This window comes from Escherichia sp. GZ89 (assembly GCF_019366485.1).
In the GTDB taxonomy this organism is placed as follows: domain Bacteria; phylum Pseudomonadota; class Gammaproteobacteria; order Enterobacterales; family Enterobacteriaceae; genus Escherichia; species Escherichia fergusonii.
The window spans coordinates 111460-226802 of the sequence record NZ_JAEOHX010000003.1 but is presented as its reverse complement, the minus strand read 5'-3'; the positions used below and the strand labels follow the sequence as shown (position 1 = coordinate 226802).

Below are 115343 nucleotides of genomic sequence, written 5' to 3'. Positions count from 1 at the left end.
TATTCAGAGACTGCGTTCTACCCGGAGCATTCAGACCCGTTTTACCATTAAAGCACCTATTGATGGTGTCATTACTGCATTTGACCTGCGCACCGGCATGAATATTTCGAAAGATAAGGTGGTGGCTCAGATTCAGGGAATGGACCCGGTCTGGATCAGCGCTGCAGTGCCAGAATCTATCGCCTATCTGCTGAAAGATACGTCGCAGTTTGAAATTTCGGTACCGGCTTATCCGGATAAAACATTCCATGTCGAAAAATGGAATATTCTTCCCAGCGTGGATCAGATAACCCGTACGCTTCAGGTCCGTCTCCAGGTTTCTAATAAGGATGAGTTTCTCAAGCCGGGCATGAATGCCTATCTGAAACTGAATACCAGAAGCCAGGAGATGCTGCTGATACCAAGCCAGGCCGTTATCGATACCGGCAAAGAACAGCGCGTGATTACTGTTGATGATGAAGGCAAGTTTGTGCCGAAACAGATCCACGTTCTGCATGAATCACAGCAACAGTCCGGCATCGGCTCCGGCCTGAATGAAGGCGATACCGTGGTGGTCAGTGGCCTGTTCCTCATTGACTCCGAAGCCAATATTACGGGCGCGCTGGAACGTATGCGCCACCCTGAAAAAACAAAAAGCAGTATGCCAGCAATGTCTGACCAGCCTGTAAATATGCATTCAGGGCACTGAGGAGACGACGATGATTGAATGGATTATCCGGCGCTCTGTCGCCAACCGTTTCCTGGTCATGATGGGGGCCCTGTTTCTCAGCATCTGGGGAACATGGACGATTATTAACACGCCGGTAGATGCCTTGCCTGACCTGTCAGATGTGCAGGTCATTATCAAAACCAGCTATCCCGGCCAGGCCCCGCAGATTGTAGAAAACCAGGTCACCTATCCGCTTACCACCACCATGCTGTCCGTGCCTGGCGCAAAAACCGTGCGTGGTTTTTCACAGTTCGGGGATTCGTATGTGTATGTCATTTTTGAAGACGGCACCGATCTGTACTGGGCGCGCTCTCGCGTGCTGGAGTATCTGAATCAGGTTCAGGGAAAACTGCCTGCTGGTGTGAGTTCTGAAATCGGTCCTGATGCCACGGGTGTGGGCTGGATTTTTGAATATGCCCTTGTCGATCGCAGCGGAAAACACGACCTTTCAGAACTGCGTTCTCTGCAGGACTGGTTCCTGAAGTTTGAGCTGAAAACCATTCCTAATGTCGCTGAAGTTGCATCCGTAGGCGGCGTGGTTAAGCAGTATCAGATCCAGCTTGACCCGGTAAAACTGACGCAGTACGGCATCAGTCTGCCAGAAGTAAAACAAGCTCTTAGCTCATCTAACCAGGAAGCCGGTGGCTCATCTGTTGAAATTGCTGAGTCAGAGTATATGGTCCGGGCCAGCGGTTATCTTCAGACTATTGATGATTTCAAAAATATCGTCCTGAAAACGGGGGAAAATGGAGTACCTGTTTACCTGCGTGATGTTGCCCGCATACAAATGGGACCGGAAATGCGGCGTGGTATCGCTGAGCTTAACGGTCAGGGCGAAGTCGCTGGCGGAGTGGTGATCCTGCGTTCGGGCAAAAATGCACGCGAAGTCATTACGGCGGTGAGGGATAAACTGGACACGCTGAAGGCAAGCCTGCCTGAAGGAGTGGAGATCGTAACGACATACGATCGCAGCCAGTTAATCGATCGTGCGATTGACAACCTCAGTTACAAGCTTCTTGAAGAGTTTATCGTTGTTGCTGTCGTTTGCGCACTGTTCCTCTGGCATGTCCGTTCTGCCCTGGTGGCGATTATTTCTCTGCCACTTGGCCTGTGTATCGCCTTTATCGTCATGCACTTCCAGGGGCTGAATGCCAACATTATGTCGCTGGGAGGGATTGCAATAGCCGTCGGAGCGATGGTGGATGCCGCCATCGTCATGATCGAAAACGCGCATAAACGGCTTGAGGAGTGGGACCATCAGCATCCCGGGGAACAGATTGATAATGCCACCCGCTGGAAGGTTATCACTGACGCCTCCGTTGAAGTGGGTCCAGCGCTGTTTATCAGCCTGCTGATTATCACATTATCGTTCATTCCTATTTTTACCCTGGAAGGGCAGGAAGGGCGTCTGTTTGGTCCGCTGGCCTTTACAAAAACGTATTCCATGGCGGGTGCAGCCATACTGGCAATCATTGTTATCCCTATTCTGATGGGGTTCTGGATCCGCGGGAAAATTCCTGCTGAGACCAGTAACCCACTGAACCGGTTGCTGATTAAAGCGTATCACCCGTTACTGCTCAGGGTACTACACTGGCCAAAAACAACCCTGCTGGTTGCGGCTTTATCCATTTTCACTGTTATCTGGCCACTGAGTCAGGTGGGCGGCGAGTTTTTACCGAAGATTAACGAAGGTGACCTGTTGTATATGCCGTCAACGTTACCTGGCGTGTCTCCTGGAGAAGCTGCTGCGCTCTTACAGACCACGGACAAACTAATCAAAACGGTGCCTGAAGTGGCCTCAGTTTTTGGCAAGACCGGTAAGGCTGAGACCGCCACGGATTCTGCTCCGCTCGAAATGATGGAAACCACCATCCAACTGAAACCTGAGGATCAGTGGCGTCCAGGCATGACGATTGACAAGATTATTGAAGAACTCGACAGGACCGTCCGTTTACCGGGTCTGGCCAACCTCTGGGTACCGCCTATCCGTAACCGTATTGATATGCTCTCAACCGGCATTAAAAGTCCGATAGGTATTAAGGTATCGGGTACTGTTCTGTCGGATATCGATGTAACAGCACAGAGTATCGAAGCAGTCGCTAAAACCGTACCTGGTGTGGTTTCCGCACTGGCTGAACGACTGGAAGGTGGACGTTATATTGATGTGGACATTAACCGGGAAAAAGCTTCCCGGTACGGGATGACTGTGGGCGACGTCCAGCTGTTCGTCTCTTCAGCAATCGGTGGGGCTATGGTGGGTGAGACGGTTGAAGGCGTGGCCCGGTACCCTATTAACATTCGCTATCCGCAGGATTACCGTAACAGTCCGCAGGCGTTGAGAGAGATGCCAATCCTGACCCCAATGAAGCAGCAAATTACGCTGGGCGATGTTGCCGATATTAAGGTCGTTTCCGGACCAACCATGCTGAAAACCGAAAATGCCCGTCCAGCCAGCTGGATTTACATTGACGCGCGCGGCAGGGATATGGTGTCGGTGGTTAATGACATTAAAACGGCGATCAGTCAGAAAGTGAAACTGAGACCGGGTACCAGCGTGTCATTCTCCGGACAGTTTGAACTGCTTGAGCATGCCAACAAGAAACTGAAGCTGATGGTGCCGATGACGGTGATGATCATCTTCATCCTGTTGTATCTGGCATTCCGCCGGGCTGATGAGGCCTTACTTATTCTGATGAGCCTGCCGTTTGCGCTGGTAGGCGGGATATGGTTCCTGTACTGGCAGGGCTTCCATATGTCTGTCGCAACCGGCACCGGGTTTATCGCCCTGGCCGGGGTGGCAGCAGAGTTTGGCGTGGTCATGCTGATGTATCTGCGTCATGCCATTGAAGCGCACCCGGAATTGTCCCGTAAAGAGACGTTCACACCGGAAGGCCTTGATGAAGCCCTCTATCATGGTGCCGTACTGCGTGTCCGGCCGAAAGCCATGACCGTGGCGGTGATCATTGCGGGTCTGCTGCCAATACTCTGGGGAACCGGTGCAGGTTCAGAAGTCATGAGCCGTATCGCGGCACCCATGATTGGTGGGATGATCACGGCTCCGCTGCTGTCCCTGTTCATTATTCCTGCCGCCTACAAATTAATCTGGCTGCGCAGACATAAAAAAAGCGTGTCCTGAACCTGAAAGGGCACCCCCTGTGGGTGTCCTTCTTTACTGATTCACCCTGACGTCAGGGTTTATATCGATAATATACAGAGGTGAGTATGAAAAAAGTGGTTCTAATAGCGCTGGCTCTCGGCCTTTCACTACCCGCGATGGCGAGTGAAAAAGTGATTGATATGTACAAATCTGAAAACTGTGGCTGTTGTTCCCTGTGGGGCAAAGCGATGGAAAAAGACGGGTTTGAAGTACGAACTCACATCATGAATGATCAGGCGCTGTCAGCCCTGAAAGAAAAGCATGCTATTCCTGCAGGACTACGAAGTTGTCATACCGCGGTTGCCGGTAATTTGATCATTGAAGGCCATGTGCCTGCGACAACGATACATAAGGCAATGCAGTCTGGTTCGGGTATATACGGTCTCGCCACCCCCGGTATGCCAGCAGGAAGTCCTGGAATGGAGATGGGAGCCCGAAAAGAGGCTTACGATGTTATCGCATTCTCACCGGATGGAAGTAAAAAAGTCTTCCAGCGAATCGAATAGTCAGCGGAACGGCTGATAACGGGACGCCGGTAGCAGGCACTCCTGTGCCGGCGATATTCGTGGTAATCGCATCCATGACATACCCTGAAGACAGAAAATGCTTCAGATATGCATAAGGAGAGTTACAGTGAAAAATAACAATGCAGTGCAACACAACAACCAGACTGCTTCTGAGCAGACATTATCCCCGGACGAGGGCCACGTATTGCATAAGGTGAGAGATCCCGTGTGCGGGATGGCCATCCTGCCCGACAGGGCGCACAGCAGCATTCGATACCAGGACCATCAACTTTATTTCTGCTCCGCCAGCTGTGAGAGTAAATTTAAAGCCCATCCCGATCGTTATCTTACCGAAGATGCCAGTGAACATTCCCATCACCATCACCACGATCATCACGAAGTCAGCCCTGATCAGATAAAACAGCCTCACCACCAGGCGGAAAAAGAGAATTCTGAAGGTGTGTGGACATGTCCGATGCACCCGGAGATACGCCGCAGTGGTCCCGGAAGCTGTCCTGTCTGTGGAATGGCACTGGAGCCGCTCGTAGCTACGGCATCCACGGGGCCGAGTGATGAACTTCACGACATGACAAGACGCTTCTGGCTGGGGTTGTTGCTGGCGTTTCCGGTTCTGGTACTCGAAATGGGATCTCATCTGTTTCCCGACTTGAGGAATACATTACCGCCACAGTACAACACATGGCTGCAGTTGCTTCTGGCCTCCCCTGTCGTGTTGTGGTGTGGCTGGCCATTCTTCGCCCGGGCCGGAATGTCGTTACGTAACCGCTCCCTGAATATGTTTACCCTTGTTGCAATGGGGACCGGCGTAGCCTGGGTTTACAGCGTCATTGCAACCGTCTTCCCCTCCTGGTTTCCTGCATCGTTCAGAAACATGGATGGCCTGGTGGCCGTTTATTTTGAAGCCGCAGCAGTTATTACGGTGCTTGTTCTGCTGGGACAGGTTCTTGAGCTGCGGGCACGGGAACAAACCTCAGGCGCCATTACTGCGCTTCTGAACCTTGCCCCCAAAACCGCCAGACGGCTGGATCATGACGGTCATGAAACGGATATTAATGCGGAAGATGTCCTGCCTGGCGATAAGCTCCGCATCAGACCTGGAGAGAGTATTCCGGTCGACGGTATCGTGATCGAAGGCAAAACAACCGTTGATGAATCGATGGTGACCGGGGAGTCTATGCCGGTTACCAAAACGAAGGATGACCCTGTCATTGGGGGGACGATTAATCAGACAGGTAGTCTTATCATCCGTGCAGAGAAAGTCGGTGATGAAACGATGCTCTCACGAATTGTTCAGATGGTCGCTGATGCACAGCGTTCGCGTGCCCCCATCCAGAGAATGGCTGACAGCGTTTCAGGCTGGTTTGTTCCTCTGGTGATACTTATCGCGGTTGTTGCTTTCGTGATCTGGTCTGTCTGGGGGCCCGAGCCCAGGATGGCGCACGGTCTGATTGCGGCTGTGTCGGTCCTGATTATTGCCTGCCCCTGCGCACTGGGGCTGGCCACACCGATGTCGATAATGGTGGGGGTAGGCAAAGGAGCCCAGGCCGGGGTGTTAATCAGGAATGCCGAAGCCCTTGAGCGTCTTGAAAAAGTGGACACGCTGGTTGTCGACAAAACAGGCACGCTCACGGAAGGTTCGCCTACGGTGACAGGGATTATCAGTCTCAATCCGGGTGGGGAAGCATCTCTTTTACGTGTAGCGGCCGCAGTGGAAAAAGGCTCGCAGCATCCGCTGGGTATGGCTGTAGTCCGGGCAGCCCAGCACAGGGGGATCATGATACCCGCAGTCAGTGATTTCAATGCTCCGTCGGGGAAAGGTGTTTCAGGCGATGTTGAAGGTCAACGGGTTGTTATTGGTAATGAACTGGCTATGCAGGAAAACAGTATCGTTATTGATAATCAAAAGGCCGTTGCGGATAAGTTGCGGATGGAAGGCGCTACCGTTATCTATGTGGCCACAGATGGGTACCTTGCAGGCCTGATAGCTATCTCGGATCCCGTGAAAGCAACCACGCCGGATGCACTTAAAGCGTTGCGTCAGGCGGGGATCCGCATCGTTATGCTCACCGGGGATAACCAGCTTACCGCTGAAGCAGTCGCACGGAAACTGGGAATAGATGAGGTTGAAGCCGGGATTCTGCCGGATGGCAAAAAAGCAGTGATAACCCGACTGAAAGCGTCTGGCCATGTGGTTGCGATGGCCGGAGACGGTGTGAATGATGCCCCGGCGCTGGCAGCGGCTGACGTGGGAATAGCCATGGGAACGGGTACAGATGTGGCAATTGAAAGTGCCGGAGTCACCCTTCTCAAAGGCGACCTGATGATACTGAACAGGGCCCGTCATCTGTCAGAGATCACCATGAAAAATATCCGACAGAATCTGTTTTTTGCATTTATCTACAACGCACTTGGTGTGCCGGTGGCTGCAGGCCTGCTTTATCCTGTGTATGGAATACTGCTGTCGCCAGTTATTGCGGCGGCGGCCATGGCTCTTTCTTCCGTCAGCGTCATTGTGAATGCGTTGCGTCTGAAAAGTGTCAGGCTCGGGAAATAACACTGAGTGAAGGGTCTGTTATGAACAGAAGGAGTCCAGTATGAAAAGTACCACCTATGCGCTTGTTGCTGTCGCCGCGATCGCGGCATTTGCCCTCCTGCGAGAACACTGGTCACATGTGGCAGGTTACTGGCCATATCTGTTATTGCTGGTCTGCCCGCTAATGCATCTTTTCCACGGCCACGGAGGGCATGGGGATCACCAACATCACGGAAGTGAAAACAATAAAAAAAATTAATCCGGCAAACGGGGCCGCGTCGCGGTCCCGTTATCAGTCCAGGTATCGTTCGTAGTCTCTGGCATGCGCAAAGGCATGCTGTTCGAGTTTGTTATCAGCGGGTGCCGATGCCCGGAACGCCAGTGAATTAACAGGATTGTTATTGATGACCAGCTCATAATGTAAATGAGGACCGGATGAACGTCCGCTGTTACCGGATAACGCAATAGCACCTCCCCGGGTAACTCTGGCCCCTTTAGTAACGAGTATTTTATTGAGGTGGAGATAGCGAGTTTTAACACCGGCTTTTCCCGTTACTTCAACAAAATATCCCATGGTACTGTTGTATTCGGCCCGGGTAATTTTTCCGTCGATGACGCTGACTATTTTCGTGTTCATGGGCATGGAATAATCAATGCCATTATGGGGACTCACTTTTCCCGATACCGGGTTAAGTCTTGCAGGATTGAAAGGTGAACTGAGTCTTGCTGTGGCTGGTAACGGATAATCGAGACTGCCTTTCCCGGAAGTATCGGAAAGATTATAGAACTTTTTGTCTGATATACGATACGCCGTGTAATTAAATGAGCCGGACGTAAATTTATAAGCCACTACACGTGATTTTCCCGCTTTCTTTTGCAGTACGAGTTTTAATGATTCATTTTTTTTCAAATGCCGAAGATTAAAGCGGGAAGGCAAAGAGCGCTGAAGGATAGCGATCTCGTTCGATTCCAGCCCCGAGCGGGTGGCTGAAAGGTAAGCATTTTCTTTTACGACATCGGTAGAATACATTTACTGGAATTCGCCGTTAGCATGAACACTGCGGCGTATGCTAGGGGTTTTCAGGAGGCGTGTCATCTGCCAGTTAATCGGGAGCACCGTTGATGGTCGTCATTTTTGTAACATATCTTGTTTCCCGTTTGCTCCTGAAGATCTGGGAACTGTATGACCAGCCTGACGGTGATGATTAACGGGACTGAAACAGGTTACGGCAGAGCAATATGGGGCTCATGTCCTGCTACGTAACCCGTCAGTAAAGCCCTGCTAAGCACTAACCCGCCTGCAGTTACCTGGAGGAATACAGGCCGCGAAGCTTTCTTGCCTGTGTCTGATGAGCTTCCGCACCGGCATTATTGACCTGCTCATGCACGAGGGCGGCTTTCTCTCCGGCATTCAGTTCGTTAAAAGAAGAAGAGGAGGTCTTTGAATTTGCACCACTGTCGGACAGCATTTTTTTATGTTCCTCAATCATTTTCTGATGTGCATAGGACGCGCTGTTGTTCATAAATGAATGAGCAACAATGGCCCTTTCATGTTCATTCATTTCAGAGAATGAGGGCGTGTTGTTTTTATTAACCCTGTCCGGTAAGTTTTCATGCGTCGAGGAATTCACATGACTGACGGCTGAGGCATTATTAACAAATCGATGTGCTTCATGGGCAATATCACTGGACTGAGCAAAAGCTGCCCCACAAAATAAAGCTGTAAACGCAGTGGCCGTGATTAATATATTCATGTGTAATTACCTTCTGAGGTACATAAAAGATGTCCTTATGATCATATATAAAAATAATCAACCTGTGGGGAAGATGACGTAAATGTAATACAGCTATGTACATTACACGATTGTAATGAATTTGTTTCTTAAGGTGTGCTAGATTCATTTCATTGTAAGTGGATGAACCAGTAATTTAATTTAAATCGGTTCTCGAATTCTGTCAGTAACCATAATTTAAATAAGGGAATGCGCATGCTGTTGAAAACGTCTCGACGAACTTTCCTGAAGGGGTTAACCCTCTCTGGCGTAGCCGGAAGTCTTGGCGTATGGAGTTTCAATGCGCGTTCCAGTCTGAGCCTGCCAGTTGCCGCATCCCTGCAGGGTACTCAGTTTGACCTGACCATTGGTGAAACGGCCGTCAATATCACGGGCAGTGAGCGTCAGGCCAAAACAATCAATGGAGGCCTGCCGGGGCCCGTTCTTCGCTGGAAAGAAGGTGACACCATTACCCTGAAGGTCAAAAACCGTCTTAATGAACAGACGTCCATTCACTGGCACGGCATTATTCTTCCGGCCAATATGGATGGTGTTCCGGGGCTGAGTTTTATGGGCATAGAGCCTGATGATACCTACGTTTACACCTTTAAGGTTAAGCAGAACGGGACTTACTGGTACCACAGCCATTCCGGTCTGCAGGAACAGGAGGGGGTATACGGTGCCATTATCATCGATGCCAGGGAGCCAGAACCGTTTGCTTACGATCGTGAGCATGTGGTCATGTTGTCTGACTGGACCGATGAAAATCCTCACAGCCTGCTGAAAAAATTAAAAAAACAGTCGGATTACTACAATTTCAATAAACCAACCGTTGGCTCTTTTTTCCGCGACGTGAATACCAGGGGGCTGTCAGCCACCATTGCCGATCGGAAAATGTGGGCTGAAATGAAAATGAATCCGACTGATCTCGCGGATGTCAGTGGCTACACCTACACCTATCTCATGAACGGGCAGGCCCCGCTGAAAAACTGGACCGGACTGTTCCGTCCCGGTGAAAAGATACGCTTACGGTTTATCAACGGCTCGGCAATGACCTATTTCGATATCCGTATCCCCGGGCTGAAAATGACGGTCGTGGCTGCAGATGGCCAGTATGTAAACCCGGTTACCGTTGACGAATTCAGGATTGCCGTTGCCGAAACCTATGATGTCATTGTGGAGCCTCAGGGTGAGGCCTATACCATCTTCGCACAATCCATGGACAGGACCGGTTACGCTCGAGGGACACTGGCCACGAGAGAGGGGTTAAGTGCTGCCGTTCCCCCCCTCGATCCCCGTCCTCTGTTGACCATGGAAGATATGGGTATGGGGGGAATGGGACATGATATGGCAGGAATGGACCACAGCCAGATGGGAGGCATGGATAACAGCGGAGAGATGATGTCTATGGACGGTGCTGACCTTCCGGATAGCGGGACATCCTCCGCGCCCATGGATCACAGCAGCATGGCCGGTATGGATCATTCCCGGATGGCCGGAATGCCGGGTATGCAAAGTCATCCTGCGTCAGAAACGGATAACCCACTGGTTGATATGCAGGCGATGAGCGTCTCTCCGAAATTAAATGATCCGGGTATTGGTCTTCGAAATAACGGAAGAAAGGTTCTCACGTACGCGGATTTGAAAAGCCGCTTTGAGGATCCTGACGGACGTGAACCTGGCCGTACCATAGAACTGCATTTAACCGGCCACATGGAAAAGTTTGCCTGGTCATTTAACGGAATCAAGTTTTCAGATGCCGCACCGGTGCTGCTGAAATACGGTGAGCGGCTCAGGATCACGCTGATCAACGATACCATGATGACTCACCCCATTCACCTGCATGGTATGTGGAGCGATCTGGAAGATGAAAACGGTAATTTCATGGTTCGTAAACACACAATAGATGTTCCCCCTGGTACAAAACGCAGTTACAGAGTGACAGCAGATGCGCTTGGCCGCTGGGCGTATCACTGCCATTTGCTCTATCACATGGAAATGGGAATGTTTCGTGAAGTCCGGGTGGAGGAATGATGCGAATGAAGAGAAATTTGAAGGCCATACCTGTTCTGGTCGCCGGTTTGTTTACCTCACAGCTTTCTATTGCGGCGGGCTCCGTCTCTGCAGATCCCCACGCCGGGCACGACATGTCTGCCATGCAGATGCCAGCAGATGAGAATTTCACTGAGATGACGTCAATGGAGCCCATTGTAACTGAGAGCAGAACGCCAATTCCGCCTGTTACCGATGCCGACCGGAAGGCTGCATTCGGCAATTTACAGGGGCATGCGATTCACGACAGTGCGATTAATTATCTGGTTCTGCTGGATCAACTGGAATGGCAACGGTCGGATAACACCAACAATTTCAGCTGGAGTGTTAACAGCTGGATTGGAGGCGACACAGATCGGATTTGGCTAAAGAGTGAAGGTGAACGAAGCAATGGGGAAACGGAGGCGGCTGAAGCGCAGTTACTCTGGGGACATGCGGTTGGCCCATGGTGGGATTTGGTTGCGGGTGTCAGGCAGGATTTCAGACCTGCTTCTGCCCGGACCTGGGCTGCTGTCGGTTTTCAGGGGCTGGCACTCTATAATTTTGAGTCTGAAATTACGGGTTTTGTCAGTAATGGCGGAAAAGCAGCCCTTCGTCTGGGAGGAGAATACGACGTTTTACTGACTAACCGGCTCATACTCCAGCCATCCTATGAGGTGAATTTCTACAGTCAGGATGATGAATCGCGGGGTCGCGGCAGGGGACTGACTGACACAGAGCTGGGGCTCCGGCTGCGCTATGAAATACGCCGTGAGTTTGCACCCTATATAGGCGTTTCCTGGAATCAACTTTACGGGAAAACATCCGATATGGCGAAAAGAGAAGGTGAGAAAGACCATCAGGTAGTATTCCTGGCGGGAGCCAGAATCTGGTTTTAACGCACTGATATAAAACACTCAACTAAACAGGTAAATAAAATGTCGATTTTAAATAAAGCCATTCTTACAGGTGGCCTCGTTATGGGCGTTGCTTTCTCTGCTATGGCCCATCCGGAATTAAAAAGCTCTGTGCCACAGGCTGATTCAGCCGTAGCGGCCCCGGAAAAGATTCAGCTTAATTTCTCGGAAAATCTGACCGTGAAATTCTCAGGTGCAAAATTAACGATGACGGGTATGAAAGGCATGTCATCACATTCTCCGATGCCGGTCGCGGCAAAAGTGGCGCCAGGCGCTGACCCTAAATCGATGGTCATTATTCCGCGAGAGCCTTTACCCGCTGGCACTTATCGTGTTGACTGGCGCGCGGTTTCTTCAGATACGCACCCTATTACCGGTAATTACACCTTTACAGTGAAGTAATATTATGAACGACCTGATTATGATTGTTATTCGTTTTCTTCTTTATCTGGATTTGATGGTAATATTTGGATTGCCATTTTTTCAGATATATGGAATAAGCGGTGGAGGGGGCATTCCGGAAACTGTCAGATTTCTCGTCTGACATCGCGCATGAGCTGCGCACACCAGTCAGTAATCTGATGATGCAGACGCAGTTTGCACTGGCTAAGGAAAGGGATGTTTCGCATTACCGCGAAATTTTATTCGCTAACCTGGAAGAACTGAAAAGGTTGTCACGAATGACCAGTGACATGCTTTTTCTGGCACGTTCAGAGCATGGTCTGCTGCGGCTGGATAAACATGATGTGGATCTGGCAGCCGAACTGAATGAATTACGTGAGTTGTTCGAGCCCCTGGCAGACGAAACAGGAAAGACAATCACGGTTGAAGGAGAGGGCGTTGTTGCCGGAGACAGCGATATGCTCCGACGTGCTTTCAGTAACCTGCTTTCCAATGCAATCAAGTATTCTCCCGATAACACCTGTACAGCGATACACCTTGAGCGTGACAGTGACTGTGTGAACGTGATGATTACGAATACGATGTCCGGCCAGGTTCCCGCTAATCTGGAACGTTTGTTTGACCGGTTCTATCGCGCAGACTCATCAAGGTTCTACAACACGGAAGGCGCGGGGCTGGGATTATCAATTACAAGGTCGATCATTCATGCTCACGGCGGCGAGCTGTCAGCAGAACAGCAGGGGCGTGAAATTGTGTTCAAAGTGCGCCTGTTAATGGATTAATCCCGTTGTTCAGGAGAAACCTGGAAGGTGACAAAATTGTCATCATTCAGTCACGCGATAAACAGAGGCGGTTTTTTATAATTATTCATAAATCAGGAGCAGCGTGATAACACAATCACCTGGTTCCTGGAGTGATGATTAACCCGCCCTGAGATCAACTGCTTTCTCTGTTATAAGCCATTGATTGTTTGGGTATGTAAACACCGGAGACCCAACCATGAAAAAGATTCTCGTATCATTTGTTGCCATTATGGCTGCCGCTTCATCTGCCATGGCTGCAGAGACAATGAACATGCATGACCAGGTAAATAATGCACAGGCACCTGCCCACCAGATGCAGTCATCTGCTGAAAAAAGTGCAATTCAGGGAGACAGCATGACAATGATGGATATGAGCAGTCACGATCAGGCCGCAATGTCCCATGACATGATGCAAAACAGCAATTCTGCTGCCCACCAGGACATGGCTGAAATGCATAAAAAAATGATGAAAGCTAAACCCGGAGCTACCAACGAAACAGCAAAGTCATTTTCTGAAATGAGCGAGCATGAGAAGGCCGCAGCTGTACATGAGAAGGCGAATAATGGTCAGTCTTCCGTTGTTCACCAGCAGCAGGCTGATAAGCATCGCAGTCAGATCACCCAGAATTAACCCGCAGCTCCACTTGTTAGACCCTCATTTGACGCCGAAGTCACTGGCTTACGCTCCCGTCCGGGAGCGTTTTTTTTTCCCATATATCAAACTTTAACTCTGAAGAGGTGGAAGTATCTGACCAACACTGTCACGTAACGCCAGATAACTACAAAAACACCTTTTTCCTCCTGTAAATTGCAGTTCTTGCAAGAACATCAAGGCATAATGTTGGAACAGCGTGTGATACACACTTAGCATCATGTTTTGTATGTGTTTTTTTTAAAACTTTACAACTTTAAAGTCTTTTTCAGGTTAAAGGATACAACTTTAATGTCTCTACACAGTAGCAAAATAAGCCGTGTGGCATAGGGAGGCTATGGCGTCGTGAAGTGCCTGCCATAGCCGCTCAACGTGATTTACCCACGGTGCAGCATCAATATGGCAGCCAGCCTGCGAACGTGCTTTTTGTCATGATTTTTAACGCTCGCGTAATGCTTCTCTGGCCCGATTGAACGGTTTGATTAAATAGTCAACGATGGTTTTTTCGCCAGTTTTGATGTCTACCGTGGCGATCATCCCCGGCACGATAGAAAAATGCCGCCCTGATTTGTTTTGCAAGTAATCCTGGTGCGTGCGGATAAACACGCGGTAGTAGAAAATTTCTGGTTTTACTTCATCCTGGATGGTGTCGGGTGAGATGGTTTCCACCACCCCTTCCAGACCACCATAGATGGCGTAATCCCAGGCGGTTATTTTGACTAGTGCTCGCTGTCCGGGGTGGATAAAGGCGATATCGCGTGGTGAGAGGCGCGTTTCAATCAGCAGGCGATCATCGACGGGGACAATTTCCATCATCTCGCCGTTGGGGGGAATGACGCCGCCAATGGTGGTGACTTTGATGTTTTTTACGATGCCACGCATGGGGGAACGCACGGTGAGCCGGGTGACGGAATCTTCCCGGCCTTTAATAATTGCCGAGAGCATTTCCACTTCGGCATTAGCTTTCGATAAGGCTTCGCGCGCCTGAACGTAATATTGCGCGCGCAAGTCAGTGATCTTTAATCCTAAATCGCTTTTTTGTCGTTGCAGGCGTAGCACCTCAACATGGCTGGCGGCACCGCTTTTTTGTAGCCGCTGGGTGATTTGCAACTCTTTATTGACCGAAACCAGGGCTTCCCGCAGTTCGGCTTCGGTGTCTGCCAGTTGCGCACGGCGGCTTTTATACAGGCGGGTTTCAGAGGCGATCAGTTCTGGCCAGTTGTTGAGCGAGGCCGGGAAGGTGAGCGGTAAATCGTTCACTTCAGCAGTCAAACGCGCACTGGAAGCCAGCGAGGCACGATATTTTGCTGCGCTTTCTCCAACATTTGATTGTGAGCGGGTCGGATCGAGGCGAGCCACGACCTGATTCGCCTCTACCCGGTCACCTTCGCGGACAGTGAGCTCTGCCAGAATGCCACCATCCAGCGATTGCAAAATTTGCTCGCGGGAACTGGGGATCACTTTTCCATTGCCGGTGGAGACTTCATCGACTTTACCAAACCAGGCCCAGATGCCAAGAATGGCAAACAATAGCGTGCAGAGAAAAATAATCCGGCTGGCCCCGGAAAACTCGCGCTCGCGGCGGATATCCAGATCTTCCATTGCAATATCATGCGGACTGGTTTTCATTCTTCCACTCCTTTGCGTTTGCCCGGCTGCCGCTAAGCGCCTGTGCTTTCGGTGCGTCCATCACCAGTTGCCCTTCTTTTAGCACCACTACGCGCTCAACCAGTTCAAGAATCGGCACCCGATGAGTTGCGACGATGAGCGTGCGGTTGCCAAGCCAGGGGATCATCCGCTGGATAAACTCCCGCTCGGTATGCTCATCCAGCGCGGCGCTGGGTTCATCCAGCAGGACAATATTTGGCGATCGCAATAACATACGTGCCAGCAGAATTGACTGCCGCTGCCCACCCGATAAGCCATTACCGCCTTCCATCACCGGGTGATCCAGCCCTTTTGCCAGCCGCTTAACAAACGTTGCACCGCCGCTTATCTCCAGTGCCTCGAAGAGCTGCGCATCGCTGGCATGTGGAGCGCCAAGCGTTAAATTTTCCCGCAGCGAGCCATAAAACAGGCGGGCGTTCTGGCTTAGAAAGCCTATGTTGCGGCGTAAATCCGCCATATCGATTTGCGACAAACTGAGACAATCAAGACGGACATCACCTTCAACCAGCTCCATGCCGCCTGCCAGCGCCTGTAATAGCGTTGATTTTCCGGCACCGTTACGACCGAGGATCGCAATCTTCTCGCCGGGCCTGATTTCCAGATGTGAGATCCGAAGTGGAATGCGTTGATCTTCATGGTGGTAGCGAAATTGCGCATTCTCAAAAACATAGTGGCCGTGGAAGATCTCCTGATGTACCCGGTTTTCGTCGCCTCCGGTTTCACTGGGCAGTTGCATAATGCTGTCGAGACCCGTTTTGGCTGCTTTGACCTGCTGCCAGCGGGCCAGCACGCCGCAGAGATTTGCCATCGGCGCAATCATCCGCGAACCAAGCATTGATGCCGCCACCACGGCCCCGGTGGTCAGGGTGCCATCAATCACCATTGGCGCGCCGAACATAATCACCGCCGCGTAAACCAGGCTTTGAACCGACATCCCCCAATTGATTAACCCCTGCGTCAGTCGTCGGGTGCGTAAACCAGACTCACCCGTGATACGGATGTAACTGTTCCATTGCTGCAAAAAACGGTTCTCTGCCTGCATCAGTTTGATATCTTCCAGCCCCTGTACGCTCTCGACCAGCACGGCATTGCGCAACGTTGCTTCGTGCGCCGCCTGATTCGCCAGTACGGCCAGTTTTTTCTGCAACAAAAGCCCCGGCAAAATCATCAGCAAGGCCGCGACCGGGGCGATCCACGCCAGCGGTGGGGCTATAATCGCCAGTACGATGATAAACAAGAAGAAAAATGGCAGATCGACAATGGTAGAAAGCGTGGAGGAGGTGATCATCTCGCGGATCTGTTCCAGCTCACGCAGTTGGGAAATAAAGCTGCCGGTGGAGCGGGGGATGGCGCTGTTTCGTAGCCGCAGGGCGTGGCTGAATACGCGGTCAGAAATACGCATATCGGCGCGTTTGCCGAGCACATCCATAATGTGGGTGCGCGCTTCGCGCAGCAAAAAGCCAAATATCACCGCGACCAGCACACCCAGCGAGAGCACATACAGTGTGGGAAAAGATTGCGCGGGGATCACCCGATCGTACACCTGCATGGAAAAGACGATCCCGGCAAGCGAAAGAACATTAATCAAAAATGCGGCAATCATCACCGGCAGATACGGGCGAACATCCTGCATCACCAGTTCGCGCATCCAGTCGGGCTTAAAGCGGGAAATATAGCTGTCGACGCGACGGTCTTTCAGCGCCGAGAGCGGGCGCAGTGCCGTGAGGGTGCCGATCTCAGGTAATAGTTGGCTAAGAGTGAGACGATTGCGTTGGCCTTCTTCTTCGCCAGTGATAAACACATCCAGCACATCTTCACCGTTAAAATTTTCGATAACCATCAGTTGCCCATTTTTTAACTCGGCCACCAGCGGCAAGCGCCACTGACTAAAATCGGGATTATCTGCCTCGAGAAGATGAAAGGAGAGGCCACCCTGGCGCGCCAGTTGGGTCAGGGCCTGCGTTTTATTTTTCCCGGCAAACCACGGAGCGTTAGCCTGAATCGCTCCCGGTGAGCAGGCGATGCGGTAATGGCTGGCAGTATGGCTGATGGCTCGCGCCCACTGGCTGAGGACGCGTTCATCACATGTCTGGTTAAACGGCGGCGCGGTGCGGGTCATGGCTGGATCTCCACGGACTGAATGCGGCGGTTGTTGAGGGCAAATGCCTGACGCAGCGTGCCGGTGTTATACAGGCAGTTCAGTTGTAGCTGCCGAAGCTGGCTCTGGATTTGCAGTTCTGCAAAACGCGCCTGATACACCTCCTGCTCGGCGTTGAGTACATCCAGCAACGGGCGCGAACCGAGGTCGAGATATTGCTGTTGATACAATTCGCGCGTGCGTTCGCTGAGCTGTTGCTGGCGGCGCAGAATTTGTAACGCGCTGGCGAGGCTCATTGACTGGCTGCGTGAATCCAGCAGTTTTCGCCGCACCTCAAGACGGGTACGCTGAATTGCCGATTGTGCCGATTCCACCGCGTGGCTGGCGGCATTGCGCCGTGCGGTCAGCCCGCCGCCCTGATAGATGGGCATCTCTACTTTGACCATTGCGGTATATTGCGTTTTATCGAGCACATCGTGGCTGGGGTATTTGTCGTTGAGATAGTGCTGAACGGACGGCTCCAGCGAGATGGTGGGCGTCATTTGTGCGTTGGCGTAATCGAGATTAGCCTGCGCCACATTTGCCTGCGCCCAGGCCGCTAACACTGCGGGGACTAAGCGATCGTCGGGTTTGGCTTGCTCACAGCTACCGTCCAGTTTGTGGGGGAAATCATTGCTGATGGCGTTGAGCGAGTTCCAGCCAAGCATACTCATCAGTGAGGCTTTGGCGCTGTCGAGATCGGCCTGATACTGTGCCAGTTGCGAGCGTGCCGCCTCGATTCGTGCATCGGTTTGCACCACGTCAGACATCGACGTAGCGCCTTCATCGTTGCGCTGCCGAGTCAGTTTGCCGATACCGTTAAGTGCAACCAGTTGTTCTTCCGCAGCTTCGACCATCTGCTGCGCTGCCTGCACCTGCACAATGGCGTTTGCCGTTTCATGCGCCACGCTATCAATACTCAACAACACGTTGGCCTGCTCTTCGGCAGCGCCTGCGCTTTCGGCGCGCACCTGGCTTGCGACTTTGCCGAAGTCATAGAGCATTTGGGAGATCGACAACACCAGCGCGGGGCTGTAGCCGTGGTCGAGATAGGTATTGCTATAGCCGTTGTTCACCCCGGCGCTAATCTGTGGGTAGTATTTTGCTTTCGCCACTTCAATCTGTTCATTTTGCGACAGCAATTTGCCGACGGCTTCGCTGATTGAAGGATGCCAGTTCACCGCGCGATCGACCGCCTCATTAAGCATTAATGTTCCTGGTGCTGCCGGGCTGAGCGGTAATTGCGCCGCCGAGCCATCGAGAGAAGGCAGCATTTGGTCTGCGGCGAGGGTTTCAGAGGAGATCGGTAGTTCTTGTGCATTGAGATGCCCGCAACTGAGCGCCAATGCCACTAATGCCGCGACGCAGGCCATTTTTCCCATAATCTATCCCTTTGAAAATCAAAATAACTACCGTTGCCCCGGTGGTCATCGCCTCCGGGGCTGTTTCGCGTTTTTGTCAGGTCACAATGTGATTTTGTTGAATTAACTCATCGAGCGTGGTGGTGACGTTTTCCAGTGTTACCAGATTGGTTGAGTTGAAGGTGGCGCCGCTACCGTCTCGGTCAATAGCGATCACCGTGTTGTTGCCGTTACTGGTGACACTGCGATAGTTGCCAAGCGTGGCGTTATCGCCGTTCCAGCCGACTAACAGATCGCCAATATCGATCTTGTCGCCCTGTGCCAGCGAGAAGTTGCTCCAGCTATCCGTGGTGCCGTTCCCGCCGGTGGCATCGGCGGTATTAAGTAGCTCATAGATCAACGTATCGCCGTAGGCGCTGCCGATAACGCGGTCGGCTTCGGCGGTGCTGACCACCTGCGGGTTCATCTCAATGGTTAGCATGGCGCTGTCGCTGTGCCCGTTTTGGTCATTGAGGGTGTAGGTGAAGGTCTCCTTCGAGGTGATGTTAGCCAGTGAAACGCCGCTGTTGAGTTGGTAGGTATAGTTCCCGTCCAGCTCCATGGTCAGTACGCCGTACTTACCGTTGATGGTGGCGTTTGCTTCACTGCCGCTCTGGGGATCAAGCGTTGCGCTACTGCCGCCCGCGCCAGTGACCGTGAGAAGGGTATTGACGCTGGCAATATGGTCATCGTCATAAATATTGCCCGTGACGCTGTTGCTGCCGCTGGTTTCGTAGTTATCCAGATCAACCAGCGTGCCGCGCAGACTCGGGGTAACGGTGATTTGGCCTACGCCTAACGCGCCGACATTCCCCTCATAACGCAGCAGATAGTTACCCGCATGTAAGTCAATGCCGGTCAATGGAATATCGAGATTGCCGCCGAGTAGCAGACCACCGTTAAACGAGCCGGCAGTTATCTGTGCGCCGTTGCTGTCAAGCAGCGTCCAGTTAACGGTTAAACCGCCCAGCGATAAGAGTGAGGAGACATTAAAGTGCAACACTGCGTTATGGACGGCGGTTCCGGCGGCGACTTCAATGATTCCGCTACCGGAGCCGGATGTGGCGGATAACAGTTTTGCCGCCCACGAGGCATTCCCCACGCTGTTATCCGTAAAGCTCTGCGAGGTATCCTGCAATGTGGTCACCGGCATCAGGCTACTGGTGTCGTTCACCGCATCCAGCGGCTGTGGCGTGGCGGTGATATTCAGCGAAGCACTGCTGGTATCGCCGTTCGGCGCGGTTACTGTGTAAACAAAGCTGTCTGGCGTTTTGATGCTGTCTGCGCCAATACCGCTACGCAGGGTATAGCTGTAATTCCCGGCAGCGTCGATGGTCAGCGTGCCATATTGCCCTTCAATTTCCGTGGTGCCCGTTGCCGCTATCGCCACGCCATTGACGGCGGTAACGACCGTGCCTGCTGGCGCCGAGTCGTTAGTCAGAATGTCTCCCTGAGTGGTTCCGGCAAGTGAACTGACGGCGTAGCTGTGATCGGCCTGAATATCGAGATTATAAAACGTCGCCAGCGCCAGACCGCCGGAGGAGTTGAGCAGGAACAGATAGTCACCGCCCGGTAGCGTGATGGTTAACGGCGTTGAGCCACCGCCCAGCAGCGCCGTGACCCAGCGTGGTTCTACCCGGTATTGTTCATACTGTTGAATGGCATCGTTAAAGCGATAGATGTAGAGATCAAAACCGCCAAGGGTCACGCCAAGTACGCTTGCCTGAACCGTAATGGTGCGGGTTTCACCCTCCTCAACGTTGAAAATAATGGGATCGGTCAGCCCTTCCACCAGGCTGACATCCAGCAGATTGCCAAGGCCTACGCTTGCAAGCGTAAAGCCCGTTTGATCTGACGGGCCGTTGTCGGTTGCACTCACCTGAGTATTAAAGATGAGTGAGGCGCTGTCATCGGCGGCGGTGACGCTACCCGGTGCTGGCGCGTCTCCCAGCGTCACGACCAGTTTTGCTGAGGACTGAGCGCCATCGTGGCTGAGCGTGTAGGTGAAACTTTCGCTACGCCCATAAACCGATGCCGAGGTATTGGTGAGTGTATAGGTGTAGCTCCCGTCCTGGTTGATATGCAGGATGCCGAATTGCCCCTGCACATCTATACCGCCAGAAGGTACAGTAATCACATTACCGGTAGCATCGGTGACAGATGTCACTAAGGTTCCGGCAGGGGCGTTATCCTGACCATTGCCGGGATCGATATCGGTAATCACGTTGCCAGTATCGGTTAATTCGCCGGTAAGCGTTCCTGCGCTGGTTTTCGCCAGTGAAACATCCAGACTGGTATACGCACCGGTTGCCAGCAGGCTGGTGTTATAGCTAACGACCCGATAATCGCCACCGGAGAGACCGTCGTAGTTGAGCGTAACGCCCGATGCGCCGAGAGTGAGCAAATCAGCGAATTGCGGTTTGGCGGTATCGACAATGGTGACCCAGGCGTTGAGTTCGGTATCAAAGCGCTGAATGACAATCTCCATTGTGCTTAACAACGACAGCACCACACCGGTTGCGGCGGCATTGATGGTGATAGCGCCGCTACCGCCTTCATCAATACTGAAATTCACCGCTGCGGTGTTGGTGCCCAGCACATCTGCGACCGTCCCCAGGGCATTAACCAGCAGGAAACCGTAATCGCTATGGTGTTCGTTGGTAATGCTGGCGTTGGTTTGCAGTGCCAGGTTAATCACATTGTCTTCAGCCAGCAGTGGTACGATCGGTGCGGTTACTGAAATGGCCGGAGAGCTGTTGCCCGCCGCATCCGTTGCACTTACCGAAAGCACTTCGCCATCTATTTGCCGCACCGGCAGCGTTACGCTGTAAACGCCATTATTGTTTGCCGTCGCCGTGACGGTTGTACCACCCGGTAAGGTGATGGTGACGGTGCTTCCCGCTTCGGCAATACCGTTGATGGTGCTGCCATCGGCACTGATTTGTGCCGTGGGCGAGGGTGGTGGTGTGGTATCAACCACAATGGTGGTTTCCAGCGACATATCGCTGGTATTACCTGCGGCATCGGTCGCGGAAATCGCAAACGCATGTGACCCCTGGACTAAATCTTCTGCTGGCGTGTAAGTCCAGTTCCCGTTCTCATCTGCCGTGACGCTGGTGATTAGGGTGCCGTTGTCATAAATATTGATGGTGGCGTTCGCTTCGGCGGTTCCGCTGAGTTCAGGGCGCGCGTCGTTGGTGGCTTGCCCGTTAGCCAACGGCCCATTAAAGACACCCCCGGCAACATCATCCACAACGGACGAAAGTGTTGGTACTGCCGGCAGGACGGTATCCACTGTCAGGGTAAAGTCTGGCGATGCCGGACTGGTATTACCGGCGCTGTCGGTGGCGGTAACGGTCAGCGTATGGAAGCCCTCGCCCAGCGGTGTTTGCGGCGTTAAGCTCCAGTTGCCCTGAGCATTGACGATGGTGGTGCCAATTGAGACGCCATCGCTGAGAACTGTGATGGTTGCGCCCACTTCCCCGGTGCCGCTGAGTGCCGGGCGGGTTTCATTGGTGGTTTGACCGTTGGCGATGATGCCTGTCACCGGCGTGGTATGGTCCTGCACTGTCACAAGCGTTGGCGCCAGCGGTGCCACGGAATCCAGCCTAATCGTGAATGGCGTTGATTCTCCGCCGGTATTTCCGGCGCTATCCGTTGCTGCCACCGTAAAGCGATGCTCGCCCTGATCCAGCGCCTCATCAGGCGTAAAGCTCCAGTTGCCGTCATCGTCGGCACGGGTGGTGCCAATTTCCGTACCATTATCAAAAATAGTAATAGTGGCGTTGGCTTCAGCGGTGCCGTTCAGGGTGGGTTGAGTGTCGTTAGTGAGCTGCCCGTTATTGAGTTGGCTGCTGTCTGGCTGGTCGTCAATCACCGTGGTAATGACCGGGATGGTAGGTGGCAGTGTATCGACGACCAGTTCAAACGCAGAAGTGGGATTGCTGACGTTACCCGCCGCGTCGGTGACCGTCGCGGTAAGCGCATGGAAGCCCTCACCCAGCGGTGTCGTGGGGGTGTAGTTCCAGTTGCCATTTTCATCGGCTGTGGTCGTGCCAATGACAGCGCCGTTATCGCGGATGGTCACCAGCGCATTGGCTGCTGTAGTCCCCTCAAGGGTAGGAGTGTTGTCGTTGGTAATCTGCCCGGAGATCAGACTTTGTTCGCTGCCGACGTTATCGGTTACCGAATTAATCAACGGGGCGTCCGGTAGCGTTGTCGTAATGGTAATGGTGTATTGCGCGGAAGGATCGCTCAGGTTACCCGCGCCGTCGCTGGCGCGGACAGTAAACGTATGGTCGCCTTCCCCCGGCGTAGTTTGCGGCGTAAAGCGCCAGATGCCGCTGCCGTCGGCGCTGGTGGTGCCTATTTCCACGCCGTTATCATAAATGGTGATAATGGCGTTCGCTTCTGCCGTGCCGTTCAGAGTCGGCAGCGGATCGTTCGTTGCCTCGCCATTAGCGACTGTCCCGATATCTGGCGAAATGTCATCAGTAATGCTGGTAATCGTTGGCGCAACGGGCGCGACGGTATCAATGGTGATGGCATAATTGGGTGATTGACCGCTACTGCCATCGCTGGTGAGCTGCGAGGCGGTAAAGTTGTAAGTGCCGCTCTCGCTCAGCGGCTCGGTTAGCTGGTAGCTCCAGTTACCGCTGCCATCGGCGGTGACCGTGGTCAGCTCATCACCATTTTGATAAATCGTCACTACAGCCCCCGCTTCGGCGGTTCCCCGCAGTAGCGGCAGCGTATCGTTAGTGGTGCTTCCGTTGCCGGTAACGCCCTGACCTGGCGACACATCATCAACCACTTCAAGAGTAGGCGGTAACGGCAGACCCGAGTTTGACGCAGTAAACGGTGTGCCTGGCCCCAGGTTGCCTGCCGCATCCTGTGCGATAGCTGTCAGGGGCGCGCCAGAGGTTTGTGCCGGAGAGAGCGTAACGCTGTATTCGCCCGTTGTTGCATTAGCCACGGTGCTGCCGAGCACGGTGTCGCCGCTATAGATAATGACCGTACTGCCTGCTTCTGCCACACCGCTGATTCTGGTGCCATCATCGGCGACCAATGTCACTTCTGGCGCATCAGGTGGTGTGGTATCGAGATTGAGCGTGACGGGTGTTGCCGACGAAATGGCATTACCGTTGCTGTCCTGGGCTATGAAGGTGAGGGCGTTTACTCCGTTCGTTAATGGAACATCCACCGACCAGGTGCCATTTTCCCCGACGGTAACCGTCGCCACGGGAACGGGACCATTATTGTTATAAATCGCAATAGTCGAGCCGGGGATCCCGCTGCCGCTCACGGTTGGCGAGGTATCGTTGGTCAGGCCGCCATTGGTTAACGGCCCGGTAATTGCCGCCACATCATCCTCAATATCAGTCACCAGCAGCGGCGTGGTATTCACGCTAAACGATACGCTGTTGGAATCGCCGCTGGGGTTGCCTGCCGCATCGGTCGCTTTGGCGGTCAGCGTGTAGCTGCCATCGGTCAGCGGGGTTGTGGGGGTAATACTCCACTGACCCTCGGTCACCGTGGCGGTGCCGATAACCGTAGTGCCATTGTATAAGGTGATTGTTGTGCCATCGATGCCGCGACCATTGATGGTCGGCGTGTTGTCGTCGGTGATCGCCCCGTTTGCCAGATTGCCCGTGTAGGTGCCCGCATTATCATTGACAGTATCAATGGTTGGCGCAGCAGGTGGGGTGAGATCGATATTGAGCGAAATTGCTGTCGACGGTTCGCTGATATTGCCCGCTGGATCGGTTGCCGTGATGGTTATTTGATAGCTGCCCTCAGGAAGGTCAGTTTGTGGGGTAAAGCTCCAGTTGCCGTCAGTATCGACGATTGCTGTTCCCAGCGGAGTGGTGTTGTCATCAAGATAAACCGAAATGACATCACCAGCGGTGCCAGTGCCGCTAAAGGTTGGTGTGGTGTCGTTGGTATTGCCATTAGTGACAACGCCGATGACCGGATCGCGATTGTCGCTGATTGTCGGCGCACCAGGCTGCGTCGGTGCCGTGTTATCAACATTGAGCGTGAAGCCAGGCGACAGGATGCCGGTGTTACCTGCGACGTCAGTTGCTGTGGTGGTGAAAATATGCTGCCCCTCGTCAAGGGCCTCTGGCGGCGTGAAACTCCATGTGCCGTCAGTCTGAACGACGGCTGTGCCAATTTCTGTGTCGTTATCGTAAACAGTGATGGTAGCGCCAGGTTCACCGCTGCCTGTGAGTTCTGGCGATGTGCTTTTTGTACTGCCGCCATTGTTGAGGGGGAGTGAAGTATCACCCACAAGCCCTTCGGCGGCCAGGATTACCGGAGCGGGTGGTGGCGTGGTATCGATGGTCAGAATAAAGGTGCCAGCATTGCTGGCCGTTCCCGCGGCGTTGGTGGCGATGGCTGTCAGCGTATGGGAACCTTCGCTCAATGCTTGAGTCAGTTGATAACTCCAGTTGCCGCCCGCCGGAACGGCAAAGGTGGCGATGGGGATATCGCCATCATACAGCGTGATGCTCGTCCCTTCCGGGCCTGTACCGTTCAGCTCCGGCAGATTGTCATCCGAACGGCTTTCGGTCTGGAGATTGCTCTGAACGCTGCCGACATCATCCGTCGCGGTGGCAATGGTCGGTGCGTCGGGTTTCGAGGTATCAACGTTGATGGTGATAACGGCTGGCTGTGTGGTGCTGTTGCCTGCCGCGTCGAGTGAAGTAACTGTTAGCCGATGTTCGCCAGGGGTAAGTGCCTGATTAGCCGCGACAGTGTAACTCCAGGAGCCTGACGTGCCGATAAGTACAGTGGTTAACAGAATGCCATTATCATAGAGGCTTACCAGCGAGCCGGGTTCTCCTGTTCCTGAAATGGTCGGGCGGGTATCGTCGGTGATCCCATTGTTATTCGCCACGTTGCCGGTAATCGAACCGACATCATCATTCACCAGTGTAATGGTTGGGGCCGTGGGGGCCACGCTATCGACAAATAAACTCCAGATAGTGCTGCCACTGGTGTTGTTGCTGGCATCGCTGGCGGTAAAGCTCAGGGTGTGACTTCCCTGAGTGAGTGCCGCTGTCGGTGTCCACGACCAGTTACCATCGCCATCGGCGGTGACCGTTGTCAGTAAGGTGCCATTATCATAAATCTTCACCAGCGAGCCAGCAGCCGCAGTGCCACTGATTTGCGGTTTATCGTCGTTAGTCAGGCCGCCGTTTGTGATAGCGCCAATATTGCCTGCAACATCGTCGGTAATTTGGGTAATAACTGGCGCGGGCGGAGCGGTGAGATCCGGTGCCGTCGCCGTGGTTCCCGGCCCGGTATTGCCGCTACTGTCGGTAGCGCTGGCCTCAACGGTTTCGCCATCGGTTAATGCAGGCGTCAACGCAACGGTGAAATTGCCATTAATATCGGCCATCGCTTCACCGAGGTCATTACCCTCACTGTCTTTAATATGGACCGTGCTGCCAGGTTCTGCGCTTCCGCTCACTGAAGTGCCATCAACCGCGACCAGTACATTTTCCGGCGCGGCAGGGGCGGTAGTATCTGCAATCGTGGGTGCGGTGGCGGATGAGCCAGGGCTGTTATTACCCGCAGGATCGGTTGCCACAGCTGTCAGCGTATCGCCGGTGGTCTGGTTAGGGAACAGCGGAACGGTGAAATTACCGTCGCCATCCGCTTGCGCATCTCCCAGTTTATTGCCACTGCTGTCGGTAATGGTCACGGTACTGCCTGGTTCGGCAGTACCGCTTACGGAGGTGCCGTTTTCTGCGACTAAGACATTTTCCGGCGCAGCAGGGGCGGTTGTGTCGGGAGCGATGACATTACTACCAGCACTGGTGTTACCCGCATTATCAGTCGCTGTAGCCGTGAGTGTCTCACTGTTCGTCTGTGCAGGGGAAATGGTTATGGTGAAGTTGCCGTTACCATTTGCTATCGCTTCGCCTAGCGTATTGCCGTTGCTGTCTTTTATGGTAACGATGCTGCCCGCTTCAGCGTTCCCACTGACTGAGGTGCCATTTCCTGATACCACGACGTTTTCCGGCGCAGCAGGCGCGGTTGTGTCGGGAGCTGTTATACCTGTGGGGGTACCGATATTTCCTGCCGGGTCGGTGGCGATAATAGCCAGTATTTCCCCATTCGTCTGAGGCGGGGTAATGGAAATGTTAAATTTGCCGTCTGAGTTTGCGATGCCGCTTCCCACGGTATCGCCATTACTATCGACAATTACTACGGTGTTACCCGGTTCGGTAGTACCGGAAACTATTGTACCTTCGCTGTTAATTGTTGGATTAGTGACTGCCGAGGGGGGCGTGGTATCAACGGTAAACGGTGGAACAGCCGTTGCCGTGCTGACGTTACCGTCAGCATCGGTCTGGGTAATTGTCAGATTATGTTCGCCTTCGCCTAACGGGGTGTTCGGGGTAAAACTCCAGGTACCGTTACTGGCGACTTCTGTTTTACCCAGTAGTACGCCATTACTGTCATAAACAGAAATGATATTACCCGCAGTGCCTCTACCGCTCAGGGTCGGTGTAGCGTCATCGGTAACGCCACTGGCAGGCACTGTTCCTGTAATCGAACCCGTATTATCTGTAATGCCAGTTATCTCTGGAGCACTGGGAGGCGTCGTGTCATTTCCATCATCTGATCCTCCCTCGCCAGGAGAGTCGTTTCCCGGATCACTACCGTCATCAGTTCCACCATCCCCACCACCAGGATTACCATTTCCGGGATCCTCTCCACCATTCCCACCGCCAGGATTGCCGTTGCCCGGATCATCATTATGAGAGCCTCCACCGCCGCCACCACTGCTGGCTGCTATTGCTACACCTCCTGCGACCGCTGCGCCACCCAGAAGCCACGGCCAAACTGCTCCCCCTTCATGGCTGCTTTCACCAGCCATGAGCGGTGTTAAATCATCAATGGGCTGAAAATGAAATACCCCGTCGGTATCCTGTACCCACCACAGCGTCCCGTTATCCTCTTGCAGAACAAGCTGACTGGCCCCCTGATCGTTGGTTACGTAAAAGTTTTTTAAAACAATTGTTTCACCAGAATGGAGAGTAATAACCAGATCCTGATTTATCCGCGCCAGTTTGCTGATTTCATCGCGAGATACCGCAAGTTTAATAATGGACGGTGCATTAAGATTAATTTCAGAAGCCTGGACATCGCTGGAGACACCCGTCAATTTTGAGACAACAGTAAGCTGCTGCATTTCTTCACTCCTGATGATATTTGCACTCGTATTAGCTGTTTTCAACTAGCCCAGGTCTAAATTTCAGACGAGCGATGCCATACATCATCCTGGATGAATTTTTTTAGACACGATTAATTACGTGCGGCGCAGAGAGCTGGATTTTAATTCGTAAGTCCTGTCTTATTTTAATGGACTAGTTCTTTTGTATTAGATGATATAGTCAGAAAGATAGATTTATGCAAATTTCGCACTATAAAATTAATGTTAAATATATAAGATAGCGTTGTGATTTTATGAAAAATAGTAATGATTTCAATTAGTAAAACCTATTCTTTCGATGAAGATACTGATGACTTTTTAATCCAATTAAACAAGGCGTGAGAAGAATATATTTTCGGTCAGACACTTTGTTCCTGGCTACATAAGATCGCTAATTGTCCCCAAATCAGTTGTGGAATACAAAATCCGATAATTAATTCTGTGGTTGTATGCTTTGCATCATCTTATAAACATTTGTCATGACGGGCATAGCCAGAAGATAGAAAGAGATAACAGACATCAGGGGGGAGAATGAGTAGAGGCGTCAGACCAGTTTTGTTAGCCTCAGTGCAGGTTAATCTCCATTAACCAGACGAACCCTGGAATGAGCATCAAAAGAGTAGGGTTATAGATACTGTTACCACATAGAGTAATGTGTACTTCACTTTTTGTTGTATAGATAAATTTGCGCAATAGTACAACTTTAAAGTCTTTTCCTGATTTAAGGGCACAGTTTTATTAGTTCTAAACAGGAGAACATTAAGCCTTGTGACAATTGCTGGAATATTTCCCAGTGTTTATCACCTTTATTTAAGGAACTTCGTGTCACCTGTTTGACGGTAATTGTTAATGTGTTCGCCGGGTTGGCTTAATAGCAAAACCCGGCGGCAAATATTATTTTTTTGCAGAACCTGCTTCTAATATCGAAACAATAGAGAACAGGGTGAAACATACCGCACCTAAGCCGACCAGTACTCGCGAAGGAATAAAATAAGCCATATCGACTTGCGCCACTTCAGCAAGGAATGCAGCCAGGAACAGGCAAAACAGACAGGTAAATACCGGAATCATGGGTATTCTATTGGCTAAAGCGCATGTGCGTCGCCATACCAGCGCCAATAACCATACTTTGGAGAAAATACTGTAGCAGATCATTCCCAGACAAATAAGAATAATACCGGGAGCCAGTCTGGCACTTTCATCAGAACTGACTAAAACGTAGATCCCCTGAATAACCGTCAGTGTGCCAAGTAAAATAACCCAATAGCACCACAACCAATGCTCTTTTTCCGAGAAGGTATTCCGCGTTTGATGAACAATAGTGGCAACCAGTCCAATGAGACAGGCACAAATTGCCGTTAATCCCAATAGGACATGGCCTGCAACGTAATGTGGTGTGATATTAGCACTTCGCAGTAAAGTAACGGACCAGATAAAACCAAGGACTGTCAGAAGTAGCGGCACGGCAATCAGACAGTTGCCAATGAGTGAAGAATAAGCCTGCAACGGCGTACCATCACTCTTACTGCCCGCCGCATTTTTCGGGATCAACAGAAAATGACCGGAGGAGGCGGCTACAGTCGATACACAAGCGGCAATCATTCCAACACCAAAAATAACATGCCCGGCAACAAATTCATCGGCCATGACATTATCACTTGCCAGCAGTGACCATCCCCAAATCATAGTTGCAACAGATCCAGCGTAACCGATAACAGGAAAAAGGGTATTGTAGAGCTTATTCACACCATGCGTTAGCTGCGAAATAATAATAAATGCAGTAGTGAATAATGCCAGACATATTGCAGAAAGTGAAATAAGAACATGCCCCGCCACAAAATATTCACTTTGCCCGGAACCTGATAATACAAAGTCACCCAACGCAATACATATTATACCCATAACTAAAGGAATTAACTTGAATAGCCATCCGATGTATATGTTCATTTTAAACTCCATGTTTACCTTCTGCTAATATCAGAAAGCGTATCAGTAGTATTTTTAGTCAGTTAAATATAACAATGAGATACCACTAAATGTAAAAAGTAACTTTACTATAGCTTGATTTATTGCCCTGAGTGTCAAGTCCTGGAGGAGAATTAATGCTGATAAATAAATATTTATCCTAAGATGAATTCTGAATGTCTCTCATTAATTGTTACTTTATATGATCTATGATGAAGATTAAATTATTTAAGTCGCTGTCTTTTTTCATCTAATTCATCCTTTAAGTAGCAGCATCTTAACGACATATCCGATATGTGTTTGGTTTCAAAAGGGATAATAACGCCATGTGATAGTCATATTCTTTTGTGTAAAAAAAACAGACACCATTATCTGATAACAGGTGAAGGCATTTTTAGGCGGCAAAGGGCGTAAAAATGCAGAACATCGCCATGTATCACAAGCTGATGGCAATCAAATAGACAACATGAATATAACTGTTAGTATTTAATTGATTTCAATTATGAGTATGCGTGTTTCATTTACGGCCAGGAATGCTGATGATGACAACATTACTACCCGTTTTCACTAAGCCTTCCCCGTTGGCGCTCAATGCTCTGTGCGCTGGTCGTATTTGCCGTTTCCTTCTTATCCCGGATGGATGAATCCGCTGAACGTCGTTCGGTGGCAGTTGTAACACGCGTCGTTTGCTTACAGGGATTATGGCGGGTCGATTATGGATAAGAGTAAGCGCCATCTGGCGTGGTGGGTTGTAGTGTTACTGGCGATGGTTGCTGTCGTGGCGTGGTGGCTGTTGCGCCCGGCAGGTGTGCCGGAAGGCTTTGCCGTCAGCAATGGGCGTATTGAAGCGACGGAAGTGGATATCGCCAGCAAAATTGCCGGGCGTATCGATACCATTCTGGTGAAAGAAGGCCAGTTTGTTCGTGAAGGTGAAGTATTGGCGAAGATGGATACTCGCGTGTTGCAGGAACAGCGACTGGAAGCTATCGCGCAAATCAAAGAGGCACAAAGTGCCGTTGCCGCCGCGCAGGCTTTGCTGGAGCAACGGCAAAGTGAAACTCGTGCCGCGCAGTCACTGGTTAATCAACGCCAGGCCGAACTGGACTCTGTGGCCAAACGTCATACGCGCTCTCGCTCACTGGCCCATCGAGGGGCTATTTCTGCGCAACAGCTGGACGACGACCGTGCCGCCGCCGAAAGCGCCCGTGCTGCGCTGGAATCGGCAAAAGCCCAGGTTTCGGCTTCTAAAGCGGCTATAGAAGCGGCACGTACCAATATCATTCAGGCGCAAACGCGCGTCGAAGCCGCGCAAGCCACTGAACGGCGCATTGCCGCAGATATCGATGACAGCGAACTGAAAGCCCCGCGTGACGGACGCGTGCAGTATCGGGTTGCCGAGCCAGGGGAAGTGCTGGCGGCAGGCGGTCGGGTGCTAAATATGGTCGATCTCAGCGATGTCTATATGACCTTCTTCCTGCCAACCGAACAGGCGGGCACGCTGAAACTGGGCGGCGAAGCCCGACTGATCCTCGATGCCGCGCCAGATCTGCGTATTCCTGCGTCCATCAGCTTTGTCGCCAGCGTCGCCCAGTTCACGCCAAAAACCGTCGAAACCAGCGATGAGCGGCTGAAACTGATGTTCCGCGTCAAAGCGCGTATCCCACCGGAATTACTCCAGCAACATCTGGAATATGTCAAAACCGGTTTGCCGGGCGTGGCGTGGGTGCGGGTGAACGAAGAACTTCCGTGGCCTGACGACCTTGCGGTGAGGTTGCCGCAATGACGCATCTGGAACTGGTTCCCGTCCCGCCTGTCGCGCAACTGGCGGGCGTGAGCCAGCATTATGGAAAAACTGTTGCGCTGAACAATATCACTCTCGACATTCCGGCCCGCTGCATGGTTGGGCTGATTGGCCCGGACGGCGTCGGGAAGTCGAGTTTGTTGTCACTGATTTCCGGTGCCCGCGTCATTGAGCAGGGCAACGTGATCGTGCTGGGCGGCGATATGCGCGACCCGAGGCATCGCCGTGACGTCTGCCCGCGCATTGCCTGGATGCCGCAGGGACTGGGCAAAAACCTCTACCACACCTTGTCGGTGTATGAAAACGTCGATTTTTTCGCCCGCCTGTTCGGTCACGACAAAGCAGAGCGGGAAGTACGAATTAATGAACTGCTGACCAGCACCGGTTTAGCACCGTTTCGCGATCGTTCGGCAGGGAAACTCTCCGGCGGGATGAAGCAAAAACTGGGGCTGTGCTGTGCGTTAATCCACGACCCGGAACTGTTGATTCTTGATGAGCCTACGACGGGGGTTGACCCGCTCTCCCGCGCCCAGTTCTGGGATCTGATCGATAGCATTCGCCAGCGGCAGAGCAATATGAGCGTGCTGGTTGCCACCGCCTATATGGAAGAGGCGGAACGCTTCGACTGGCTGGTAGCGATGAATGCCGGAGAAGTGCTGGCGACTGGCAGCGCCGAAGAACTGCGGCAGCAAACGCAAAGCGCCACGCTGGAAGAAGCATTTATAAATCTGTTACCGCAAGCGCAACGCCAGGCGCATCAGGCGGTAGTGATCCCACCGTATCAATCTGAAAAAGCAGACATTGCCATCGAAGCACGCGATCTGACCATGCGTTTTGGTTCCTTCGTTGCCGTTGATCACGTCAATTTCCGCATTCCACGCGGGGAGATTTTTGGCTTCCTCGGTTCGAACGGCTGCGGTAAATCCACCACCATGAAAATGCTTACTGGACTGCTGCCTGCCAGCGAAGGTGAGGCGTGGCTGTTCGGGCAACCGGTTGATCCAAAAGATATCGATACCCGCCGTCGGGTGGGCTATATGTCGCAGGCGTTTTCGCTCTATAACGAGCTCACCGTGCGGCAAAACCTGGAGTTACATGCCCGTTTGTTTCACATCCCGGAAGCGGAAATTCTCGCGCGAGTGGCTGAAATGAGCGAGCGTTTTAAGCTCAACGACGTTGAGGATGTTCTGCCGGAGTCATTGCCGCTCGGCATTCGCCAGCGGCTTTCGCTGGCGGTGGCGGTGATTCATCGCCCGGAAATGTTAATCCTCGATGAGCCTACTTCTGGCGTCGATCCAGTGGCGAGGGATATGTTCTGGCAGTTAATGGTGGATCTTTCGCGCCAGGACAAAGTGACCATTTTCATCTCCACCCACTTTATGAACGAAGCGGAACGCTGCGACCGCATCTCACTGATGCACGCCGGAAAAGTGCTCGCCAGCGGTACACCGCAGGAACTGGTTGAGAAACGCGGAGCCGCCAGCCTGGAAGAGGCTTTTATCGCCTATTTGCAGGAAGCGGCAGGGCAGAGCAACGAAGCCGAAGCGCCGCCTGTGGTACATGACACCACCCACGTCCCGCGTCAGGGATTTAGCCTGCGACGTCTGTTTAGCTACAGCCGTCGCGAAGCACTGGAACTGCGCCGCGATCCGGTACGTTCGACGCTGGCGCTGATGGGAACGGTGATCCTGATGCTGATAATGGGTTACGGCATCAGTATGGATGTGGAAAATCTGCGCTTTGCGGTGCTCGACCGCGACCAGACCGTCAGTAGCCAGGCGTGGACGCTCAATCTCTCCGGTTCCCGTTACTTTATCGAGCAGCCGCCGCTCACCAGTTATGACGAGCTTGATCGCCGGATGCGTGCGGGCGATATCACCGTGGCTATTGAAATCCCACCCAATTTCGGGCGCGATATCGCGCGTGGTACGCCCGTGGAACTCGGTGTCTGGATCGACGGTGCGATGCCGAGTCGCGCCGAAACGGTAAAAGGTTACGTGCAGGCCATGCACCAGAGCTGGCTACAGGATGTGGCGAGTCGGCAATCCACGCCCGCGAGCCAAAGCGGGCTGATGAATATTGAGACACGCTATCGCTATAACCCGGACGTAAAAAGCCTGCCAGCGATTGTTCCGGCGGTGATCCCGCTTCTGCTGATGATGATTCCGTCGATGTTAAGCGCCCTTAGCGTAGTGCGGGAAAAAGAGTTGGGGTCGATTATCAACCTTTACGTTACCCCCACAACCCGCAGCGAATTTTTACTTGGCAAACAGCTACCGTACATCGGGCTGGGAATGCTGAACTTTTTCCTGCTCTGCGCCCTGTCGGTGTTTGTGTTTGGCGTGCCGCATAAAGGCAGTTTCCTGACGCTCACCCTGGCGGCGCTGCTGTATATCATCATTGCCACCGGAATGGGGCTGCTGATCTCTACTTTTATGAAAAGCCAGATTGCCGCCATTTTTGGCACTGCGATCATCACGTTGATTCCGGCGACGCAGTTTTCCGGGATGATCGATCCGGTAGCTTCGCTGGAAGGTCCAGGACGTTGGATCGGCGAGGTTTACCCGACCAGTCATTTTCTGACTATCGCCCGCGGAACGTTCTCGAAAGCGCTGGATCTGACTGATTTGTGGCAACTTTTTATCCCGTTGCTGATAGCCATACCGCTGGTGATGGGCTTAAGCATCCTGCTGCTGAAAAAACAGGAGGGATGATGCGCCATTTACGCAATATTTTTAATCTGGGTATCAAAGAGTTGTGCAGTCTGCTCGGTGATAAAGCGATGCTGACGCTGATTGTCTTCTCGTTTACGGTGTCGGTGTATTCGTCAGCGACCGTTACGCCAGGATCGTTGAACCTCGCGCCGATCGCCATTGCTGATATGGATCAATCGCAGTTATCGAACCGGATCGTTAACAGCTTCTACCGCCCGTGGTTTTTGCCCCCGGAGATGATCACCGCCGATGAGATGGATGCCGGGCTGGACGCCGGGCGCTATACCTTCGCGATAAATATTCCGCCTAATTTTCAGCGTGATGTCCTCGCAGGACGCCAGCCGGATATTCAGGTGAACGTCGATGCCACGCGCATGAGCCAGGCATTCACTGGCAACGGTTATATCCAGAATATTATCAACGGTGAAGTGAACAGCTTTGTCGCGCGTTACCGTGATAACAGCGAACCGTTGGTATCGCTGGAAACCCGCATGCGCTTTAATCCGAACCTCGATCCCGCATGGTTTGGCGGGGTGATGGCGATCATCAACAACATTACCATGCTGGCGATTGTGTTGACCGGATCGGCGCTGATCCGCGAGCGTGAACACGGCACGGTGGAACACTTACTGGTGATGCCGATAACGCCGTTTGAGATCATGATGGCAAAGGTCTGGTCTATGGGGCTGGTGGTGCTGGTGGTATCGGGATTATCGCTGGTGCTGATGGTAAAAGGCGTGCTGGGCGTACCGATAGAAGGCTCTATCCCGCTGTTTATGCTTGGCGTGGCGCTCAGTCTGTTTGCCACCACGTCAATCGGCATTTTTATGGGGACGATAGCGCGTTCGATGCCACAGCTTGGGCTGTTGGTGATTCTGGTGCTGCTGCCGCTGCAAATGCTTTCCGGTGGCTCCACGCCGCGCGAAAGTATGCCGCAGATGGTGCAGGACATTATGCTGACCATGCCGACGACACACTTTGTCAGCCTCGCGCAGGCCATCCTCTACCGGGGTGCCGGATTCGAAATCGTCTGGCCGCAGTTCCTGACGTTGATGGCAATTGGCGGCGCGTTTTTCACCATCGCACTGCTGCGATTCAGGAAGACGATTGGGACAATGGCGTGATTACGGAGTCAATCTTCCTTCGGTAAGCACTGCAAATGCCCGTGCCGCACGCCGCGTTGGGAAATAACGTCATCGGCAAAATGTTGTACGTCGCCCATGTCACCTTTCAGCACGGCGATTTCCAGGCAATCGTCGTGATTGATATGTACATGCAGCGTGGCAACAGAGAGATCGTGGTGATGGTGCTGGGTCGAGACGATACGGCTGGCTAAATCACGCTTCTCATGCTCATACACATAAGAGAGAACCGCAAAGCCCTCAGTACCGTGCTGTTGAGTGCTTTCTTGCGCCAGGGCGCCGCGCAAAATATCGCGGATGGCTTCCGAGCGGTTGTTGTAACCACGGCGCTGACTCAGGTTATCCAGCGTTTCCAGTAAATCGTCATCGAGAGTAATGGTGACACGTTGCATCTGAGTTACACCTTATTGTTCAGGTCAGTCAGAGAGGAATTACAGTGATTCTACCTGCTGTAGAACGTTATGAGTAAGAGCAAATGGTGTGGGCGTGCAGACTGCAAGGATCAATGAACCAAACTGACAATGGCTGACTGAGAGCGCCGATTGTTGTGTACTGTCGATGCTGACAATTTGCCAGGCGCTGCCGCCACGCTGTTTAACGATGGCTTCTTTTCGCGTCCAGATCCGCCAGAACGCCATGAGTTGGTAATCGGGATGTTCTGCTTCCAGTTCCTCATGTTCGCCCTGGCTGAACACCGCATTCGCCAGCGAACGCCATTGTGCACGCGGACGGATGACTTCGATATCGCAACCGACTTCGCCTTCATCGCTTAACAACAACACGATATCGTCGCCGCTATGACTGAGGTTAAACCAGAGTGCAGTCTCCGGGGAAAAGGCGGGTTTGCCCTGTTCGCCATAGACAATTTCTGGCAGTGGCGAAAGCGCATGGGAAAGCAGTGCACGGCCAGCAAGCCAGCGTGCACGGCGGGCACCCTGCGGTGCCTGCTCGATAAGCGCGGATGGTAGTGCCGCTGCGCTTAAGGTCGATACTTTTCCCAGAACGATTCGATACATATCAGGGCCAACGTTTTATGATGATGGAGGTATTAATGCCACCAAAGGCAAAGTTGTTACTCTGCAAAAACTCACAATCAATCTTGCGGGCTTCACCCATGATGTAATCCAGCGCACCGCAGTTCGCATCTGGCTGGCTCAAATTTAGCGTAGGCGCAAACCAGCCTTCACGCATCATTTGTAAGCTCATCCAGGCTTCGAGTGCTCCGCAGGCACCAAGGGTATGCCCAAAATAACTTTTAAGCGAGGAGATCGGTACGTTATCGCCATAAATTGCTACCGTCGCCTGGCTTTCTGCTACATCACCACGATCAGTCGCCGTACCATGCGCCGAAATATAGCCGATATCACTTGCACTTAACCCGGCGATTTTTAACGATTTTTCCATACAATATTGCATGGTCTCACGCTGAGGCTGGGTAATATGTGCCGCGTCGCAGTTGGTGGCAAAGCCAACGATTTCACCGTAAATGGTCGCGCCGCGCGCTTTGGCGTGCTCCAGTTCTTCGAGAATGAGCGTGCCTGCGCCTTCGCCAATCACCAGCCCGTCGCGGTTTTCATCGAACGGCGACGGCGTGGTTTTCGGCGCGTCATTGTGCTGGCTGGTGGCGAAAAGCGTATCAAACACCGCCGCTTCTGAAGGGCATAACTCTTCGGCGCCACCAGCAACCATTACAGTTTGATAACCGTGACGAATGGCTTCCCACGCGTAGCCGATCGCCTGGCTGCCGGAGGTACAGGCGCTGGAGGTTGGGATCACCCGTCCGCGCAGGCCAAAAAATAGCCCGGTATTAACGGCGGTGGTGTGCGGCATCATCTGCACATAGGTGGTGCCAGTGATGTTGTTCGTGTGCTTTTCCGTCAGCATGGTGGCGAACTCGCTCACCGGACCGGTACTGCCGGTCGATGAACCGTACGCAATGCCCGTTTCACCACTGGTTAATATCGGATCGCCAATCAACCCTGCCTGCTCTAACGCCAGCTCACTGGCTCTGGTCGACATTTGTGACACGCGGCCCATCGCACGGATACGCTTACGGGTGTAGTGCTCCGGTAGCGTAAAATCATCAATCGGCGCGCCAAGCAGGGTATGCAGACCATCATAGACCTGCCACTCCGGCATTTTGCGCACCGCATTTTCATACGCCAGTAAGCGTGCAGAAACGTCCTGCCAGTTTTCACCAAAGGCAGTCACGCCGCCCATTCCTGTAATCACTACGCGACGTGTCATAACATCCCTCCGTTGATGGAAATAACCTGGCGGGTGACGTAACCCGCAATATCAGACATTAAATAACTGGCAAGCCCGGCAACTTCTTCCGCCTGGCCCATGCGTTTCATGGGGATCATCGACATTGCCTCTTTCAGAGCGCTCTCTTCCATTTCGATCATCCCGGTATCAATAAGCCCCGGCGCGATGCAATTGACGGTGATTTTGCGCTTCGCGAGTTCGATAGCCAGTGCTTTTGTTGCGCCGATAATTCCGGCTTTGGCAGCACTGTAGTTCACCTGGCCGCGATTGCCCATTACGCCGGAAACCGAGGACAGCGTGATGATGCGTCCACCCTGACGTGCGCCGATCATCGGCATAATGCACGGCTGAATGACGTTGTAGAAACTGTCGAGGTTGGTGTGGATCACCGCATCCCAGTCGTCATCGCTTAAAGCCGGAAAAGCGGCATCGCGAGCGATCCCGGCGTTACTAACCACGCCGTACCAGGCACCGTGTTGCGCGATCTCGTGCTCCAGCACTTCCCGACACTGTTCGCGGTTTGCGACGTCGAAACTGAGCAAACGCCCGTTACCACCGTTGGCGACAATGGCATTCAGCGTTTCTTGAGCGCCTGCGGCGTCACGGTGATAGTGAACGCCAATGTTAAAGCCGTCTGCCGCCAGTTGGCAGGCGATGGCGCGACCAATGCCTTTGCTGGCACCGGTAACCAGAACTAAACGACTCATCAGGACGCTCCTTGTTGAAACAGGGTGGTAAGTTCTTCCGCAGTCGGCTGGAAGGTGTTAATGCGGCCCGTTGCCTCGCCGTCGTTGATGCTGCACTCAAAACTGCCGAAGCGTTCATCTTGCATCAGCAGTTTGACGGTAATGGTCAGCGTCTGGCCTGCGGGCAGAATGCCAGCGGCGCAAAGCAATTCACGCGCGCCCAGTACCATCCCTAACTCAATACTGTTTTTGCCCTGCTGGTGGCGATGCCAGCCAGACCAGACGCCGACGGTTTGCGCCATCAGTTCAAGGGCAAACCAGCCAGGGAGATTGCCGTCCGGGTCGAGAAACGGTGCCAGTACACCACTGGGCGAAACCGTCACGCGGCACACGGCGCTGTCATCGCTGACGCTCACCACTTCTTCCAGCAGCAACATGGGCGCATCGTGGGGCAGATAAGCGCCGGGTGATAAATAGTGGCTCACGAAACCCTCCCGAGCAGAATGCTGGCGTTATTGCCGCCAAAGGCGAAGGAATTGGACAGGATCACCGGACGTGCCAGCGGCTGTGGTTTTTCGATAATGCCGCACGGTGGCAGCGTGGGATCGCGTGGCGACAGGCTGAAGTCCTGAGCGGGCAGCGGTAAATCACGCTGTAAGATCAACATACTGATTGCCGCCTCGGTAATGCCCGCCGCGCCCAGCGTGTGTCCGGTCAAATGTTTGGTGGAGCTGCACGGTACGCGTTCGCCAAACAGGGCGTTAACCACTATTGATTCAATCTGATCGTTGAGTTGTGTGGCGGTGCCGTGCAGGTTGATATAGCCGACGTCATCTGGCGTAAGCTGCGCATCGGTCAGCGCCTGGTTAATAGCGCGGATTGCCCCTTCGCCCTGCGGATGCGGGGCCGAAATATGGTAAGCGTCGCTCGATTCACCAACGCCCAGCAACGCGATGGGCTGCGGTTCACGGGTCAGCAGCATTAGCCCCGCGCCTTCGCCAATGGTGATGCCCGCACGGTCACGGCCGAACGGCTGACATAAGGTTGGCGACAGCGATTCGAGACTGTGAAAACCGTTAATCGGCATCCGGCTCAGGGTGTCTGCGCCACCCACAATGGCAGCATCGACCAGCCCCGCTTCGATAAGCCTGCGCCCGCTGATCATCGCTCTGGCGCTGGAAGAGCAGGCGGTTGAAAGGGTATATGCCGGGCCGTCGAGCGCCAGCCAGTGGCTGAGAAAACGCGACGGATCGCCGAGTTCTTGTTGTGCATAGTGCCATGTGGTGCTTGGCTGCCCGTGGGTGCGCAGGTTAACGTGCGTGTCGCCTTCATGCAGGCCGGAGGTGCTGGTGCCAAGCACAATCGCGATGCGCTCGCGGCCATATTTCGCGATAGCATCATCAACCTGCGGCTGGATCTGCGCCAGCGCCGCCAGCAGGACCTGATTGTTGCGCGAGCGGTGCGCAGCGAATTTTTCCGGGATAAGCGGAAGCTCGCCATCCACGCCAGCCAGGACCGTCTGCGGATGCCCCTGCAACCAGCCTGCGCGTGGGCGCATGCCGGGAGCGGAACCACGAGTCAGGTTGGCTGCGATCTCATCAAGGTTATTTCCCAGGGCGTTGATCATGCCGACGGCGGAAATATAAATCATATCAGTCACCTAAGTATTGAATGGTGATGTGGTATTTAAAGACATGCTGCTCAATGCTGATTGGCACGCGTTTTCCTTTGCGATTCAAATAAGTGATTTCCGTGACCAGTTTGCCACTGGCGTTACGCAGTTCGCGTTTGTCACCGTTGTCGCGAAGCGTCCATCCAGCGGGGAGTTGCGGCTGCCAGGCGCTAATCGGCCAGTGGCTGAGCATTACGTCAGCCAGCACCTGACTTGCGGGCGGCAGTTGCGGGACGACGATGGATTGCTCGGCGCGTAGCCCTTGCGCATCGTAGGTCACCAGAAACAGACGAATGCCGACTGATGACAGTCCGGCAAGGGTGATTTTCTGGTCGTCGGCATTAAGCATCACCAACAGCGACTGGGTTTTGCCGTTGAAGCTGCCAGTCAACAGTTGTTGGGAATTGACGGCGGGCGATATCCCCGGTGCAGGCAGCGTGATGCGTGTGCCAGGTTGCAGCCACGCCTGCGGGCGTCCTTCCTGTTCCGGTTGCGAGTGGCTACAGCCGGTGAGGATAAGCGTAGCGGTCAGGGCGAATGCCCGCCAAAAGGTGGGTTTGATCATTTTTTTGTTCTCTTTTTATCGGGCATAGCCAGCGGCGAAAGCAGGAAGGCGGTGAAAATACCGCTCACCAGCACAATGCCAAAACTGCTGATGGCCTGAGTGGCGCTGAATACCAGCATTCCCAGCGTCAGCAAGGTGGTGAGCATTGCCAGCGTGATCGCCAGTAGGGAAGTTAACGGTGTACCGCGTGGATTACTGAAAAACAGCGTGTAGTTGATGCCGATGCCAAGCACCAGCACCAGCGCCAGCAGCGAAAAGAGATTCACCGCCTGCCCGCTCATCGCCAGCACTGCCAGACCGCAGCCCAGCGAAAGCACCGAAGGCACCAGGCTGATAAGCCCTTTGCGCCAGCCGAGGCGGGCCACTGCGCCGCAGGCAATCACTGCCAGCGCCACCAGCAACAAACCGGTTAAGACGTAGCGGTAAAGTGCGAACAATTCATCAAAAGTGTTTTTGCGATCAACCCAGGCAATGCCCTGGTAATAGCTGGCTGTTTCCTGCAACAACGCGCTACTTTTAACCCCTTCAACCGGTACCAGTACGCCGCTTGCGCCGTTTTCCAGCGTCAGCCACAGCAGACGCCAGCCTTCACTGGCGGGGCTTGCCAGCCATTCATCGACCTTCACTGGCATGGCGTTGAGATCTGGTTTCACCGCCGTCAGCCCGGCATTTTGCAGCGCTTTTGTTACCGTCGGGGCAGACGTTTTCAGCAGATGTAAATCTTCCTCCTGCCGCGCCAGGGAGTTCAGCGGAATAGTGCGGTAGTTGCTGATAAGACCGTCTTTTTTCGCTTTCTCCAGCGAGGTGGTAAATTTCTCCAGCCGCCGCAATGTTTGCTGTGGCGAATCGCCGTAAACCACAAACCATTTTTGATCGACGTTTTGTCCGGTCAGGGCGGTAATGGCTTTTTCCTGCGCCAGAATATGCTGCGGCAGCGCCTGTAACTGCGAGATATCGTCATCGACGCGCAGCATTGACATCCCCGCCAGCGAAAACAGCGCCAGCGCGACGGGAAGACCCCGCGACAGTTTTTTATTACGCCGCCACGCCGCCAGCCAGCGCAGCATCAGCGCCATCGCCGGAACCGGGCGCACCGGCAGGCCACGGCACAGCCACGGATGCCAGAACAGAACGGTCAGACAGGAGGCGCTCAACCCGACGGCGGCAAAAATCGCCATCTGGCGAATGCCGGGGAAGGGGGCGAGCATCATAATCAGATATGCCGCTACGGTGGTGAGCAGCGCCAGTAGCAAGGCATTGCGCACTTTCATCAGGCTTTGCCACGGCGAAACGTCATTGCCGTGCACCATCCGTTCAGTGAGGTAATAGAGCGTGTAGTCAGCGGAAATGCCGATAACGCTCATGCTCATCACCAGCGTCATCAGGTGTAATTCACCGAAAATCAACAAGGTGGCGACCGTTCCCGCCAGCGCGCCAATGCCGATGGAAATCACGCAAAGCAGCAACGGGCGTAAAGAGCGGAACACCGCCACAATCAGTAATATCACCCCCAGCAGCGTCGCCACGCCCAGGGTTGAGATATCCTGCTTCGCCTGTTGACTGGCGTAATCGCTGTAAAACACCGTGCCGCGCGAGAGCAACTGCGCCTGCGGGTAACGCGTTTTCAGATCCTTTTCCAGCGTATTCAGGGTGGTGATGAGCTGGTGGGTTTGCTGCATATCAAACGACGATCCCGCCAGTTCGCCGTGCAGCAGATACCAGCAGTTGCCCTGGGGATCCTGTGTCACCAGCCAGCCGTCCATCAGCCGCAAACGCTGGCCATTTTTCGCCATCGCCAGCTGCGAGCCGCGCATTAACATCAGCGGATCATTTTGCAGCTCCTTACCGCTTACCCCGGAGAACGCAGAATAAAGCTGGGAGAGGATCCACTGCGCCTGCGCTTCGCCGCCGTTTTGCAGGCGCGTGCGGGTGTCGGGGTCAATCAGGCCGTTACGATGCTGCCAGAAAAACGCTCCCCACGCTTGCTGGCTGGCGGCATCCATTGGCCCTTTAACGTCGCCGAGCGCAGCGGATTTTTGCAGCAGCGTCAGCCATTCCTGAGCCACACTGGGATTAGCCTCTTTACCGGGGCTGACCAGCCACACCAGTTGGCGGTCCAGACGCTGCATAAAGCCGTCATTCAGCGCCGGAGGAATATCGCCCATCGCCTGTTTGGGTAACATAGCCAGCACGCTACTGTTCAGTCGTGATTGCGGCAGCAGGATCAGCAACGCCGCCGCCATGACCAGGCAGATGATCCCCCATAACAGCGCCGGGCGTTTACTGGGCGGCAAAACGTTGGCGTTCGTCATCGGTCAGTTGCGCTGGCGTCAGTTGATGTTGGGTAAGAGCGATATCGGTGCGATCGCCCTGTTTATCATTAAGCTGAATGCTCTCCAGATAGGTTTGCCCGGTGAGATCGATGGTGTTGAAAATTTTATCCAGTGGCGTGGTGGTCGGTGTCAGGCGCAGCGTCCAGCGGCCTTCGCCTTTGTCAGCAAATTCGACGCGGAAGTTTTGTTCCAGCACTTTGCGATCGGCCTGGAACAGCGCGCGCAGCAGGTGGTTAAACTGGAACATCTGCGGGTTATTTTCTGCCGTGATGATTTGCGGCGGCTGGCCGTTGATCACCTGCACCATGCGTTTATCGTCCAGTAATAGCTGCATGGGGAACGGTGAGGTTTGATCCCACAACAGCCCCTGGTCGCGGGCGATCAACATCTGCCCCTGCGATCGCAGCGGTTGCGGCAGATCTTTAATCGTCCGGGTTTGATCAAAATGGGCGCGGATCACCGGCTGTTCGGTAAAGCGTTGCTGAAGATCGTCCAGGGTCAGGGCGCTCACAAACGGGCTAATCAGCAGCGCCAGCAGCGGTAAAAATTTCATGGTTTGACTCCCATGCGTTCAAACAGAATATCGGGGCTGACAAAGCACAGTTCGCGGCTTTGCTCGTCGACCGCGACCTGAATGGTGTATCCGGTGGTGGCGCGTTTGCCCGTTTCGGCATCGAAAATCTGATAGCCAATTCGCAGGCGGTTTTCGAACTCTTCGATATGCGCACGCACGCGGATGCGTTGCTCAAAGGTGAGGGCGTGGCGATATTTCACCCGCGCATCGACCACTGGCCACAAATAACCCGACTCTTTCATCTGCCGATAGCCGTAATTGAACTGGTTGAGCAGCGCCTCGCGGGCCACTTCAAAGTAGCGAAAATAGTTACCGTGCCAGGCCACGCCCATCATATCGACGTCGTGAAATGGAATGATCAGCTCGACTTCAGCGGTAAATCGGGGATCGTTAAGCACCCTTTACTCCTTGTCCTGGACTTCCGGCAGTTGCCAGAAATCGAAAAAATTAAACCAGTCGAGGGGCGACTGGAGCGCGTGATGTTCCAGACGCGCGGCGTAATGATCGATAGCGTTTTGCAGCGCCTGCTGGCGTTCGCCACGCGGCAACAGCAGCGGGTCGGCAAAGGTTTCGCAGTGAATATGCAGCTTGCCGTGCTGGCGTAGGGCGAAAATCAGATTCACCGGGCAGCGCAAAATAGAGGCGAGAATAAACGGCCCTTGTGGGAAGGGCGCAGGCTGGCCCATAAACGGACTCCAGCAGACACGCCAGTCGCCGCCGCGTTGCGGGTTGACGGCGATGCGGTCACCAACAATCGCCACCCATTCGCCGTTATCCAGCTTCTCTTTTAGCAGGATGGCGGTGTCTGGGCCGATATCCGTCACCGGCATCAGGTTAATGCCTGCCTGAGGAGCCATCTCCTGCATTATCTGTTTAAAGCGTTGGGCGTTTTCGCTAAACACCAGCGCGTTAATGGTTTTGTAGCCCTGAATTTTTGCCAGCGCCCGGCACACTTCCACATCGCCAAGATGCGAGGCCAGCAGCAATTTGCCTTGCGGATCGCTGACGTTAAGTGCCGCTTCTGCGCCTGGTGCAAACAGCACATCACGCCCGAGTTGTAGCTCGCCGCGCCAGCTGGCGATTTTGTCGAGCATGGCGTTGCCGAAACGTAGAAAGTGCTGATAGCTGTTGAGTTTTGCTGCCTGTGGTTGATGCTGGCGCACACGGGCGAGCCAGTCTTGCGACGCTTTGCGCGCACGAGCAGCGGTGAGCCAGTAGACGCCCACCACCGGGTAAAGCAGCGCGCTAAACGCTGTTTTTCCCAGCAGACGCCAGACCAGCAGCATCAGGCGCATTCCCCATAATCCTTTCACTTCGCTCTGCCGCGCCCAGTGGCTGGAAGAGTGGCGCATCAGCAGTGAAGGAATACGCGGCAACATGCCGAAAAACAGACGTGTGTGCATCAGCGAGATGCGGACGTTATCTTTCAGGGCATCAAAATGCGAAAGCCCGTCCAGCGGATAGGTGACGCGGGTCGGCACGAAATAGCTGGTGTTTCCCTGCCAGTAGAGGCGCACCATCACTTCGGTGTCGAAATCCATCCGCTTGCCGATGGTGGCGTGTTTTGCCAGTTGCAGCGTTGGCACGACTGGATAAACGCGAAAGCCGCACATGCTGTCTTTCAGTTGCAGGGAGAGCGTTTCGATCCACACCCAGACGTGGGTGACCCAGCGCCCGTACAGCCGTGAGCGGGGGATGGAGTCATCGTAAATTGGCTGGCCGGAGATCAGTGCCGCAGGGTGTTGTTCAGCGAGTGCCAGCAGTTTGGGGATATCTTCAATCGCGTGCTGACCGTCAGCATCCACCTGTACCGCATGGCTGAACCCCGCGTCTGCCGCTGCCTGTAAGCCGCGCATTACCGCCGCGCCTTTGCCTGCGTTTTCTGCCAGGCGAATTAATGTCACGCCAGGCTGTTCGGCAACCAGATTATCCAGTTGCTGTTGCGTGGCGGCATCGCTGCCGTCATCCACCACAATACAGGGCAGATTAAATGGCTTAAGACGCGCCAGCACGCCCGGCATCATTGCGCCGTGGTTGTAGCAGGGGATCAACACGCAGGGAGAAAAGTTTACCGACATAGGCGGATCTTCCCGCTACTGGCGGTGTGGCGGGCGTCACCGTCGTGACGCTGATAACTAAAGCTCAGAATCTGGCGTTCTTCCTGCCAGCTAAGCGTGAGTGTGACGCGGTTATCCGGCAGCAATGGAGCCTGGAATTTGATGTTCTGAATGGAGTGAAAACGCCAACCGGGCGCGAGCAGGGCAAGCGCGTAACTCATCGCCCAGTCGATTTGTGCCACGCCGGGGAGTAATGGTTGTACGGCAAAATGACCGCGAAACCAGAACAGATCTGCCCTGAGATGCAAAACAATCTCAAGGTGATTCGCTTGTGCCTGATGGCGCTCGATTTCATGGGGCTTCATGAAATAACTCCTGTAATTGCGCATAGACACGCTTGTTCATACTGTTTACTGGCATTTCATCAATAACGCGCCAGTAACGCGGAATAGCAACTGGCTCCAGCGTCGGGCGCAGTAATCGCCGCCAGGCCATTTCCTGGCTGTGCCCGCCGCCGTTTTGCCATTGCAGGCGAGCTTCGTCATTCAGCACCAGCAAAACGCCAATACTCTGACGCCCGCCGCGCGTAACGGGAACTGCCGCCGCCTCGTGAATACCGTCCAGCGCCAGCAGACGTTGTTCTACTTCCTGGAGTGAAATACGTTTTTCTTCAATCTTAACGATGCGTCCGCGACGCCCCATCAGATGGAACTGGCCGTCTTCGCTAAACTGCAAGATATCGTCGAGTAACAGGCCGCTATCTTCCTCCATCAGAGGTGAAAAGAGACGAAAGGCATCATCTTCGGCCTGGAACTGCATACCTGGAAAGGGCCGCCAGCGGCGTTGCTCTTGTTCGCGGTAACGCCAGGCGATGACGCCGGTTTCCGTGCTGCCGTAGATTTCATCAGGCCAGACGCGCAGCCAGCTCGCGGTGTGTTGTACGTCCTGCCACGGTAGCTCACCGCCAGCAGAGAGAAGCACCTGAACGGGCGGCGGAGAAAGCTGGGTATCCAGCCGTTTCAAAAATGCCGGGCTGCTGATGAAGATATAGCGATGCTGGTGACTCAATGCGACAAACTGTTCGACATACCAGAGCATGGCGGCGTGCAGCGGTAATCCCAGCGCCATTGGCAGGAAAACGCGAAAAGTGAGGCCGTACAAATGCTGCGGCAATACGGAACCGACGACACGACTTCCGGCAAGACGTGCACCTAATCGTTCAGCCAGCAGTTCTGCTTCACGGTCCAACAAACGAACAGGTTTAATCACCCGCTTCGGCTGCCCTGTGGAACCAGAGGTAAACAGCTCGATATAAGCGTCTGGCGCTATAGCGGCAAAGGTGAATGATTGTGTAGCGACTTGTGGGGAGCTTGCTACCAACAGCAATGAACCTTGCCAGTTAAGTTCGCTGTCGCTAAGCACACCATCAAAAAGTTCACGTTGCTCATTAAGCTGGATAACGCGGTTATGCCCCGGAAGCACCGGTGTTTTTCCGGCGTGTAGCGTGGCGAGCAGGGCAACGATAAATAGATAGCTGTTCTCAAAGCACAGCGCCCAGCGTTCACCTGGCTGTTGCTGCAAGCGGCAGATAAGTTGCGCGACATCGTGACGCAAATCGCCCAGCGTCCAGGTGCTTTCGTCCAGCCACGCAATGGGCGTGTCATCAGGGCGTGGCGCAGTCAGCCAGCGTGCAAGCGGTAAGGTCTGCTTCATGAGCGATCTCTTTTCATCACCTGACGGCGCACCAGCCATTCACCAGCCATTAACGTTCCCATTAACAAATAAGCAATCATGCCGTTCCAGGCTGTCCATAACGACATATCGCCATGCAGCGCGGTAAAGAGGGCAATTCCGCCGTTGATGATGAAAAAGCCGCACCAGATTTGCGTGACGTGGCGGGTATAGCGCACGCCCTTTTCCGGGAGATCTGGCTCCTGCAAACGTGCCAGCCGCTCAACAATTGGCATTGCCGACCACAGCGAACCGCCAAAAACCGCCAGCATGACCGCGTTAACCACTGCCGGGTAAAACAGCAGTAGCTGGTGCGTTTTCAGCAGAAAGCTGGCGGCACACAAGGCGATGCCTACGACAGCGACGATTTGCGTGACGGCTTGTAGTGGCCCGGTCTGGCGGCGGGTCTGGCGCAAGCGCAACAAAAGCAGCAGCGCCATCAGCGGCAACAACCAGTGCAGGCCGTTATGCGCTAAGCCAAACCAAATCACAAACGGCCAGGCGAGCAGCAATAATCCAGTCAGCAGCTTAATCATCGGCAGCGAGCGAATGCCCGACATCAGATCAGGCTTCTTGTAGCAGGCGTTCTACAGCCTCGACGACATCCTGGACTGTACGCACTGCTTTAAACTCTTCCGGCTTGATTTTCTTACCGGTTTTCTTTTGCAGGTGCACAATCATGTCAACGGCGTCGATGCTGTCCAGCTCCAAATCTTCGTACAGGCGCGCTTCAGGTTTGATGTCCTGCGGATCGATTTCAAACAGCTTAACCAGCAGAGCTGAGACTTCCTTATAGACGGTTTGTTGTTCTGTCATGATGGCTTTCCTCAGGCACGTTGCGCAGCAATGAAAGAGGCCAGAGTGGCGACGGAGAAAAAGTGCTGACGCATCTCTTCACTTTCCGCAGAAAGTACAACGCCATACTCATTTTTTACTGCCAGCCCCAGTTCCAGGGCATCGATAGAATCCAACCCTAAACCATCACCAAACAACGGCGCTTCGGTTTCGATATCCTCTGGTGAAAGCTCATCCAGATTGAGAGTAGAGATAATGAGGTTTTTGATTTCAAGATAAAGCGCTTGCATCATTTTTTCCTGAGAGAGGTAATGTACCTGGTTGTAATTGCAGCAAAAGATGCCGGTTAAGCTGCCTTGCTGCCAGCGCCGGTTCTTGTGAGTTTGCGTCGTAAAAACGGTTAATTTGTATCCGTTCACCCACTTCGACGGTAAAGAGTGGTTTAGCAGGTGGAACGTCATACCATTTACTTTGTTTATCAAGTAGATGCTCGCTACAACGAATCGTTACGATGCGTAAATCACTGGCACAACGGACCGCAATATTGGCTGCACCACGTTGTAGCGTCATTTTTTCTCCGGGACGAGTTCGGGTTCCTTCGGGGAAAATCAGAATAGTGTCACCCTGTGCCAGTCGCTGTTGGCAGCGGGGTAAGAGGGTTTCAGCTTCGCTGTTGATTAAATAATCTGCCGCCCGCACAACGCCGCCAAGAAAAGGATTTTTTAACAGCGCGCTTTTCACCAGGCAGTCAGTTTCTGGCATGACTGACGCCAGCAGTACGTAATCGATAAGCGTGGGATGATTAGCTACGACGAGGCAACCGCGTTCCTGACGTAAAATTTCAGCGCCATCAATACGATAATCCAGCACGCCAAGCCCTTTCGCGACAGTTAAAAACAGGCGAAAACTGGCGGCAATGCTGCGACGCGCCAAACGACGGCGGCGGGAAGTGTTCCACACCAAAACTAACAGTACGTTAAACCACACCACAGAGAGTAGTAGTCCGCCGAGGCCAAACAGGGCAAAACACAACCCGGTCATAACCAGTCGCCATGTCCATTCCAGGCGTGACATCAGCTTACTCATCTACGGCTCCAGCGCCACTGTACGCGCTCTCCAGGAAGTGAAAAAGCATCTGAATTTTGTAAATAGTGCTGTAAAAACAACATGCTTTGCGGCAGTGTTGTTTCATTGCCCGCAATGGCTGGCTGTGTTTCACATTGCCACTCATCGCCAGCTTCAATCACCAGCGCAACAGCATATGGCCAGGTCGGCATTTCTGCTGGGAGCTGCGGATGATAGAACTCAGGTAGAAAGCCATCAAAATCGACCATCAACACACGCTGGTATCCCGCTTGTAGCAGGCTAAGCACTTCACTCAAACCTTGCTGGAAACTATCGCGACCAGCCGAAAGCGATGACGAAACGATCGGCTGTTTGGCCGCAATGGTCAGGTTACCCACGGAAGAGTTGTGTACGGAGAGCGCGAAGTCCGTCGGAGAAAGCGCCTGTTCGGTTGCCAGTGCATGAACAATGCGGTAATTGCGCTCCAGCTCGCCATGACGACTGGTATACAAAACGGCGTCTATTTGATGGCGGCGTAGCATTGCCAGACCGCATTCAACAGCCAGTTTGCTCCCGGAGCTGAGGCGGCGGGCGGTCATCATTGGCAGTTCACTTAATTTTGCCAACGGTGCTGTCGGGTCAATTGCCTGAGGCTGACGTGACCACTCCTGCCATTGCAGCGTTTCACTAAGTCCAGGCGCTCTTGCCTGCCAGTCGAGAATGTTTAATGCAAATTTCATCAACGCGCGCCCGCGGTAAACCGTAAATTCAGTAAGGAGTAATTATTTCTTTTGGCAGATCAATAAAGTATGCCCAACGCCTAAATTATCGTGGCGTTCTTCTACCTGGAAACCTGCTTTATTCAGATAGTCATAAAATTTTTCAGCACTGTAAAACCGGCTATTGCCATTCGCCATGCAGGTGAAGTAGAGCGAAGAGGCATTCAGACTAAATGAAGCGGCTTCAAAACGTTGTGCATCCCAGAATAATTCCATAATGCAAAGTTTTGCGCCGGGTTTCATCACATTTGCCACTTTGGTCAGAATGGCGACAATTTGCTCTGGCGAAAAACAATCCAGGAATTGACTCATCCACCAGACATCAGCCCCATTTGGCAATGGTGCGTCGCTTAGCATATCCACCGCGTGGAAATCTATGCGATGAGAAAAACCTGCATTCTCAATATTTTCTTTCGCGAGTGCAATTTGTTGTGGCAAATCTAATAGGGTAACGTTGATATTTGCGTTGTAATGGCAGCAACGTAAGGCCCATTTACCCGTATTTCCGCCCACATCGTACAGGGTTGCAGGGTTGTTGGCGAATACATAAGGCAATGCGGCGTCAAATGCGCCATCAGAGTAGTAATGATCAAAAGCGAACCAGCTTTCACGTGCGGCATCCGGTAATTGTGAAAGTGCCGGATATATCGTTGGCCAGTCACCAAATACTTTTAAGCCAGAGGGTTTCCCTTCTTTCAAAGATTCAGCCAAAAAGAACAGCCCCTGATAACAGACGTCCTGAGTAAAATCCATATTTACCCGGGTCATGGTGTCATGCAAAAGGAAATGACCGATCTTTGCCAGATAATATATTCCCTCTTTACAGGTAATTATTCGCCCGCTTAATCCCATATCTAACAAAACGCTGGCGGCATATTCATTGATTTGACTATTTTCAGTGATATCTGCCAGGGAGGCACCACATTTACCTTGTTTATCAAGATAAGTCAGCACACCTGCGTTACGCAGACACAATGCAGTTTGAAAAAGCATAGGGGCAAAGGCAATGCGTTGAGCTTCGGTAATCGCATCCAGTGCGCTAAGTGAATCCTGTTGATACATGTTCGGCACTACCTGTTAAGAGGGGAATTAAATGATTATCGGACCGAAACGGCCCGACTTTAGAAAAAATTACAGCCCTGCGCCCGCAGATAAATTCAACTGAATTTCTTTATCGAGGTTGCGTACCCAACGATTATAATTTTTATGAATTTGACCGCCGGAAGCCTGGAGATTCTGGCTATTTTCATAATTGATATCGTAACTGGATGCGGTGTAATTAATACGAATTTCTGCAGTGTGAGCGCGGCTTTGTTGACGTGCTTTAATTACGCCAGGTCCAGCTTCGGACATTATCCATTGACGTTCTACACCTGCTTTAAGAATGGCTTTTTTCACTTGATCCTGAGTGTGACCAGCGCTGACAGTAGAGTGGACCTGGTCAATTGGTGCAGTACGAGCACAACCGGCTAAAGCACCCACAACAGCAATTGCGGCAAACCATTTCATGTAGTGTTTCATCAAAAACTCCCTGATAAGGTATTGTTTATTCGAATGAATTAAATGCTGACAGAAATTATTGCCCCGGTGAGACAACGCATTTTTATTTAAAGCAAATTTCTATTTCTGTAATCAATAAATCAAAGAAAGAAAATGCAAAATAAGATATTCAACTAATCCAATTTGCAGCCAGCGGGTAGCAACTATATGCGAGGGTGAGTGGCATGGCAATAAAAATAGCTCTGATTAAGCATGCCTTATCGGACATTAAACGCCCTTAGATATTCGCTGGTTTTATATATTTGGTTTAGGGAATGTGTTATTGCAATTCATTTGGCGAATGATTTTTATCGCGCTTAACTCAAATTGCCACCGTATTCATCACGGTGGCAATCGATAATTCTGTAAATCGTATTAACCTGGTAATCGGCTTTTTGGTCTACCTGGTCCCAGTAAAATCGCCAGTTTACTGCCTCCCTTAGTGGTTTCCATCCAGATTTTACAGACGCTGGTTAAGGGTACTGAAAGTAACATCCCGACCGGGCCGAGCAGCCAGCCCCAGACTAACAAAGAAAGAAACACCACCAGTGTCGACATTCCCAGACGATGGCCCATCATTCGTGGTTCTAAAATATTGCCAATAACCATATGGACGATTAAAAATAGCGCACCGACCAGAATGCATTCGTAAACACCATTAAACAGCAGCACCTGGATCATCGGCGGTACGGCGGAGATCACTGCGCCTATATTGGGCACATAGTTGAGCAAAAATGCCAGTACAGCCCACATCAGTGCGAACTGAACTCCCATCAGTGCCAGCCCCAGCCAGACGATTACGCCTGTCCATAAACTTAACAGCGTCTTCAATGCAAGATAGTGAGAAACGCCTTTTAATGCGCGATGTAATCCGGCGATGTGAATCTGTGGGTTATTCAGCGCAAAACGCATTTTGTAAGGAACGTGGCGCACTTCAAACAGCATAAAAACCACGGTCATCACCAACAGAAGTACGCTTGCCATTGCCCCGGAAAGCCCCGTCATCAGCGCTGTGGTGAAGGTTACCACTTTTTCCGAGTCCATCCGTTGTAGCATTCTTTCTGGTGAAATATGCAAATTGAGAAAAGGTAACATCTCCTGCAATTTAAAAAGCTTGCGCGTCAGCTCCTTATTAAACTTCGGCAACATCGAGATAAATTCATTAAATGATGCCGCCAGCACACCGACCAGTGCGGTAAGTGCGATCAGCATAACCACTACTACGATCGTAATGGCAACGGGGCGCTGGACTCCACGACGAATAAACCAGGTGACGAGCGGGTTGAGGACGATGGCGAAAAAGAGCGCCAGTAACAGTTGCACAATGATATCTGCCGCAGCATGAATACCTGCGAGGATTACTACCAGCGAGGCCAATTTCAGTAAGATGTGCATTCCCGTTTTATCGGGTTGAGAGGTTTCCATCGGTGATTTCCTGTGACTTTTTGTATTAAGTGTAGTGGTACTCTCCGGGGCAATAATCTGATTCTTCCTGCTGATTTTCACACCATTGCATGTTAAAAATGAAACTCTGTTCTAAATACGGGGTAATCGTGATGCCCGAGCCCGCACTTAATGGTCTGCGTCTGAATCTGCGCATTGTTTCAATTGTCATGTTTAACTTCGCCAGCTATCTCACTATCGGTTTACCGCTCGCGGTATTACCTGGCTATGTCCATGATGTGATGGGATTTAGCGCCTTCTGGGCGGGGTTGGTGATCAGCCTGCAATACTTCGCCACTTTGCTCAGTCGTCCACATGCCGGGCGGTATGCAGATCTATTAGGCCCCAAAAAGATTGTGATGTTTGGGCTGGCTGGCTGTTTGCTCAGTGGTGGGGCCTATTTTCTGGCGGGGAGTGCCAGCAGCTGGCCGGTACTCAGCTTGTTACTGTTGTGTCTTGGGCGTGTGATTCTGGGAATTGGACAAAGCTTTACCGGCACTGGTTCTACTTTGTGGGGCGTCGGTGCGGTGGGATCGACTCACATTGGTCGGGTGATTTCGTGGAACGGCATCGTCACGTATGGTGCGATGGCGATGGGCGCACCGCTTGGTGTTCTGTGCTATCACTGGGTTGGGCTACAAGGACTTTCACTTTTTATTATGGCGGTTGCCCTGGTGGCACTGCTGCTGGCGATCCCACGTCCAGCGGTGAAAGCGAGCAAAGGGAAGCCGCTACCGTTTCGTGCCGTACTGGGGCGTGTCTGGCTTTATGGGATGGCGCTGGCAATGGCGTCTGCCGGGTTTGGCGTTATCGCCACCTTTATCACGCTGTTTTATGACGCGAAAGGTTGGGACGGTGCGGCTTTCGCGCTGACGCTGTTTAGCTGTGCGTTTGTCGGTACACGATTGTTATTCCCTGGCGGCATTAACCGTATCGGCGGCTTAAACGTAGCGATGATTTGCTTTAGTGTTGAGATAATCGGCTTGCTACTGGTCGGGGTTGCGATGGTACCCTGGATGGCGAAAGTGGGCGTTTTGCTGGCAGGTGCGGGTTTTTCGTTGGTCTTTCCGGCGTTGGGTGTTGTGGCAGTAAAAGCAGTGCCACAGCAAAATCAGGGGGCGGCTCTGGCGACTTATACCGTCTTTATGGATTTATCTCTTGGTATTACCGGACCGTTAGCCGGGTTGGTCATGAGCTGGGCAGGTGTATCCGTGATTTATCTGGCTGCGGCGGGGCTGGTGGTTATTGCATTACTACTAACATGGCGGTTAAAAAAACGGCCTCCGCAACCACTGTCGGAGACCGCTTCATCATCGTAGTCGTTACTTAATTTCCAGAGTGTTAATGATGCTTTCCGCTGCGGTTTGCGCTTTTTGTTGATCGTCCGCTGGCAACGTAATTTGCATGGTCAACAATTGCTTATCTACATTGCCCAAAACAACAGAAGAATAAGCTGTCTGGCCTTTTGCGGAGATAATACTGTCCAGCTGCTGTAACTTGTGCCCATTAACTTCGATGGTTTTGTTCGTGACGACCTGCAGTTGTGGGTCACGGCTGCGCTGTTGATCTTCCAGACGCTTCGCCAGCACTGCCAGATCCAGGTTAGGATCATCACCCATAATGACAATGACAGCTTTCTGCCCACTGGCATCAGAGTAAACGTGCATATTATTGGCCTGAGTGCCCAGCTTGCCACTCTGATCAGTCATGTCTGCAGGTAGCTGGAAACTGAGTTTACCGTCCAACAAATTTACTGATTGCCCGGCAGCATTGCTTTCAGCAACGGTGCCTTCAGTTGAAGCGTTGGTGTCTTTGTCATCACAAGCCGCAAGCCCCATAACCAGCAGACCAATACCGACATATTTAACCAGATTGCGCATTGACTTCTTCCTTTCGATAAACGGCCATAACGGCTCATTCACCCATCTTATCACAACTCTGATAACGTACCTTTAACTCGCCTGCAATGCGTTGATTTCAGATTTGTCTGCCAGTCTTTTCAACAGCATATTGAGTAATACGCCATACATCGGCAGGAAGAAAACGATACTGATTAACACTTTGAAACAGTAATCGACCAGCGCGATTTCCATCCAGTGTTCAGCCATAAAGGCATCCGGGCTGCGCCAGAAGGCAATGAAGAAGAAGGCCAGCGTGTCGCTGACGTTACCAAACAGGGTGGAAGCTGTCGGGGCCAGCCACCAGCGACGACTCTGGCGCAGGCGGTTAAAGACGTGCACGTCGAGGATCTGCCCCAGCGCGTAGGCCATGAAGCTGGCGGTGGCAATACGTGCGACAAACAGGTTGAAGTGGGCGAGAGCGCCGAACCCTTGCCATGACCCCATATAGAACAGCGATGAGATGACGTAGGAGATCAGCAATGCGGGGATCATTACCGCAAAGATGATGCGACGAGCCAGCGGCGCGCCAAAAATACGCACGGTCAGGTCGGTGGCAAGAAAAATAAACGGGAAGCTAAACGCGCCCCAGGTGGTATGAAACCCAAAAATAGTAATCGGGAGCTGTACCAGATAGTTGCTGGAGGTGATCACCAGCAGATGAAATAGCGATAACCAGAACAACGCTTTTACGCGCTGCGATTGAGAAAAATGCGTCATATTGTGACCTTTTTGGTAATTGGGGTGAGGGAACCCAACGCGCAGCGAGTTACCGCAATAACGCGTCTAAACTTTTAAGCCGCCGCATGATACTGCTTTGCCAAGACATTGCAACGGCTAATTTATACGCAATCGTTAACCTGATTGGCTTAACGGACAACAGGGCGTAAACTAGCGCCGTTTTTTTAGCGACAGAGAAGAAAATGACCGATCTCTTTTCAAGCCCTGACCATACTTTAGACGCTCTCGGCCTGCGCTGCCCGGAACCCGTGATGATGGTGCGCAAAACTGTGCGCAATATGCAACCTGGAGAAACGTTGCTGATTATTGCTGATGATCCGGCGACGACACGCGATATTCCTGGGTTTTGTACCTTTATGGAACACGAACTGGTTGCTAAAGAAACGGATGGACTGCCTTATCGTTATTTGATTCGCAAAGGGCATTAATTGCCCTTCGGGATTATATGCTCTAAAAAAATTTGAAGTACAGGAAGGTAGCAAACGTGTTAAGTGCAGGAGCTTAAACGACAGGGGCAAATGAAACCGCCCCCAGAATTACTTAACTTTCCCAGGTAATATCCAGCAACTCACCCTGCTCATCAAAATTAAATACCAGCAACTGATCCGAGATATCCTTTGATATCCCATAATCCACGGTCATTTTTAACCTGCCTGGAGCAGGAGCTGCTAACCAGAGATGAACGCCACGTAAAGTGAGTTGCTTTGCACAGGCCTCGTGCGTAGGTGGAGTTATATCAAGAGATTGTAATGTTTCAGCATCGAGTTCATCTAAATGAAACTCAATAAACTCATCAACAAACGCATTTGTTCCTTTCTTTTGCGCAAGTACGTTGCGGATAATTTCAGTACATGCAGGGAGGCTATCCAGGAGTGGAACGATTTTCTCAATGGGGGTATTTGGCAGGACATCTTCAAAAATATTTAGCCAGACAGTTCGCTTTTCATTGTTAAGCGTAACTGTTACGTATTCTGCGAAACCCTCTGACTCATCAACAGCGAGCCTTCCCCAGTAATTTGAATTTAACGTAATCATCCATTGATTCCATGTATATGTTATGTAATGAGATCCTGCGAAGCCCGTATTAGATAGCTTCGCAGGGCTCACCGTATATCATGGTCAGGATGGCAGCAATCCGAAAAACTACCCCTTCCTGCGCAACAATCTTAACGCATTCGCTGTGACCAGCACTGTTGCACCCGTATCTGCCAGCACCGCCAGCCAAAGGCCAGTCATTCCTAATAGCGTGGTGACGAGGAAGATCCCTTTCAGCCCCAGCGCAATGGTGATGTTCTGGCGGATATTGGCGTGAGTGGCGCGTGCCAGTTCAATCATTTGCACCAGGCCGCGCAGGTGATTATGGGTTAATGCTGCGTCGGCGGTTTCCAGCGCCACATCTGTGCCACTGCCCATTGCAATCCCAATAGCGGCAGCTTTCATCGCTGGCGCGTCGTTAATACCATCACCGACCATCGCCAGCGGCGCATGTTGATTCAGCTCGGTCACCGCTTTGACTTTATCTTCCGGCAATAGGCCCGCTTTAAATTCCAGCCCCAGTTCCCCGGCGATTGCCGCCGCTGCGCGTGGATTATCGCCGGTGAGGATCACCCCTTTGACGCCCAGGGCGCTCAGTTCGCTGATGGCAGTTGCGGCGTCGGCGCGCAGGGTATCCTGCAATGCAATGACACCCAGCACTTCATCGTTACGCACCACCAGTACTACCGTTTGCCCGGCGCTTTCCAGTTCGTTAATTAAACCAGCAAATGCAACAGCCGGATGTTTTCCGGCAGCGCATATCAACACGCGCTCACCGTTAATCAGTGCTTCAATACCAGACCCGACCAGCGCCCGCTGTGATTCGGCGGCAGGAATGGTTAGCGCAGTGACCTGTGCTTCGCGTACGATGGCTTGCGCCAGTGGATGCGTCGCGCCTTGTTCTACCGCCGCTGCCAGCGACAGCAGTTCAGATTCACTAATCCCCGTTGCTGGATGAATCGCGGTAACGCGCGGTTTGCCGACGGTCAGCGTGCCGGTTTTATCAAATGCCACCTGGGTAACACGACCTAGCTGTTCCAGCGCCGCGCCACCTTTAATCAGCGCCCCGCGGCGTGCCGCTGCTGCCAACCCGGAGGTAATCGCCGCAGGTGTTGAGATCACCAGCGCACACGGGCAGCCAATCAGCAGCAGCGTCAGTCCTTTATAAATCCACTCCTGCCAGCTTGCGGCAAACAGCAGCGGCGGCACCAGCGTCACCAGCAGGGCGACGGCCATAATCGCTGGCGTGTAAATACGGCTGAAACGGTCGATAAACCGCTCAATCGGTGCGCGGCGCTCTTCAGCTTCTTCGATCAGTTTCAGAATCCGGTCAATGGCGCTGGCACCCGGTTCTGACAGCACTTCCAGCGTTACCAGACGGTCTACGCTGGTGGCGCCTGCAGGAACTTTATCACCCGTCGCGCGCTCCACCGGAATGGATTCGCCGGTCAGGGCGCTTTCATCAAAACTGGCAAAGGGCGAGAGCAGTTTACCGTCGGCAGGTAAACGCCCACCTGCCGCAACTTCGATAACATCGCCCGGACGCAGGCTGTTAATTGCTACCTCTTCACGCTTACCATTACGCAGGCGCGTGGCGGTTTCCGGTTTCAGCGCCATTAACGCGCTGACCCCTTGACGTGCGCGGCTGGCGGCCCAGCCTTCCAGTCGTTCACCAATCAAAAATAGCAGCAACACCATCGCAGCTTCTGCGGTTGCGCCAATAAACAGCGCGCCAATGGCGGCTACGCTCATTAACGTTTCAATGGCGAAGTAGCTGCCGGATTTGATCAGCCGTAATGCCTGACGAGCAATCGGGTACAGCCCAACCAGCGTGGTCGCGATAAACGCCAGTTGCCCGAACGGATGATTAAACTGCTCCAGACCCCAGCTGATTGCCATCATCACGATAAGCGTAATCAGCGGCAGGTTCTCTTTCAGGCGTGATTCTTGTTGTTCGTCGGCGGACTGTTCATCGCGCAGGGAGTAGCCTGCTTTTTGCACCGCTGATTCAACTTGTGCACGGATGTCATTGTCGGCATCAACCACCAGTTTTTCGGTGGCGAACAGCACCTGCACCTGATTTACGCCTGCAAGCTGGCGCACGGCATTTTCTACCTTGCGCGCACAGGCGGCGCAGTCCATGCCGCTGACTTTCCAGCTATAGCGGGTGCCGGAGACGTTTTCAGAGAGCGTTGGCGTGCTGGAACATGCGCCGTCGCAGCAACAGTCGTTGGCGTTCTGTGCCGTGGTTAGCGGTTTGAACGCAGCAAAGTGAGGGGCTTTCTTGCCGTTATTGTCAGGAGTCGACATGGCATCCTCCGGTTAAGTTTTTCTCATTAACCGAAGGATACACTCTGGAGTCGACTCCAGAGTCAAGTTTTATCAGAGATACAGCGAGCGGACGATGAGGAAATGTCCGGCAAAATAACAAGCGGCGGCAATCGCGTTATCCGCACGGAAGCGTCGGCGATAGTGGCTACCCAGCCAGACAAAGTTACTGATAAACAGCAACGAAGCGCCGACAAATGCAGAAAGTGCCGGAGCGGTCGGACGGAAGAACCACAGTTCACCTGCCAGCCACACCATCACCAGCGTCATGCCGATAAACGTGCAGATAGGCCAACGATACTCTTCCAGACGCGTCCAGATAATCGCCAGTAACAGCGCGCCCAGAACCAGCAATACCAGTGGCAGAGGCCAGAAGAAAGAGAGCGTCATCTGACTGGCGAAATAGATGGTGTACAGCAGGTGCGAGAGGAAAAACGCGCCGATGGCGTACATCAGACGTTGACGTGGCAACAGGGTTAGCGCATCGCCCAGCAGTGAGGCGCACAGTCCCGCCAGCACCAGATAGCTAATGGCGTCGAACATCGGCGCTTGCCAGGCCAGCAACAGCAGGAGAAGAAGGGTTAATGGTTTAAATACCCAGCGTTGCCAGGTTGGCCCACGATACGATGCATCCACAGATAGCCATGCGGAAAGACAGACAGCGATAAACGACCAAAGCATCTTAGTTCCTTGAATTCGTTATTTTTTCGTAAGCGGAATGCCTACGGTCTTGCTTCCAGTTTAGTGGCGAGGGTGGACGGATGACAACACCATAACTGGCAGGGTATGCTTATTTCCGCATTTTCCGATGAGGGATTAAGATGAGCAAACCACCTCTTTTCTTTATTGTTATCATTGGCTTAATCATCGTCGCCGCATCGTTTCGTTTTATGCAACAACGACGGGAAAAAGCTGATAATGATATAGCGCCACTCCAGCAAAAGTTGGTGGTGGTGAGCAATAAGCGGGAAAAACCGATTAACGATCGCCGTTCGCGCCAGCAGGAAGTGACACCGGCTGGTACCAGCATGCGCTATGAGGCGAGCTTCAAACCGCAAAGCGGAGGAATGGAACAGACCTTTCGCCTCGACGCCCAGCAGTACCACGCCCTGACAGTGGGCGATAAAGGTACGCTGAGCTATAAAGGAACGCGCTTTGTCAGCTTTGTTGGCGAACAATAAGGTTATTTTTTAACTTTAAATTTCTTCTGCCAGACCAGCAGTTCAAACACGCCGAAAAGGAAAATGCGCACCTTTTCGGCGGTGGTCATCTGCGGGCCATCTTTCGGTAAAGTGGATTTCAACAGCGCCAGCTGCATACCATGCATCAGCACGGTAAAAATCAGCGCCACGTTAACGAAAATATTCAGCGGACGCGGGAAGGGATGCACCAGGTTGAGGATTAAAAATCCCCAAACGCAGAGCATTAACAAACGTCCAATATTAATCAACATCACTTTCTCCTTGTGCTTCGCGTTGATACAGGCGGTAAGCCACCTGACCTGCCACTTTTTCCCGATGTAATGACCAGTTCGCCGGAACGGTGGGTAGCCCGTTTTCGACTTCGCTTTCGACATAAATCAGGGCTTCGTCAGCCAGCCAGCCGTTATCTTCCAGTAAATTTATCGTCTCTTCTAACAAGCCACGGCGGAACGGTGGATCGACAAAAACGATATTATGCGGTGTGCCTTTTTGCGCCAGGAATGACATCGCGTTGCTGTTCACCACGCGTGCATTACCTGCTTTTAGTGTCGCCAGATTCTTAATTAACTGTTGAGAAACTGCGCGATCCATCTCAATCAACGTGGCCCCCGCAGCGTAGCGCGATAACGCTTCCAGCCCCAGCGCGCCGCTTCCGGCGAAGCAATCCAGACATTGGGCATCAACAATGACCGGAGCCAGCCAGTTAAACAACGTTTCGCGTACGCGGTCTGTGGTGGGGCGCAGACCTGGACTATCAGGAACCGGGAGTTTACGGCCTCGCCACTGCCCGCCAATAATGCGGATTTGGCCGCTGCCGGAATGATTCGGTTTTTTCATGATAAATTGCTCAATCCGCCAGATAACACATACTTGCAGGCGGTGATGTGAATTAAGTTAAGTGATAGACTATTTCATCATTTTTTTAGCTGCTATGTACATAGCGTTAACGCTGTGCCATGAAGCAACAGCGAGGAGTGTAGTCGCAAATGGCGAAAGAAAAAAAACGTGGCTTTTTTTCCTGGCTGGGCTTTGGTCAAAAAGAGCAGACCCCGGAAAAAGAGACAGAAGTCCAGAACGAACAACCGGTTGTAGAAGAAATCGTTCCGGCGCAAGAGCCTGCGAAGGCTTCTGAACAAGCCGTTGAAGAGCAGCCGCAGGCGCATACTGAAGCCGAGGCGGAAACTTTTGCTGCCGACGTTGTGGAAGTTACTGAACAGGTTGCTGAAAGTGAAAAAGCGCAGTCTGAAGTTGTTGCTGAACCGGAAGTTATTACTGAGCCGGAAACGATAGTTGAAGAAACGCCAGCGTCAGTCATTGAACCTGAAGTTACGCCAGAGCCTGTGGCTATCGAGCGTGAAGAGCTGCCGTTGCCGGAAGACGTCAAAGCCGAAGAGGTTTCGCCAGAAGAGTGGCAGGCCGAAGCGGAAACCGTAGAGATTGTTGAAGCGGCGGAAGAAGAAGCGGCTAAAGAAGACATCACCGACGAAGAGCTGGAAGCACAGGCGCTGGCTGCCGAAGCGGCAGAAGAGGCGGTGATGGTGGTTCCTCCGGCAGAAGAAGAGCAGCCGGTGGAAGAAATCGCTCAGGAGCAGGAAAAACCGACCAAAGAAGGTTTCTTCGCGCGCCTGAAACGCAGCCTGTTAAAAACCAAAGAAAACCTCGGTTCCGGATTTATCAGCCTGTTCCGCGGTAAAAAAATCGACGATGATCTGTTTGAAGAATTGGAAGAGCAATTGCTCATCGCCGATGTGGGCGTGGAAACCACGCGTAAAATTATCACCAATCTGACAGAAGGTGCGACCCGCAAGCAGCTTCGTGATGCCGAGGCGCTCTATGGCCTACTGAAAGAAGAGATGGGCGAGATTCTGGCGAAAGTCGATGAACCGCTGAACGTTGAAGGTAAAACGCCGTTCGTGATCCTGATGGTGGGCGTCAACGGTGTGGGTAAAACCACGACGATTGGTAAGCTGGCGCGTCAGTTTGAGCAGCAGGGTAAATCAGTGATGCTGGCGGCGGGCGATACTTTCCGTGCAGCAGCGGTTGAACAGCTTCAGGTCTGGGGTCAGCGTAATAATATTCCGGTGATTGCCCAGCATACCGGTGCGGATTCTGCTTCTGTTATCTTCGACGCCATTCAGGCCGCTAAGGCGCGTAACATCGACGTTCTGATTGCCGATACCGCCGGACGCCTGCAGAACAAATCGCACTTGATGGAAGAGTTGAAGAAAATCGTCCGCGTGATGAAGAAACTCGACGTTGAAGCTCCGCATGAAGTTATGCTGACTATCGACGCCAGTACCGGGCAGAATGCAGTAAGCCAGGCCAAACTGTTCCACGAAGCCGTTGGCTTAACCGGCATCACGCTAACGAAACTGGACGGCACGGCGAAAGGCGGGGTAATTTTCTCGGTGGCTGACCAGTTTGGTATCCCTATCCGCTACATTGGTGTCGGCGAACGTATTGAGGATTTGCGTCCGTTTAAAGCGGACGACTTTATAGAGGCACTTTTTGCCCGAGAGGATTAACAATGATTCGCTTTGAACATGTCAGCAAGGCTTATCTCGGTGGGAGACAGGCGCTGCAGGGCGTTACGTTCCATATGCAGCCGGGTGAGATGGCGTTTCTGACCGGTCATTCCGGCGCAGGGAAAAGTACCCTCCTGAAGCTGATCTGTGGGATTGAGCGGCCCAGCGCCGGGAAAATCTGGTTTAGCGGCCATGACATCACGCGTCTGAAAAACCGTGAAGTTCCGTTTCTGCGCCGCCAGATTGGTATGATTTTCCAGGATCACCATCTGCTGATGGACCGTACTGTCTACGATAACGTGGCGATCCCGCTGATTATCGCCGGTGCCAGCGGTGACGATATTCGTCGTCGTGTATCGGCGGCGCTGGATAAAGTCGGGCTACTGGACAAAGCGAAGAACTTCCCTATTCAGCTTTCCGGCGGTGAACAACAGCGTGTTGGCATTGCCCGCGCGGTGGTGAACAAGCCCGCGGTACTGCTGGCGGACGAACCGACCGGTAACCTTGACGACGCGTTGTCAGAAGGAATTCTACGTCTGTTTGAAGAATTTAACCGCGTTGGGGTAACCGTATTGATGGCAACGCACGACATCAACCTGATTTCGCGGCGTTCCTATCGCATGCTCACACTGAGCGATGGTCACTTGCATGGAGGCGTGGGCCATGAATAAGCGCGATGCAATCAATCATATCCGGCAGTTTGGCGGGCGTCTGGATCGCTTCCGTAAATCGGTCGGCGGCTCTGGCGACGGCGGTCGTAACGCGCCGAAACGCGCGAAATCCTCGCCAAAACCGGTAAATCGCAAAACTAACGTTTTCAACGAACAGGTGCGCTATGCCTTCCACGGTGCATTGCAGGATCTGAAAAGCAAACCGTTCGCCACGTTTTTAACGGTGATGGTTATCGCCATCTCCCTGACGCTGCCCAGCGTCTGTTATATGGTGTACAAAAACGTTAACCAGGCGGCGACGCAGTATTATCCGTCACCGCAAATCACTGTTTATCTGCAAAAAACGCTGGACGATGACGCCGCTGCGGGCGTGGTGGCACAGTTGCAGGCCGAGCAAGGCGTAGAGAAAGTAAACTATCTTTCTCGTGAAGACGCACTGGGCGAGTTCCGTAACTGGTCTGGTTTTGGTGGTGCGCTGGATATGCTGGAAGAAAACCCGCTTCCGGCAGTGGCGGTGGTGATCCCGAAACTCGATTTTCAGGGGACGGAATCACTCAATACGCTGCGTGATCGTATCACCCAGATCAACGGCATTGACGAAGTGCGAATGGATGACAGCTGGTTTGCCCGTCTGGCGGCGTTGACCGGGCTGGTCGGGCGCGTTTCGGCAATGATCGGCGTATTGATGGTGGCGGCAGTGTTCCTCGTCATCGGTAACAGTGTGCGCCTGAGTATCTTTGCTCGCCGTGACTCCATTAACGTACAGAAACTGATTGGTGCGACAGATGGTTTCATCCTGCGCCCGTTCCTGTACGGTGGCGCATTGCTGGGATTTTCTGGCGCATTGTTGTCATTAATTTTGTCAGAGATTCTGGTACTGCGTTTGTCTTCGGCGGTTGCGGAAGTGGCACAGGTTTTCGGAACGAAGTTTGATATCAATGGCTTATCTTTCGATGAATGTCTGCTTTTGCTGCTGGTGTGTTCGATGATTGGCTGGGTGGCAGCCTGGCTTGCCACGGTACAACATTTACGCCACTTTACGCCTGAATAATAAAAGCGTGTTATACTCTTTCCCTGCAATGGGTTCCGTAGCAGGGAAAGAGACCCCGTTGTCTCTTCCCGGTATTTCATCTCTATGTCACATTTTGTGCGTAATTTATTCACAGCGTTGCATTGAACTTGTGGATAAAATCACGGTCTGATAAAACAGTGAATGATAACCTCGTTGCTCTTAAGCTCTGGCACAGTTGTTGCTACCACTGAAGCGCCAGAAGATATCGATTGAGAGGATTTGAATGACTGACAAAATGCAAAGTTTAGCTTTAGCCCCTGTTGGCAACCTGGATTCCTACATCCGGGCAGCTAACGCGTGGCCGATGTTGTCGGCTGACGAGGAGCGGGCGCTGGCTGAAAAGCTGCATTACCATGGCGATCTGGAAGCAGCAAAAACGCTGATCCTGTCTCACCTGCGGTTTGTTGTTCATATTGCTCGTAATTATGCGGGCTATGGCCTGCCACAGGCGGATTTGATTCAGGAAGGTAACATCGGCCTGATGAAAGCAGTGCGCCGTTTTAACCCGGAAGTGGGTGTGCGCCTGGTCTCCTTCGCCGTTCACTGGATCAAAGCAGAGATCCACGAATACGTTCTGCGTAACTGGCGTATTGTCAAAGTTGCGACCACCAAAGCGCAGCGCAAACTGTTCTTCAACCTGCGTAAAACCAAGCAGCGTCTGGGCTGGTTTAATCAGGATGAAGTCGAAATGGTAGCCCGTGAACTGGGCGTAACCAGCAAAGACGTACGTGAGATGGAATCGCGTATGGCGGCACAAGACATGACCTTTGATCTGTCTTCCGACGACGATTCCGACAGCCAGCCGATGGCTCCGGTGCTCTATCTGCAGGATAAATCGTCTAACTTTGCCGACGGCATTGAAGATGATAACTGGGAAGAGCAGGCGGCAAACCGTCTGACTGACGCGATGCAGGGCCTGGATGAGCGTAGCCAGGACATTATCCGCGCACGCTGGCTGGACGAAGACAACAAGTCCACGCTGCAGGAGCTGGCTGACCGTTACGGTGTTTCCGCTGAGCGTGTGCGCCAGCTGGAAAAGAACGCGATGAAAAAACTTCGCGCTGCTATTGAAGCGTAATTTCCACTATTAATCAGAGAACCCTGGATGAGAGTCCGGGGTTTTTGTTTTTTGGACCTCTGCAATAATCAATGACCCCCTCCGACAAAACGCCAATCCCCACGCAGATTGTTAATAAACTGTCAAAATAGCTATTCCAATATCATAAAAATCGGGTATGTTTTAGCAGAGTATGCTGCTAAAGCACGGGTAGCCATGCATAAAACGAAATAAAGTGCTGAACAACAACATCACAATACACGTAATAACCAGAAGAATGGGGATTCTCAGGATGAATATAAAGGGTAAAGCGTTACTGGCAGGATGTATCGCGCTGGCATTCAGCAATATGGCTCTGGCAGAAGATATTAAAGTCGCGGTCGTGGGCGCAATGTCCGGTCCGGTGGCCCAGTACGGTGACCAGGAGTTTACTGGTGCTGAGCAGGCGGTTGCGGATATCAATGCTAAAGGTGGTATCAAAGGCAACAAACTGCAAATCGTAAAATATGACGATGCCTGTGACCCGAAACAGGCGGTTGCGGTGGCGAACAAAGTCGTTAACGACGGCATTAAATACGTTATTGGTCACCTCTGCTCTTCATCAACGCAGCCAGCGTCTGACATTTACGAAGACGAAGGCATTTTAATGATCACCCCAGCAGCAACCGCACCAGAGCTGACCGCCCGTGGCTATCAGCTGATCCTGCGCACCACCGGCCTGGACTCCGACCAGGGACCGACGGCGGCGAAATATATTCTTGAGAAAGTGAAACCGCAACGCATTGCTATCGTTCACGACAAACAGCAGTACGGCGAAGGTCTGGCGCGTGCAGTGCAGGACGGCCTGAAGAAAGGCAATGCTAACGTGGTGTTCTTTGATGGCATCACCGCCGGGGAAAAAGATTTCTCTACCCTGGTGGCGCGTTTGAAGAAAGAGAATATCGACTTCGTTTACTACGGTGGTTACCACCCGGAAATGGGGCAGATCCTGCGTCAGGCACGCGCGGCAGGGTTGAAAACCCAGTTTATGGGGCCGGAAGGCGTGGCTAACGTCTCGCTGTCTAACATTGCGGGCGAGTCAGCGGAAGGGTTGCTGGTGACCAAGCCGAAGAACTACGATCAGGTTCCAGCGAACAAACCGATTGTTGACGCGATCAAAGCGAAAAAACAGGACCCAAGCGGCGCATTCGTCTGGACCACCTACGCCGCGCTGCAATCTTTGCAGGCGGGCCTGAATCAGTCTGACGATCCGGCAGAAATCGCCAAATACCTGAAAGCGAACTCCGTGGATACCGTGATGGGGCCGCTGACCTGGGATGAGAAAGGTGATCTGAAAGGCTTTGAGTTCGGCGTGTTTGACTGGCACGCCAACGGCACGGCGACTGATGCGAAGTAATCATTAATCGGCAACTTTGGGTTGCCGCCAAATTGCTAATATCGAGTACGTTGCTTCATGCCGGATGCGGCGTAAACGCCTTATCCGGCCTACAAGATCCAAAGAAATCAGTAAATTGCAGCACACATTGTAGGCCTGATAAGCGTAGCGCATCAGGCAATTTCTCGTTGGTCATCACTTTTGAAATCAAACTTGACGATTAACGCTTCTCCCAGCCGCCCTGTTGTGCCGTAAACCCCAGCGCCTGCATAAACGCCGTCATCACGCCGCGATCTTCCACGCCTGCATCCGCCATCCACCAGCCTGAAACGCCAGGATTGTTACGCAAAACCTCTTCCAGCAGATATTGCCCCACACCGCGACGTCGGGTGACTTCCCGTACGCGCAGGGAATTCAGTGCCCCCTCGGTGCCGCTTAAGGTTATCCGCACGGCAGCGAGCAGGCGCTCGTTAAAACGCGCGGCGTAGATACGGTGGTTATCGTCAACCTGTAAAGAGGAAGGGGAATACTCCGGCCAGATCTTTTGCAGGTCAATCCGGTCCTGGTCGCTAAAGTTTTCTAATCGAATGATGGTCAGCTTCATGGGGAACCCGTGTAAATCACAAAAGTGGAACCAGTGTAGCGAAATAATTTAATCGGAGGCTTTCTCTTTTTTATTTCTTTTGGCAGGTGATTAATTTTTTTTCAGCAATAATTACAAAGTTAAAACATTAGAGAATGAAAAATACCCAGCATAATCCCCTGAATGGTAGTGAATTATTCCGCCCTTTGTGCCGTTATTTTATGCTGACAACGGCACTTTTTTCTGTTTATCTATCAATAAATTCAGAATATTATCTGTTCTTAATCGACTGAAAAATAGGGGTTTTAATCGCTATTATCACAAAATACTGCGCTAAACCCTTAATCAGACAGGCAAAAACAGTGCAGTATAAAAAAAGAACAGTCTGATTTGTTAACACATAAAAACAAAGCAACACAACATCACGAATGGGGATTTTTGACTATGAAACGGAATGCGAAAACTATCATCGCAGGGATGATTGCACTGACAATTTCACACACCGCTATGGCCGACGATATTAAAGTTGCCGTTGTCGGCGCGATGTCCGGTCCGATTGCCCAGTGGGGCGATATGGAATTTAACGGCGCGCGTCAGGCGATTAAAGACATTAATGCCAAAGGGGGAATTAAAGGCGATAAGCTGGTGGGCGTGGAATATGACGACGCCTGCGACCCGAAACAAGCCGTTGCGGTCGCCAACAAAATCGTTAACGACGGCATTAAATACGTTATTGGTCATCTGTGTTCTTCTTCTACCCAACCTGCATCAGATATCTACGAAGATGAAGGTATTTTGATGATCTCACCGGGGGCGACCAACCCGGAGCTGACTCAACGCGGTTATCAACACATCATGCGTACTGCCGGGCTGGACTCTTCCCAGGGGCCAACAGCGGCAAAATACATTCTTGAGACGGTGAAGCCCCAGCGCATCGCCATCATTCACGACAAACAACAGTATGGCGAAGGGCTGGCGCGTTCGGTGCAGGACGGATTGAAAGCAGCCAATGCCAACGTCGTCTTCTTCGACGGCATTACCGCTGGTGAGAAAGATTTCTCCGCGCTGATCGCCCGCCTGAAAAAAGAAAACATCGACTTCGTTTACTACGGCGGTTACTACCCGGAAATGGGGCAGATGCTGCGCCAGGCCCGTTCCGTTGGCCTGAAAACTCAGTTTATGGGGCCGGAAGGGGTGGGTAATGCGTCGCTGTCTAACATTGCTGGTGATGCCGCCGAAGGTATGTTGGTCACTATGCCAAAACGCTATGACCAGGACCCGGCAAACAAAGGCATCGTTGATGCGCTGAAAGCAGACAAGAAAGATCCGTCCGGACCTTATGTCTGGATCACCTACGCGGCGGTGCAATCTCTGGCGACTGCCCTTGAGCGTACCGGCAGCGATGAGCCGCTGGCGCTGGTGAAAGATTTAAAAGCTAACGGTGCAAACACCGTGATTGGGCCGCTGAACTGGGATGAAAAAGGCGATCTTAAGGGATTTGATTTTGGTGTCTTCCAGTGGCACGCCGACGGTTCATCGACGGCAGCCAAGTGATCATCCCACCGCCCGTGAAATGCGGGCGGTTTTAGAAAGGTTACCTTATGTCTGAGCAGTTTTTGTATTTCTTGCAGCAGATGTTTAACGGCGTCACGCTGGGCAGTACCTACGCGCTGATAGCCATCGGCTACACCATGGTTTACGGCATTATCGGCATGATCAACTTCGCCCACGGCGAGGTTTATATGATTGGTAGCTATGTCTCCTTTATGATCATCGCCGCACTGATGATGCTGGGCATTGATACCGGCTGGCTGCTGGTGGCGGCGGGATTCGTCGGCGCAATCGTCATTGCCAGCGCCTACGGCTGGAGTATCGAACGTGTGGCTTACCGCCCGGTGCGTAACTCTAAGCGCCTGATTGCGCTCATCTCGGCAATCGGCATGTCTATCTTCCTGCAAAACTACGTCAGCCTGACCGAAGGTTCGCGCGACGTGGCGCTACCCAGCCTGTTTAACGGTCAGTGGGTTGTGGGCCATAGTGAAAACTTCTCTGCCTCTATTACCACCATGCAGGCGGTTATCTGGATTGTTACCTTCCTTGCCATGCTGGCGCTGACAATTTTCATCCGCTATTCCCGCATGGGGCGCGCCTGTCGTGCCTGCGCGGAAGACCTGAAAATGGCGAGCCTGCTTGGCATCAACACTGACCGGGTGATTGCGCTGACCTTTGTGATTGGCGCGGCGATGGCGGCGGTGGCCGGCGTGTTGCTCGGCCAGTTCTACGGCGTAATTAATCCCTACATCGGCTTTATGGCCGGGATGAAAGCCTTTACTGCTGCGGTACTCGGTGGGATTGGCAGTATTCCGGGAGCGATGATTGGCGGCTTGATCCTGGGGATTGCGGAAGCGCTCTCTTCTGCCTATCTGAGTACGGAATATAAGGATGTGGTTTCATTTGCCCTGCTGATTCTGGTACTGCTGGTGATGCCGACCGGTATTCTGGGGCGCCCGGAGGTAGAGAAAGTATGAAACCGATGCATATTGCAATGGCGCTGCTCTCTGCCGCCATGTTCTTTGTTCTCGCGGGCGTCTTTATGGGTGTGCAACTGGAGCTGGACGGCACCAAACTGGTGGTCGATACGGCTTCAGACATCCGATGGCAGTGGGTGTTTATTGGCACTGCGGTGGTCTTTTTCTTCCAGCTTGTGCGACCTGCATTTCAGAAAGGATTGAAAAGCGTTTCCGGGCCGAAGTTTATTCTGCCCGCGATTGATGGCTCCACGGTGAAGCAAAAGCTGTTCCTCGTCGCACTGTTGGTGCTTGCGGTGGCGTGGCCGTTTATGGTGTCGCGCGGGACGGTGGATATCGCCACCCTGACCATGATCTACATTATCCTCGGCCTCGGGCTGAACGTAGTGGTGGGGCTGTCTGGCTTACTGGTACTGGGTTACGGTGGTTTTTACGCCATCGGTGCTTACACCTTTGCCTTGCTCAATCACTATTACGGTCTTGGCTTCTGGACCTGTTTGCCGATTGCCGGGTTGATGGCGGCGGCGGCGGGCTTCCTGCTCGGCTTCCCGGTGTTGCGTTTACGTGGCGACTATCTGGCGATCGTTACCCTCGGTTTCGGCGAGATTGTGCGCATATTGCTGCTCAATAACACGGAAATCACCGGCGGTCCGAACGGAATTAGTCAGATCCCGAAACCGACACTCTTCGGACTCGAGTTCAGCCGCACCGCCCGCGAAGGCGGCTGGGATACGTTCAGCAATTTCTTTGGCCTGAAATACGACCCGTCCGATCGCGTCATCTTCCTCTACCTGGTGGCGTTACTGCTGGTGGTACTAAGCCTGTTTGTCATTAATCGCTTACTGCGGATGCCGCTGGGCCGCGCCTGGGAAGCGTTGCGTGAAGATGAAATCGCCTGTCGTTCGCTGGGCTTAAGTCCGCGTCGTATCAAGCTGACCGCTTTTACCATCAGTGCCGCGTTTGCCGGTTTTGCCGGAACGCTGTTCGCGGCACGTCAGGGATTTGTCAGCCCGGAATCCTTCACCTTTGCCGAATCGGCGTTTGTGCTGGCGATAGTGGTGCTCGGTGGTATGGGTTCGCAATTTGCAGTGATTCTGGCGGCAATTTTGCTGGTGGTGTCGCGAGAGTTGATGCGTGATTTCAACGAATACAGCATGTTAATGCTCGGTGGTTTGATGGTGCTGATGATGATCTGGCGTCCGCAGGGCTTGCTGCCCATGACGCGCCCGCAACTGAAGCTGAAAAACGGCGCAGCGAAAGGAGAGCAGGCATGAGTCAGCCATTATTATCCGTTAACGGCCTGATGATGCGCTTCGGCGGCCTGCTGGCGGTGAACAACGTCAATCTTGAACTGTACCCGCAGGAGATCGTCTCGTTAATCGGCCCTAACGGTGCCGGAAAAACCACGGTTTTTAACTGCCTGACCGGATTCTACAAACCCACCGGAGGCACCATTTTACTGCGCGATCAGCATTTGGAAGGTTTGCCGGGGCAGCAAATTGCCCGCATGGGCGTGGTGCGTACCTTCCAGCATGTGCGCCTGTTCCGCGAAATGACGGTGATTGAAAACCTGCTGGTGGCGCAGCATCAGCAACTGAAAACCGGGCTGTTCTCTGGCCTGTTGAAAACGCCTTCTTTCCGTCGCGCCCAGAGCGAAGCCCTCGACCGTGCCGCAACCTGGCTTGAGCGCATTGGTTTGCTCGAACACGCTAACCGTCAGGCGAGTAACCTGGCCTACGGTGACCAGCGCCGTCTGGAGATCGCCCGCTGCATGGTAACGCAGCCGGAGATTTTAATGCTCGACGAACCAGCGGCAGGTCTTAACCCGAAAGAAACCAAAGAGCTGGATGAGCTGATTGCCGAACTGCGTAACCATCACAACACCACTATCTTGTTGATTGAACACGATATGAAGCTGGTGATGGGAATTTCAGACCGAATTTACGTGGTCAATCAGGGGACGCCGCTGGCAAACGGTACACCGGAGCAAATCCGTAATAACCCGGACGTGATCCGTGCCTATTTAGGTGAGGCATAAGATGGAAAAAGTCATGTTGTCCTTTGACAAAGTCAGCGCCCACTACGGCAAAATCCAGGCGCTGCATGAGGTGAGCCTGCATATCAATCAGGGCGAGATTGTCACCCTCATTGGCGCGAACGGGGCGGGAAAAACGACCTTGCTCGGCACGTTATGTGGCGACCCGCGCGCCACCAGTGGGCGAATTGTGTTTGATGATAAAGACATTACCAACTGGCAGACGGCGAAAATCATGCGCGAAGCGGTGGCGATTGTCCCGGAAGGACGTCGCGTCTTCTCACGCATGACGGTGGAAGAGAATCTGGCGATGGGCGGCTTTTTTGCCGAACGCGACCAGTTCCAGGAGCGCATAAAGTGGGTCTATGAACTGTTTCCGCGTCTGCATGAGCGCCGTGTTCAGCGAGCGGGCACTATGTCTGGCGGTGAACAGCAGATGCTGGCGATTGGTCGCGCTTTGATGAGTAACCCGCGTTTGCTACTGCTTGATGAGCCATCGCTCGGGCTGGCACCGATTATCATCCAGCAAATTTTCGACACCATCGAACAACTGCGCGAGCAGGGGATGACCATCTTCCTCGTCGAGCAGAACGCCAACCAGGCGCTAAAGCTGGCGGATCGCGGCTACGTGCTGGAAAACGGTCATGTGGTGCTCTCCGATACCGGCGACGCGCTACTGGCGAATGAAGCGGTGAGAAGTGCGTATTTAGGCGGGTAAATTATCAATAACCCGGTAGCCACGTTCTGCCGGGTTCTTTGTCCGTATACAGACTTGTTTCAACTGAGCGGGAGGATTAAAACCAGACCACTTATTTGCCACGGAAAGGTTCCCTCCCATGCATTATGCCGTTGTCGTCATGCTTGAACTGCTTTGCTGTATTCACGCTTATCGCTCCGGACAAGAGCGATACTGGATTTTTATTATCTTCTGTTTTCCGGTGATTGGCTGCGTGGCGTATTTCGTCATGGTTATGCTGCCTGAAACGGGCGCTGACCGTCACGGGCGTACTTTGCTGATGCGCCTGCAGGACAAAATCAACCCGGAACGCCACCTGCACAAATTAGGTGAAGAGCTGGCGATTGCCGAGACGAATCAAAACCATTATGCGCTGGCTAATGAACTGGCGCGTCTGGGGCGTTATTACGACGCCGTTCTCCATTATCAGCAGGCGTTACGCGGGGTATCCGCCCATGAAGCGGCAATGATGTTAAGTCTGGCGCAGGCGCAGTTTGCCATTCAGGAGTTCGCCGCCTGTCAGCAGACGCTGGAAGATGTGATGCGTTATAACCCTGATTTTCAGTCGGCAGAAGGGCACTTGTTATTCGCCAGAACCTTAGCCGCTCAGGAAAAATACGCTGATGCGGAAAGCGAGTTTGAAGTGTTGGTTTCTTATTACCCCGGCCCGCAGGCACGTATTTACTATGCGGAAATGTTGGCGAAAATGAGTCGGTTACGTGAAGCCAACGAGCAGTATGTTGCTGTAGTTGATACGGCTAAACGCTCAAGACCTCATTATAGAAAACACCACCGGGAATGGATTAAGACCGCCAATGACCGGCTGAAGCAGAGTATTGTTCGATAAGTGCTGCGCCAGATAGTCTCTGGCGCATTAATTTTTCCCAACGTAGCATTATCCGTGCCCCATCTCCCATTTTCCCTCACCCATGCCGTCACCGCCTTGTCATCTTTCTGACACCTTACTATCTTACAAATGTAACAAAAAAGTTATTTTTCTGTAATTCGAGCATGTCATGTTACCCCGCGAGCATAAAACGCGTGAATTCGCGCATTCGGTACAACAAGAGAGATAAACGATGAAACCGTTACATTATACAGCTTCAGCACTGGCGCTCGGACTGGCGTTAATGGGGAATGCACAGGCAGTGACGACCATTCCGTTCTGGCATTCTATGGAAGGGGAACTGGGTAAAGAGGTGGATTCTCTGGCCCAACGTTTTAACGCCGAAAACCCGGATTACAAAATTGTACCGACCTATAAAGGCAACTACGAACAGAATTTAAGTGCGGGGATTGCCGCATTTCGTACCGGCAACGCGCCGGCTATTTTGCAGGTTTATGAAGTTGGCACCGCCACCATGATGGCGTCGAAAGCCATTAAACCGGTGTATGACGTGTTTAAAGAGGCGGGGATTCAATTCGATGAGTCGCAGTTTGTGCCGACGGTTTCAGGTTACTACTCCGACAGCAAAACCGGACATTTACTCTCCCAGCCGTTCAACAGCTCGACTCCCGTTCTCTATTACAACAAAGACGCCTTCAAGAAAGCGGGGTTAGACCCTGAACAGCCGCCGAAAACCTGGCAGGATCTGGCAGACTATGCCGCGAAACTGAAAGCCTCTGGTATGAAGTGCGGCTACGCCAGCGGTTGGCAGGGCTGGATCCAACTGGAAAACTTTAGCGCCTGGAACGGTCTGCCGTTTGCCAGCAAAAACAACGGCTTTGACGGCACGGACGCGGTGCTTGAGTTCAACAAGCCGGAGCAGGTGAAACACATCGCCATGCTCGAAGAGATGAACAAGAAGGGCGATTTCAGTTACGTCGGGCGTAAGGATGAATCTACCGAGAAGTTCTATAACGGTGATTGCGCGATGACGACCGCCTCTTCCGGTTCTCTTGCCAACATTCGCGAGTACGCCAAATTTAACTATGGCGTAGGCATGATGCCTTACGACGCCGATGCGAAAGACGCGCCGCAAAACGCCATTATCGGCGGAGCCAGCCTGTGGGTGATGCAGGGCAAAGATAAAGAAACTTACACCGGCGTGGCGAAGTTCCTCGACTTCCTCGCGAAGCCAGAAAATGCTGCCGAGTGGCATCAGAAAACCGGTTATCTGCCAATCACCAAAGCGGCGTATAACCTGACCCGTGAGCAGGGCTTTTACGAGAAAAACCCAGGGGCGGATACCGCGACGCGTCAGATGCTGAACAAGCCGCCGTTGCCGTTCACCAAAGGGCTGCGTCTGGGCAATATGCCGCAGATCCGCGTGATTGTGGATGAAGAGCTGGAAAGCGTGTGGACTGGTAAGAAGACGCCACAGCAGGCGCTGGATACCGCTGTTGAGCGTGGGAACCAGTTACTGCGCCGCTTTGAGAAATCTACGAAGTCTTAACCAGTGAAATGTCGGATGCGTTTCGCTTATCTGACCTGGCATCGCGTGTAGGCCGGATAAGCGAAGCGCATCCGGCACAGTTCAGGAATTAACCGTAATGTCATCATCCCGTCCGGTGTTCCGCTCGCGCTGGCTGCCTTATTTGCTGGTCGCGCCGCAGCTTATCATCACCGTTATCTTTTTTATCTGGCCTGCGGGCGAAGCGTTGTGGTACTCGCTACAAAGCGTCGATCCATTTGGCTTTTCCAGCCAGTTTGTCGGCCTGGATAACTTCGTCACGCTGTTTCATGACAGCTACTATCTCGACTCCTTCTGGACGACGATAAAATTCAGCACCTTTGTCACCGTCAGCGGTTTGCTGGTGTCGCTGTTCTTCGCGGCGCTGGTGGAGTACATCGTGCGCGGCAGCCGTTTCTATCAAACCTTAATGCTGCTGCCGTATGCCGTGGCTCCCGCCGTTGCCGCTGTATTGTGGATCTTCCTGTTTAACCCTGGTCGTGGACTGATCACACATTTTCTCGCTGAGTTAGGCTACGACTGGAATCATGCGCAAAACAGCGGTCAGGCAATGTTCCTGGTGGTGTTTGCCTCAGTATGGAAGCAAATCAGCTACAACTTTCTGTTCTTCTATGCCGCGCTGCAATCCATTCCTCGTTCGTTGATTGAAGCCGCAGCCATCGACGGCGCAGGTCCAATTCGCCGCTTCTTTAAGATTGCGTTGCCGCTTATCGCCCCGGTGAGCTTCTTCCTGCTGGTGGTGAACCTGGTGTACGCCTTCTTCGATACCTTCCCGGTGATCGACGCCGCCACGTCCGGCGGGCCGGTTCAGGCCACCACGACGCTGATTTATAAGATCTATCGTGAAGGCTTTACTGGACTGGATCTGGCTTCGTCTGCCGCGCAGTCGGTGGTGTTGATGTTCCTCGTCATCGTGCTGACGGTGGTGCAGTTCCGCTATGTTGAAAGCAAGGTGCGTTACCAATGATTGAGAACCGTCCGTGGCTGACAATATTCAGCCATACCATGCTGATCCTCGGGATCGCGGTGATCCTCTTCCCGTTGTACGTGGCGTTTGTCGCGGCGACGCTGGATAAACAAGAAGTCTATGCCGCGCCGATGGCGCTAATCCCCGGCACGCATCTGCTGGAAAACATCCACAACATCTGGGTAAACGGGGTAGGCACGAATAGTGCGCCGTTCTGGCGGATGTTGCTTAACAGCTTCGTGATGGCGTTCAGCATTACGCTCGGCAAAATTACCGTCTCGATGCTCTCGGCATTTGCCATTGTCTGGTTTCGTTTTCCACTACGTAACCTCTTCTTCTGGATGATTTTTATCACCCTGATGCTGCCAGTTGAAGTGCGTATCTTCCCGACGGTAGAAGTCATCGCCAACCTGAACATGCTCGACAGCTACGCTGGCTTAACGCTGCCATTAATGGCCTCGGCGACCGCTACCTTCCTGTTCCGCCAGTTCTTTATGACGCTGCCGGATGAGCTGGTGGAAGCCGCGCGGATCGACGGTGCGTCGCCGATGCGCTTCTTCTGCGACATCGTTTTTCCGCTGTCGAAAACCAATCTGGCGGCGCTGTTTGTGATCACTTTTATTTACGGCTGGAACCAGTATTTGTGGCCGTTGTTGATTATTACCGATGTTGATCTCGGCACCACCGTGGCAGGAATCAAAGGGATGATCGCTACAGGCGAAGGCACCACGGAATGGAATTCGGTGATGGCGGCGATGTTGTTAACGCTTATCCCTCCGGTGGTGATTGTTTTAGTGATGCAGCGTGCCTTCGTGCGCGGCCTGGTCGATAGTGAGAAATAAGATGGCAGGACTGAAATTACAGGCAGTAACCAAAAGCTGGGATGGCAAAACCCAGGTTATTAAACCGCTGACCCTTGATGTGGCGGATGGCGAATTTATCGTGATGGTCGGGCCGTCTGGCTGCGGGAAATCCACGCTGCTGCGCATGGTTGCCGGGCTGGAGCGGGTCACCGAAGGCGATATCTGGATTAACGACCAACGCGTGACCGAAATGGAGCCGAAAGATCGCGGGATTGCGATGGTGTTCCAGAACTACGCGCTTTATCCGCATATGAGTGTCGAAGAAAACATGGCGTGGGGGCTGAAAATTCGCGGTATGGGCAAGCAGCAAATTGCCGAACGTGTTAAAGAAGCGGCGCGCATTCTGGAGCTGGATGGCCTGCTCAAGCGCCGTCCGCGTGAGCTTTCTGGCGGTCAGCGTCAGCGTGTAGCGATGGGCCGTGCGATTGTGCGCGATCCGGCGGTGTTCCTGTTTGATGAGCCGCTCTCTAACCTCGATGCCAAGCTGCGCGTGCAGATGCGCCTTGAGCTGCAACAACTGCACCGTCGCCTGAAAACGACTTCACTCTACGTTACTCACGATCAGGTTGAGGCGATGACGCTCGCTCAGCGGGTAATGGTGATGAACGGCGGCATTGCTGAACAGATTGGCACACCAGTTGAAGTCTACGAAAAGCCCGCCAGCCTGTTTGTGGCGAGTTTTATCGGTAGTCCGGCGATGAATCTGCTGACAGGCCGCGTGAATAACGATGGCACGCATTTCGAACTGGATGGGGGGATGGCGCTACCGCTAAACGGTGGCTACCGTCAGTATGCCGGACGTAAAATGACTCTTGGCATTCGCCCGGAACATATTGCGTTAAGCTCGCAGGCAGAAGGTGGCATACCGCTGGTGATGGACACGCTGGAGATCCTCGGCGCAGATAACCTGGCGCACGGACGCTGGGGCGAACAGAAGCTGGTGGTGCGACTGGCGCATCAGGAGCGCCCGACGGCAGGCAGCACGCTGTGGCTGCATCTGCCGGAAAATCAGCTGCATCTTTTTGATGGTGAAACAGGACAACGAGTATGAGTAACTGGCCTTATCCCCGCATCGTCGCCCACCGTGGCGGCGGTAAACTGGCCCCGGAAAACACCCTGGCGGCAATCGACGTGGGGGCAAAATACGGTCATAAGATGATCGAATTTGATGCGAAGTTATCGAAAGATGGCGAGATCTTCTTGCTTCATGACGACAATCTCGAACGCACCAGCAACGGCTGGGGCGTCGCGGGCGATCTGAACTGGCAGGATTTACTGCGCGTGGATGCAGGCAGTTGGTACAGCAAAGCGTTTAAAGGTGAGCCGCTGCCGTTGCTTTCTCAGGTGGCGGAACGCTGTCGCGAACACGGGATGATGGCGAATATCGAAATCAAACCTACCACTGGCACAGGGCCATTGACGGGCAAGATGGTATCGCTGGCGGCGCGCGAACTGTGGGCTGGTATGACGCCACCGCTGCTGTCATCGTTTGAGATTGATGCTTTAGAAGCCGCGCAACAGGCTGCACCGGAACTGCCGCGCGGTTTGTTGCTGGATGAGTGGCGCGACGACTGGCGCGAACTGACCACGCGGCTGGGCTGCGTCTCTATTCATCTCAATCATAAGTTGCTCGATAAAGCGCGAGTGATGCAGTTGAAAGACGCTGGATTACGGATTCTGGTTTATACCGTTAACAAACCCCAGCGCGCGGCAGAGTTGCTGCGCTGGGGCGTGGATTGCATCTGTACTGATGCGATTGATGTGATTGGTCCGAACTTTACGGCCCAATAGTTTTCAACGGAATGTCAGGCTGCGACGTGCTGGGCGGATTCAGCATGTCGCCGTTTTTCCTCTGTTGCAGCATATGCTGCTGATTTAGCGAACTATCCGGATTATGGTTGCTGTTTAACATCCCGCCGTTGGTGTTGGGCAGCATTTGCTGCCGGGCGGGATTTAGCTCCCCCGGCTGCGACTGCAATACCCGCTGAGAGTTGCTATTAATCTGATTTTCTAAATGCTGCTGTTGTAATTGCGTCTGAGTTTTCAGTTGCTGATTCAGCATCCCTTTTTGCTGGATTTGCTGCGTTTGCATTTGAGTTTGCATCCGCTGCTGGCTGGGGATCTGATATCCCGGCTGGTTGGGGTTATTCAGAGTATTAATGGGCTGTGCAAAGCCGACAAACGGCAGGAGTGCCGTCAAAAGCAGAAGTCGTTTCATCGCGTATCCTCCTCTGAAGATATCCTTTAAGTTTACTCGCTTCCCGGCAAAACGATGATTAATTCAGAGTTATATACCAGGCTTAGCTGGGGTTGCCCCACTCATAACTGGAGAATAACGATGATAAAACCGACGTTTTTACGCCGGGTGGCCATTGCTACTTTGCTTTCAGGATGTTGTTTTAGTGCTGTCGCCGCGCCACCTGCGCCGCCGCCCGTTTCATATGGCGTGGAGGAGGATGTCTTCCATCCGGTACGAGCGAAGCAGGGGATGGTAGCATCTGTGGACGCCACTGCCACTCAGGTGGGGGTAGATATCCTTAAACAGGGCGGGAATGCCGTTGATGCTGCCGTGGCAGTGGGCTACGCGCTGGCGGTAACGCATCCGCAGGCAGGGAATCTGGGCGGCGGCGGTTTTATGCTGATCCGCACTAAAGATGGCAATACCACCGCTATCGATTTCCGCGAAATGGCACCCGCCAAAGCGACCCGCGATATGTTCCTTGATGATCAGGGCAACCCGGACAGCAAAAAATCTCTCACTTCGCATCTTGCTTCTGGCACACCCGGTACGGTAGCGGGCTTCTCGTTGGCGCTGGAGAAATACGGCACCATGTCGCTGAACAAAGTTGTGCAGCCTGCGTTTAAACTGGCACGCGATGGTTTTATCGTTAACGATGCGCTGGCAGACGATCTCAAAACCTACGGCAGTGAAGTGCTACCAAATCACGAAAACAGCAAAGCTATCTTCTGGAAAGAGGGCGAACCGCTGAAAAAGGGCGACAAGCTGGTACAGACGAATCTGGCAAAGAGCCTGGAGATGATTGCCGAAAACGGCCCGGATGAATTCTACAAAGGCACGATAGCGGAACAGATCGCTCAGGAGATGCAGAAAAATGGCGGCTTGATTACTAAAGAAGATTTAGCCGCGTATAAAGCAGTAGAACGCACACCGATTAGCGGTGATTATCGCGGGTATCAGGTTTACTCCATGCCACCGCCATCTTCCGGCGGGATTCATATCGTGCAGATCCTCAATATTCTGGAAAACTTCGATATGCAGAAATACGGCTTTGGCAGCGCCGATGCGATGCAAATCATGGCAGAAGCGGAGAAACATGCCTACGCCGATCGCTCGGAATATCTTGGCGACCCGGATTTTGTCAAAGTACCGTGGCAGGCGCTGACCAATAAAGCCTATGCCAAATCTATTGCCGATCAAATAGATATCAATAAAGCGAAGCCATCCAGCGAAATTCGCCCTGGCAAGCTTGCGCCTTATGAGAGTAATCAAACAACCCATTACTCTGTAGTGGATAAAGACGGTAACGCGGTGGCGGTGACCTATACGCTGAACACTACCTTCGGTACGGGTATTGTCGCAGGCGAGAGCGGTATTCTGCTTAATAATCAGATGGATGATTTCTCCGCCAAACCGGGCGTACCGAACGTTTACGGGCTGGTGGGCGGTGATGCCAACGCCGTCGGGCCGAACAAGCGTCCGCTGTCGTCAATGTCGCCAACCATTGTGGTCAAGGACGGTAAAACCTGGCTGGTTACCGGTAGCCCAGGCGGGAGCCGGATTATCACCACCGTGCTGCAAATGGTAGTGAACAGCATCGATTATGGCATGAATGTCGCCGAAGCGACCAATGCGCCGCGTTTCCACCATCAGTGGCTGCCGGACGAGCTGCGTGTCGAGAAAGGATTTAGCCCGGATACGCTCAAGCTGCTGGAAGCAAAAGGTCAGAAAGTGGCGCTAAAAGAGGCGATGGGCAGTACGCAAAGTATTATGGTTGGGCCGGACGGCGAATTGTATGGCGCTTCCGACCCACGTTCGGTAGATGATTTAACGGCGGGGTATTAATATCTTAAGCCCTCTCCCGGTAGGCGAGGGCTTAAATGACAAATTTAGATTACAAATTCTCTATTTCACCCGCGCCATAAAATACGCATCGACATATTCGCCATTACGTAATGCGTACTTCTTGCCAGTCCCTTCAATCTCAAAGCCGAATTTTTTATAGACCTTAATTGCTGGCGCGTTATCAACGAACACCGTTAGTTCAATACGATCTACCCGCAACCAGTTGTCGCACATTGCAATCATCTCTCGCATCAGGGCGCTGGCGACGCCGCGGTTCTTCCAGCGGGAGTCGACACAGATACCAAAGTCGGCAACATGACTGCGGCGTGGGCGTTGTTGCACGTCAATGGTGAGATGGCCCACGACGTCTCTATCAATACAGGCGACAAGTTGCTTGATGCCGGGACGATCGGCGAGTCGCTCCTGCCACATTGGCTCTGACGGATGAGGCACCTGTAGCGTGTTGTAATACACCTCCGGCTGGGCGTGAATTTGCCTGATGGCCTCGTAATCCCGTGTTTCTGCGTGGCGTATTACTATCTCACTCATTCCTTTGTCCTCTTTGGGGTAAATGTCCCTTTCAACATCATTGACTTTCAAATGCGAGTCAAATGCATTTTTTTGCAAAAAGTGTTGGACAAGTGCGAATGAGAATGATTATTATTGTCTCGCGATCAGGAAGACCCTCGCGGAGAACCTGAAAGCACGACATTGCTCACATTGCTTCCAGTATTACTTAGCCAGCCGGGTGCTGGCTTTTTTTTTGACCTTTCGTTCTCAATTTATCCACGGGAAGTGCTTGTGTTTGTTATGCGCACTCCTGTAGGAACCGCGTCCGCTTTGCGCTAAGGTGGTAGATAACCACCTTAAAAAGGACGAAATCATGGTCATCAACTGCGCCTTTATTGGCTTCGGCAAAAGCACCACCCGTTACCATCTGCCGTATGTACTTAACCGCAAGGATAGCTGGCATGTCGCGCATATTTTTCGCCGCCATGAGAAGCCGGAAGAACAGGCTCCCATTTATTCCCATATTCATTTCACCAGCGATCTCGACGAAGTGCTAAACGATCCCGACGTTAAGTTGATTGTCGTCTGCACTCATGCGGACAGCCACTTCGAGTACGCGAAACGCGCGCTGGAAGCCGGGAAAAATGTGCTGGTCGAAAAACCATTCACTCCGACGCTTGCGCAGGCGAAAGAACTTTTTGCGCTGGCGAAAAGTAAAGGGCTGACCGTCACGCCGTATCAGAATCGTCGCTTTGATTCCTGTTTTCTGACGGCGAAAAAAGCGATTGAAAGCGGCAAGCTGGGAGAGATTGTTGAAGTGGAAAGCCATTTTGACTATTACCGCCCGGTGGCAGAAACCAAACCTGGACTGCCGCAGGATGGCGCGTTCTATGGCCTTGGTGTGCATACCCTCGACCAGATTATCTCGCTGTTCGGTCGCCCGGATCACGTCGCTTATGACATCCGCAGCCTGCGTAATAAAGCCAATCCTGACGACACCTTCGAAGCGCAGCTGTTTTATGGCGATCTAAAAGCCATCGTCAAAACCAGCCATCTGGTGAAAATCGATTATCCGAAATTTATCGTTCACGGTAAGAAAGGTTCGTTTATTAAATACGGTATCGACCAGCAGGAAACCAGCCTGAAGGCTAATATTATGCCGGGCGAGCCGGGATTCGCAGCGGATGATTCGGTCGGTGTGCTGGAGTATGTCAATGACGAGGGCGTTACGGTCAGAGAAGAGATGAAGCCGGAGATGGGCGATTACGGACGCGTTTATGATGCGTTGTACCAAACCATCACCAGCGGGGCGCCAAATTACGTCAAGGAATCTGAAGTTCTTACCAATCTTGAAATCCTTGAACGCGGATTTGAGCAAGCCTCTCCCTCCACAGTGACTCTCGCGAAGTAAGTTTGATGGCCCCTCAAATAGTTCAATTTTTTTGAACAGAGGGGTCAATTTTCACCCCCTATCATCCCAGGTGGATCGGGTCCACACTAAGCCCATCGAAATCATTCAGGGGGCGAATACAAATGATCTACTTACGCAAAGCAAATGAACGTGGTCATGCAAATCATGGCTGGCTGGACTCCTGGCATACTTTCTCTTTTGCCAACTATTACGACCCGAACTTTATGGGCTTCTCCGCGCTGCGCGTGATTAACGACGACGTGATTGAAGCAGGGCAGGGCTTCGGCACTCACCCGCATAAAGATATGGAAATTTTGACCTACGTGCTGGAAGGTACTGTTGAGCATCAGGACAGCATGGGCAATAAAGAGCAGGTTCCGGCGGGAGAGTTCCAGATTATGAGTGCGGGTACGGGTATTCGTCACTCAGAGTACAACCCAAGCAGCACCGAGCGTCTGCATCTGTATCAGATCTGGATCATGCCAGAAGAAAACGGTATTACGCCGCGTTATGAACAGCGTCGCTTCGATGCCGTACAGGGCAAACAACTGGTGCTCTCGCCGGATGCGCGTGATGGTTCATTGAAAGTGTATCAGGATATGGAACTGTACCGCTGGGCGCTGGTAAAAGATGAGCAGTCGATTCATCAGATTGCCGCTGAACGCCGCGTCTGGATTCAGGTAGTGAAAGGCAATGTTACCATTAACGGCGTGAAAGCCTCGACCAGCGATGGTCTGGCAATCTGGGATGAGCAGGCAATCTCCATCCATGCTGATAGCGACAGTGAAATTCTGTTGTTCGATTTACCGCCAGTCTAAATTTATCTCACAACCTTCCTGAGGAATCGGGAAGGTTCTGATGCGTCCGTGGTAAACTAAAGGAATCTATCCCTTTTGTACCTTTCAGGACGATGAAAAAGAAAAGACCCGTACTTCAGGATGTGGCTGACCGTGTAGGCGTGACCAAAATGACGGTCAGCCGTTTTTTACGCAACCCGGAGCAGGTTTCCGTCGCTCTACGTGGCAAGATTGCCGCCGCTCTTGATGAACTGGGTTATATTCCCAATCGCGCGCCCGATATCCTCTCTAACGCCACCAGCCGGGCGATTGGCGTCCTGTTACCTTCACTCACCAACCAGGTTTTCGCTGAAGTATTACGCGGTATCGAAAGCGTCACCGACGCACACGGTTATCAGACGATGCTGGCGCACTACGGTTATAAACCGGAAATGGAGCAAGAACGTCTCGAGTCGATGCTTTCCTGGAATATCGACGGACTTATTCTCACCGAACGTACCCACACGCCCCGCACCTTAAAGATGATTGAAGTAGCGGGTATTCCGGTGGTGGAGCTGATGGACAGTAAGTCGCCGTGCCTCGATATCGCCGTCGGTTTTGATAACTTTGAAGCGGCACGCCAGATGACCACCGCCATTATTGCTCGCGGGCATCGTCACATTGCCTATCTCGGCGCACGCCTCGACGAACGTACTATCATCAAACAGAAGGGATATGAGCAGGCGATGCTGGATGCAGGCCTGGTGCCGTATAGCGTGATGGTCGAGCAATCTTCTTCTTACTCTTCCGGTATTGAACTGATTCGCCAGGCGCGGCGGGAATATCCGCAGCTGGATGGCGTATTTTGTACTAACGATGACCTGGCGGTCGGTGCGGCATTTGAATGTCAGCGTCTGGGGCTGAAAGTTCCTGACGATATGGCGATTGCCGGTTTCCACGGTCATGACATTGGTCAGGTGATGGAGCCACGGCTGGCGAGCGTGCTGACGCCGCGTGAGCGGATGGGCAGCATTGGCGCTGAGCGCCTGCTGGCGCGTATTCGTGGCGAATCTGTGACACCGAAAATGTTAGATTTAGGTTTCACCTTGTCACCGGGCGGATCTATTTAAGCTCACAAATTTGAAGTAGCTCACACTTATACACTTAAGGCACGGATGGATATTGCTTCTGTTTTTGTCCAGCCGGAGAATGTTACCGATAACAGTTACCCGTAACATTTTTAATTCTTGTACTGTGGGGGCACCACTTTGAGCACGACTAATCATGATCACCACATTTACGTCTTAATGGGCGTATCGGGCAGCGGCAAATCTGCGGTCGCCAGTGAAGTGGCGCATCAACTTCATGCCGCGTTTCTTGATGGCGATTTCCTCCATCCGCGCCGCAATATCGAAAAAATGGCGTCTGGCGAACCGCTGAATGACGACGATCGCAAACCGTGGTTACAGGCGCTGAACGACGCCGCATTTGCCATGCAGCGTACCAATAAAGTGTCGCTGATCGTCTGTTCCGCACTGAAAAAGCACTATCGCGACCTGCTACGCGAGGGCAATCCGAATCTCTCTTTCATCTACCTGAAAGGCGATTTTGATGTGATTGAAAGCCGCCTGAAAGCGCGCAAAGGCCATTTCTTTAAAACCCAAATGCTGGTGACGCAGTTTGAAACGCTGCAGGAGCCGGGTGCGGACGAAACCGATGTACTGGTGGTGGATATCGATCAACCGCTGGAAGGTGTTGTGGCAAGCACCATTGAGGTTATTAAAAAAGGCAAATAAGTAGTGACTACATTAACGCTTGTTTTAACAGCAGTAGGGTCTGTTTTACTGCTGCTGTTTTTAGTCATGAAGGCGCGTATGCACGCTTTCCTGGCTTTGATGGTGGTGTCTATGGGGGCTGGCCTTTTTTCCGGTATGCCGCTCGATAAAATCGCAGCGACGATGGAAAAAGGGATGGGAGGCACCCTCGGCTTCCTGGCGGTAGTTGTCGCCCTGGGAGCCATGTTTGGCAAGATCTTACATGAAACCGGCGCAGTCGATCAGATTGCCGTCAAAATGCTCAAATCCTTCGGTCACAGTCGTGCGCATTATGCCATTGGCCTTGCGGGCCTGGTTTGTGCGCTACCACTGTTCTTTGAAGTGGCGATTGTCCTGCTGATTAGCGTTGCTTTCTCAATGGCGCGCCATACCGGCACGAACCTGGTGAAGCTGGTTATCCCGTTATTCGCGGGTGTGGCGGCGGCAGCGGCGTTCTTACTACCGGGGCCAGCGCCAATGCTGCTGGCATCGCAGATGAATGCTGACTTTGGCTGGATGATCCTGATTGGCCTGTGTGCGGCAATCCCGGGAATGATTATTGCCGGGCCGCTGTGGGGGAATTTCATCAGCCGCTATGTGGAGCTGCATATTCCTGACGACATCAGCGAACCGCATCTCGGCGAAGGCAAAATGCCGTCCTTCGGATTCAGCCTGTCGCTGATCCTGCTGCCGCTGGTGCTGGTGGGGCTGAAAACCATTGCCGCGCGTTTTGTGCCGGAAGGCTCTACCGCTTACGAATGGTTCGAGTTTATCGGTCATCCGTTTACCGCAATTCTGGTCGCTTGCCTGGTAGCAATTTACGGCCTGGCGATGCGTCAGGGTATGCCGAAAGATAAAGTGATGGAAATTTGCGGTCACGCGCTGCAACCGGCGGGGATCATTCTGCTGGTGATTGGTGCAGGCGGCGTGTTCAAACAGGTGCTGGTTGACTCTGGCGTAGGTCCGGCACTCGGCGAAGCGTTAACCGGCATAGGCCTGCCGATTGCCATCACCTGCTTCGTGCTGGCAGCGGCGGTGCGCATCATTCAGGGGTCTGCCACCGTTGCCTGCTTAACGGCGGTAGGACTGGTAATGCCGGTTATTGAACAGTTGAACTACTCCGGTGCGCAAATGGCGGCACTGTCGATTTGTATCGCCGGTGGTTCGATTGTTGTCAGCCACGTTAACGACGCTGGTTTCTGGTTGTTCGGTAAATTTACCGGCGCGACCGAAGCCGAAACGCTGAAAACCTGGACCATGATGGAAACCATCCTCGGCACTGTCGGTGCCATCGTTGGGATGATTGCGTTCCAGCTGTTGAGTTAATTACTGCGAGCTTGCTCGCAGTAATTCATTTCTCTTTTTTCCTGTCTTCATCTTTTTGATCTCTCTCGCAAAAAGACCGGAACATTATCCGTTCTAATCACTGTGTTAACGGACGAGGGAGAAGATGATGGAGAAACACGGAGCTGAATTGCTTTTACAGCGGATGTTAGGAAATACCACCGCTACTTTCAGGGAAGGGCAGTGGGAAGCCATAGATGCGGTGGTTAATCAGCGGCGAAAACTGCTGGTTGTCCAACGCACTGGCTGGGGGAAAAGTGCTGTGTACTTCATCGCCAGTAAAATCTTCCGCGATCGCGGCGCTGGCCCGACAATTATCATCTCTCCTTTGCTTGCCCTGATGCGTAACCAGGTTGCCGCCGCTGAACGGTTAGGTATTACGGCTGAAACGTTGAATTCTACAAACAGGGAAGAATGGCAGCGCATTAGCGATAAGTTGTTGCAAGGTGAGGTCGATTGCTTGCTGGTTTCCCCGGAACGTTTGGCAAACCAGGACTTTATCGAAACGGTTTTATATCCAATAGCCGATCGTATTGGTTTGCTTGTGGTCGACGAGGCGCACTGCATCTCTGATTGGGGCCACGATTTTCGCCCGGATTACCGCCGTATATTAGATATTTTGCGCCAACTGCCTGCGAATACCCCTGTTCTGGGTACAACCGCGACAGCGAATAACCGTGTCGTTGAGGATATACGTCAGCAATTGGGTGACGTTGTGATTCAGCGTGGAACGCTGGCTCGCGAAAGTTTGGCGCTTGATGCCTTAGTCTTAGGTGAACAGTCATCCCGTCTGGCATGGTTAGCAACGGTTATCCCTCAGTTTTCCAAATCGGGAATTGTTTATACCCTGACGACTCGCGATGCCGAACTTGTCGCCGAGTGGTTAAGGAAAAATGGTATCAGTGCATTTGCTTATTACAGTGGCGTGACTTGTGAAGGCGCGGAAGATTCTAATACTGCCAGGGAATATCTGGAGCAGGCACTGCTGGCAAATAAAATCAAAGTGCTGGTCGCGACGACGGCATTAGGTATGGGGTTTGATAAACCTGATTTAGGTTTCGTCATTCATTATCAGATGCCGGGGTCTATTGTCGGTTACTACCAACAGGTGGGGCGTGCCGGGCGTGCTATAGATTCCGCAGTTGGCATATTGCTTTGTGGTGGTGAAGACCGCGCTATTCATCAATTCTTCCGTGAAAGCGCCTTTCCTGCGGAGGCGCAAATTCATGAAATACTCAACGTACTTAGCGAGAATGACGGTCTTACCCTACGAGGCATTGAACAACGGACGAATCTTCGTTATGGGCAAATAGAAAAAGCACTGAAGTTACTGGTAGCTGAAAATCCATCGCCTGTGGTGTATACCGAGAAATTATGGCGCAGAACTATCGTCAGTTTCTCTCCTGACCATGAACGAATTAACCATTTGATGAACCAGAGAAAAAGTGAGCTAGCAGACGTTGAAAGCTATATCACGACCAAGGAGTGCAAAATGCAATTTCTGCGCCGCGCACTCGATGAGCCAGGTGCCGAACGTTGTGGTAAATGTAGCAGTTGTCTTCAGCATCCGTTATTGTCGCCCGATATTGATAGCGGCTTACTCCATGCGGCAAATTTATTTATTAAACACGCTGACCTGCCATTAAATCTCAATAAACAGGTAGCATCCGGAGCTTTTACGCAATACGGATTTAAAGGGAACTTGCCTGCGGGTTTACAAGGATCTACGGGGCGAATCCTTTCTCGTTGGGGAGATTCCGGGTGGGGAAAGCAGGTAGCACAGGAGAAAAAAACGGGGCGCTTCAGTGATGAGCTGGTGGAGGCATGTGCGGAAATGGTTCGCCAACGCTGGAATCCGCATCCTGAACCAACCTGGGTATGCTGCGTTCCTTCATTAAGGCACCTCGACCTGGTTCCTGATTTTGCCCGGCGACTGGCGGCGAAACTTGGCTTACCTTTTATTGATGCCATTGAAAAAGTCGTGGACAATCCACCGCAGAAAATGCAGCAAAACCGTTTTCACCAGTGTCAAAATCTCGACGGGGCGTTTGTGATTACCCCTCCTTTGATGCCAGGTCCGGCGTTGCTGGTTGACGATATCGTGGATTCTGCATGGACGCTGACAGTTCTGACAGCGCTATTACGCCAGGCAGGTTGCCCGACGGTTTATCCTCTTGCCCTTGCTTCTACCTCGGTAAAAAATTGATGAATCTTTCAGCCAATGCACAAGCGACTCTCCTGCTAACCAGCGATTTTTCTCGTGCGGCGGCGAGCGAGTATAAACCTCTTAGCAATAGTGAATGGGGGAAGTTTGCATTATGGCTGAAGCACCAACGTATCAGTCCCGCCGAACTTCTGGTGCCGCAACCGCAAGAGAAACTTACAGGCTGGAGCGATCCGCGTATTTCTCAGGAGCGTATTCTTGGCTTGCTGGCGCGCGGTCATAGTCTGGCGTTGGCGGTAGATAAGTGGCAACGCGCCGGTTTATGGATCTTAACCCGAGGAGATGCCGATTATCCTGTTCGCTTGAAAAACCGATTGCGAACGAATGCACCTCCTGTTTTATTTGGCTGTGGGAATAAAGCATTACTGCAAGCGGAAGGTATGGCGATTGTTGGCTCGCGAGATGCTCCGACTGCCGATTTGCGCTATACCCAACAACTGGCAGCGAAACTGGCCCAACAGGGGATTTGCGTTATCTCTGGTGGTGCGCGAGGTATTGATGAATGTGCAATGGCGTCGGCACTGGAGGCCGGGGGAACTGCCATTGGCGTATTAGCTGATAGCTTGTTAAAAACGAGCACGTTAGTGAAATGGCGTGAAGGGCTTATAGCAGGCAACCTGGTGTTGATTTCGCCGTTTTACCCAGAGGTACGTTTCACCGTCGGCAATGCGATGGCGCGGAATAAATATATTTATTGCCTTGCTGAAAGCGCAATAGTTGTACGTGCGGGAATGACCGGTGGAACGATAACCGGGGCGATGGAGGCATTAAAACATCAGTGGCTGCCTGTGCAGGTTAAACCAAATCAGGATGTGCAATCTGCCAATTCACGATTAGTAGAAAATGGGGCGTCATGGAGTGCTGAACAGGCAGAGAATGTGACGATCAGACTGCCAGACGTTCCTGGGCTGATGTATGACAGAGCACTCCGTAACGCTCAACCAGAATTGTTTTCGCTGCACGAAGATGACGCAAATTACGCAGTAATGCCCGCGCATACGCCTGTCGATTTTTATCAACTCTTTGTGGCGGAACTGGCGATCCTTGCAAAGGAATCGATAAGTATTGAAAGGCTGGCGTCTTGTACTGGTTTAACCATCGAACAAATTCGTGTGTGGCTGAATCGCGCAGAAGAAGAGGAAAGGGTTATCCGATTGGGCGAAGGTCATTATCAGTTCAGGTAATAAAACAGGTGCCGCGTCTGGTTGTGTGCAGCACCTGTTTGAACCTTATCCCTTCATCCACATTCGAATACCGTCGAGGAACATCTGGGTTGCCATCATCACCAGAATCAATCCCATCAGGCGTTCAAGTGCGTTCACTCCTTTCTCGCCCAGCAGACGTAAAAATAGTGAAGACTGCAGCAGGATAACAAAGGTGCCACCCCAGGCCAGCAGCAGAGCAATCACCAGATGTCCCATCTGATTCGGGTACTGATGAGACAACAACATCAGCGTGGCGAGAATAGTTGGCCCGGCGACCAGCGGAATTGCCAGCGGCACAATAAACGGCTCTTCACCTGCCGGAAGCCCGCTGCTATTTCCTGAAGCGCTGGGGAAAATCATCTTAATGGCGATCAGAAACAAAATGATGCCGCCAGAAATGGAGACGGTTTCCGCCCGCAGGTTCAGAAATGCCAGAATTTTCTCACCCGCAAACAGGAACACCAGCATCAATAAGAGTGCAATAAGCAACTCGCGGACCATAATTGCCCGCCGTCTTTTTGGCTCAGTATGTTTCAGTACGGACATAAAAATAGGTAGGTTTCCGAGCGGATCCATAATCAAGATCAATAAAACTGCTGCAGAAATGATTTCATTCATAACTCAAATTCCCTGATAATTGTCGCGGACTTTCTGCGTGCCAACAAAGCACGATTAGTCGCATTACTGATGGCTTAGCGATCATTGATTAATTTCACTTGCGACTTTGGCTGCTTTTTGTATGGTGAAGGATGTGCCCAGGATTACGGCACATATATACAGCACACATCTCAGCAGGAAAAAAACGCTATGAAAAATGTTGGTTTTATCGGCTGGCGCGGTATGGTCGGTTCCGTTCTCATGCAGCGCATGATTGAAGAAAACGACTTCGACGCCATTCGCCCTGTTTTCTTTTCTACTTCTCAACTCGGTCAGGCCGCGCCGACGTTCGGCTCCACCACGACCGGTACTCTTCAGGATGCCTTTGATCTGGAAGCGCTAAAGGCGCTCGATATCATTGTGACCTGTCAGGGCGGCGATTATACCAACGAAATTTATCCGAAGCTTCGCGAAAGCGGATGGCAGGGGTACTGGATTGACGCAGCTTCTTCGCTGCGCATGAAAGACGATGCCATCATCATCCTTGATCCTGTTAACCAGGATGTCATTACCGAAGGCCTGAATAAAGGCATCAGGACTTTCGTCGGCGGTAACTGTACCGTTAGCCTGATGCTGATGTCGCTGGGCGGATTATTTGCCAATGATCTGGTGGAATGGGTATCTGTTGCCACTTATCAGGCGGCGTCTGGCGGTGGTGCGCGCCATATGCGTGAACTGCTGACTCAGATGGGCCACTTATATGGTCATGTGTCTGAGGAGCTGGCAACACCATCTTCTGCAATTCTTGAGATTGAACGCAAGGTCACGACCTTAACCCGCAGTGGTGAACTGCCGGTTGATAACTTTGGTGTACCGCTGGCGGGCAGTCTGATTCCGTGGATCGACAAACAACTCGATAACGGTCAGAGTCGTGAAGAGTGGAAAGGGCAGGCTGAAACCAACAAGATTTTGAACACCGCTTCCACTATCCCGGTGGATGGCTTGTGTGTCCGTGTTGGTGCTCTGCGCTGTCATAGCCAGGCGTTTACTATCAAGCTGAAAAAAGATGTGTCAATCCCGACCGTGGAAGAACTGCTGGCTGCACACAATCCGTGGGCGAAAGTGGTGCCAAACGATCGTGAAATCACCATGCGCGAACTGACGCCAGCAGCGGTGACCGGGACACTCACTACACCGGTTGGCCGTCTGCGTAAGCTGAACATGGGGCCTGAGTACCTGTCTGCCTTTACGGTTGGTGACCAGCTACTTTGGGGCGCAGCAGAACCATTACGTCGGATGCTTCGTCAACTGGCGTAATAATTTCTTTCTTTTCCAGGGGTGACGGGTCACCCCTTTTTTTGCGTAATACAGGAGTAGACGCAGATGTTAAGCATTAAACCGGGAGTCATTTAGAAGTTTGGCTATTCTTGAAAGGCAGCTTAATACCTGAAGGTATTGCAGCATTGCCTGGAGGTAGGACGGCGCAGAGAGGATGCATAGAGTGCTGCACCGTTCAGGTCAAAAATGTCACTACCTGATGTCGAAAATCAGTGGGAAGGGGTGACACTATAAAACAGGAAGACAACCATGTCCGATCGTATCGATAGAGACGTGATTAATGCGCTAATCGCAGGTCATTTTGCGGATCCTTTTTCCGTATTAGGAATGCACAAAACCAACGCCGGGTTGGAAGTCCGCGCCCTATTGCCCGATGCCACAGATGTCTGGGTTATCGAGCCAAAAACGGGGCGTAAACTCGCTAAACTTGAGTGTCTTGATTCTCGTGGTTTTTTCAGTGGTGTAATACCACGTCGTAAAAATTTTTTCCGCTATCAACTCGCTGTTGTCTGGCATGGACAGCAAAACCTGATTGATGATCCCTATCGTTTTGGTCCTCTTATTCAGGAGATGGATGCCTGGCTGTTATCCGAAGGAACTCACTTGCGCCCTTATGAAACACTTGGCGCGCATGCAGATACCATGGATGGCGTGACCGGAACTCGCTTCTCCGTCTGGGCACCCAATGCTCGTCGTGTCTCCGTTGTGGGGCAATTTAACTTTTGGGATGGCCGCCGTCACCCGATGCGTTTGCGTAAAGAAAGCGGCATTTGGGAATTATTCATTCCTGGCGCCCATAACGGTCAGCTTTATAAGTACGAGATGATTGATGCTAACGGCAATCTTCGTCTGAAGTCTGATCCTTATGCCTTTGAGGCGCAAATGCGCCCGGAAACCGCTTCACTTATTTGCGGGCTGCCTGAAAAGGTCGTACAGACCGAAGAGCGCAAAAAAGCGAATCAGTTTGATGCACCAATCTCTATTTATGAAGTTCATCTTGGCTCCTGGCGTCGTCATACCGACAACAATTTCTGGCTGAGTTATCGCGAACTGGCGGACCAGTTGGTGCCGTATGCTAAATGGATGGGCTTTACTCACCTTGAGCTGCTGCCAATTAACGAACACCCCTTTGATGGCAGTTGGGGTTACCAGCCAACCGGCCTGTATGCTCCGACACGTCGCTTTGGTACCCGCGATGATTTCCGCTATTTCATTGATGCCGCACATGCAGCAGGTTTGAACGTTATTCTCGACTGGGTGCCAGGTCACTTCCCGACAGATGACTTTGCCCTGGCCGAATTTGATGGCACGAATCTGTATGAACATAGCGATCCGCGCGAAGGCTACCATCAGGATTGGAATACCCTGATCTACAACTATGGTCGTCGCGAAGTCAGCAATTTCCTTGTTGGTAACGCGCTGTATTGGATCGAGCGTTTTGGTATCGATGCGTTGCGAGTCGATGCTGTCGCTTCGATGATTTATCGTGATTACAGCCGTAAAGAAGGCGAGTGGATCCCGAACGAGTTTGGTGGCCGCGAGAATCTCGAAGCGATTGAATTCCTTCGCAACACCAACCGTATTATCGGTGAGCAAGTATCGGGCGCGGTGACGATGGCGGAAGAGTCTACCGACTTCCCAGGCGTTTCTCGCCCACAAGATATGGGCGGCCTCGGCTTCTGGTACAAGTGGAATCTGGGCTGGATGCACGACACCCTGGATTATATGAAGCTCGACCCGGTTTATCGTCAATATCATCACGATAAACTGACGTTCGGTATGCTCTACAACTACACTGAAAACTTCGTCCTGCCGTTATCACACGATGAAGTGGTTCATGGTAAGAAATCGATTCTTGATCGGATGCCGGGCGACGCATGGCAAAAATTTGCCAACATGCGCGCTTATTACGGTTGGATGTGGGCATTTCCGGGCAAGAAGCTGCTGTTCATGGGGAATGAATTTGCTCAGGGGCGTGAGTGGAATCATGACGCAAGCCTCGACTGGCATCTTCTGGAAGGCGGTGACAACTGGCATCACGGTGTCCAGCGCCTGGTGCGCGACCTGAATCATACTTATCGTCACCACAAAGCACTGCATGAGCTTGATTTTGACCCATATGGTTTTGAATGGCTGGTGGTAGATGACAAAGAACGCTCAGTGCTGATCTTTGTTCGCCGCGACAAAGCCGGGAATGAAATCATAGTTGCCAGTAACTTTACGCCAGTACCGCGTCATGATTATCGCTTTGGCATTAATCAACCTGGTAAATGGCGTGAAATTTTGAACACCGATTCCATGCACTACCACGGTAGTAATGCGGGTAACGGCGGCGTGGTACAGAGCGATGAGATCGCCAGCCACGGACGTCAGCACTCTCTGAGCATCACACTGCCACCGCTGGCTACCGTCTGGCTGGTTCGGGAGGGGGAATGACGCAACTGACAACCGGCAAGGCGACGCCTCATGGTGCAACGTATGACGGGCATGGCGTTAACTTTACACTCTTTTCTGCTCATGCCGAACGCGTAGAACTGTGTGTCTTTGATGCACAGGGAAATGAGGTACGTTATGACCTGCCGGGGCGCAGCGGAGATGTCTGGCATGGCTATTTAGCAGATGCCAGACCCGGTTTGCGCTATGGTTATCGTGTACATGGTCCGTGGCAACCTGCCGCAGGGCATCGCTTTAACCCGGCGAAACTGTTGATTGATCCCTGCGCACGTCGTGTTGAAGGTGATCTTCATGATAACCCGCTATTCCACGCGGGCTATGAAACACCAGATAGCCGGGATAACGCCACCATCGCACCAAAATGTGTGGTGGTGTCTGATAGTTATAACTGGGAAGACGACGCCCCGCCGCGCACGCCGTGGGGCAATACCGTCATCTACGAAGCCCATGTAAAAGGCTTAACGTACCAGCACCCGGAAATCCCGGCAGAGATCCGTGGGCGGTATAAAGCGTTGGGCCATCCGGTAATGATCAACTATTTCAAACGGTTGGGGATTACCGCGCTGGAGCTGATGCCTGTTATCCATTTTGCCAGCGAACCGCGTCTGCAACGACTCGGATTGACAAACTATTGGGGCTATAACCCGATGGCGATGTTTGCGCTGCATCCGGTGTATGCCTGTTCGCCAGAAAGTGCGCTGGATGAGTTCCGGGATGCCGTTAAAGAGCTGCATAAAGCAGGAATCGAAGTCATTCTCGATATCGTCATCAACCATAGTGCAGAGCTGGATCTCGACGGGCCGATGTTCTCACTGCGCGGAATTGACAACCGTAGCTATTATTGGATCAAAGAGGATGGCGATTATCACAACTGGACGGGTTGTGGTAATACGCTGAATCTGAGTAATCCTGGCGTGATGGAATATGCGCTCGAATGCCTGCGTTACTGGGTTGAAACCTGCCATGTTGATGGTTTTCGTTTTGATTTGGCATCGGTAATGGGGCGCACTCCGGCGTTTCGCCAGGACGCACCACTTTTTACTGCTATCCAGAACTGCCCTGTACTTTCGCAGGTGAAGCTTATCGCCGAACCGTGGGATATCGGCGAAGGTGGATATCAGGTGGGAAATTTCCCACCGTTGTTTGCGGAGTGGAATGATCACTTCCGCGATGCAACCCGGCGTTTCTGGTTGCAACGTAATTTGTCACTGGGTGATTTTGCGGGGCGTTTTGCTGGCTCCAGCGACGTATTTAATCGTAACGGTCGTTTGCCAGGCGCATCAATAAATTTGGTCACTGCGCATGACGGTTTCACGTTACGTGACTGTGTCTGCTTCACAAATAAACACAATGAAGCAAATGGAGAAGAAAATCGCGACGGCAGCAACAATAACCATAGTAACAATCATGGTAAAGAAGGATTAGGCGGATCACTTGATCTGATTGAGCGTCGACGCGACAGCGTACACGCGCTGTTAACGACGCTTTTGCTTTCACAGGGAACGCCAATGCTGCTGGCAGGTGATGAACATGGCCATAGCCAGCATGGAAACAATAACGCGTATTGTCAGGATAATGCGCTGACCTGGCTGGACTGGGAGCGGGCAAACAATGGATTGACCGATTTTACAGCGGCATTGATTCATCTACGGCAACAAATTCCGGCACTGACACGAAATCAGTGGTGGCAAGAGAATGATGGCAATGTACGTTGGTTAAATAAAGATGGTCAGGTTTTAAGTGTTGAAGAGTGGCAACATGGTATGACATGTATGCAAATCATGTTATCCGACCGCTGGCTTATCGCACTGAATGCTACACCACATTTGGTTGATATTGTTCTGCCCGAGGGGGAATGGCGCGCTATTCCTCCTTTCGCCGGAGAGGATAATCCGGTCGTTTTGGAAGTCTGGCATGGGTCTGCGCACGGGCTGTGCGTGTTTCAAAAGTCATAGAAAAAGGAGTTAATTATGGTTGGGCTAGAAAAAAATGATCCGCTGATGTTGGCACGCCAGCTGCCCATCAAATCTGTTGCGCTCATTCTCGCAGGGGGTCGTGGAACCCGTCTGAAAGATTTAACTAATAAGCGAGCAAAGCCTGCCGTCCACTTTGGTGGAAAGTTTCGCATTATCGATTTTGCACTCTCTAACTGTATTAACTCCGGTATTCGCCGTATCGGCGTGATTACGCAATACCAGTCACATACGTTGGTGCAGCATATTCAACGCGGTTGGTCATTCTTCAATGAAGAGATGAATGAGTTCGTCGATTTGCTGCCTGCTCAGCAAAGAATGAAAGGCGAAAACTGGTATCGCGGAACGGCAGATGCGGTTACGCAGAACCTGGATATTATTCGTCGTTACAAAGCTGAGTACGTGGTAATCCTCGCCGGGGATCATATCTACAAGCAAGACTACTCGCGTATGCTGATCGACCACGTCGAAAAAGGTGCACGTTGCACCGTAGCTTGTATGCCAGTGCCTATTCAGGAAGCAAGTGCATTTGGTGTAATGGCTGTTGACCAGGACGAAAAAATTATTGAGTTCGTGGAAAAACCAGCAAATCCACCTTCAATGCCAAATGATCCAACTCGTTCGCTGGCCAGTATGGGGATTTACGTCTTTGACGCGGATTACCTGTATGAACTGTTGGAAGAAGACGATAACGACGAAAACTCCAGCCATGATTTCGGTAAAGACATTATTCCGAAGATCACCCAGGCTGGCATGGCTTATGCACATCCATTCCCGCTCTCTTGCGTACAATCCGATCCTGATTCTGAACCGTACTGGCGCGATGTAGGTACGCTCGAAGCTTACTGGAAAGCGAACTTAGACCTGGCATCTGTTGTGCCAGAACTGGATATGTATGACCAGCACTGGCCGATTCGTACTTATAACGAATCTCTGCCTCCGGCGAAGTTTGTTCAGGACCGTTCAGGCAGCCATGGTATGACGCTTAACTCGCTGGTTTCCGGCGGCTGCGTGATCTCCGGTTCAGTCGTAGTGCAATCCGTTCTCTTCTCCAGAGTCCGTGTAAATTCATTCTGTAATATCGATTCGGCAGTGTTGCTGCCGGAAGTATGGGTAGGACGTTCTTGTCGTTTACGTCGCTGCGTCATTGACCGTGCCTGTGTCATTCCGGAAGGGATGGTGATTGGGGAGAATGCGGAGGAAGATGCACGTCGTTTCTACCGTTCAGAGGAAGGCATCGTGCTGGTAACCCGTGAGATGCTGCGGAAGTTAGGGCATAAACAGGAGCGATAATGCAGGTTTTACACGTTTGTTCTGAGATGTTCCCGTTGCTAAAAACGGGCGGTCTGGCGGATGTCATCGGTGCGTTGCCTGCAGCGCAAATCGAGGATGGCGTGGACGCGCGCGTATTGTTACCTGCCTTCCCCGACATTCGTCGTGGTATTACGGATGCGCAGGTGGTAACCCGTCGGGATACGTTCGCCGGGCCAATTACGTTGCTGTTCGGCCACTACAACGGGGTCGGAATTTATCTGATCGACGCCCCGCATCTCTATGATCGTCCGGGTGGCCCATACCATGACACAAACTTGTTTGCTTACACTGACAACGTCATCCGTTTCGCTCTGTTAGGGTGGGTAGGATGCGAAATGGCTTGTGGACTCGATCCTTTCTGGCGTCCGGATGTTGTCCACGCTCACGACTGGCATGCTGGTCTGGCACCTGCTTATCTGGCAGCGCGGGGTCGCCCGGCGAAGTCAGTGTTTACCGTACATAACCTGGCGTATCAGGGGATGTTTTACGCCCATCATATGGATGAAATTCAGTTGCCGTGGTCGTTCTTTAACATTAACGGCCTGGAGTTCAACGGTCAGATTTCATTCCTGAAATCAGGGCTGTATTACGCTGATCACATTACGGCGGTTAGCCCGACTTATGCGCGTGAAATTACCGAGTCTCAGTTTGCATATGGTATGGAAGGTCTGTTGCAGCAGCGTCATCGGGAAGGTCGTCTTTCCGGGGTGTTGAATGGTGTTGATGAGAAAATCTGGAGTCCTGAAACAGACTTATTGCTCGCATCACGCTATACCCGTGACACACTGGAAGAGAAAGCGGAGAACAAACGTCAGTTGCAGATCGCCATGGGGCTTAAGGTTGACGATAAAGCGCCGCTTTTTGCAGTTGTGAGTCGACTGACCAGCCAGAAAGGTTTGGATCTGGTACTGGAAGCATTACCCGGCCTGCTTGAGCAAGGCGGACAGCTCGCGCTTCTCGGCGCGGGCGACCCCGTTTTGCAGGAAGGGTTCCTGGCAGCCGCAGCGGAACATCCCGGTCAGGTAGGTGTACAGATTGGTTATCACGAAGCGTTTTCTCATCGCATTATGGGCGGCGCGGATGTCATTCTGGTGCCCAGCCGTTTTGAGCCGTGCGGTTTAACGCAACTTTATGGATTGAAGTACGGTACGTTACCGCTGGTGCGGCGTACTGGTGGGCTTGCTGATACGGTGTCTGATAGTTCGCTGGAAAACCTTGCGGACGGCATCGCCAGTGGGTTTGTATTTGAAGATAGCAATGCCTGGTCACTACTTCGTGCCATCCGACGCGCCTTTGTGTTGTGGTCCCGACCTTCTCTTTGGCGGTTTGTACAACGTCAGGCGATGTCAATGGACTTCAGCTGGCATGTCGCGGCAAAGTCGTACCGTGAGCTTTACTATCGCTTGAAATAGTATCCCAGGGATCACCTATATGAATGCTCCATTTACTTATGCATCGCCCACACTTAGCGTTGAGGCTCTTAAGCATTCAATCGCCTATAAGCTGATGTTTACGATTGGCAAAGATCCTGTCATTGCCAATAAACATGAATGGCTTAACGCGACACTGTTTGCGGTGCGCGACCGCCTTGTAGAGCGCTGGTTGCGCTCTAACCGTGCGCAGTTGTCGCAGGAAACTCGCCAGGTTTACTACCTGTCGATGGAGTTTCTGATTGGTCGAACCCTGTCCAATGCGTTGTTATCGTTAGGTATTTATGACGATGTTAAAAACGCACTGGAAGCAATGGGCTTAGATCTTGAAGAGTTGATTGATGAAGAAAATGACCCTGGCCTCGGCAACGGTGGTCTGGGGCGTCTGGCGGCCTGTTTCCTTGACTCACTGGCAACCTTAGGGCTGCCAGGTCGTGGTTATGGTATCCGTTACGACTACGGCATGTTTAAGCAGAACATCGTCAACGGCAGCCAGAAAGAGTCTCCAGACTACTGGCTGGAATATGGCAACCCGTGGGAGTTCAAACGGCACAACACCCGTTACAAAGTTCGCTTTGGCGGGCGTATCCAGCAGGAGGGTAAGAAAACTCGCTGGATTGAAACCGAAGAGATCCTCGCAGTTGCTTACGACCAGATTATCCCTGGCTACGACACTGACGCGACCAATACCTTGCGTTTGTGGAATGCTCAGGCCAGTAGTGAAATTAACCTCGGTAAATTCAACCAGGGCGACTACTTTGCCGCAGTGGAAGATAAAAACCACTCCGAGAACGTTTCCCGCGTACTTTACCCGGATGATTCCACCTACTCAGGTCGTGAGTTACGCCTGCGCCAGGAGTATTTCCTGGTCTCCGCCACCGTGCAGGATATTCTAAGCCGTCATTATCAGCTGCATAAAACCTACGACAATCTGGCGGATAAAATCGCCATTCACCTCAACGATACCCACCCGGTGTTGTCGATCCCAGAGCTTATGCGCCTGTTGATTGATGAGCATAAGTTTAGCTGGGATGACGCGTTTGAAGTGTGTTGTCAGGTCTTCTCCTATACCAACCACACGCTGATGAGTGAAGCGCTGGAAACCTGGCCGGTAGATATGCTGGGTAAAATCCTGCCGCGTCATTTGCAGATCATCTTTGAGATCAACGACTACTTCCTGAAAACCGTGCAGGAGCAGTATCCGAACGATACCGGTCTGCTGGGGCGTGCGTCGATCATTGATGAATCGAACGGCCGACGTGTGCGGATGGCGTGGCTGGCGGTTGTGGTTAGCCATAAAGTCAACGGTGTGTCCGAGCTGCACTCAAACCTGATGGTACAATCGCTATTTGCGGATTTCGCGACGATTTTCCCTGGGCGCTTTACCAACGTGACGAACGGCGTAACGCCGCGTCGCTGGCTGGCTGTGGCTAACCCGTCGCTTTCCAAAGTGCTGGACGAAAATATTGGTCGTAACTGGCGTACCGACCTAAGCCAGCTCAGCGAACTTGAACAGCACTGCGATTTCCCGCTGGTTAATCGGGCAATTCACAATGCCAAGCTGGAAAACAAAAAGCGTCTGGCTATTTTTATCGCACAACAGCTCAACGTTGTCGTTAATCCGAAAGCGTTGTTTGATGTGCAGATCAAACGTATCCACGAGTACAAACGTCAATTGATGAATGTGCTGCATGTGATTACCCGCTACAACCGCATTAAGGCTGATCCTGATGCAGAGTGGGTGCCGCGTGTGAACATTTTTGCCGGGAAAGCTGCTTCAGCATATTACATGGCAAAACACATCATTCACCTGATCAACGATGTGGCGAAAGTGATCAATAACGATCCGCAGATTGGCGACAAACTGAAGGTTGTATTTATCCCGAACTACAGCGTGAGTCTGGCGCAGATGATCATTCCAGCGGCTGATCTGTCAGAACAAATTTCCCTGGCAGGCACAGAAGCTTCCGGCACCAGTAATATGAAGTTTGCACTTAACGGCGCGCTGACTATCGGTACGCTGGACGGTGCGAACGTCGAGATGCTGGATCATGTCGGTGCTGACAATATCTTTATCTTTGGTAATACTGCGGAAGAAGTGGAAGAACTGCGTCGTCAGGGCTATAAGCCGCGTGAGTACTATGAGAAAGATGAAGAGCTGCATCAGGTGCTGACGCAAATTGGCAGCGGTGTTTTCAGCCCGGAAGAACCGGGGCGTTACCGGGATCTGGTGGATTCACTGATTAACTTTGGTGATCACTATCAGGTACTGGCTGATTACCGCAGTTACGTTGATTGTCAGGATAAAGTGGACGAACTTTATGGTCGCCAGGAAGAGTGGACTGCAAAAGCAATGCTGAACATCGCTAATATGGGTTATTTCTCTTCTGACCGCACTATCAAAGAGTACGCTGATCATATCTGGCATATCGATCCGGTGAGATTGTAATTATTACCTAATGACACTGCCGGGTGTTTCCATAAAGATTATCTTTAATGGAACACACGGCATTTTTTTGTATTGGTATAATACGTAAAACGAATAATTATTTTCATTGAATTTGCATTGTGAATGTATTCTGAAAATTAATTGTGAGAATTAATTTAAATCAAGAGGATTTGATATTATTTTTATATGAATAAGAGAAAATTATTCATTTTAATTATTGTTGTTGCCGTGGTTTAATTGCTCTGGTGAATGTAATTCTCTTTTTTTTCAAGTGGATAGGTTATAATTTAAAACCATTGATTGCGAATCAGTTTTTTTAGAGTTAAATTATCCTCACTAAATATAATATTTATCTATCATTCTTTCTCTTCATTCATTCCTGTGGGGTTACCAGTACCCATTTATTCTTTTTTGTATCGTAACCAATGATAGTTACATATGAAAAATTGCCTATATCACTTGGATTTTTTAACAAAAGGAAAGGTATAAATGAAATTTCATTTATCTAATTTATCTGTAGCTTTACTGGCATCAGGTATGCTGATGTCAACAGCGGTAATCGCTGCGCCAGGCGATGCATCAAAATTTGGTGGCGCGGATACAGACTGGAGTACCGTTGATTATCCAAAACTTACCGATATGGATAGCAACACCGATGCGATGGGCGGAAACATCCGCTTTACGGGGCGTGTGGTTAAAGCGACATGCAAGGTTGCTACAGAATCGAAACAGATTGAAGTGGTACTGCCAGTCGTACCTTCTAACGCTTTCACAGGCATTGATACCGAGGCAACGGGAGCCAGTAACCAGACTGACTTCAACATTAAACTGACCGATTGTAGCAATACGGACAGTCAAAACATTGAATTTCGTTTTACTGGCGTAGCAGACAGTGCTAATCAGACGCTTGCCAATGAAGTTGAAGGAGACACTGATGCTGATGGTAATGGCGAAGCAGGTGCAACAGGTGTAGGGATTCGTATTTATTCTAAAAACACGACAGCTGATGGTCTGATTAAACTGAATACACAAACTCCTCAGGGTAGTGGTTCTTCGGCGGCTTACGTGATTCCCGGCGATGCAGTCAAACATGATTTTACTGCGGCATTTACTGCGGGCTATGCGCAGAACGGTAATACCGTTGCACCCGGTCTGGTTAAATCTACGGCAAGTTTCGTCGTGCTGTACGAATAATTACGCAAGAAAATTTCAGGTTACAGTTATTTGTAGCCTGAAATTAATATTACGTGTTGAATTATAATAAATAGACACGTATCAGTAATTAAAATTAGTTTCATCTACAAGGATGCAGTATGAGATGGATTTCAAAAAATAAATGTTTTACGAATAGAAACATTAATTCTTTGCTGAATGCTCAATATGTCATAAGGGTCGGTGCTCTATTTTTACTGTCTGCCATATCTGTCAACTCTATTGCTGCGGGTGGTTTCGGCCTCGGCTCCACGCGTCTGATTTATCCATCTGACAGTCAGCAAATTACATTAAATGTGCAGAATGGTGGGGCTAACACCAGCTATTTAATCCAGTCATGGGTTGATGACAATCAAAGCAGTAAAAAAAGTCAGGATTTTGTGGTTACGCCTCCTTTATTTATGTTGCCAACGCGAAAAGAAGCATCATTGAGGATAATGTTTATTGGTAAATCACAGTTACCGACTGATCGCGAAACATTATTCTGGATGAATGTGAAAGCGATTCCGCCAACGGATGAGAAGAATACCCAGAAAAACACGTTACAACTGGCGTTACAAAACAGAATTAAATTATTTTACCGTCCAATAAATTTACCTGTCCAGGCTGGTAAAGCGCGGGATATGCTGCGATTTAAATACGAAGGTAAACAACTGAAAATCATTAACCCTTCTCCCTATTATCTGACGGTGACTGGAATCAGGGTGCAAGGGACAAAATTACCTAATACGTTTGTTCCCCCGAAAAGTGACATCACAGTAACTTCACCGGTGACGTTAGCGGGGGAAATTACGTATCAAACAATTAATGATTACGGTGCTACGACGGCCAGGCAAAAGGGAACGATGCAATAAACCTGGAAGATAAAACATTAAAGTAACTCAGGTCAGGGATATGAACCTAAAGCTCAGAAAACTCGAACACGGGATGGCAAGGCACAAGCAGATGAGGCGGTGTATGCTGCTTCTACTGACACTTTTGCCTACGTGTTCAGTGGCGGGTATGCGCTTTAACCCTGCATTCCTGTCGGGTGATACCGAAGCTGTTGCTGATTTATCTCGTTTTGAGAAAGGGATGACATATCTGCCTGGTAGCTATGAGGTTGAAATATGGGTCAATGATTCGCCTTTGACATCACGTAAGGTGACTTTCAACGCTGATGAGCAGAATCAGTTGATCCCCTGTTTTTCGCTCGATGAGTTAGTTACTTTAGGAATTAACAAAAGTGCATTGCCGGAGCAGGCGCAAGCAGAGGGGAATAATTGTCTCGATTTACGTATATGGTTTGCAGAAGTTCAATATACTCCTGAACTGGATGCGCAACGACTCAAACTGACCTTTCCGCAGGCAATATTAAAGCATGAAGCACGTGGTTATATTCCGCCTGAGGAATGGGATAATGGTATCCCGGCCATTCTTATTAATTATGATTTTTCTGGCAACAGTGATCGTGGAGACTATGCGTCTGATAGTTATTATTTAAATCTCCGTTCAGGTTTAAATTTAGGGGCGTGGCGTTTTCGTGATTATTCTACATGGAGTCGTTCAGGTAATTCACCGGGTAAAATTGCACATGTGAGTAGTACGTTACAACGAGTAATTATTCCTTTTAAAAGTGAATTAACTCTAGGTGATACCTGGTCTTCATCGGATGTTTTCGACAGCGTGAGTATTCGTGGTGCTAAACTTGAATCCGATGAAAACATGCTACCCGATAGCCAAAGTGGTTTTGCCCCCACTGTGCGCGGTATTGCTAAAAGTAATGCTCAGGTAACGATTAAACAAAATGGCTATGTTATTTATCAGACATATACTCCTCCCGGACCTTTTGAAATCAATGATCTGAACCCTACGTCTTCCGCTGGGGATTTGGAAGTTACGATCAAAGAGTCTGATAATTCCGAAACTATCTATACCATTCCTTACGCCGCTGTTCCCATTCTTCAACGAGAAGGGCATATTAAATATTCGGCAACGGTCGGTAAATATCGTAGCAATAGCTATAATCAAAACAGTCCGAATGTCTTTCAAGGAGATTTGATTTGGGGGTTACCCTGGGATATTACCGCCTACGGAGGGATGCAATACTCAAATAATTATCGGGCAATTGCACTCGGTCTTGGATTCAACTTTGGTATGTTTGGTGCGACGTCATTTGATTTGACGCAAGCCAATAGCACCCTTACTGATGGCAGTAAACATCAAGGGCAATCGTACCGTTTTCTATACTCAAAATCGTTAGTACAAACAGGTACGGCGTTTCAGATTATTGGTTATCGCTATTCGACGGAGGGATTTTATTCGTTGAGTGATACCACATACAAAAAAATGTCGGGTACGGTTATCGATCCAGATACCCTTAATGAAAAAGACTATGTTTATAACTGGAATGATTTTTATAATTTACGTTATAACAAAAGAGGAAAGTTTCAGGCAAATATATCGCAACCATTGGGCGAATATGGCTCTATGTATTTGGCGGCAAGTCAACAAACTTACTGGAATACGAATAATAAAGATACCTTATATCAGGTTGGCTATAATACGAGCGTACATGGGATTTATTTAAATATTGCTTATAATTATAGCAAGTCACCAGGTTCAGATGCGGACAGAATCTTATCCGTAAATGTCTCATTGCCGATCAGTAATTGGTTATCACCAGCAGTCGATGGGCGTACTGTGACAAATTCTATGACAGCGACTTATGGTTACAGTCAGGATAATAGCGGTCATGTAAATCAGTATGTCGGAGTATCTGGATCGCTGCTGGAACAACATAATCTCAACTATAATGTTCAACAAAATTTTGCCAACCAGAATAATGGCGAAAATGGCTCGGTAGGTTTAAATTACCGTGGTACATATGGTTCACTAAATTCTGGATACAGCTACGATAATAATGGTAACCAGCAATTTAACTATGGTTTAAGTGGTGCCATGGTTATTCACGAAAATGGTTTCACGCTAAGTCAGCCGTTAGGTGAAACAAATATACTGATAAAAGCGCCAGGGGCAAATAATGTTAATGTGGAACGCGGAACAGGGGTTAAAACAGACTGGCGTGGCTATGCTGTCGTACCTTATGCCACGGAATATCGGCGTAATAATATCTCTTTAGACCCTATGTCTATGAGTATGCATACAGAATTAGATGCTACTACTATGGAAGTCATACCTAGCAAAGGTGCTTTAGTTCGTGCTGAGTTTAATGCACATGTTGGTATTCGTGGTTTATTTAATATTCGCTATCGTAGTAAATCAGTTCCATTTGGTGCGACGGCCAGTGTACCCACTGAGGGGACAACTCAGATTACAGGAATAGTGGGTGACAGTGGGCAGGTATATCTCTCCGGTTTGCCTTTACAAGGCATAATAAATATACAGTGGGGAGAAAATTCTTATCAGCAATGTCGGGCAAGCTATCAATTACCAGAAAGCGAGCTAGCTAATGCTATTAGCTATGCAGACCTGGAGTGCCGCTAATGAATATATTACAGAAATTTATTCGATTAATTTTTACATCATTGTCCATGATGGTGATTTCATGTGATGCACTGGCTAACGATACCGTAGTAGTTACATTTACAGGACAATTATTAGCAAAAACTTGTGACATTACAGCTGGAAGTAAAGATCAGCCAGTAAATATGGGAACTTATGACGCCAATGATTTTTTGAATGTAGGGGACGTTTCTGACAGCCATACATTTACGATCAATCTGGAAGGGTGTCCTACAACAACCAGTACTGTTTATAGTTCAGGAGTAAGTGCTAATGTGCAGTTTACCGGGGATGCTGATGCTATAAATACTACTTTATTACGCCTGACTTCCAGTGCCGATAGTGCAACTGGCGTGGGCATCGAAATTTTAGACAGTAATGATAAAATTATAGCAATTAATAGTGAGTCAGGATTCAAAGAGTTAATTTTAAATAATAATGGCGATGCCAGTTTAACCTTTAAACTCCGCTATAAGTCAACTCAGCAAAACGTACATGCGGGACAGGCGAACGCACTGTTGTACTTTGATATAGACTATCAGTGAGGTTGATATGACACGCTACTGTAATTTAATTGCTCTGTTAATTTCTGTGATATCAATGCCATCCATTGCTGATGATATAACGCATGCAGGTGTTGTACGTATAGAAGGAATAATAACGGCAAAGACGTGTATTGTTGCCGATGAATCTAAAAATTTCACAGTTAACATGCCTGATGTTCCCAGCTATATGGTGAGAGATTCAGGGAATGTTACTGAAAAAATTGGCTTCTCTGTAAAGTTAACCCGTTGTGGCAGTGATGTCAGTAATGCCAATGTCACGTTTGATGGAACATCAGTGAGTGAAGACGCGGCCCTGTATAAACTGGAAGATGGCTCAGTCGATGGGTTAGCACTGGCTATTTTTGATAACAACAGACAAAGTATTAGTAATGGTATAAAGAGTACAAGTTTTGCCCTTACACCATTGGTAGATAATACATTGCATTTCTTTGCTGCTTATAAAGCTATAAAAAATGATGTACAACCAGGAGATGCGAATGCATCAGTTTCCTTTATCGTCACTTATGATTAATGTGCTGATATGCATTTTAATATGTTGCACAAATGCGCAAGCAGGAGTTGTTGTTGGCGGTACTCGTTTTGTTTACCCAGAAAAGCAGTCATCAATTTCGGTCGAGCTTAAAAATACTGCCAGTAAAGATATGCTGGTTAAAATCTCCGTGACACCTGATGATGGCCGTCAGTTAAAAGGGACGCTGGAATCTCAGCCTTTACTTCCAGATAAGGCATTTATTGTCACACCACCATTATTGGTACTTAAACAAGATAAAAATACCAAAATAAGAATTAATGGCATGGGTGCTTCATTACCTGCAGATCGTGAGAGTTTATTTATACTGAATGTGGCAGCGTTACCTGCTCAGGAACAAAACTCACAGCTTAAGAACGAGAATCAACTTCAGGTAGCTGTACGTAATCGGATGAAAATATTTTATCGCCCAGCGAAGTTATCAGGTAATGCACTTGAAGCTTATCAACAGTTACGCTGGTCACGAAACAATGAAGTTGTCACCATTTTTAACCCGACTCCCTGGTATGTGACACTCTATAATTTATCTATTGATGGTAAAAGCATAAATGGTGGCATGGTCGCACCATTTACTCATCGTCAACAGAATTGGTGTCAGCGGCAAGGATATTGCGAGATTAGCTGGCAAACATTGGATCTTTATAATAATGCCTTACCTGAATGGAACGTAAAGTTAAATGTTTTTCAAAATAATGCAATGGGTGCAGTAGCAATACATGGATAACTTTGGAGGCATGATGCTTACTTATTCTTGTGGACATATAAAAGAAATTATTTTATTGTTTGTTCTATCGATCTGTAGTTGCTATAACATCGTATATGCTGAAGATATGGGACGGGATCGCGCTTTTTGTTATCCTGGTGCGCCAGGTAATAATACTACTCCTGCGATGTTTTCTTATAATTTTGGCACTATCACTATCTCAGATGTTAATAATAACTCACCCGGAAAAGTACTACCCTCACAGAACTGGAGAATAGGAACTTACAAGGCTTACTGTAATTCATTGGATGATTATGAAGTTTATTTTTCTGGTGTGTCTGGGATTGATCCGTCGGGGGCGTCAGGTGATTATCAGGGGAGCGATATATTTATTCCTGTAACTCATGAAATATCTGTCTCGACACATGTAAAACTCTATAATAAAAATGGCTCACTGACAGATAAGACAGTACCTTTTGACAATTATAGCACTAATTATCCATTGGATAGAAGTAAACCATCGAGTTGGGGGTCAGGTACTGAAGGTTATATAAAAATTAGACTTGATAAAAAAATAATATCCGATATATCAATAAATAATGTATTGCTGGTTTCTTTGTATGTCAGTCAGCTCCCAACAGAGCATGGACCAATTCCAGTATTTAATGCTTATATTGGCAACTTAAATATTGAGGTTCCACAAGGCTGCACAATTAATGAGGGTACAAGTTTTACCGTTAATATGCCAGATGTTTGGGCCAGTGAATTAAGTCGGGCGGGGGCTGGAGTGAAGCCAACGGGTGTTTCTCCGGTAGCAACGACTATTCCGATAAATTGTACGAATAAAGATATTGATGCCGTAATGACGCTAGTTTTTGATGGCAATATTTCATCAACGAGAGACATTAATGGTCGGCAAAGTATTATTCAGGCGGAGGATAACCCAGACGTTGGAATTATGATTATGGATAGCCAACAGGAATCCGTAGACTTGAATGCACTGGCTGCCCATGTTGGTGTGCCATTTAAATTAGTTGAAAACCGGGCAGAGTCAGCTCAGACGGCAGACGTGACTTTTCTGTCTCTCCCCGTCAGCACCACTGGGCGACTACCTGCTGCGGGCCATTATAACGCTCTGGCTGTTTTGAGGGTGGAATACCAGTGATATGTGATAGTCGGTACAAAATAAAACCATTAGATATATGGTAATCAGGTTACCAGCCTGGGTTAACTGCTAAAACTTTACTGTTACAGGTGTATTGTGCAATGTAGCAGCAAGTGTTTTTTTGTGAAGTTAAATGAGATGGAATATGAAAAACAATAAATGGATTTTTACTTCGTTTGTACTGGCTTTTATCGCTATTCCCATCATGACCCATTTGGTAGCATTAGTCGTACTAATGCTTCTTGGTCTGACGGAATTTATCTGTGATTCACTAAATTATCCGTTAGGTACATTAGGGCAAAACTTACAGCTCTATGGAGGGCTTTCCCTGGGTGCCCTGGCAATGTTTATTGAAGGTGCCGTATGGGGGAAACGGTGTACCAGGCCGGAACTTAACTCCTCTTTACGTTATTGCCTGATGTTGCTACCAGCTTTACTGGTGCTGATTGCATGGATAATGATTGTACAAAATGCTCAATTCAGTTTCCGTGGTGAAGGTTATGCAAATCTCCTTTTCTGGGCTTTACCCTGGTGGGGGTTAAATATTGGATTTATTATTTCAGGATGGTATTGGGGGATGTTGATTATCCCTGTGGGTTCGCAAGTTATTTTTACACTCGGATATTATATATCGCAGCGAAAGAATATATTCCCTGGCGATGCTCAGTATGGTCGTAATATCATCACTCTTGTGATTTTTATTCTTGCCCTAATTGCCACATGGCAAGCGAAATTACGTGCTGATAAATATGCATATGAAACCAAAGAGCGAAGTGTCACAGAAACTTTCAACATATATGCAGATTATCACCCTAATAGCGTCAATAAGAAACTCACACCGTTACGTGGAAATGTGCCATTTCAATATAAAGTAGAACGCCCACGACTTGATGGTGCCACAGCACTTTATCCACTTTATGCTTCTGCATTTTATGCATTAAATGAATTTTCCGAAACTAACACAAGGGAAAATATTAATCATTGCTGTTTGAAAGTTTCACGCACACCTGAGGCTTATAACAGACTTATTGAAAATAAAGCCGATCTCATTTTTGTTGCAATGCCCTCAAAAAAACAACAACAAAATGCAGAAGCAGCAAGCGTCAAATTAAATTATACCCCTTTTGCTAAAGAGGCATTTGTCTTTATCGTTAATGCAGATAACCCTGTGAATTCACTTACTGAAAATCAGGTCCGTGATATTTTTAGTGGAAAAATAACTCGCTGGAAGGATGTAGGTGGTAACAATGAAGATATACAAATTTGGCAGCGCCCGGAAGACTCAGGTAGTCAAACAGTGATGTTAGGAAAAGTAATGAAAAACACTCCCATGCTGCCTGCAAAAGAAACAGAAATGGCTACAGGAATGGGCGGAGTGATCCGAAGAGTCGCTGATTATCAAAATACATCAAGTGCTATTGGATATACGTTTCGTTATTATGCCACGGTAATGAATGCTGATAAAAACATAAAACTACTGGCAATAAATGGTGTTTCGCCAACCATAGATAATATTCGCAATGATACGTATCCCTATACAATTAATGGCTATATGGTGACACGCGAAAACCCTACGGCTGAAACTCAGCAATTTGTCGACTGGTTTTTAAGTCCGCAAGGTCAACAACTGGTGCAGGATGTGGGGTATGTGCCTTTGTACTCAATTATGAACACTGTTAAAAAGAATTTTGAAAAATGAAAACATTAATATGCAAGATTAGTTCATTTCGATTTTTTTCTTTATTTTTTCAAGGGATAATATAAGGAATCAGCACGCTATGGCGAAGGCAAAAAAGAAAAAATTACCCAAAGATTTTGATGAAATTCTCCAGGCTGGGGATTTTGAAGCATTTAAAGCGGTCTTTGAGAGTTGCGACGTTAACGCGTATGGCGGCTACGGTAAAGAACCCGCACTGGCAAAATGCTGGCAATGCCCGGAGAGTTGGGCTCAATGGCTGGTAGAACAGGGGGCAGATCTTACTGCAACAGATGAATACGGTGCAACGCCGCTGCATAATTGGGCGCACTGTTGGACGCAGAATGTCGACGTTTTGCTTAAGTTAGGCGCTGATGTAAACGCCGTTTCCCGTCATCGAGGAACGGCCTTGCATAGCGCGGCGAAATCACATAAACCGGAAAACGTCAGGAAACTTATTCAGTGGGGGGCACAGATCGATGTCTTGAATGCTGAACGGCATACACCGCTGGAGGCAGCGCTATGTGTCTGTCGGACTATTAATATTGAAGAAATGGTGCAACTGGCAGAAATTTTGCTGGCCGCTGGGGCGGAAAGAACGCCACGTATGCGTGAGTTTGTTACCCGCATTGGTGAGAAATTTGAATTTTTACGTGCAGATTACAATCCGGAAAGTGTAGATAAAGTCAGCACCGCGCTGGATCGACTGTACCAGATTTTTGATGTTGAACCTGTACCGCATCGATATGTTCATGACGGTGTTTCACCCATTGTAATTAATGCAGAAGAAGAGAATATTTTTGCCGCATTATGGCAGCAACTCGTGCCGGGTATTGGCGCAGCCAATTCATTGCAGGGAGAAGTTATTCGTATTGCTGGAAAAATAATTTATGAACTTGACGGTAATGGCGGTATTAACTGGGATGCCGATTATAAAAAAATGGCAGATGCCTTTCTGGAATATGTCAGCCAGGGAAATGCGCTCCCGGAACAGTTGTTGGAAGAAACTCGCTTGCTTATTGCACTACTTAAGAAAAAGAAAGGGGAGCCGCACCGTTTGGTTGAGTTAAGCGTTATTTGGGTAACCGCGAATTTACAGCCCATCAGGTTGGATAATGTAAAATATAAGCGCTAACAAAATTGCGGATTGAAGGGATTGATAACAATGACGACTTTATCCGCTTTAAACGCATTTCATGAGGAAAACTATGATGTGGTTTGCCCAAAATGCGCAGCAAAAGCGACGGGAAAAACCATAGTAAATGGGACTAAAGGCACCTATCGCTGGCCGTTAATAAGGTTTGCCATCTCGCAAATTACCTGTATGCACTGTGGTTTTAATCGCCAGCTGACGCCAATGCAATCACGTCAACCGGATGCCTGGACGTTCTGGTATGTCTGCGGATTTAAAGATCAGCGGATATGGGCGATAAATTATCACCATCTTCAGTTTATGATTGCCGTGCTTGCAGGAGAGATTACCGAATCCAATATGTCGTTATATCAACTGGCATTCTATGAAGCATGGCCCGACACACTGAAATTAAAAAAGAACAGGCAAGAGTTGCTTCGGTTATTCAGGCAACTGGCAACCCGATAGCCCGGTGCACTTCACAACCGGGCATCATCCTTACGACGCCAGCGACAACTTCTGCTGCGTATACTCCACCAGCCACTGACTCACACGAGATTGTTGATCCGCATTCAGCCACATGCCTTGTTTTGTGCGACGCCACAGGGCATCGTCGGCGCGGCGGACCCATTCGTGGTCGACCAGATATTTCAGCTCTGCTTCGTAAAACTCATGCCCGAAATCCTCCCCGAGATCGCCTATCGCCCCCGCATTGCCGAGCAGCAGCTCGCTGTTGCTGCCGTAAGTGCGCGCGTAGTGACGTGCCAGCGATTCGGTCAGGAACGGATAACGGCGGCGCAAGCGAGCGGCATAATCGTCGCGGTCGCCCTCGATGGCACCACCCGGCAGCACGCTCTCTTTCGTCCACGCCGGGCCAATACCCTGATAATACGGCGTCAGTTTTTCCAGCGCGTGCTCTGCCAGTTTGCGGTAGGTGGTCAGCTTACCGCCGAATACCGATAACAGCGGAGCTTTGCCGTTTTCATCATGGATATCAAGGGTGTAATCACGGGTAATGGCCTGCGGCGAATCAGATTCATCATCACACAGTGGACGCACGCCGGAGTAGGTCCAGACGATATCGTCACGGCTTAACTGCTTTTTAAAGTGCGTGTTATACACTTCCAGCAGGTAATTGATTTCACTCTCTTCAATCTTCACCGCTTTCGGATCGCCTTTATACTCTACATCGGTAGTGCCGATGATGGAAAACTCGTCCATCCACGGGATCACGAACACAATACGCTTATCTTCGTTTTGCAGAATGTAGGCTTGCTTCTGGGTATGCACGCGTGGCACCACAATATGACTGCCTTTGATCAGGCGAATGCCATAAGGCGAAGGCAGATGCATCCCCTCGTCGAAGAACTGTTTCACCCACGGGCCGGTGGCGTTCACCAGGCCGCGCGCCTGCCAGGTGTATTTTTTGCCGGTATCGATATCTTCTGCTTCCACAATCCACAGGCCGTTTTCGCGGCGAGCAGAAGTGGCACGAGTACGGGTAAGCACTTCACCGCCTTTACGCACCACCATCTGGGCGTTGGCGAGTACCAGACGGGCGTCGTCTACCCAACAGTCGGAATATTCGAATCCGCGCTTAATTTCCGGTTTTAACACTGAATTTGCGCCAAAACGCAAACCGGTAGATCCCGGCAGGCTGGTACGCTTACCCAGATGATCGTACATAAATAGACCAATACGGATCATCCACGCCGGACGCAGATGCGGGCGATGCGGCAGGCGAAAACGCATCGGGAAAGCGATATGGGGAGCCATTTTCAGCAACACTTCACGTTCAGCCAGCGCCTCGCTGACCAGGCGGAATTCATAGTGCTCAAGGTAGCGCAGGCCACCATGAATGAGTTTTGAACTGGCGGAAGAGGTCGCACAAGCGAGATCCTGCGCCTCCAGCATCAGCACGGATAAACCGCGTCCAGCGGCGTCTGCCGCGATACCAGCACCATTGATGCCGCCACCTATCACAATCAGATCTTTGGTTTCCATGCTGCCCTCATTCACTTTCGTTAAAGCTCATAAATGTTCGTTATCGAACATATTAGCAAAGAATCGCGCTTTGGGTAACATTGAAAAAACATTTTAGAGTGATATGTATAACATTATGGCGTTTATCTGCCGCTTCGACGTAAACTGTGCGGTAAATTTGCCCACTTGTTTGTAAAGAAAGAGAGACGCATGGATCAGTTCGAATGTATTAACGTTGCCGACGCGCACCAGAAGTTGCAGGAAAAAGAGGCGGTGCTGGTCGATATTCGCGATCCACAGAGTTTCGCAATGGGGCATGCGGTGCAGGCTTTCCATTTAACCAACGACACATTGGGCGCGTTTATGCGTGATAACGACTTCGATACGCCAGTTATGGTGATGTGTTACCACGGTAATAGCAGCAAAGGCGCGGCGCAGTATCTGCTACAACAGGGCTACGATGTGGTCTACAGCATTGATGGCGGATTTGAAGCCTGGCAGCGTCAGTTTCCAGCAGAGGTGGCGTACGGCGCGTAACGCTTTATACTGTCCCCTTTTGTGTGGAATAAGCGACAGCAACGATGTTGATGATTACCTCTTTTGCTAACCCCCGCGTGGCGCAGGCGTTTGTTGATTACATGGCGACGCAGGGTGTTATCCTCACGATTCAACAACATAACCAAAGCGATGTCTGGCTGGCGGATGAATCCCAGGCCGAACGCGTGCGGGCGGAGCTGGCGCGTTTTCTCGAAAACCCGGCAGATCCGCGTTATCTGGCGGCCAGCTGGCAGGCGGGCCATACCGGCAGCGGCCTGCATTATCGCCGTTATCCCTTCT

Annotated in this window: 98 protein-coding genes and 3 pseudogenes (2 of these 101 only partly in view); 61 read left to right on the top strand and 40 right to left on the bottom strand. The window is 51.3% G+C overall.

The window, feature by feature from the left end:
• The 5 genes from silB to K0335_RS07450 form a co-directional block, all read left to right on the top strand.
• Nucleotides 1-688, top strand: partial view of a Cu(+)/Ag(+) efflux RND transporter periplasmic adaptor subunit SilB gene (gene silB, locus K0335_RS07470; RefSeq protein ID WP_001398209.1) — the 3' portion only. The gene continues 605 nt to the left of window position 1, outside the view; the window shows 688 of its 1293 coding nt (coding positions 606-1293); the start codon falls outside the window, past its left edge; the stop codon is at nt 686-688.
• A gap of 10 nt (nt 689-698) precedes the next feature.
• The gene (gene silA / locus K0335_RS07465) at nt 699-3845 is read left to right on the top strand and encodes a Cu(+)/Ag(+) efflux RND transporter permease subunit SilA (RefSeq protein ID WP_011251357.1); all 3147 of its coding nucleotides are present in this window, start codon (nt 699-701) and stop codon (nt 3843-3845) included.
• Nucleotides 3846-3931: 86 nt separating this feature from the next.
• Nucleotides 3932-4372 (top strand): DUF411 domain-containing protein, encoded by a 441-nt coding sequence (locus K0335_RS07460; protein WP_000758221.1) that lies wholly within the window; start codon nt 3932-3934, stop codon nt 4370-4372.
• A gap of 97 nt (nt 4373-4469) precedes the next feature.
• Entirely contained in the window at nt 4470-6947 is a 2478-nt protein-coding gene (gene silP, locus K0335_RS07455; protein WP_011251358.1) for an Ag(+)-translocating P-type ATPase SilP, read from the top strand.
• 40 nt (nt 6948-6987) lie between these two features.
• Entirely contained in the window at nt 6988-7185 is a 198-nt protein-coding gene (locus K0335_RS07450; RefSeq protein ID WP_000843501.1) for a DUF2933 domain-containing protein, read from the top strand.
• Nucleotides 7186-7218: 33 nt separating this feature from the next.
• Here K0335_RS07450 and K0335_RS07445 read toward each other — a convergent pair whose 3' ends face one another.
• Together K0335_RS07445 and K0335_RS07440 are read right to left on the bottom strand one after the other, a co-directional pair.
• Nucleotides 7219-7956, bottom strand: coding sequence for a peptidoglycan DD-metalloendopeptidase family protein (locus K0335_RS07445; protein WP_000287499.1), 738 nt, complete (start codon nt 7954-7956; stop codon nt 7219-7221).
• A 274-nt stretch (nt 7957-8230) separates the two neighbouring features.
• On the bottom strand, nt 8231-8680 hold the full coding sequence (locus tag K0335_RS07440) for a hypothetical protein (protein WP_001023231.1): 450 nt from the start codon (nt 8678-8680) through the stop codon (nt 8231-8233).
• A 234-nt stretch (nt 8681-8914) separates the two neighbouring features.
• Between K0335_RS07440 and pcoA the strand changes: the two genes are divergently transcribed.
• The 6 genes and pseudogenes from pcoA to pcoE all read left to right on the top strand — a co-directional run bounded on the left by pcoA (nt 8915) and on the right by pcoE (nt 13482).
• The gene (pcoA, locus tag K0335_RS07435) at nt 8915-10732 is read left to right on the top strand and encodes a multicopper oxidase PcoA (RefSeq protein WP_000925242.1); all 1818 of its coding nucleotides are present in this window, start codon (nt 8915-8917) and stop codon (nt 10730-10732) included.
• A 5-nt stretch (nt 10733-10737) separates the two neighbouring features.
• Complete coding sequence (gene pcoB, locus K0335_RS07430; protein WP_001378118.1) at nt 10738-11628, top strand: copper resistance outer membrane transporter PcoB; 891 nt, start codon at nt 10738-10740, stop codon at nt 11626-11628.
• A 39-nt stretch (nt 11629-11667) separates the two neighbouring features.
• Nucleotides 11668-12048 (top strand): copper resistance system metallochaperone PcoC, encoded by a 381-nt coding sequence (pcoC, locus tag K0335_RS07425; RefSeq protein ID WP_000025662.1) that lies wholly within the window; start codon nt 11668-11670, stop codon nt 12046-12048.
• Nucleotides 12049-12052: 4 nt separating this feature from the next.
• Nucleotides 12053-12151 (top strand): annotated as a pseudogene (locus tag K0335_RS07420) (copper resistance protein CopD); the annotation flags it as partial.
• A pseudogene (pcoS, locus tag K0335_RS07415) lies at nt 12150-12830 on the top strand (copper resistance membrane spanning protein PcoS); the annotation flags it as partial. The pseudogenes K0335_RS07420 and pcoS, both read left to right, overlap by 2 nt.
• A gap of 217 nt (nt 12831-13047) precedes the next feature.
• On the top strand, nt 13048-13482 hold the full coding sequence (gene pcoE / locus K0335_RS07410; RefSeq protein ID WP_000723069.1) for a copper resistance system metallochaperone PcoE: 435 nt from the start codon (nt 13048-13050) through the stop codon (nt 13480-13482).
• Nucleotides 13483-13941: 459 nt separating this feature from the next.
• Here pcoE and K0335_RS07405 read toward each other — a convergent pair whose 3' ends face one another.
• From K0335_RS07405 to K0335_RS07385, 5 genes are all read right to left on the bottom strand, one after another.
• A complete protein-coding gene (locus tag K0335_RS07405; RefSeq protein ID WP_104920206.1) occupies nt 13942-15105 on the bottom strand; it encodes an HlyD family efflux transporter periplasmic adaptor subunit in 1164 nt (387 codons plus the stop codon).
• A gap of 7 nt (nt 15106-15112) precedes the next feature.
• Complete coding sequence (locus tag K0335_RS07400; protein ID WP_000198635.1) at nt 15113-17290, bottom strand: type I secretion system permease/ATPase; 2178 nt, start codon at nt 17288-17290, stop codon at nt 15113-15115.
• Nucleotides 17287-18690: a TolC family outer membrane protein gene (locus tag K0335_RS07395; RefSeq protein WP_000517540.1), complete on the bottom strand. Its 1404-nt coding sequence runs from the start codon at nt 18688-18690 to the stop codon at nt 17287-17289. Before K0335_RS07395 ends, K0335_RS07400 begins: the two co-directional genes overlap by 4 nt.
• A gap of 76 nt (nt 18691-18766) precedes the next feature.
• Nucleotides 18767-27913: a BapA/Bap/LapF family large adhesin gene (locus K0335_RS07390; RefSeq protein ID WP_219393778.1), complete on the bottom strand. Its 9147-nt coding sequence runs from the start codon at nt 27911-27913 to the stop codon at nt 18767-18769.
• 915 nt (nt 27914-28828) lie between these two features.
• Complete coding sequence (locus tag K0335_RS07385; protein ID WP_024256962.1) at nt 28829-29881, bottom strand: DUF2776 family protein; 1053 nt, start codon at nt 29879-29881, stop codon at nt 28829-28831.
• A 557-nt stretch (nt 29882-30438) separates the two neighbouring features.
• Here K0335_RS07385 and yhiY point away from each other — a divergent pair.
• From yhiY to K0335_RS07365, 4 genes are all read left to right on the top strand, one after another.
• Nucleotides 30439-30543: a hypothetical protein gene (gene yhiY / locus K0335_RS07380; RefSeq protein ID WP_213054493.1), complete on the top strand. Its 105-nt coding sequence runs from the start codon at nt 30439-30441 to the stop codon at nt 30541-30543.
• Between the two features lie 71 nt (nt 30544-30614).
• Nucleotides 30615-31682, top strand: a complete 1068-nt coding sequence (locus K0335_RS07375; RefSeq protein WP_104920184.1) for an HlyD family secretion protein — start codon at nt 30615-30617, stop codon at nt 31680-31682.
• The gene (rbbA, locus tag K0335_RS07370) at nt 31679-34414 is read left to right on the top strand and encodes a ribosome-associated ATPase/putative transporter RbbA (protein WP_104920183.1); all 2736 of its coding nucleotides are present in this window, start codon (nt 31679-31681) and stop codon (nt 34412-34414) included. The genes K0335_RS07375 and rbbA overlap by 4 nt, the downstream gene beginning before the upstream one ends.
• The gene (locus tag K0335_RS07365; RefSeq protein WP_074516336.1) at nt 34414-35538 is read left to right on the top strand and encodes an ABC transporter permease; all 1125 of its coding nucleotides are present in this window, start codon (nt 34414-34416) and stop codon (nt 35536-35538) included. Before rbbA ends, K0335_RS07365 begins: the two co-directional genes overlap by 1 nt.
• Nucleotides 35539-35546: 8 nt before the next feature.
• Here K0335_RS07365 and nikR read toward each other — a convergent pair whose 3' ends face one another.
• The 21 genes from nikR to K0335_RS07260 all read right to left on the bottom strand — a co-directional run bounded on the left by nikR (nt 35547) and on the right by K0335_RS07260 (nt 53045).
• Nucleotides 35547-35948 (bottom strand): nickel-responsive transcriptional regulator NikR, encoded by a 402-nt coding sequence (nikR, locus tag K0335_RS07360; RefSeq protein WP_001190054.1) that lies wholly within the window; start codon nt 35946-35948, stop codon nt 35547-35549.
• Between the two features lie 39 nt (nt 35949-35987).
• A complete protein-coding gene (acpT, locus tag K0335_RS07355) occupies nt 35988-36572 on the bottom strand; it encodes a 4'-phosphopantetheinyl transferase AcpT (protein WP_000285759.1) in 585 nt (194 codons plus the stop codon).
• Nucleotide 36573: 1 nt separating this feature from the next.
• Nucleotides 36574-37803 carry a beta-ketoacyl-ACP synthase gene (locus K0335_RS07350; protein ID WP_000198468.1) on the bottom strand — a complete coding sequence of 410 codons (1230 nt, stop codon included), beginning with the start codon at nt 37801-37803 and terminating at the stop codon, nt 36574-36576.
• The gene (locus tag K0335_RS07345; protein ID WP_000089018.1) at nt 37800-38531 is read right to left on the bottom strand and encodes a 3-ketoacyl-ACP reductase FabG2; all 732 of its coding nucleotides are present in this window, start codon (nt 38529-38531) and stop codon (nt 37800-37802) included. Before K0335_RS07345 ends, K0335_RS07350 begins: the two co-directional genes overlap by 4 nt.
• A complete protein-coding gene (locus K0335_RS07340) occupies nt 38531-38995 on the bottom strand; it encodes a 3-hydroxy-fatty acyl-ACP dehydratase (RefSeq protein ID WP_000020250.1) in 465 nt (154 codons plus the stop codon). The genes K0335_RS07345 and K0335_RS07340 overlap by 1 nt, the downstream gene beginning before the upstream one ends.
• Nucleotides 38992-40161, bottom strand: a complete 1170-nt coding sequence (locus K0335_RS07335; protein ID WP_024256547.1) for a beta-ketoacyl-[acyl-carrier-protein] synthase family protein — start codon at nt 40159-40161, stop codon at nt 38992-38994. Before K0335_RS07335 ends, K0335_RS07340 begins: the two co-directional genes overlap by 4 nt.
• Before the next feature lies 1 nt (nt 40162).
• Nucleotides 40163-40747, bottom strand: a complete 585-nt coding sequence (locus K0335_RS07330) for a DUF3261 domain-containing protein (protein ID WP_000595148.1) — start codon at nt 40745-40747, stop codon at nt 40163-40165.
• The gene (locus K0335_RS07325) at nt 40744-43059 is read right to left on the bottom strand and encodes an MMPL family transporter (protein ID WP_219393777.1); all 2316 of its coding nucleotides are present in this window, start codon (nt 43057-43059) and stop codon (nt 40744-40746) included. The genes K0335_RS07330 and K0335_RS07325 overlap by 4 nt, the downstream gene beginning before the upstream one ends.
• The gene (locus K0335_RS07320; protein WP_046077086.1) at nt 43028-43633 is read right to left on the bottom strand and encodes an outer membrane lipoprotein carrier protein LolA; all 606 of its coding nucleotides are present in this window, start codon (nt 43631-43633) and stop codon (nt 43028-43030) included. The genes K0335_RS07325 and K0335_RS07320 overlap by 32 nt, the downstream gene beginning before the upstream one ends.
• Nucleotides 43630-44052, bottom strand: coding sequence for a thioesterase family protein (locus K0335_RS07315; RefSeq protein ID WP_000930889.1), 423 nt, complete (start codon nt 44050-44052; stop codon nt 43630-43632). The genes K0335_RS07320 and K0335_RS07315 overlap by 4 nt, the downstream gene beginning before the upstream one ends.
• Before the next feature lie 3 nt (nt 44053-44055).
• Nucleotides 44056-45732, bottom strand: a complete 1677-nt coding sequence (locus tag K0335_RS07310) for a glycosyltransferase (protein ID WP_104920181.1) — start codon at nt 45730-45732, stop codon at nt 44056-44058.
• Nucleotides 45723-46076, bottom strand: a complete 354-nt coding sequence (locus tag K0335_RS07305; RefSeq protein WP_002431781.1) for a beta-hydroxyacyl-ACP dehydratase — start codon at nt 46074-46076, stop codon at nt 45723-45725. Before K0335_RS07305 ends, K0335_RS07310 begins: the two co-directional genes overlap by 10 nt.
• Nucleotides 46063-47424 carry an acyl-CoA synthetase gene (locus tag K0335_RS07300; protein ID WP_160193740.1) on the bottom strand — a complete coding sequence of 454 codons (1362 nt, stop codon included), beginning with the start codon at nt 47422-47424 and terminating at the stop codon, nt 46063-46065. Before K0335_RS07300 ends, K0335_RS07305 begins: the two co-directional genes overlap by 14 nt.
• Nucleotides 47421-48002: a hypothetical protein gene (locus K0335_RS07295; protein ID WP_046077082.1), complete on the bottom strand. Its 582-nt coding sequence runs from the start codon at nt 48000-48002 to the stop codon at nt 47421-47423. Before K0335_RS07295 ends, K0335_RS07300 begins: the two co-directional genes overlap by 4 nt.
• Before the next feature lie 4 nt (nt 48003-48006).
• Complete coding sequence (locus tag K0335_RS07290) at nt 48007-48258, bottom strand: acyl carrier protein (protein WP_046083371.1); 252 nt, start codon at nt 48256-48258, stop codon at nt 48007-48009.
• An 11-nt stretch (nt 48259-48269) separates the two neighbouring features.
• Nucleotides 48270-48527, bottom strand: a complete 258-nt coding sequence (locus K0335_RS07285; RefSeq protein WP_001148683.1) for a phosphopantetheine-binding protein — start codon at nt 48525-48527, stop codon at nt 48270-48272.
• Nucleotides 48508-49323: a 1-acyl-sn-glycerol-3-phosphate acyltransferase gene (locus K0335_RS07280; RefSeq protein ID WP_141095964.1), complete on the bottom strand. Its 816-nt coding sequence runs from the start codon at nt 49321-49323 to the stop codon at nt 48508-48510. The genes K0335_RS07285 and K0335_RS07280 overlap by 20 nt, the downstream gene beginning before the upstream one ends.
• Nucleotides 49320-50042 carry a beta-ketoacyl synthase chain length factor gene (locus K0335_RS07275; RefSeq protein ID WP_104920179.1) on the bottom strand — a complete coding sequence of 241 codons (723 nt, stop codon included), beginning with the start codon at nt 50040-50042 and terminating at the stop codon, nt 49320-49322. Before K0335_RS07275 ends, K0335_RS07280 begins: the two co-directional genes overlap by 4 nt.
• A 42-nt stretch (nt 50043-50084) precedes the next feature.
• Nucleotides 50085-51143, bottom strand: coding sequence for a methyltransferase (locus K0335_RS07270; protein WP_000284720.1), 1059 nt, complete (start codon nt 51141-51143; stop codon nt 50085-50087).
• A 69-nt stretch (nt 51144-51212) separates the two neighbouring features.
• Nucleotides 51213-51590 (bottom strand): hypothetical protein, encoded by a 378-nt coding sequence (locus K0335_RS07265; protein WP_024256545.1) that lies wholly within the window; start codon nt 51588-51590, stop codon nt 51213-51215.
• 405 nt (nt 51591-51995) lie between these two features.
• Nucleotides 51996-53045, bottom strand: coding sequence for an AI-2E family transporter (locus tag K0335_RS07260; protein WP_002431778.1), 1050 nt, complete (start codon nt 53043-53045; stop codon nt 51996-51998).
• A gap of 98 nt (nt 53046-53143) precedes the next feature.
• Here K0335_RS07260 and K0335_RS07255 point away from each other — a divergent pair, with 98 nt between their 5' ends.
• Complete coding sequence (locus K0335_RS07255; protein ID WP_123059579.1) at nt 53144-54382, top strand: MFS transporter; 1239 nt, start codon at nt 53144-53146, stop codon at nt 54380-54382.
• A 3-nt stretch (nt 54383-54385) separates the two neighbouring features.
• Here the strand turns inward: K0335_RS07255 and K0335_RS07250 are convergent, their stop codons facing one another.
• Together K0335_RS07250 and K0335_RS07245 are read right to left on the bottom strand one after the other, a co-directional pair.
• Complete coding sequence (locus tag K0335_RS07250) at nt 54386-54943, bottom strand: DcrB family lipoprotein (RefSeq protein WP_001245285.1); 558 nt, start codon at nt 54941-54943, stop codon at nt 54386-54388.
• A gap of 72 nt (nt 54944-55015) precedes the next feature.
• Nucleotides 55016-55681, bottom strand: coding sequence for a 7-cyano-7-deazaguanine/7-aminomethyl-7-deazaguanine transporter (locus tag K0335_RS07245; RefSeq protein WP_000148728.1), 666 nt, complete (start codon nt 55679-55681; stop codon nt 55016-55018).
• A gap of 203 nt (nt 55682-55884) precedes the next feature.
• On the opposite strand from K0335_RS07245, the gene tusA reads away from it, so the two are divergent.
• Nucleotides 55885-56130 carry a sulfurtransferase TusA gene (gene tusA, locus K0335_RS07240; RefSeq protein ID WP_000130622.1) on the top strand — a complete coding sequence of 82 codons (246 nt, stop codon included), beginning with the start codon at nt 55885-55887 and terminating at the stop codon, nt 56128-56130.
• A gap of 112 nt (nt 56131-56242) precedes the next feature.
• On the opposite strand, the gene K0335_RS07235 is transcribed toward tusA, so the two are convergent.
• The 3 genes from K0335_RS07235 to K0335_RS07225 all read right to left on the bottom strand — a co-directional run bounded on the left by K0335_RS07235 (nt 56243) and on the right by K0335_RS07225 (nt 59746).
• Entirely contained in the window at nt 56243-56737 is a 495-nt protein-coding gene (locus tag K0335_RS07235) for a DUF2004 domain-containing protein (RefSeq protein WP_000631640.1), read from the bottom strand.
• A 108-nt stretch (nt 56738-56845) separates the two neighbouring features.
• Nucleotides 56846-59047 carry a Zn(II)/Cd(II)/Pb(II) translocating P-type ATPase ZntA gene (gene zntA, locus K0335_RS07230; RefSeq protein ID WP_104920177.1) on the bottom strand — a complete coding sequence of 734 codons (2202 nt, stop codon included), beginning with the start codon at nt 59045-59047 and terminating at the stop codon, nt 56846-56848.
• A gap of 72 nt (nt 59048-59119) precedes the next feature.
• Nucleotides 59120-59746 carry a lysoplasmalogenase gene (locus K0335_RS07225; protein WP_000964718.1) on the bottom strand — a complete coding sequence of 209 codons (627 nt, stop codon included), beginning with the start codon at nt 59744-59746 and terminating at the stop codon, nt 59120-59122.
• 140 nt (nt 59747-59886) lie between these two features.
• Between K0335_RS07225 and K0335_RS07220 the strand changes: the two genes are divergently transcribed.
• A complete protein-coding gene (locus tag K0335_RS07220) occupies nt 59887-60246 on the top strand; it encodes a DUF2500 domain-containing protein (protein WP_000042869.1) in 360 nt (119 codons plus the stop codon).
• A gap of 2 nt (nt 60247-60248) precedes the next feature.
• Here K0335_RS07220 and K0335_RS07215 read toward each other — a convergent pair whose 3' ends face one another.
• Together K0335_RS07215 and rsmD are read right to left on the bottom strand one after the other, a co-directional pair.
• The gene (locus tag K0335_RS07215) at nt 60249-60518 is read right to left on the bottom strand and encodes a DUF1145 family protein (RefSeq protein WP_001295207.1); all 270 of its coding nucleotides are present in this window, start codon (nt 60516-60518) and stop codon (nt 60249-60251) included.
• On the bottom strand, nt 60508-61104 hold the full coding sequence (gene rsmD / locus K0335_RS07210; protein ID WP_000743195.1) for a 16S rRNA (guanine(966)-N(2))-methyltransferase: 597 nt from the start codon (nt 61102-61104) through the stop codon (nt 60508-60510). Before rsmD ends, K0335_RS07215 begins: the two co-directional genes overlap by 11 nt.
• A gap of 149 nt (nt 61105-61253) precedes the next feature.
• Here rsmD and ftsY point away from each other — a divergent pair, with 149 nt between their 5' ends.
• The 6 genes and pseudogenes from ftsY to K0335_RS22690 all read left to right on the top strand — a co-directional run.
• Nucleotides 61254-62792 carry a signal recognition particle-docking protein FtsY gene (gene ftsY, locus K0335_RS07205; protein ID WP_104920175.1) on the top strand — a complete coding sequence of 513 codons (1539 nt, stop codon included), beginning with the start codon at nt 61254-61256 and terminating at the stop codon, nt 62790-62792.
• A gap of 2 nt (nt 62793-62794) precedes the next feature.
• A complete protein-coding gene (gene ftsE / locus K0335_RS07200; RefSeq protein ID WP_000617723.1) occupies nt 62795-63463 on the top strand; it encodes a cell division ATP-binding protein FtsE in 669 nt (222 codons plus the stop codon).
• Entirely contained in the window at nt 63456-64514 is a 1059-nt protein-coding gene (ftsX, locus tag K0335_RS07195; protein WP_001042003.1) for a permease-like cell division protein FtsX, read from the top strand. Before ftsE ends, ftsX begins: the two co-directional genes overlap by 8 nt.
• 244 nt (nt 64515-64758) lie before the next feature.
• Nucleotides 64759-65613: an RNA polymerase sigma factor RpoH gene (gene rpoH / locus K0335_RS07190; RefSeq protein ID WP_000130217.1), complete on the top strand. Its 855-nt coding sequence runs from the start codon at nt 64759-64761 to the stop codon at nt 65611-65613.
• A gap of 271 nt (nt 65614-65884) precedes the next feature.
• Complete coding sequence (gene livJ, locus K0335_RS07185) at nt 65885-66988, top strand: branched chain amino acid ABC transporter substrate-binding protein LivJ (RefSeq protein WP_001021996.1); 1104 nt, start codon at nt 65885-65887, stop codon at nt 66986-66988.
• Between the two features lie 59 nt (nt 66989-67047).
• Nucleotides 67048-67147, top strand: a pseudogene (locus K0335_RS22690) (hypothetical protein); the annotation flags it as partial.
• A 40-nt stretch (nt 67148-67187) separates the two neighbouring features.
• On the opposite strand, the gene panM reads toward K0335_RS22690, so the two are convergent.
• The gene (gene panM / locus K0335_RS07180) at nt 67188-67571 is read right to left on the bottom strand and encodes an aspartate 1-decarboxylase autocleavage activator PanM (protein ID WP_104920174.1); all 384 of its coding nucleotides are present in this window, start codon (nt 67569-67571) and stop codon (nt 67188-67190) included.
• A gap of 423 nt (nt 67572-67994) precedes the next feature.
• On the opposite strand from panM, the gene livK reads away from it, so the two are divergent.
• The 11 genes from livK to ugpQ all read left to right on the top strand — a co-directional run bounded on the left by livK (nt 67995) and on the right by ugpQ (nt 78884).
• Nucleotides 67995-69104 (top strand): high-affinity branched-chain amino acid ABC transporter substrate-binding protein LivK, encoded by a 1110-nt coding sequence (livK, locus tag K0335_RS07175; protein ID WP_001353622.1) that lies wholly within the window; start codon nt 67995-67997, stop codon nt 69102-69104.
• Nucleotides 69105-69151: 47 nt separating this feature from the next.
• Complete coding sequence (livH, locus tag K0335_RS07170) at nt 69152-70078, top strand: high-affinity branched-chain amino acid ABC transporter permease LivH (RefSeq protein ID WP_001295097.1); 927 nt, start codon at nt 69152-69154, stop codon at nt 70076-70078.
• Nucleotides 70075-71352, top strand: coding sequence for a branched chain amino acid ABC transporter permease LivM (gene livM, locus K0335_RS07165; RefSeq protein WP_000803807.1), 1278 nt, complete (start codon nt 70075-70077; stop codon nt 71350-71352). The genes livH and livM overlap by 4 nt, the downstream gene beginning before the upstream one ends.
• The gene (gene livG, locus K0335_RS07160) at nt 71349-72116 is read left to right on the top strand and encodes a high-affinity branched-chain amino acid ABC transporter ATP-binding protein LivG (RefSeq protein ID WP_000082101.1); all 768 of its coding nucleotides are present in this window, start codon (nt 71349-71351) and stop codon (nt 72114-72116) included. The genes livM and livG overlap by 4 nt, the downstream gene beginning before the upstream one ends.
• A gap of 1 nt (nt 72117) precedes the next feature.
• Nucleotides 72118-72831, top strand: a complete 714-nt coding sequence (gene livF / locus K0335_RS07155; RefSeq protein ID WP_104920173.1) for a high-affinity branched-chain amino acid ABC transporter ATP-binding protein LivF — start codon at nt 72118-72120, stop codon at nt 72829-72831.
• A gap of 118 nt (nt 72832-72949) precedes the next feature.
• Nucleotides 72950-73696 carry a hypothetical protein gene (locus tag K0335_RS07150; protein WP_104920172.1) on the top strand — a complete coding sequence of 249 codons (747 nt, stop codon included), beginning with the start codon at nt 72950-72952 and terminating at the stop codon, nt 73694-73696.
• Between the two features lie 232 nt (nt 73697-73928).
• Nucleotides 73929-75245, top strand: a complete 1317-nt coding sequence (gene ugpB / locus K0335_RS07145) for a sn-glycerol-3-phosphate ABC transporter substrate-binding protein UgpB (RefSeq protein ID WP_104920171.1) — start codon at nt 73929-73931, stop codon at nt 75243-75245.
• A gap of 97 nt (nt 75246-75342) precedes the next feature.
• On the top strand, nt 75343-76230 hold the full coding sequence (ugpA, locus tag K0335_RS07140; protein ID WP_104920170.1) for a sn-glycerol-3-phosphate ABC transporter permease UgpA: 888 nt from the start codon (nt 75343-75345) through the stop codon (nt 76228-76230).
• Nucleotides 76227-77072, top strand: a complete 846-nt coding sequence (gene ugpE, locus K0335_RS07135; protein WP_104920169.1) for a sn-glycerol-3-phosphate ABC transporter permease UgpE — start codon at nt 76227-76229, stop codon at nt 77070-77072. Before ugpA ends, ugpE begins: the two co-directional genes overlap by 4 nt.
• 1 nt (nt 77073) lies before the next feature.
• Nucleotides 77074-78144 (top strand): sn-glycerol 3-phosphate ABC transporter ATP binding protein UgpC, encoded by a 1071-nt coding sequence (ugpC, locus tag K0335_RS07130; RefSeq protein WP_032303944.1) that lies wholly within the window; start codon nt 77074-77076, stop codon nt 78142-78144.
• Nucleotides 78141-78884, top strand: a complete 744-nt coding sequence (ugpQ, locus tag K0335_RS07125) for a glycerophosphodiester phosphodiesterase (protein ID WP_000073568.1) — start codon at nt 78141-78143, stop codon at nt 78882-78884. Before ugpC ends, ugpQ begins: the two co-directional genes overlap by 4 nt.
• Here ugpQ and K0335_RS07120 read toward each other — a convergent pair.
• Nucleotides 78871-79311 (bottom strand): DUF2756 family protein, encoded by a 441-nt coding sequence (locus K0335_RS07120; protein WP_104920167.1) that lies wholly within the window; start codon nt 79309-79311, stop codon nt 78871-78873. The genes ugpQ and K0335_RS07120 overlap by 14 nt on opposite strands.
• Before the next feature lie 120 nt (nt 79312-79431).
• Between K0335_RS07120 and ggt the strand changes: the two genes are divergently transcribed.
• Nucleotides 79432-81177 (top strand): gamma-glutamyltransferase, encoded by a 1746-nt coding sequence (gene ggt, locus K0335_RS07115; RefSeq protein WP_104920166.1) that lies wholly within the window; start codon nt 79432-79434, stop codon nt 81175-81177.
• Nucleotides 81178-81237: 60 nt separating this feature from the next.
• Here the strand turns inward: ggt and yhhY are convergent, their stop codons facing one another.
• Entirely contained in the window at nt 81238-81726 is a 489-nt protein-coding gene (gene yhhY, locus K0335_RS07110) for an N-acetyltransferase (RefSeq protein WP_104920165.1), read from the bottom strand.
• Nucleotides 81727-82060: 334 nt separating this feature from the next.
• Between yhhY and K0335_RS07105 the strand changes: the two genes are divergently transcribed.
• The 7 genes from K0335_RS07105 (at nt 82061) to K0335_RS07075 (ending at nt 90440) form a co-directional block, all read left to right on the top strand.
• Nucleotides 82061-83098, top strand: a complete 1038-nt coding sequence (locus K0335_RS07105) for an oxidoreductase (RefSeq protein ID WP_104920164.1) — start codon at nt 82061-82063, stop codon at nt 83096-83098.
• A 122-nt stretch (nt 83099-83220) separates the two neighbouring features.
• Complete coding sequence (yhhW, locus tag K0335_RS07100) at nt 83221-83916, top strand: quercetin 2,3-dioxygenase (RefSeq protein ID WP_000639820.1); 696 nt, start codon at nt 83221-83223, stop codon at nt 83914-83916.
• A gap of 92 nt (nt 83917-84008) precedes the next feature.
• Entirely contained in the window at nt 84009-85004 is a 996-nt protein-coding gene (gntR, locus tag K0335_RS07095) for a gluconate operon transcriptional repressor GntR (protein WP_000730252.1), read from the top strand.
• A 138-nt stretch (nt 85005-85142) separates the two neighbouring features.
• A complete protein-coding gene (gntK, locus tag K0335_RS07090) occupies nt 85143-85670 on the top strand; it encodes a gluconokinase (protein WP_000108330.1) in 528 nt (175 codons plus the stop codon).
• Nucleotides 85671-85673: 3 nt separating this feature from the next.
• Nucleotides 85674-87014 (top strand): gluconate transporter, encoded by a 1341-nt coding sequence (gene gntU, locus K0335_RS07085; RefSeq protein ID WP_104920163.1) that lies wholly within the window; start codon nt 85674-85676, stop codon nt 87012-87014.
• 127 nt (nt 87015-87141) lie between these two features.
• Nucleotides 87142-89238 carry a RecQ family ATP-dependent DNA helicase gene (locus K0335_RS07080; RefSeq protein WP_160193828.1) on the top strand — a complete coding sequence of 699 codons (2097 nt, stop codon included), beginning with the start codon at nt 87142-87144 and terminating at the stop codon, nt 89236-89238.
• A complete protein-coding gene (locus tag K0335_RS07075) occupies nt 89145-90440 on the top strand; it encodes a DNA-processing protein DprA (RefSeq protein WP_141095963.1) in 1296 nt (431 codons plus the stop codon). The genes K0335_RS07080 and K0335_RS07075 overlap by 94 nt, the downstream gene beginning before the upstream one ends.
• Before the next feature lie 45 nt (nt 90441-90485).
• Here the strand turns inward: K0335_RS07075 and yhgN are convergent, their stop codons facing one another.
• Nucleotides 90486-91079, bottom strand: a complete 594-nt coding sequence (gene yhgN, locus K0335_RS07070) for an NAAT family transporter YhgN (protein ID WP_001002535.1) — start codon at nt 91077-91079, stop codon at nt 90486-90488.
• A 189-nt stretch (nt 91080-91268) separates the two neighbouring features.
• Here yhgN and asd point away from each other — a divergent pair, with 189 nt between their 5' ends.
• The 16 genes from asd to K0335_RS06990 all read left to right on the top strand — a co-directional run bounded on the left by asd (nt 91269) and on the right by K0335_RS06990 (nt 112991).
• Nucleotides 91269-92375, top strand: coding sequence for an aspartate-semialdehyde dehydrogenase (gene asd, locus K0335_RS07065; RefSeq protein ID WP_000799931.1), 1107 nt, complete (start codon nt 91269-91271; stop codon nt 92373-92375).
• A 270-nt stretch (nt 92376-92645) separates the two neighbouring features.
• Nucleotides 92646-94832 (top strand): 1,4-alpha-glucan branching enzyme, encoded by a 2187-nt coding sequence (glgB, locus tag K0335_RS07060; RefSeq protein ID WP_001283694.1) that lies wholly within the window; start codon nt 92646-92648, stop codon nt 94830-94832.
• Nucleotides 94829-96805: a glycogen debranching protein GlgX gene (glgX, locus tag K0335_RS07055; protein ID WP_000192868.1), complete on the top strand. Its 1977-nt coding sequence runs from the start codon at nt 94829-94831 to the stop codon at nt 96803-96805. Before glgB ends, glgX begins: the two co-directional genes overlap by 4 nt.
• 15 nt (nt 96806-96820) lie before the next feature.
• Nucleotides 96821-98116, top strand: coding sequence for a glucose-1-phosphate adenylyltransferase (glgC, locus tag K0335_RS07050; RefSeq protein WP_000232912.1), 1296 nt, complete (start codon nt 96821-96823; stop codon nt 98114-98116).
• Nucleotides 98116-99549, top strand: coding sequence for a glycogen synthase GlgA (gene glgA, locus K0335_RS07045; RefSeq protein WP_219393776.1), 1434 nt, complete (start codon nt 98116-98118; stop codon nt 99547-99549). The genes glgC and glgA overlap by 1 nt, the downstream gene beginning before the upstream one ends.
• Nucleotides 99550-99568: 19 nt before the next feature.
• Nucleotides 99569-102016 (top strand): glycogen phosphorylase, encoded by a 2448-nt coding sequence (glgP, locus tag K0335_RS07040; RefSeq protein WP_000993433.1) that lies wholly within the window; start codon nt 99569-99571, stop codon nt 102014-102016.
• 489 nt (nt 102017-102505) lie between these two features.
• Nucleotides 102506-103210 (top strand): fimbrial protein, encoded by a 705-nt coding sequence (locus tag K0335_RS07035; RefSeq protein ID WP_000668511.1) that lies wholly within the window; start codon nt 102506-102508, stop codon nt 103208-103210.
• A gap of 119 nt (nt 103211-103329) precedes the next feature.
• Nucleotides 103330-104082, top strand: coding sequence for a fimbria/pilus periplasmic chaperone (locus K0335_RS07030; protein WP_001267302.1), 753 nt, complete (start codon nt 103330-103332; stop codon nt 104080-104082).
• Between the two features lie 40 nt (nt 104083-104122).
• Nucleotides 104123-106714 carry a fimbrial biogenesis usher protein gene (locus K0335_RS07025; protein ID WP_052728135.1) on the top strand — a complete coding sequence of 864 codons (2592 nt, stop codon included), beginning with the start codon at nt 104123-104125 and terminating at the stop codon, nt 106712-106714.
• Nucleotides 106714-107277 (top strand): fimbrial protein, encoded by a 564-nt coding sequence (locus K0335_RS07020; protein WP_001023965.1) that lies wholly within the window; start codon nt 106714-106716, stop codon nt 107275-107277. Before K0335_RS07025 ends, K0335_RS07020 begins: the two co-directional genes overlap by 1 nt.
• 7 nt (nt 107278-107284) lie before the next feature.
• The gene (locus tag K0335_RS07015) at nt 107285-107809 is read left to right on the top strand and encodes a fimbrial protein (RefSeq protein WP_000199135.1); all 525 of its coding nucleotides are present in this window, start codon (nt 107285-107287) and stop codon (nt 107807-107809) included.
• The gene (locus tag K0335_RS07010) at nt 107775-108551 is read left to right on the top strand and encodes a molecular chaperone (protein ID WP_024256543.1); all 777 of its coding nucleotides are present in this window, start codon (nt 107775-107777) and stop codon (nt 108549-108551) included. The genes K0335_RS07015 and K0335_RS07010 overlap by 35 nt, the downstream gene beginning before the upstream one ends.
• Nucleotides 108552-108564: 13 nt before the next feature.
• On the top strand, nt 108565-109695 hold the full coding sequence (locus K0335_RS07005; protein WP_024256753.1) for a fimbrial protein: 1131 nt from the start codon (nt 108565-108567) through the stop codon (nt 109693-109695).
• 145 nt (nt 109696-109840) lie between these two features.
• A complete protein-coding gene (locus tag K0335_RS07000) occupies nt 109841-111394 on the top strand; it encodes a PstS family phosphate ABC transporter substrate-binding protein (protein ID WP_223685625.1) in 1554 nt (517 codons plus the stop codon).
• A gap of 79 nt (nt 111395-111473) precedes the next feature.
• Nucleotides 111474-112526, top strand: a complete 1053-nt coding sequence (locus tag K0335_RS06995) for an ankyrin repeat domain-containing protein (RefSeq protein ID WP_104920157.1) — start codon at nt 111474-111476, stop codon at nt 112524-112526.
• Nucleotides 112527-112556: 30 nt separating this feature from the next.
• Complete coding sequence (locus K0335_RS06990; protein ID WP_104920156.1) at nt 112557-112991, top strand: hypothetical protein; 435 nt, start codon at nt 112557-112559, stop codon at nt 112989-112991.
• Between the two features lie 30 nt (nt 112992-113021).
• Here K0335_RS06990 and glpD read toward each other — a convergent pair whose 3' ends face one another.
• On the bottom strand, nt 113022-114527 hold the full coding sequence (gene glpD / locus K0335_RS06985; RefSeq protein ID WP_104920155.1) for a glycerol-3-phosphate dehydrogenase: 1506 nt from the start codon (nt 114525-114527) through the stop codon (nt 113022-113024).
• A 189-nt stretch (nt 114528-114716) separates the two neighbouring features.
• On the opposite strand from glpD, the gene glpE reads away from it, so the two are divergent.
• Both glpE and glpG read left to right on the top strand, forming a co-directional pair.
• Nucleotides 114717-115043 (top strand): thiosulfate sulfurtransferase GlpE, encoded by a 327-nt coding sequence (glpE, locus tag K0335_RS06980; protein WP_000371928.1) that lies wholly within the window; start codon nt 114717-114719, stop codon nt 115041-115043.
• Nucleotides 115044-115087: 44 nt separating this feature from the next.
• Nucleotides 115088-115343 carry the 5' end (the start) of a rhomboid family intramembrane serine protease GlpG gene (glpG, locus tag K0335_RS06975; protein ID WP_000928723.1) on the top strand. The gene runs 575 nt beyond the window's last position, so only the first 256 of its 831 coding nucleotides appear in the window; it begins with the start codon at nt 115088-115090; the stop codon falls past the right edge of the window.

Excerpts from the sequence above, each read along its gene's own strand:
- silA (WP_011251357.1), top strand. The coding sequence starts at position 699 with ATGATTGAATGGATTATCCGGCGCTCTGTCGCCAACCGTTTCCTGGTC.
- K0335_RS07460 (WP_000758221.1), top strand. The coding sequence starts at position 3,932 with ATGAAAAAAGTGGTTCTAATAGCGCTGGCTCTCGGCCTTTCACTACCC.
- silP (WP_011251358.1), top strand. The coding sequence starts at position 4,470 with ATGCTTCAGATATGCATAAGGAGAGTTACAGTGAAAAATAACAATGCA.
- K0335_RS07450 (WP_000843501.1), top strand. The coding sequence starts at position 6,988 with ATGAAAAGTACCACCTATGCGCTTGTTGCTGTCGCCGCGATCGCGGCA.
- K0335_RS07445 (WP_000287499.1), bottom strand. The coding sequence starts at position 7,956 with ATGTATTCTACCGATGTCGTAAAAGAAAATGCTTACCTTTCAGCCACC.
- K0335_RS07440 (WP_001023231.1), bottom strand. The coding sequence starts at position 8,680 with ATGAATATATTAATCACGGCCACTGCGTTTACAGCTTTATTTTGTGGG.
- pcoA (WP_000925242.1), top strand. The coding sequence starts at position 8,915 with ATGCTGTTGAAAACGTCTCGACGAACTTTCCTGAAGGGGTTAACCCTC.
- pcoB (WP_001378118.1), top strand. The coding sequence starts at position 10,738 with ATGAAGAGAAATTTGAAGGCCATACCTGTTCTGGTCGCCGGTTTGTTT.
- pcoC (WP_000025662.1), top strand. The coding sequence starts at position 11,668 with ATGTCGATTTTAAATAAAGCCATTCTTACAGGTGGCCTCGTTATGGGC.
- pcoE (WP_000723069.1), top strand. The coding sequence starts at position 13,048 with ATGAAAAAGATTCTCGTATCATTTGTTGCCATTATGGCTGCCGCTTCA.
- K0335_RS07405 (WP_104920206.1), bottom strand. The coding sequence starts at position 15,105 with ATGGAAGATCTGGATATCCGCCGCGAGCGCGAGTTTTCCGGGGCCAGC.
- K0335_RS07400 (WP_000198635.1), bottom strand. The coding sequence starts at position 17,290 with ATGACCCGCACCGCGCCGCCGTTTAACCAGACATGTGATGAACGCGTC.
- K0335_RS07395 (WP_000517540.1), bottom strand. The coding sequence starts at position 18,690 with ATGGGAAAAATGGCCTGCGTCGCGGCATTAGTGGCATTGGCGCTCAGT.
- K0335_RS07390 (WP_219393778.1), bottom strand. The coding sequence starts at position 27,913 with ATGCAGCAGCTTACTGTTGTCTCAAAATTGACGGGTGTCTCCAGCGAT.
- K0335_RS07385 (WP_024256962.1), bottom strand. The coding sequence starts at position 29,881 with ATGAACATATACATCGGATGGCTATTCAAGTTAATTCCTTTAGTTATG.
- yhiY (WP_213054493.1), top strand. The coding sequence starts at position 30,439 with ATGATGACAACATTACTACCCGTTTTCACTAAGCCTTCCCCGTTGGCG.
- K0335_RS07375 (WP_104920184.1), top strand. The coding sequence starts at position 30,615 with ATGGATAAGAGTAAGCGCCATCTGGCGTGGTGGGTTGTAGTGTTACTG.
- rbbA (WP_104920183.1), top strand. The coding sequence starts at position 31,679 with ATGACGCATCTGGAACTGGTTCCCGTCCCGCCTGTCGCGCAACTGGCG.
- K0335_RS07365 (WP_074516336.1), top strand. The coding sequence starts at position 34,414 with ATGCGCCATTTACGCAATATTTTTAATCTGGGTATCAAAGAGTTGTGC.
- nikR (WP_001190054.1), bottom strand. The coding sequence starts at position 35,948 with ATGCAACGTGTCACCATTACTCTCGATGACGATTTACTGGAAACGCTG.
- acpT (WP_000285759.1), bottom strand. The coding sequence starts at position 36,572 with ATGTATCGAATCGTTCTGGGAAAAGTATCGACCTTAAGCGCAGCGGCA.
- K0335_RS07350 (WP_000198468.1), bottom strand. The coding sequence starts at position 37,803 with ATGACACGTCGCGTAGTGATTACAGGAATGGGCGGCGTGACTGCCTTT.
- K0335_RS07345 (WP_000089018.1), bottom strand. The coding sequence starts at position 38,531 with ATGAGTCGTTTAGTTCTGGTTACCGGTGCCAGCAAAGGCATTGGTCGC.
- K0335_RS07335 (WP_024256547.1), bottom strand. The coding sequence starts at position 40,161 with ATGATTTATATTTCCGCCGTCGGCATGATCAACGCCCTGGGAAATAAC.
- K0335_RS07330 (WP_000595148.1), bottom strand. The coding sequence starts at position 40,747 with ATGATCAAACCCACCTTTTGGCGGGCATTCGCCCTGACCGCTACGCTT.
- K0335_RS07325 (WP_219393777.1), bottom strand. The coding sequence starts at position 43,059 with ATGACGAACGCCAACGTTTTGCCGCCCAGTAAACGCCCGGCGCTGTTA.
- K0335_RS07320 (WP_046077086.1), bottom strand. The coding sequence starts at position 43,633 with ATGAAATTTTTACCGCTGCTGGCGCTGCTGATTAGCCCGTTTGTGAGC.
- K0335_RS07310 (WP_104920181.1), bottom strand. The coding sequence starts at position 45,732 with ATGTCGGTAAACTTTTCTCCCTGCGTGTTGATCCCCTGCTACAACCAC.
- K0335_RS07305 (WP_002431781.1), bottom strand. The coding sequence starts at position 46,076 with ATGAAGCCCCATGAAATCGAGCGCCATCAGGCACAAGCGAATCACCTT.
- K0335_RS07300 (WP_160193740.1), bottom strand. The coding sequence starts at position 47,424 with ATGAAGCAGACCTTACCGCTTGCACGCTGGCTGACTGCGCCACGCCCT.
- K0335_RS07295 (WP_046077082.1), bottom strand. The coding sequence starts at position 48,002 with ATGTCGGGCATTCGCTCGCTGCCGATGATTAAGCTGCTGACTGGATTA.
- K0335_RS07290 (WP_046083371.1), bottom strand. The coding sequence starts at position 48,258 with ATGACAGAACAACAAACCGTCTATAAGGAAGTCTCAGCTCTGCTGGTT.
- K0335_RS07285 (WP_001148683.1), bottom strand. The coding sequence starts at position 48,527 with ATGCAAGCGCTTTATCTTGAAATCAAAAACCTCATTATCTCTACTCTC.
- K0335_RS07280 (WP_141095964.1), bottom strand. The coding sequence starts at position 49,323 with ATGAGTAAGCTGATGTCACGCCTGGAATGGACATGGCGACTGGTTATG.
- K0335_RS07275 (WP_104920179.1), bottom strand. The coding sequence starts at position 50,042 with ATGAAATTTGCATTAAACATTCTCGACTGGCAGGCAAGAGCGCCTGGA.
- K0335_RS07270 (WP_000284720.1), bottom strand. The coding sequence starts at position 51,143 with ATGTATCAACAGGATTCACTTAGCGCACTGGATGCGATTACCGAAGCT.
- K0335_RS07265 (WP_024256545.1), bottom strand. The coding sequence starts at position 51,590 with ATGAAATGGTTTGCCGCAATTGCTGTTGTGGGTGCTTTAGCCGGTTGT.
- K0335_RS07260 (WP_002431778.1), bottom strand. The coding sequence starts at position 53,045 with ATGGAAACCTCTCAACCCGATAAAACGGGAATGCACATCTTACTGAAA.
- K0335_RS07255 (WP_123059579.1), top strand. The coding sequence starts at position 53,144 with ATGAAACTCTGTTCTAAATACGGGGTAATCGTGATGCCCGAGCCCGCA.
- K0335_RS07250 (WP_001245285.1), bottom strand. The coding sequence starts at position 54,943 with ATGCGCAATCTGGTTAAATATGTCGGTATTGGTCTGCTGGTTATGGGG.
- K0335_RS07245 (WP_000148728.1), bottom strand. The coding sequence starts at position 55,681 with ATGACGCATTTTTCTCAATCGCAGCGCGTAAAAGCGTTGTTCTGGTTA.
- tusA (WP_000130622.1), top strand. The coding sequence starts at position 55,885 with ATGACCGATCTCTTTTCAAGCCCTGACCATACTTTAGACGCTCTCGGC.
- K0335_RS07235 (WP_000631640.1), bottom strand. The coding sequence starts at position 56,737 with ATGATTACGTTAAATTCAAATTACTGGGGAAGGCTCGCTGTTGATGAG.
- zntA (WP_104920177.1), bottom strand. The coding sequence starts at position 59,047 with ATGTCGACTCCTGACAATAACGGCAAGAAAGCCCCTCACTTTGCTGCG.
- K0335_RS07225 (WP_000964718.1), bottom strand. The coding sequence starts at position 59,746 with ATGCTTTGGTCGTTTATCGCTGTCTGTCTTTCCGCATGGCTATCTGTG.
- K0335_RS07220 (WP_000042869.1), top strand. The coding sequence starts at position 59,887 with ATGAGCAAACCACCTCTTTTCTTTATTGTTATCATTGGCTTAATCATC.
- K0335_RS07215 (WP_001295207.1), bottom strand. The coding sequence starts at position 60,518 with ATGTTGATTAATATTGGACGTTTGTTAATGCTCTGCGTTTGGGGATTT.
- rsmD (WP_000743195.1), bottom strand. The coding sequence starts at position 61,104 with ATGAAAAAACCGAATCATTCCGGCAGCGGCCAAATCCGCATTATTGGC.
- ftsY (WP_104920175.1), top strand. The coding sequence starts at position 61,254 with ATGGCGAAAGAAAAAAAACGTGGCTTTTTTTCCTGGCTGGGCTTTGGT.
- ftsE (WP_000617723.1), top strand. The coding sequence starts at position 62,795 with ATGATTCGCTTTGAACATGTCAGCAAGGCTTATCTCGGTGGGAGACAG.
- ftsX (WP_001042003.1), top strand. The coding sequence starts at position 63,456 with ATGAATAAGCGCGATGCAATCAATCATATCCGGCAGTTTGGCGGGCGT.
- rpoH (WP_000130217.1), top strand. The coding sequence starts at position 64,759 with ATGACTGACAAAATGCAAAGTTTAGCTTTAGCCCCTGTTGGCAACCTG.
- livJ (WP_001021996.1), top strand. The coding sequence starts at position 65,885 with ATGAATATAAAGGGTAAAGCGTTACTGGCAGGATGTATCGCGCTGGCA.
- panM (WP_104920174.1), bottom strand. The coding sequence starts at position 67,571 with ATGAAGCTGACCATCATTCGATTAGAAAACTTTAGCGACCAGGACCGG.
- livK (WP_001353622.1), top strand. The coding sequence starts at position 67,995 with ATGAAACGGAATGCGAAAACTATCATCGCAGGGATGATTGCACTGACA.
- livH (WP_001295097.1), top strand. The coding sequence starts at position 69,152 with ATGTCTGAGCAGTTTTTGTATTTCTTGCAGCAGATGTTTAACGGCGTC.
- livM (WP_000803807.1), top strand. The coding sequence starts at position 70,075 with ATGAAACCGATGCATATTGCAATGGCGCTGCTCTCTGCCGCCATGTTC.
- livG (WP_000082101.1), top strand. The coding sequence starts at position 71,349 with ATGAGTCAGCCATTATTATCCGTTAACGGCCTGATGATGCGCTTCGGC.
- livF (WP_104920173.1), top strand. The coding sequence starts at position 72,118 with ATGGAAAAAGTCATGTTGTCCTTTGACAAAGTCAGCGCCCACTACGGC.
- K0335_RS07150 (WP_104920172.1), top strand. The coding sequence starts at position 72,950 with ATGCATTATGCCGTTGTCGTCATGCTTGAACTGCTTTGCTGTATTCAC.
- ugpB (WP_104920171.1), top strand. The coding sequence starts at position 73,929 with ATGAAACCGTTACATTATACAGCTTCAGCACTGGCGCTCGGACTGGCG.
- ugpA (WP_104920170.1), top strand. The coding sequence starts at position 75,343 with ATGTCATCATCCCGTCCGGTGTTCCGCTCGCGCTGGCTGCCTTATTTG.
- ugpE (WP_104920169.1), top strand. The coding sequence starts at position 76,227 with ATGATTGAGAACCGTCCGTGGCTGACAATATTCAGCCATACCATGCTG.
- ugpC (WP_032303944.1), top strand. The coding sequence starts at position 77,074 with ATGGCAGGACTGAAATTACAGGCAGTAACCAAAAGCTGGGATGGCAAA.
- ugpQ (WP_000073568.1), top strand. The coding sequence starts at position 78,141 with ATGAGTAACTGGCCTTATCCCCGCATCGTCGCCCACCGTGGCGGCGGT.
- K0335_RS07120 (WP_104920167.1), bottom strand. The coding sequence starts at position 79,311 with ATGAAACGACTTCTGCTTTTGACGGCACTCCTGCCGTTTGTCGGCTTT.
- ggt (WP_104920166.1), top strand. The coding sequence starts at position 79,432 with ATGATAAAACCGACGTTTTTACGCCGGGTGGCCATTGCTACTTTGCTT.
- yhhY (WP_104920165.1), bottom strand. The coding sequence starts at position 81,726 with ATGAGTGAGATAGTAATACGCCACGCAGAAACACGGGATTACGAGGCC.
- K0335_RS07105 (WP_104920164.1), top strand. The coding sequence starts at position 82,061 with ATGGTCATCAACTGCGCCTTTATTGGCTTCGGCAAAAGCACCACCCGT.
- yhhW (WP_000639820.1), top strand. The coding sequence starts at position 83,221 with ATGATCTACTTACGCAAAGCAAATGAACGTGGTCATGCAAATCATGGC.
- gntR (WP_000730252.1), top strand. The coding sequence starts at position 84,009 with ATGAAAAAGAAAAGACCCGTACTTCAGGATGTGGCTGACCGTGTAGGC.
- K0335_RS07080 (WP_160193828.1), top strand. The coding sequence starts at position 87,142 with ATGGAGAAACACGGAGCTGAATTGCTTTTACAGCGGATGTTAGGAAAT.
- K0335_RS07075 (WP_141095963.1), top strand. The coding sequence starts at position 89,145 with ATGGACGCTGACAGTTCTGACAGCGCTATTACGCCAGGCAGGTTGCCC.
- yhgN (WP_001002535.1), bottom strand. The coding sequence starts at position 91,079 with ATGAATGAAATCATTTCTGCAGCAGTTTTATTGATCTTGATTATGGAT.
- asd (WP_000799931.1), top strand. The coding sequence starts at position 91,269 with ATGAAAAATGTTGGTTTTATCGGCTGGCGCGGTATGGTCGGTTCCGTT.
- glgB (WP_001283694.1), top strand. The coding sequence starts at position 92,646 with ATGTCCGATCGTATCGATAGAGACGTGATTAATGCGCTAATCGCAGGT.
- glgX (WP_000192868.1), top strand. The coding sequence starts at position 94,829 with ATGACGCAACTGACAACCGGCAAGGCGACGCCTCATGGTGCAACGTAT.
- glgC (WP_000232912.1), top strand. The coding sequence starts at position 96,821 with ATGGTTGGGCTAGAAAAAAATGATCCGCTGATGTTGGCACGCCAGCTG.
- glgA (WP_219393776.1), top strand. The coding sequence starts at position 98,116 with ATGCAGGTTTTACACGTTTGTTCTGAGATGTTCCCGTTGCTAAAAACG.
- glgP (WP_000993433.1), top strand. The coding sequence starts at position 99,569 with ATGAATGCTCCATTTACTTATGCATCGCCCACACTTAGCGTTGAGGCT.
- K0335_RS07035 (WP_000668511.1), top strand. The coding sequence starts at position 102,506 with ATGAAATTTCATTTATCTAATTTATCTGTAGCTTTACTGGCATCAGGT.
- K0335_RS07030 (WP_001267302.1), top strand. The coding sequence starts at position 103,330 with ATGAGATGGATTTCAAAAAATAAATGTTTTACGAATAGAAACATTAAT.
- K0335_RS07025 (WP_052728135.1), top strand. The coding sequence starts at position 104,123 with ATGAACCTAAAGCTCAGAAAACTCGAACACGGGATGGCAAGGCACAAG.
- K0335_RS07020 (WP_001023965.1), top strand. The coding sequence starts at position 106,714 with ATGAATATATTACAGAAATTTATTCGATTAATTTTTACATCATTGTCC.
- K0335_RS07015 (WP_000199135.1), top strand. The coding sequence starts at position 107,285 with ATGACACGCTACTGTAATTTAATTGCTCTGTTAATTTCTGTGATATCA.
- K0335_RS07010 (WP_024256543.1), top strand. The coding sequence starts at position 107,775 with ATGCATCAGTTTCCTTTATCGTCACTTATGATTAATGTGCTGATATGC.
- K0335_RS07005 (WP_024256753.1), top strand. The coding sequence starts at position 108,565 with ATGCTTACTTATTCTTGTGGACATATAAAAGAAATTATTTTATTGTTT.
- K0335_RS07000 (WP_223685625.1), top strand. The coding sequence starts at position 109,841 with ATGAAAAACAATAAATGGATTTTTACTTCGTTTGTACTGGCTTTTATC.
- K0335_RS06995 (WP_104920157.1), top strand. The coding sequence starts at position 111,474 with ATGGCGAAGGCAAAAAAGAAAAAATTACCCAAAGATTTTGATGAAATT.
- K0335_RS06990 (WP_104920156.1), top strand. The coding sequence starts at position 112,557 with ATGACGACTTTATCCGCTTTAAACGCATTTCATGAGGAAAACTATGAT.
- glpD (WP_104920155.1), bottom strand. The coding sequence starts at position 114,527 with ATGGAAACCAAAGATCTGATTGTGATAGGTGGCGGCATCAATGGTGCT.
- glpE (WP_000371928.1), top strand. The coding sequence starts at position 114,717 with ATGGATCAGTTCGAATGTATTAACGTTGCCGACGCGCACCAGAAGTTG.